This window comes from Pseudoduganella flava (assembly GCF_007830495.1).
In the GTDB taxonomy this organism is placed as follows: Bacteria; Pseudomonadota; Gammaproteobacteria; order Burkholderiales; family Burkholderiaceae_D; genus Rugamonas; species Rugamonas flava.
This window is the reverse complement of sequence record NZ_VLKW01000001.1, coordinates 739,800-853,454: the sequence shown is the minus strand read 5'-3', so window position 1 is coordinate 853,454 and position 113,655 is coordinate 739,800. Positions and strand designations below refer to the sequence as shown.

103 protein-coding genes and 1 other RNA gene (2 of these 104 running past the window's edge) are annotated in these 113,655 nt (G+C 66.4%); 48 read left to right on the top strand and 56 right to left on the bottom strand.

Annotated features, from left to right (window positions below; translation table 11 throughout):
* The 6 genes from kdsB to IP92_RS03725 all read right to left on the bottom strand — a co-directional run.
* On the bottom strand, positions 1-315 hold the beginning of the coding sequence (gene kdsB / locus IP92_RS03750) for a 3-deoxy-manno-octulosonate cytidylyltransferase (RefSeq protein ID WP_145873143.1). 435 nt of this gene lie to the left of the window's left edge; 315 of the gene's 750 nt are visible here — the first part of the coding sequence; the start codon lies at positions 313-315; its stop codon lies off the left edge, out of view.
* Between the two features lie 14 nt (positions 316-329).
* Complete coding sequence (locus IP92_RS03745; protein ID WP_082219489.1) at positions 330-506, bottom strand: Trm112 family protein; 177 nt, start codon at positions 504-506, stop codon at positions 330-332.
* Positions 487-1,521: a tetraacyldisaccharide 4'-kinase gene (gene lpxK / locus IP92_RS03740; RefSeq protein ID WP_145873142.1), complete on the bottom strand. Its 1,035-nt coding sequence runs from the start codon at positions 1,519-1,521 to the stop codon at positions 487-489. The genes IP92_RS03745 and lpxK overlap by 20 nt, the downstream gene beginning before the upstream one ends.
* Before the next feature lie 54 nt (positions 1,522-1,575).
* Positions 1,576-1,998, bottom strand: a complete 423-nt coding sequence (locus IP92_RS03735) for an ExbD/TolR family protein (RefSeq protein WP_145873141.1) — start codon at positions 1,996-1,998, stop codon at positions 1,576-1,578.
* 9 nt (positions 1,999-2,007) lie between these two features.
* A complete protein-coding gene (locus IP92_RS03730) occupies positions 2,008-2,613 on the bottom strand; it encodes a MotA/TolQ/ExbB proton channel family protein (protein ID WP_145873140.1) in 606 nt (201 codons plus the stop codon).
* 170 nt (positions 2,614-2,783) lie between these two features.
* Positions 2,784-3,257 carry a hypothetical protein gene (locus IP92_RS03725; protein WP_145873139.1) on the bottom strand — a complete coding sequence of 158 codons (474 nt, stop codon included), beginning with the start codon at positions 3,255-3,257 and terminating at the stop codon, positions 2,784-2,786.
* Positions 3,258-3,611: 354 nt separating this feature from the next.
* Between IP92_RS03725 and xseA the strand changes: the two genes are divergently transcribed.
* The 4 genes from xseA to mgrA all read left to right on the top strand — a co-directional run bounded on the left by xseA (position 3,612) and on the right by mgrA (position 7,856).
* Positions 3,612-4,970, top strand: coding sequence for an exodeoxyribonuclease VII large subunit (xseA, locus tag IP92_RS03720; protein WP_145873138.1), 1,359 nt, complete (start codon positions 3,612-3,614; stop codon positions 4,968-4,970).
* 52 nt (positions 4,971-5,022) lie between these two features.
* Positions 5,023-6,039, top strand: coding sequence for a LacI family DNA-binding transcriptional regulator (locus tag IP92_RS03715; protein WP_145873137.1), 1,017 nt, complete (start codon positions 5,023-5,025; stop codon positions 6,037-6,039).
* 125 nt (positions 6,040-6,164) lie between these two features.
* A complete protein-coding gene (gene sodB, locus IP92_RS03710) occupies positions 6,165-6,743 on the top strand; it encodes a superoxide dismutase [Fe] (protein ID WP_145873136.1) in 579 nt (192 codons plus the stop codon).
* A gap of 72 nt (positions 6,744-6,815) precedes the next feature.
* Complete coding sequence (gene mgrA / locus IP92_RS03705; protein WP_145873135.1) at positions 6,816-7,856, top strand: L-glyceraldehyde 3-phosphate reductase; 1,041 nt, start codon at positions 6,816-6,818, stop codon at positions 7,854-7,856.
* 122 nt (positions 7,857-7,978) lie between these two features.
* On the opposite strand, the gene IP92_RS03700 is transcribed toward mgrA, so the two are convergent.
* Together IP92_RS03700 and IP92_RS03695 are read right to left on the bottom strand one after the other, a co-directional pair.
* Positions 7,979-8,887 (bottom strand): SDR family oxidoreductase, encoded by a 909-nt coding sequence (locus tag IP92_RS03700; protein ID WP_145873134.1) that lies wholly within the window; start codon positions 8,885-8,887, stop codon positions 7,979-7,981.
* A 22-nt stretch (positions 8,888-8,909) separates the two neighbouring features.
* The gene (locus IP92_RS03695) at positions 8,910-9,650 is read right to left on the bottom strand and encodes an SDR family oxidoreductase (protein WP_145873133.1); all 741 of its coding nucleotides are present in this window, start codon (positions 9,648-9,650) and stop codon (positions 8,910-8,912) included.
* Between the two features lie 113 nt (positions 9,651-9,763).
* On the opposite strand from IP92_RS03695, the gene IP92_RS03690 reads away from it, so the two are divergent.
* From IP92_RS03690 to IP92_RS03680, 3 genes are all read left to right on the top strand, one after another.
* Positions 9,764-10,657: a LysR family transcriptional regulator gene (locus IP92_RS03690; RefSeq protein ID WP_145873132.1), complete on the top strand. Its 894-nt coding sequence runs from the start codon at positions 9,764-9,766 to the stop codon at positions 10,655-10,657.
* 93 nt (positions 10,658-10,750) lie between these two features.
* On the top strand, positions 10,751-11,770 hold the full coding sequence (locus IP92_RS03685; protein ID WP_145873131.1) for an SDR family oxidoreductase: 1,020 nt from the start codon (positions 10,751-10,753) through the stop codon (positions 11,768-11,770).
* Between the two features lie 172 nt (positions 11,771-11,942).
* The gene (locus tag IP92_RS03680) at positions 11,943-13,292 is read left to right on the top strand and encodes an MFS transporter (protein WP_145873130.1); all 1,350 of its coding nucleotides are present in this window, start codon (positions 11,943-11,945) and stop codon (positions 13,290-13,292) included.
* A 71-nt stretch (positions 13,293-13,363) separates the two neighbouring features.
* Here IP92_RS03680 and IP92_RS03675 read toward each other — a convergent pair whose 3' ends face one another.
* Positions 13,364-13,774 (bottom strand): hypothetical protein, encoded by a 411-nt coding sequence (locus tag IP92_RS03675; protein ID WP_145873129.1) that lies wholly within the window; start codon positions 13,772-13,774, stop codon positions 13,364-13,366.
* A gap of 404 nt (positions 13,775-14,178) precedes the next feature.
* On the opposite strand from IP92_RS03675, the gene IP92_RS30090 reads away from it, so the two are divergent.
* The 6 genes from IP92_RS30090 (at position 14,179) to IP92_RS03645 (ending at position 19,739) form a co-directional block, all read left to right on the top strand.
* Positions 14,179-14,451, top strand: a complete 273-nt coding sequence (locus IP92_RS30090) for a DUF4148 domain-containing protein (protein WP_199271819.1) — start codon at positions 14,179-14,181, stop codon at positions 14,449-14,451.
* Between the two features lie 3 nt (positions 14,452-14,454).
* Positions 14,455-15,879, top strand: a complete 1,425-nt coding sequence (locus tag IP92_RS03665; protein WP_145873128.1) for an efflux transporter outer membrane subunit — start codon at positions 14,455-14,457, stop codon at positions 15,877-15,879.
* Positions 15,880-15,949: 70 nt separating this feature from the next.
* Positions 15,950-16,444 carry a MarR family winged helix-turn-helix transcriptional regulator gene (locus IP92_RS03660; RefSeq protein ID WP_145873127.1) on the top strand — a complete coding sequence of 165 codons (495 nt, stop codon included), beginning with the start codon at positions 15,950-15,952 and terminating at the stop codon, positions 16,442-16,444.
* A gap of 37 nt (positions 16,445-16,481) precedes the next feature.
* Positions 16,482-18,623 (top strand): FUSC family protein, encoded by a 2,142-nt coding sequence (locus IP92_RS03655; protein ID WP_145873126.1) that lies wholly within the window; start codon positions 16,482-16,484, stop codon positions 18,621-18,623.
* Positions 18,613-18,813, top strand: coding sequence for a DUF1656 domain-containing protein (locus IP92_RS03650; RefSeq protein WP_145873125.1), 201 nt, complete (start codon positions 18,613-18,615; stop codon positions 18,811-18,813). Before IP92_RS03655 ends, IP92_RS03650 begins: the two co-directional genes overlap by 11 nt.
* Positions 18,814-18,851: 38 nt before the next feature.
* Positions 18,852-19,739, top strand: a complete 888-nt coding sequence (locus IP92_RS03645) for an HlyD family secretion protein (RefSeq protein WP_229418601.1) — start codon at positions 18,852-18,854, stop codon at positions 19,737-19,739.
* A 263-nt stretch (positions 19,740-20,002) separates the two neighbouring features.
* Here the strand turns inward: IP92_RS03645 and IP92_RS03640 are convergent, their stop codons facing one another.
* Positions 20,003-21,133: a LacI family DNA-binding transcriptional regulator gene (locus tag IP92_RS03640; protein ID WP_145873124.1), complete on the bottom strand. Its 1,131-nt coding sequence runs from the start codon at positions 21,131-21,133 to the stop codon at positions 20,003-20,005.
* A 124-nt stretch (positions 21,134-21,257) separates the two neighbouring features.
* Positions 21,258-23,426 carry an alpha-glucuronidase family glycosyl hydrolase gene (locus IP92_RS03635; RefSeq protein ID WP_145873123.1) on the bottom strand — a complete coding sequence of 723 codons (2,169 nt, stop codon included), beginning with the start codon at positions 23,424-23,426 and terminating at the stop codon, positions 21,258-21,260.
* A 101-nt stretch (positions 23,427-23,527) separates the two neighbouring features.
* Between IP92_RS03635 and IP92_RS03630 the strand changes: the two genes are divergently transcribed.
* Positions 23,528-24,646 carry an endo-1,4-beta-xylanase gene (locus tag IP92_RS03630; protein ID WP_145873122.1) on the top strand — a complete coding sequence of 373 codons (1,119 nt, stop codon included), beginning with the start codon at positions 23,528-23,530 and terminating at the stop codon, positions 24,644-24,646.
* A 182-nt stretch (positions 24,647-24,828) separates the two neighbouring features.
* On the opposite strand, the gene IP92_RS03625 is transcribed toward IP92_RS03630, so the two are convergent.
* Genes IP92_RS03625 through IP92_RS03615 form a run of 3 tightly spaced genes read right to left on the bottom strand, consistent with a single transcriptional unit; the run spans position 24,829 to position 26,016 of the window.
* Positions 24,829-25,251, bottom strand: coding sequence for a YeeE/YedE family protein (locus tag IP92_RS03625; protein ID WP_371860876.1), 423 nt, complete (start codon positions 25,249-25,251; stop codon positions 24,829-24,831).
* 10 nt (positions 25,252-25,261) lie between these two features.
* Positions 25,262-25,693: a YeeE/YedE family protein gene (locus tag IP92_RS03620; RefSeq protein ID WP_145873121.1), complete on the bottom strand. Its 432-nt coding sequence runs from the start codon at positions 25,691-25,693 to the stop codon at positions 25,262-25,264.
* Complete coding sequence (locus IP92_RS03615; RefSeq protein WP_145873120.1) at positions 25,690-26,016, bottom strand: ArsR/SmtB family transcription factor; 327 nt, start codon at positions 26,014-26,016, stop codon at positions 25,690-25,692. The genes IP92_RS03620 and IP92_RS03615 overlap by 4 nt, the downstream gene beginning before the upstream one ends.
* 145 nt (positions 26,017-26,161) lie before the next feature.
* Here IP92_RS03615 and IP92_RS03610 point away from each other — a divergent pair, with 145 nt between their 5' ends.
* Entirely contained in the window at positions 26,162-26,776 is a 615-nt protein-coding gene (locus IP92_RS03610; RefSeq protein ID WP_158206816.1) for a DUF2939 domain-containing protein, read from the top strand.
* Here IP92_RS03610 and IP92_RS03605 read toward each other — a convergent pair.
* The 3 genes from IP92_RS03605 to IP92_RS03595 are packed head-to-tail and all read right to left on the bottom strand — an operon-like array spanning position 26,769 to position 32,452.
* Positions 26,769-29,615, bottom strand: a complete 2,847-nt coding sequence (locus tag IP92_RS03605) for a glycosyl hydrolase 115 family protein (RefSeq protein ID WP_229418600.1) — start codon at positions 29,613-29,615, stop codon at positions 26,769-26,771. The genes IP92_RS03610 and IP92_RS03605 overlap by 8 nt on opposite strands.
* The gene (locus tag IP92_RS03600; protein ID WP_145873118.1) at positions 29,616-31,172 is read right to left on the bottom strand and encodes a glycoside hydrolase family 43 protein; all 1,557 of its coding nucleotides are present in this window, start codon (positions 31,170-31,172) and stop codon (positions 29,616-29,618) included.
* A complete protein-coding gene (locus IP92_RS03595) occupies positions 31,169-32,452 on the bottom strand; it encodes an SGNH/GDSL hydrolase family protein (protein WP_229418599.1) in 1,284 nt (427 codons plus the stop codon). The genes IP92_RS03600 and IP92_RS03595 overlap by 4 nt, the downstream gene beginning before the upstream one ends.
* 144 nt (positions 32,453-32,596) lie before the next feature.
* On the opposite strand from IP92_RS03595, the gene IP92_RS03590 reads away from it, so the two are divergent.
* The 12 genes from IP92_RS03590 to IP92_RS03535 all read left to right on the top strand — a co-directional run bounded on the left by IP92_RS03590 (position 32,597) and on the right by IP92_RS03535 (position 46,172).
* On the top strand, positions 32,597-34,039 hold the full coding sequence (locus tag IP92_RS03590; protein WP_199271818.1) for an enolase C-terminal domain-like protein: 1,443 nt from the start codon (positions 32,597-32,599) through the stop codon (positions 34,037-34,039).
* 33 nt (positions 34,040-34,072) lie between these two features.
* The gene (locus tag IP92_RS03585) at positions 34,073-35,272 is read left to right on the top strand and encodes a fumarylacetoacetate hydrolase family protein (RefSeq protein ID WP_145873117.1); all 1,200 of its coding nucleotides are present in this window, start codon (positions 34,073-34,075) and stop codon (positions 35,270-35,272) included.
* Position 35,273: 1 nt separating this feature from the next.
* The gene (gene xylB / locus IP92_RS03580) at positions 35,274-36,071 is read left to right on the top strand and encodes a D-xylose 1-dehydrogenase (RefSeq protein ID WP_145873116.1); all 798 of its coding nucleotides are present in this window, start codon (positions 35,274-35,276) and stop codon (positions 36,069-36,071) included.
* Positions 36,068-36,937: an SMP-30/gluconolactonase/LRE family protein gene (locus tag IP92_RS03575; RefSeq protein ID WP_145873115.1), complete on the top strand. Its 870-nt coding sequence runs from the start codon at positions 36,068-36,070 to the stop codon at positions 36,935-36,937. Before xylB ends, IP92_RS03575 begins: the two co-directional genes overlap by 4 nt.
* 4 nt (positions 36,938-36,941) lie before the next feature.
* Positions 36,942-38,708 carry an IlvD/Edd family dehydratase gene (locus tag IP92_RS03570; RefSeq protein ID WP_145873114.1) on the top strand — a complete coding sequence of 589 codons (1,767 nt, stop codon included), beginning with the start codon at positions 36,942-36,944 and terminating at the stop codon, positions 38,706-38,708.
* Positions 38,709-38,906: 198 nt separating this feature from the next.
* Positions 38,907-39,905: a D-xylose ABC transporter substrate-binding protein gene (gene xylF / locus IP92_RS03565; protein ID WP_145873113.1), complete on the top strand. Its 999-nt coding sequence runs from the start codon at positions 38,907-38,909 to the stop codon at positions 39,903-39,905.
* Between the two features lie 47 nt (positions 39,906-39,952).
* On the top strand, positions 39,953-41,482 hold the full coding sequence (gene xylG, locus IP92_RS03560) for a D-xylose ABC transporter ATP-binding protein (protein WP_145873112.1): 1,530 nt from the start codon (positions 39,953-39,955) through the stop codon (positions 41,480-41,482).
* 8 nt (positions 41,483-41,490) lie between these two features.
* Positions 41,491-42,633 (top strand): sugar ABC transporter permease, encoded by a 1,143-nt coding sequence (locus tag IP92_RS03555; RefSeq protein ID WP_145873111.1) that lies wholly within the window; start codon positions 41,491-41,493, stop codon positions 42,631-42,633.
* A 47-nt stretch (positions 42,634-42,680) separates the two neighbouring features.
* Entirely contained in the window at positions 42,681-45,080 is a 2,400-nt protein-coding gene (locus tag IP92_RS03550) for a glycoside hydrolase family 3 N-terminal domain-containing protein (RefSeq protein ID WP_145873110.1), read from the top strand.
* Between the two features lie 64 nt (positions 45,081-45,144).
* Positions 45,145-45,435 (top strand): type II toxin-antitoxin system Phd/YefM family antitoxin, encoded by a 291-nt coding sequence (locus IP92_RS03545; RefSeq protein ID WP_145873109.1) that lies wholly within the window; start codon positions 45,145-45,147, stop codon positions 45,433-45,435.
* Positions 45,432-45,770 (top strand): type II toxin-antitoxin system RelE/ParE family toxin, encoded by a 339-nt coding sequence (locus IP92_RS03540; protein ID WP_145873108.1) that lies wholly within the window; start codon positions 45,432-45,434, stop codon positions 45,768-45,770. The genes IP92_RS03545 and IP92_RS03540 overlap by 4 nt, the downstream gene beginning before the upstream one ends.
* A gap of 63 nt (positions 45,771-45,833) precedes the next feature.
* Positions 45,834-46,172, top strand: a complete 339-nt coding sequence (locus tag IP92_RS03535) for a hypothetical protein (RefSeq protein ID WP_145873107.1) — start codon at positions 45,834-45,836, stop codon at positions 46,170-46,172.
* 115 nt (positions 46,173-46,287) lie between these two features.
* Here the strand turns inward: IP92_RS03535 and IP92_RS03530 are convergent, their stop codons facing one another.
* Positions 46,288-46,599: a hypothetical protein gene (locus IP92_RS03530; RefSeq protein WP_199271817.1), complete on the bottom strand. Its 312-nt coding sequence runs from the start codon at positions 46,597-46,599 to the stop codon at positions 46,288-46,290.
* 13 nt (positions 46,600-46,612) lie between these two features.
* Positions 46,613-47,260, bottom strand: coding sequence for a thiol:disulfide interchange protein DsbA/DsbL (locus tag IP92_RS03525; protein ID WP_229418598.1), 648 nt, complete (start codon positions 47,258-47,260; stop codon positions 46,613-46,615).
* 183 nt (positions 47,261-47,443) lie between these two features.
* Between IP92_RS03525 and IP92_RS03520 the strand changes: the two genes are divergently transcribed.
* From IP92_RS03520 to IP92_RS03510, 3 genes are all read left to right on the top strand, one after another.
* Positions 47,444-49,561 (top strand): M1 family metallopeptidase, encoded by a 2,118-nt coding sequence (locus IP92_RS03520; RefSeq protein WP_145873106.1) that lies wholly within the window; start codon positions 47,444-47,446, stop codon positions 49,559-49,561.
* On the top strand, positions 49,558-50,427 hold the full coding sequence (locus tag IP92_RS03515) for a hypothetical protein (protein ID WP_145873105.1): 870 nt from the start codon (positions 49,558-49,560) through the stop codon (positions 50,425-50,427). Before IP92_RS03520 ends, IP92_RS03515 begins: the two co-directional genes overlap by 4 nt.
* An 85-nt stretch (positions 50,428-50,512) precedes the next feature.
* Positions 50,513-51,310 carry a DODA-type extradiol aromatic ring-opening family dioxygenase gene (locus IP92_RS03510; RefSeq protein ID WP_145873104.1) on the top strand — a complete coding sequence of 266 codons (798 nt, stop codon included), beginning with the start codon at positions 50,513-50,515 and terminating at the stop codon, positions 51,308-51,310.
* Positions 51,311-51,442: 132 nt separating this feature from the next.
* Here the strand turns inward: IP92_RS03510 and ylqF are convergent, their stop codons facing one another.
* On the bottom strand, positions 51,443-52,390 hold the full coding sequence (gene ylqF / locus IP92_RS03505; RefSeq protein WP_145873103.1) for a ribosome biogenesis GTPase YlqF: 948 nt from the start codon (positions 52,388-52,390) through the stop codon (positions 51,443-51,445).
* A 119-nt stretch (positions 52,391-52,509) separates the two neighbouring features.
* On the opposite strand from ylqF, the gene IP92_RS03500 reads away from it, so the two are divergent.
* A complete protein-coding gene (locus IP92_RS03500) occupies positions 52,510-53,205 on the top strand; it encodes a hypothetical protein (RefSeq protein ID WP_145873102.1) in 696 nt (231 codons plus the stop codon).
* Here IP92_RS03500 and IP92_RS03495 read toward each other — a convergent pair.
* Positions 53,202-54,128: a histone deacetylase family protein gene (locus tag IP92_RS03495; RefSeq protein WP_145873101.1), complete on the bottom strand. Its 927-nt coding sequence runs from the start codon at positions 54,126-54,128 to the stop codon at positions 53,202-53,204. The genes IP92_RS03500 and IP92_RS03495 overlap by 4 nt on opposite strands.
* Before the next feature lie 106 nt (positions 54,129-54,234).
* On the opposite strand from IP92_RS03495, the gene IP92_RS03490 reads away from it, so the two are divergent.
* The 5 genes from IP92_RS03490 (at position 54,235) to IP92_RS03470 (ending at position 60,082) form a co-directional block, all read left to right on the top strand.
* Positions 54,235-55,155, top strand: coding sequence for an AAA family ATPase (locus IP92_RS03490; protein WP_145873100.1), 921 nt, complete (start codon positions 54,235-54,237; stop codon positions 55,153-55,155).
* A 2-nt stretch (positions 55,156-55,157) separates the two neighbouring features.
* Positions 55,158-56,132, top strand: a complete 975-nt coding sequence (locus IP92_RS03485) for a DUF58 domain-containing protein (protein ID WP_145873099.1) — start codon at positions 55,158-55,160, stop codon at positions 56,130-56,132.
* Positions 56,129-58,135: a transglutaminase TgpA family protein gene (locus IP92_RS03480; RefSeq protein ID WP_145873098.1), complete on the top strand. Its 2,007-nt coding sequence runs from the start codon at positions 56,129-56,131 to the stop codon at positions 58,133-58,135. Before IP92_RS03485 ends, IP92_RS03480 begins: the two co-directional genes overlap by 4 nt.
* Positions 58,132-59,256, top strand: coding sequence for a lytic murein transglycosylase B (gene mltB / locus IP92_RS03475; RefSeq protein WP_145873097.1), 1,125 nt, complete (start codon positions 58,132-58,134; stop codon positions 59,254-59,256). The genes IP92_RS03480 and mltB overlap by 4 nt, the downstream gene beginning before the upstream one ends.
* 448 nt (positions 59,257-59,704) lie before the next feature.
* Complete coding sequence (locus IP92_RS03470) at positions 59,705-60,082, top strand: hypothetical protein (RefSeq protein WP_145873096.1); 378 nt, start codon at positions 59,705-59,707, stop codon at positions 60,080-60,082.
* Positions 60,083-60,149: 67 nt separating this feature from the next.
* On the opposite strand, the gene cysM is transcribed toward IP92_RS03470, so the two are convergent.
* The 12 genes from cysM to IP92_RS03410 form a co-directional block, all read right to left on the bottom strand.
* On the bottom strand, positions 60,150-61,052 hold the full coding sequence (cysM, locus tag IP92_RS03465; protein WP_145873095.1) for a cysteine synthase CysM: 903 nt from the start codon (positions 61,050-61,052) through the stop codon (positions 60,150-60,152).
* A gap of 181 nt (positions 61,053-61,233) precedes the next feature.
* Positions 61,234-61,776 (bottom strand): GNAT family N-acetyltransferase, encoded by a 543-nt coding sequence (locus tag IP92_RS03460; RefSeq protein WP_145873094.1) that lies wholly within the window; start codon positions 61,774-61,776, stop codon positions 61,234-61,236.
* Between the two features lie 82 nt (positions 61,777-61,858).
* A complete protein-coding gene (locus IP92_RS03455) occupies positions 61,859-62,926 on the bottom strand; it encodes an ABC transporter ATP-binding protein (protein WP_145873093.1) in 1,068 nt (355 codons plus the stop codon).
* Between the two features lies 1 nt (position 62,927).
* A complete protein-coding gene (locus IP92_RS03450) occupies positions 62,928-66,740 on the bottom strand; it encodes a GH36-type glycosyl hydrolase domain-containing protein (RefSeq protein WP_158206815.1) in 3,813 nt (1,270 codons plus the stop codon).
* A gap of 11 nt (positions 66,741-66,751) precedes the next feature.
* Positions 66,752-68,143, bottom strand: coding sequence for a GH1 family beta-glucosidase (locus tag IP92_RS03445; RefSeq protein ID WP_145873091.1), 1,392 nt, complete (start codon positions 68,141-68,143; stop codon positions 66,752-66,754).
* Positions 68,140-71,256, bottom strand: coding sequence for a discoidin domain-containing protein (locus IP92_RS03440; RefSeq protein ID WP_145873090.1), 3,117 nt, complete (start codon positions 71,254-71,256; stop codon positions 68,140-68,142). Before IP92_RS03440 ends, IP92_RS03445 begins: the two co-directional genes overlap by 4 nt.
* Positions 71,253-72,062, bottom strand: coding sequence for a carbohydrate ABC transporter permease (locus IP92_RS03435; RefSeq protein ID WP_145873089.1), 810 nt, complete (start codon positions 72,060-72,062; stop codon positions 71,253-71,255). Before IP92_RS03435 ends, IP92_RS03440 begins: the two co-directional genes overlap by 4 nt.
* Positions 72,059-72,940 carry a carbohydrate ABC transporter permease gene (locus IP92_RS03430; RefSeq protein ID WP_145873088.1) on the bottom strand — a complete coding sequence of 294 codons (882 nt, stop codon included), beginning with the start codon at positions 72,938-72,940 and terminating at the stop codon, positions 72,059-72,061. The genes IP92_RS03435 and IP92_RS03430 overlap by 4 nt, the downstream gene beginning before the upstream one ends.
* Positions 72,937-74,184 (bottom strand): sugar ABC transporter substrate-binding protein, encoded by a 1,248-nt coding sequence (locus IP92_RS03425; protein ID WP_145873087.1) that lies wholly within the window; start codon positions 74,182-74,184, stop codon positions 72,937-72,939. Before IP92_RS03425 ends, IP92_RS03430 begins: the two co-directional genes overlap by 4 nt.
* Before the next feature lie 26 nt (positions 74,185-74,210).
* Positions 74,211-75,623, bottom strand: a complete 1,413-nt coding sequence (locus tag IP92_RS03420) for a glucoamylase family protein (protein ID WP_199271816.1) — start codon at positions 75,621-75,623, stop codon at positions 74,211-74,213.
* 78 nt (positions 75,624-75,701) lie between these two features.
* The gene (locus IP92_RS03415) at positions 75,702-78,575 is read right to left on the bottom strand and encodes a TonB-dependent receptor (protein WP_145873086.1); all 2,874 of its coding nucleotides are present in this window, start codon (positions 78,573-78,575) and stop codon (positions 75,702-75,704) included.
* Positions 78,576-78,640: 65 nt separating this feature from the next.
* The gene (locus IP92_RS03410) at positions 78,641-79,636 is read right to left on the bottom strand and encodes a LacI family DNA-binding transcriptional regulator (protein WP_145873085.1); all 996 of its coding nucleotides are present in this window, start codon (positions 79,634-79,636) and stop codon (positions 78,641-78,643) included.
* 297 nt (positions 79,637-79,933) lie between these two features.
* Between IP92_RS03410 and IP92_RS03405 the strand changes: the two genes are divergently transcribed.
* Entirely contained in the window at positions 79,934-81,700 is a 1,767-nt protein-coding gene (locus IP92_RS03405) for an FAD-dependent oxidoreductase (RefSeq protein WP_145873084.1), read from the top strand.
* A gap of 3 nt (positions 81,701-81,703) precedes the next feature.
* On the opposite strand, the gene IP92_RS03400 is transcribed toward IP92_RS03405, so the two are convergent.
* The 19 genes from IP92_RS03400 to gyrA all read right to left on the bottom strand — a co-directional run bounded on the left by IP92_RS03400 (position 81,704) and on the right by gyrA (position 100,809).
* Positions 81,704-82,426, bottom strand: coding sequence for a hypothetical protein (locus IP92_RS03400; protein WP_145873083.1), 723 nt, complete (start codon positions 82,424-82,426; stop codon positions 81,704-81,706).
* Positions 82,427-82,587: 161 nt separating this feature from the next.
* Entirely contained in the window at positions 82,588-82,926 is a 339-nt protein-coding gene (locus IP92_RS03395; protein ID WP_145873082.1) for a ComEA family DNA-binding protein, read from the bottom strand.
* Between the two features lie 138 nt (positions 82,927-83,064).
* Positions 83,065-83,808: a LytR/AlgR family response regulator transcription factor gene (locus IP92_RS03390; protein WP_145873081.1), complete on the bottom strand. Its 744-nt coding sequence runs from the start codon at positions 83,806-83,808 to the stop codon at positions 83,065-83,067.
* Positions 83,801-84,862 carry a sensor histidine kinase gene (locus IP92_RS03385; protein ID WP_145873080.1) on the bottom strand — a complete coding sequence of 354 codons (1,062 nt, stop codon included), beginning with the start codon at positions 84,860-84,862 and terminating at the stop codon, positions 83,801-83,803. Before IP92_RS03385 ends, IP92_RS03390 begins: the two co-directional genes overlap by 8 nt.
* Positions 84,859-85,434, bottom strand: a complete 576-nt coding sequence (locus IP92_RS03380) for a transcriptional regulator (protein ID WP_145873079.1) — start codon at positions 85,432-85,434, stop codon at positions 84,859-84,861. The genes IP92_RS03385 and IP92_RS03380 overlap by 4 nt, the downstream gene beginning before the upstream one ends.
* Positions 85,435-85,569: 135 nt before the next feature.
* Positions 85,570-86,508, bottom strand: coding sequence for a D-glycero-beta-D-manno-heptose-7-phosphate kinase (gene rfaE1, locus IP92_RS03375; protein WP_145873078.1), 939 nt, complete (start codon positions 86,506-86,508; stop codon positions 85,570-85,572).
* Between the two features lie 116 nt (positions 86,509-86,624).
* Complete coding sequence (gene lapB / locus IP92_RS03370; RefSeq protein WP_145873077.1) at positions 86,625-87,800, bottom strand: lipopolysaccharide assembly protein LapB; 1,176 nt, start codon at positions 87,798-87,800, stop codon at positions 86,625-86,627.
* Between the two features lie 24 nt (positions 87,801-87,824).
* Complete coding sequence (locus IP92_RS03365) at positions 87,825-88,124, bottom strand: LapA family protein (protein ID WP_145873076.1); 300 nt, start codon at positions 88,122-88,124, stop codon at positions 87,825-87,827.
* A gap of 110 nt (positions 88,125-88,234) precedes the next feature.
* Positions 88,235-88,540 carry an integration host factor subunit beta gene (locus tag IP92_RS03360; protein WP_145873075.1) on the bottom strand — a complete coding sequence of 102 codons (306 nt, stop codon included), beginning with the start codon at positions 88,538-88,540 and terminating at the stop codon, positions 88,235-88,237.
* Between the two features lie 30 nt (positions 88,541-88,570).
* Positions 88,571-90,247, bottom strand: coding sequence for a 30S ribosomal protein S1 (gene rpsA / locus IP92_RS03355; RefSeq protein ID WP_145873074.1), 1,677 nt, complete (start codon positions 90,245-90,247; stop codon positions 88,571-88,573).
* A gap of 105 nt (positions 90,248-90,352) precedes the next feature.
* A complete protein-coding gene (gene cmk / locus IP92_RS03350) occupies positions 90,353-91,021 on the bottom strand; it encodes a (d)CMP kinase (RefSeq protein ID WP_145873073.1) in 669 nt (222 codons plus the stop codon).
* A 147-nt stretch (positions 91,022-91,168) separates the two neighbouring features.
* Positions 91,169-92,536 (bottom strand): 3-phosphoshikimate 1-carboxyvinyltransferase, encoded by a 1,368-nt coding sequence (aroA, locus tag IP92_RS03345; protein WP_145873072.1) that lies wholly within the window; start codon positions 92,534-92,536, stop codon positions 91,169-91,171.
* A 9-nt stretch (positions 92,537-92,545) separates the two neighbouring features.
* Positions 92,546-93,442, bottom strand: coding sequence for a prephenate dehydrogenase (locus IP92_RS03340; RefSeq protein ID WP_199271815.1), 897 nt, complete (start codon positions 93,440-93,442; stop codon positions 92,546-92,548).
* On the bottom strand, positions 93,432-94,553 hold the full coding sequence (gene hisC / locus IP92_RS03335; protein WP_145873071.1) for a histidinol-phosphate transaminase: 1,122 nt from the start codon (positions 94,551-94,553) through the stop codon (positions 93,432-93,434). Before hisC ends, IP92_RS03340 begins: the two co-directional genes overlap by 11 nt.
* A gap of 19 nt (positions 94,554-94,572) precedes the next feature.
* Positions 94,573-95,646, bottom strand: coding sequence for a prephenate dehydratase (gene pheA, locus IP92_RS03330; RefSeq protein ID WP_145873070.1), 1,074 nt, complete (start codon positions 95,644-95,646; stop codon positions 94,573-94,575).
* A gap of 132 nt (positions 95,647-95,778) precedes the next feature.
* Positions 95,779-96,864 (bottom strand): 3-phosphoserine/phosphohydroxythreonine transaminase, encoded by a 1,086-nt coding sequence (gene serC, locus IP92_RS03325; RefSeq protein ID WP_145873069.1) that lies wholly within the window; start codon positions 96,862-96,864, stop codon positions 95,779-95,781.
* Positions 96,865-96,871: 7 nt separating this feature from the next.
* Complete coding sequence (locus IP92_RS03320; RefSeq protein WP_145873068.1) at positions 96,872-97,450, bottom strand: DUF2059 domain-containing protein; 579 nt, start codon at positions 97,448-97,450, stop codon at positions 96,872-96,874.
* Between the two features lie 79 nt (positions 97,451-97,529).
* Positions 97,530-98,090 carry a DUF2059 domain-containing protein gene (locus IP92_RS03315; protein WP_158206814.1) on the bottom strand — a complete coding sequence of 187 codons (561 nt, stop codon included), beginning with the start codon at positions 98,088-98,090 and terminating at the stop codon, positions 97,530-97,532.
* 73 nt (positions 98,091-98,163) lie between these two features.
* Entirely contained in the window at positions 98,164-100,809 is a 2,646-nt protein-coding gene (gene gyrA / locus IP92_RS03310; protein ID WP_145873066.1) for a DNA gyrase subunit A, read from the bottom strand.
* A 440-nt stretch (positions 100,810-101,249) separates the two neighbouring features.
* Here gyrA and ompA point away from each other — a divergent pair, with 440 nt between their 5' ends.
* Positions 101,250-101,963, top strand: coding sequence for an outer membrane protein OmpA (ompA, locus tag IP92_RS03305; protein ID WP_145873065.1), 714 nt, complete (start codon positions 101,250-101,252; stop codon positions 101,961-101,963).
* A gap of 130 nt (positions 101,964-102,093) precedes the next feature.
* Here the strand turns inward: ompA and IP92_RS03300 are convergent, their stop codons facing one another.
* On the bottom strand, positions 102,094-102,507 hold the full coding sequence (locus IP92_RS03300; RefSeq protein ID WP_145873064.1) for a hypothetical protein: 414 nt from the start codon (positions 102,505-102,507) through the stop codon (positions 102,094-102,096).
* 136 nt (positions 102,508-102,643) lie between these two features.
* Between IP92_RS03300 and ubiG the strand changes: the two genes are divergently transcribed.
* The 8 genes from ubiG (at position 102,644) to IP92_RS03260 (ending at position 110,657) form a co-directional block, all read left to right on the top strand.
* Positions 102,644-103,345, top strand: a complete 702-nt coding sequence (gene ubiG, locus IP92_RS03295; protein ID WP_229418597.1) for a bifunctional 2-polyprenyl-6-hydroxyphenol methylase/3-demethylubiquinol 3-O-methyltransferase UbiG — start codon at positions 102,644-102,646, stop codon at positions 103,343-103,345.
* Positions 103,346-103,386: 41 nt separating this feature from the next.
* A complete protein-coding gene (locus IP92_RS03290; protein ID WP_145873063.1) occupies positions 103,387-104,076 on the top strand; it encodes an HAD family hydrolase in 690 nt (229 codons plus the stop codon).
* Positions 104,077-104,203: 127 nt separating this feature from the next.
* Positions 104,204-105,175 (top strand): hypothetical protein, encoded by a 972-nt coding sequence (locus IP92_RS03285; protein WP_145873062.1) that lies wholly within the window; start codon positions 104,204-104,206, stop codon positions 105,173-105,175.
* Between the two features lie 76 nt (positions 105,176-105,251).
* Positions 105,252-105,612, top strand: a transfer-messenger RNA (tmRNA) gene (gene ssrA, locus IP92_RS03280).
* A gap of 701 nt (positions 105,613-106,313) precedes the next feature.
* Entirely contained in the window at positions 106,314-107,390 is a 1,077-nt protein-coding gene (locus tag IP92_RS03275) for a phage exclusion protein Lit family protein (protein ID WP_145873061.1), read from the top strand.
* 1,068 nt (positions 107,391-108,458) lie between these two features.
* The gene (locus IP92_RS03270) at positions 108,459-109,004 is read left to right on the top strand and encodes a PEP-CTERM sorting domain-containing protein (protein WP_158206813.1); all 546 of its coding nucleotides are present in this window, start codon (positions 108,459-108,461) and stop codon (positions 109,002-109,004) included.
* Between the two features lie 300 nt (positions 109,005-109,304).
* Positions 109,305-109,832, top strand: coding sequence for a PEP-CTERM sorting domain-containing protein (locus tag IP92_RS03265; protein WP_158206812.1), 528 nt, complete (start codon positions 109,305-109,307; stop codon positions 109,830-109,832).
* 171 nt (positions 109,833-110,003) lie between these two features.
* Positions 110,004-110,657 carry a hypothetical protein gene (locus IP92_RS03260; RefSeq protein ID WP_145873058.1) on the top strand — a complete coding sequence of 218 codons (654 nt, stop codon included), beginning with the start codon at positions 110,004-110,006 and terminating at the stop codon, positions 110,655-110,657.
* Positions 110,658-110,680: 23 nt separating this feature from the next.
* On the opposite strand, the gene IP92_RS03255 is transcribed toward IP92_RS03260, so the two are convergent.
* Positions 110,681-111,268, bottom strand: a complete 588-nt coding sequence (locus IP92_RS03255; RefSeq protein ID WP_145873057.1) for a GNAT family N-acetyltransferase — start codon at positions 111,266-111,268, stop codon at positions 110,681-110,683.
* Between the two features lie 13 nt (positions 111,269-111,281).
* Between IP92_RS03255 and IP92_RS03250 the strand changes: the two genes are divergently transcribed.
* Together IP92_RS03250 and IP92_RS03245 are read left to right on the top strand one after the other, a co-directional pair.
* Positions 111,282-111,581 (top strand): antibiotic biosynthesis monooxygenase family protein, encoded by a 300-nt coding sequence (locus tag IP92_RS03250; protein ID WP_145873056.1) that lies wholly within the window; start codon positions 111,282-111,284, stop codon positions 111,579-111,581.
* Positions 111,582-111,695: 114 nt separating this feature from the next.
* The gene (locus tag IP92_RS03245; protein WP_145873055.1) at positions 111,696-111,998 is read left to right on the top strand and encodes a hypothetical protein; all 303 of its coding nucleotides are present in this window, start codon (positions 111,696-111,698) and stop codon (positions 111,996-111,998) included.
* Between the two features lie 27 nt (positions 111,999-112,025).
* Here the strand turns inward: IP92_RS03245 and pncB are convergent, their stop codons facing one another.
* Together pncB and IP92_RS03235 are read right to left on the bottom strand one after the other, a co-directional pair.
* Positions 112,026-113,240 carry a nicotinate phosphoribosyltransferase gene (gene pncB, locus IP92_RS03240; RefSeq protein WP_145873054.1) on the bottom strand — a complete coding sequence of 405 codons (1,215 nt, stop codon included), beginning with the start codon at positions 113,238-113,240 and terminating at the stop codon, positions 112,026-112,028.
* 25 nt (positions 113,241-113,265) lie between these two features.
* Positions 113,266-113,655: the end of a cysteine hydrolase family protein gene (locus IP92_RS03235; protein WP_145873053.1), read on the bottom strand. The gene runs 477 nt beyond the window's last position; 390 of the gene's 867 nt are visible here — the last part of the coding sequence; its start codon lies off the right edge, out of view — the gene reads right to left on this strand; it ends in the stop codon at positions 113,266-113,268.

Genomic DNA, 113,655 nt, shown 5'->3' with positions numbered 1-113,655 from the left:
GTCGATCAGCGGCTCGTCGCCCTGCAGGTTGACGACCACCTCGTTCGCGGCCAGGCCAAGCGCCTGCGCCACTTCGGCGATGCGGTCGGTGCCGGACGGGTGATCGGCGCGCGTCATGCGCACGTCGATGCCGTGCTGCCGGCATGCGTCTTCGATCGATGCGTGATCGGTGGCGACGATGATGCGCGCGGCGCCGGACAGCGCGGCACGTTCGGCCACGCGCACGACCATCGGCTTGCCGTGGATGTCGGCGAGGGGCTTGTTCGGCAGCCGGGTCGAGGCCAGGCGCGCGGGGATGATGACGGTGAAGGACACTGCTGCGGCGCGCCTTATTCCACAGCGTCCTGAAGCGTGCGGGCTTCGTCGGCCCACATGATCGGGATGCCGTCGCGGATCGGATAGGCCAGGCGGTCGCCGCGGCAGATCATCTCCTGGGCTTTCTTGTCGTATTCGAGCGGGCCCTTGCAAACGGGGCAGACCAGGATGTCAAGCAAACGTGCGTCCACGGCATTTCTCCACAATGTGTGCGGCCAGCGCGGCATCGATGCGCGCGCTGACGGGAACGACCCACAGGCGCGGATCGTTCCTCAGTTCTTCGATGTGTGCGCATTTTACTGCATCCTTCTCCGTCAACAAGATCAAGTCCGCGTCCAGCTGCGCGAACGGACGGTCGAGGAAGTCGTGGTGATCGGGCAGCGGCAGCTCCGCGAACGCGAGACCGGCGCCGGCCAGCATGCGGAAGAACCGGCCCGGGTTGCCGATGCCGGCCGCGGCGACGATCTTGCCGCCGCGCTGCGCCAGCTGCGCCAGCGGCATGCGCTCGCGCCGGTCGGCCAGGCGCTCGGCCACGTCGCCCGCCAGCGTCATCCGGTAAGGCGCGCCGCCGACGCTGGCCGCCAGCGCCGGCGTGATCTCCGTCGCATTGACGACGGTGAAGTCGCGCCGGCGCGCGGGCGGCTCGCGCAAGGGCCCGGCCGGCAACGTCCAGCCATTGCCGACGCCGCGGCCGTCGAACAGCACCACTTCGACATCGCGCGCAAGGGCGTAATGCTGCAGGCCATCGTCGGTGACGATCACGTCCACCTGCGGATGCGCGGCCAGCAGTGCCCTGCCCGCCTCGTGGCGGTCGCGGCAAACGAACACGGGGCAGCCGGCGCGGGTGGCGATCAGCACGGGCTCGTCGCCCACATCGCTCGGCGTCGACAGCGGCGTCACGGGCCGCGGCGCACTGCCCTTGCCGCCGAAGCCGCGCGAGATGACGCCCGGCGTGAAGCCAGCCGCGCGCAGCTGTTCGACGAGCCAGATCGTCAGCGGCGTCTTGCCGGTGCCGCCGATGAAGATATTGCCGACGACGACGACGGGTACCGGCAGCCTGCCGGATTTCAGCACGCCGGTGCGATACAGCAGCGCGCGCACGCCGGCCAGCGCGCGAAACAGCAGCGACACGGGATACAGCGCGCAGGCCAACGGGCCGCGGTGCAGCCAGGCGCGCGTCAGCGTGGATTCGAGCGTGCCCGCCATGTCAGGCGGCACGCGGTGGCAAGGGATGAGTCAAGGCGGAGATCACTGCGCAGGTTACTTTGCACTGCCCGTCTGCGCGGCGAACGTCAGCTTGCCGTAGCCGGCGATGCGCGCGGCCTCCATCACGTTGACGACCATCTGGTGCATCGCGAACTGGTCGGCATTGACGACGACGACCGGGTCGCTGCCCGGCTTCGCGGCGGCCTTCAACGTGGCGGCCAGGCCGGCCGGGTCGCGGAACGATACGGGCTGGCCATTGACCGTGTAGTTGCCCTTCGCGTCGACGGTCACGTCGATCTGGTTCGGCTGTTCGGCCGCCTTCCCGGCATCGGCCGTCGGCAGCGTGATCTGCAGCTCGGTGAAGCGGCTGTACGTGGTGCTGACCATCAGGAAGATCAGGATCACCAGCAGCACGTCGATGAACGGGATCAGGTTGATGTCCGGATCCTCGCGGCGCCGGCCCTTGCGGAAGTCCATGGTGCCGCCTCAGTTGCGCGCGCCGTGCACGACGTCGACGAAGCGCACCGCCTGCTGCTCCATCTGGATCACGAAGCTGTCCACCAGCGCGCGGAAGTGGCGGTAGAACACCAGCGTGGGCATGGCGATCGCCAGGCCGAATCCGGTGTTGTACAGCGCCACCGAGATGCCGTGCGCCAGCTGGGCCGGATTGGCGCCGGTGGGGTTTTGCGCGCCGAAGATCTCGATCATGCCGACGACGGTGCCGAACAGGCCCATCAGCGGCGCCAGCGTGGCGATCGTGCCCAGGGTCGTCAGGAAGCGTTCCAGCGTGTGGGCGACACCGCCGCCCGCCTCTTCGATCGATTCCTTCATCACGTCGCGCGGCGCATTCACGTTGCGCAGCGCGGCGGCCAGCACGGTGCCCAGCGGCGAACTGGTTTCCAGCTTCTCGATGATCTCCGGTGTGATATTGCCGCCGCGGTAGACCCGCGTGACTTCGTCGAGCAGGTTCGGCGGCAGGATCCGCGCGCGCCGCAACGTCAGCAGGCGTTCGATGATCAGCGCGGTCGCGACGATGGATGCGATCAGCAGCAGCCAGATCGGCCAGCCGGCAGCTTGGAAGATGGCGAGCAAAACTTACTCCTTGTGGAAAGCCCAGACGCGCAATGTAGCGTTTTGGCCGTGCTCCGGCAAGTGTGGACAGTTCGTGTGCCCGCCTGGCGAGGTTCTGCACAAATTCTGTGGAAAAGATTGTGCGCAAAGCCCCGCATTGATGCCAAGTACTTGATTTTACGTTGATTATTTTAGCTGCGCGTTTTTTGTGCAGCGTTTTTCCACGGCCGCGTCTGTGCGGTTCTTAACATTTTCTGTGGACAAAATTGTTGGCAACGGCCGCGCCGCACCCCTAAGGTACTGATATGAAAGGGAAAAATTTCCTTGCGCAAAAAGTTTGCAGCGGCACTACGCACAGTTCTTTTGAGAATGTTCGGTTCTGCACATAAACTGTTGATAAGATTGTTGGCAAGGCCATTGATGACAAGTAAAGTCTTTGATTTACAAGAGAAAAACAAGCCTGCTGAAAAACAATGCAGCGACAGAAAATTGCCGCTTTTCACGTTCCCGCGGGCGTCTTGTGCGCCTTCTGCACAAAAACTGTGGACAATATTGTGCGCAAGGCTGCCGGTATCCCGTAAACCCCTTGATTCGTAAGGAAAAAATGTCCTCGCACAAAAATTGGGCAGGCTGTTCGGGAGCAGGTGCGGCGCGAGTTCCGCCATCAGCGCCGCTGGAAGGCGCCGCCGATTCTTCACAACTTCTGTGGATAAAATTGTGGGGAAGCTGCACCCACCGGACTCAAGTCATTGATTTGTAACCAAAATGTTTTCGTGCGGAAATTTGCAGCAACGGCCCAGTTTGGTGCAAAGGTTCCCCACAAATTCTGTGGATATCTTTGTGCGTAAGAATCCCCCGCATCGGCAAAGTCCTTGATTTGTAAGACTATTCTTACGCTGCCCGCGAATGCAGCAGCCAGGTTTACCTTTTAAAATCAGCCCCTTAGAAAAACATCTTGCCGTTTCAGGCGAGATATGACATAAGCATGACCGCTTGATGACACTGTGGACAGCCTGCCCATGACTACCTACGACCGCCCCGATTCCGCCGCCGGCCAGAACGCCGTCATCACCGTCAGCGCCCTGAACCAAGCCGTCGCGCGGCTGCTGGAACGGAGTTTTCCACTGACGTGGATCGCTGGGGAAATCTCCAATTTCACGCGCGCCAGTTCCGGCCACTGGTACTTCACGTTGAAGGACGACGCGGCCCAGGTGCGCGCCGTGATGTTCCGCGGCCGCGCCCAGTACGCCGGCTTCGTGCCGCGCGAGGGCGACAAGGTCGAGGTGCGCGCGCTCGTCACGTTATACGGCCCGCGTGGCGACTACCAGATCAATGTCGAGGCGATCCGCCGCGCCGGCGTCGGCGCGCTGTTCGAGGCGTTCATGCGGCTGAAGGAACGGCTGTCCGCGGCCGGCCTGTTCGATGAGGACAGGAAGCGCGCCATCCCGCTGTTCGCCCGCACCATCGGCATCGTCACGAGTCCGCAGGCGGCCGCGCTGCGCGACGTGCTGACGGCGCTGCGCCGCCGCGCGCCGCATGTGAACATCGTGCTCTACCCCACGCTGGTGCAGGGCCAGCTGGCCGCAGAACAGATCGCGCTGGCGATCCGCACCGCATCGCACCGCGCCGAGTGCGACGTGCTGATCGTCTGCCGCGGCGGCGGCAGCATCGAGGACCTGTGGTGCTTCAACGACGAGCAGGTGGCGTATGCGATCGCCGAATGCAGCATGCCGGTGATCTCGGGCGTGGGCCACGAGACGGACTTCACGATCGCCGACTTCGCCGCCGACCTGCGCGCGGCGACGCCGACGGCGGCGGCCGAACTGGCCGCGACGCCCCGTGGCGACTGGCTCGCTTCGCTGCGTGCGGACGCGACGGACCTGCGCCGCGCGATGCGCCGCACGTTAAACGACGCTGCGCAAACGCTGGACAACCACAGCCGCCGGCTGCTGAGCCCAACGGCGCGGATCCGCCAGCAGCGCCTCGAGCTGCTGGCGCTCTCGACGGCGATGATGCATGCGAACCGCACGCCTTTGAACCAGGCCCGCCACACGCTGGAACGGCTGGCCGGCCGGCTGGCCGCGCAGCGCCCGGACACGCGCCCGGTGCGTGCCCACCTGGCCGCGCTGCAGCACCGCTGCACCGTCAACATCGGCGCGCGCGTGCAGCGCGAACGTGAAGCATTGGGCGCGCTGGCCGCGCAGCTGGAACTGCTCAATCCACAGCGCACATTGGAACGGGGTTACGCGATCGTCACGGACCGGCAAGGCACGATCCTGCGCTCGCCCGCGCAGCTGCAGCCGCGCACCACCGTCACCGTACGCTTGGCCGAAGGCAGTGCCGACGTCGACGTGGCAGGCGTACAGCCCACGCTGTAATCGTCCCGCGCCATATGGTAACCTTGGCCGAAGTTATAACCACGGGACAACAATGATAAAAAAAACAGTGGCGGCAGGGCCATCGACCCTGCTTGACGTCGCTCGGGAGGCCGGCGTCTCGCCTTCCACCGTCTCGCGCATCCTGAACGGCACGGCCCGCGTTTCCGACGACAAGCGGCAAGCCGTGATGAAGGCGATCGCGCGCACCAATTTCGCACCGAACCTGATGGCGCAAGGCCTCAAGAAGGGCCGCACGCACACGATCGGCATCATCGTGCAGGACATCTCGTCGCCGTTCTTCGACGAGACCTTGCACGGCATCGACGACGGCCTGAAAGGCACCGGCTACGCATCCGTGATCGTCACGGGCCACTGGAGCGCGCTGGAGGAAGCGGACCGCATCAGGCTGCTGCTGGCACGCAAGGTGGACGGCATCGTCCTGTTGTCCGGCAACCTGCCCGACGACGAACTGCTGCACTTCGCCACGCAGCGCCCGATCGTCGTCACCGGCCGCGCGCTCGATGCGTCGAACGCGCTGGGCTTCACGATGGATAACGAGCACGGCGCCTGGCTGGCCGTGCGCCACCTGATCGAGCTGGGCCACCGGCGCATCGCGTTCGTCGCGGGCCCGCCGAGCCACGCCGACGCGTCGGCCCGGCTGCGCGGCTACCGCAAGGCGCTGGAAGATGCCGGCATCGCCGTCGACCCGGCGCTCGTCGTCGAAGGTAATTTCCACGAAAACAGCGGTCTCATCGCGATCAACCACCTGTTCGAGACGCGCCAGGAATTCACCGCCGTGTTCGCGGCGAACGACCAGAGCGCGTACGGCGTGCGGCTGGCGCTGTACCGCAAGGGCGTGCGCGTGCCGGAAGACGTGTCGCTGGTGGGCTTTGACGACCTGCCCGGCTCGTCGTTCACGACGCCGCCGCTGACGACGGTGCGGCAGCCGCTGTACGAGATCGGCCTGACGGCGATTACGGCGCTGCTGCGGCTCATCAATGGCGACCGGGTGCCGACGCGGGTGCCGCCGGTCGAGCTGGTCGTGCGGGAAACCACGCGGCCCCACTGAAGCCGGGGCTTGCCGCGCGTTTGCCGCACATTTTGAGGGGGCTTTCGGCAAAGCCCCGGGCGACGCATTACAATGTTGGTCGTTTCGTCAAAATTACCCTTCTGTCTCGTTAAAAGGAAACACACATGGAACATACTCTGCCGCCCCTGCCCTACGCGAAGGACGCCCTGCAGCCGCACATCTCCCAGGAGACGCTGGAATACCACTACGGTAAGCACCACCAGGCGTATGTGACGAACCTGAACAACCTGATCAAGGGCACCGAGTTCGAGAACCTGTCCCTGGAAGAGATCATCAAGAAGTCCTCCGGCGGCATCTTCAACAACTCCGCGCAGGTGTGGAACCACACGTTCTTCTGGAACTGCATGAAGCCGAACGGCGGCGGCGCGCCGACCGGTGCCGTGGCCGATGCGATCACCGCCAAGTGGGGTTCGTTCGACAAGTTCAAGGAAGAGTTCAGCAAGTCCGCCGTCGGCAACTTCGGTTCCGGCTGGACCTGGCTGGTGAAGAAGGCCGACGGTTCCGTCGACATCGTCAACACGTCCAACGCCCAGACCCCGCTGACAACGGCCGACAAGCCGCTGCTGACCTGCGACGTATGGGAACACGCTTACTACATCGACTACCGCAACGCCCGTCCGAAGTTCGTGGAATCGTGGTGGAACACGGTCAACTGGGACTTCGTCAACCAGAACTTCGCCTGAATCAGGCAGTAGTGCAGTAACTCTGTACCCGGAAGCCCGCCCGCGCGGGCTTTTTTCATTGTAGGAGCCCCGATGAGCTATCTCGCTTCCCGCCACCGCTACGACGGCCCGATGCAGTACCGCACCTGCGGCAAGAGCGGCCTGAAACTGCCCGTGCTGTCGCTGGGCCTGTGGCACAACTTCGGCGACACGACCAGCATCGCCACGCAGCGCGAGATGCTGCGCACCAGTTTCGATCATGGCATCACCCACTTCGACCTCGCCAACAACTACGGGCCACCGTACGGCAGCGCCGAGACGAACTTCGGCCGCATCTTCCGCGACGACTTCAAGCCGTACCGCGACGAATTGATCATCTCCACGAAGGCCGGCTGGGACATGTGGCCCGGCCCGTACGGCCAGGGCGGCGGCTCGCGCAAGTACGTGCTGGCGAGCCTGGACCAGAGCCTGAAGCGCATGGGGCTGGACTACGTCGACATCTTCTATTCGCACCGCTTCGACCCGGACACGCCGCTGGAAGAAACGATGGCGGCGCTGGCCCATGCGGTCCACCAGGGCAAGGCGCTGTACGTGGGCGTGTCGTCGTATTCCGCCGCCAAGACCGAGGAAGCGCAGCGCCTGCTGGCCGACTGGAAGGTGCCCTGCCTGATCCACCAGCCGTCGTACAACATGCTCAACCGGTGGATCGAGACGGAAGGATTGCTCGACACGCTGGGCCGGCAAGGCATCGGCTGCATCACGTTCACGGCGCTGGCGCAGGGCATCCTCACGGACAAGTACCTGAACGGCATCCCGCAGGACGCGCGCGTCAACCGCCCCGGCGGCGGCTCGCTGCAGGCGTCGCACCTGACCGACGACAACCTGCGCCGCGTGCGCGGCCTGAACGACATCGCGCAAGCGCGCGGCCAGTCGCTGGCACAGATGGCGCTGGCCTGGGTACTGCGCGACCCGCGCATCACCTCCACCTTGATCGGCGCCTCGAACGCGGCGCAGATCCGCGAAAACATCGGTGCGCTGGCCCGGCTGGACTTCACGGCCGACGAACTGACGGCGATCGACGCGCTGGCGCAGGAGGGTGGCATCAACCTGTGGGCGGGGTCGTCGGCGAGCTGACACAACCACAGCTGAGCTCGTGTCCACCGTGGGGTCAACCCCGAAAACGGACACGGGCTCAGCGGTTAGTGGATGAGCTCGTGTCCGAAAATGGGGTTGACCCCAAGGTGGACACAGGCTCGTCAGTTGGCCGCGGTGGCGGCGGGCGCCGGCCGCAGCAGGTCGGCGATGCCGATGCGGTGGGCGAACTCTTCGCGGACGCGCTCGGCCACCTCCGTCACCGCGGCGGCGCCGTCGTCGATGAAGTCGACCACCGAGCGGAACGGGCGGGTGCCGTGCGGCAGGCCGACGATGCGGGCGATCTCGGCGCCCACGGCGGCGGGATCGGCTTCCGGCGGCGACAGCTCCGCCAGCCGCGCCCCCACCTGGTCCATCAGGCCGTCGTAGCGGGCGTAGGCGGCGGCCGTTTCCGTATCGGCGGGCCCGCCCGCTTTCGGGAAGTGGTCGGTGCCGGCCGTGAAGGCGCCGGGCACGACGATCGACGTTTCGATGCCGAAGCGCGCCAGCTCGTACGACAGGCTCACCGCCAACGAGTCCATCGCCGCCTTGGCCGCCGCGTACGGGCCCAGGAATGGCGGGAAGCCGCCCCGCACCGTGGTGCTGCTGACCCACAGCACGAGACCCTTCCGCTGGCGCCGCAGCACCGGCAGCACGGCGCGGTTGACGCGCTGGGTGCCGAGGAAGTTGGTGTCGAACACCTGTGTGATTTCTTCCGGCGTGAACGCTTCCGTCGGCCCGATCACGAGGTGGCCGGCGTTGTGGACGACGGCGTCCAGCCGGCCCCGCGCGGCGACGATCGCCTGCACCGCCGCATCGGCCGAGGCCTGCGACAGCACGTCCAGTTCGACGGCGCGCACGTCGGCTCCGTGTGCAAAGCCCCAGTCGCGCAGCTCGCGTGCCTTGGCCGCGTTGCGGCCGTCGATGTCGCGCATGCTGGCGTACACCGTGTGGCCCGCCAACGCCAGCGCGCGGACCGTATGCAGGCCGATGCCCGTGCCGGCACCGGTGACGAGGATGGTCAGCTGTTCCATGACGATGTCCTCCACGTCCGCATCAAACGTAGCCGCCGTTGGCGCGCAGCGTCTGGCCGTTGACCCACGTGCCCGGCTTCGCAAGGAACGCGACGACGTCCGCGATCTCGTCCGGCTCGCCGATGCGTTCCAGCGGCGCCAGCTTGGCCAGGCGGTCCACGTGCTCGGGCGTTTTCCCGTCCAGGAACAGGTCCGTCGCCGTCGGCCCCGGCGCCACCGCGTTGACGGTGATGGCCTTGCCGCGCAGCTCTTTCGCGAAGACCGCCGTCATCGTCTCGACCGCCGATTTCGTGGCGCTGTACACCGAGTAGCCGGGCATCGACAGGCCGATGATGCTGGTCGAGAAGTTGATGATGCGCCCGCCCTGCTGCAGCCGCGTGGCCGCTTCGCGCAGGCCGTTGAACGTGCCCTTCACGTTGACGGCGAACATGCGCTCGAACGTCGCGTCGTCCGTGTCGGCCAGGTGCGGCAGGTTCGCCGGCATCACGCCGGCATTGTTGACGAGGACGTCGACACGGCCGAAGCGCGCGATCGTCTCGTCGAACAGGCGGCGCACGGCGGCGCTGTCGGCGACGTCCGCCTGCACGGCCGCGGCCCGGCCGCCCCGCGCTTCGATCGCCGCGACGACCTTGCCCGCTTCCTGCGCGTTGCCGGCATAGTTGACGATGACCGCGTAGCCGTCGGCGGCGAGGCGCTGGGCGATGGCGGCGCCGATGCCGCGCGATGCTCCGGTAACGATGGCGACTTGTTGTTGCGTATTCATGGCGTTACTCCTTTTCAGTTGGGTGATGTGCTGCAGTGACGCCAGTATTGCTCATGCAATACCTTGAATAAATAAGGTAAGATCACTATCACTGTGCAAAATTTCTCAATAATATGGACCGATTCGATGCGATGAAGCTGTTCACGCGGATCGTCGAGCTGGGCAACTTCAGCAAGGCGGCCGATGACCTGAAACTGCCCGCGGCCACCGCCACCCACGCGATCCGCCAGCTGGAGGCGCGCCTGGGCATCCAGCTGCTGCACCGGACCACGCGCAAGGTGACGCCGACCACCGATGGCCAGGCCTATTACCAGCGCTGCCTGCGCATCCTGGCCGACGTCGAGGAAACCGAGGCGGGCTTCGGCCACCGCGGCGTGCTCCCGAAGGGCAGGCTGCGTGTCGACCTGCCCACGCTGGCGCGCTTCTACGTGCTGCCGCGGCTGCACGAATTCATGGACCGCTATCCCGGCATCGAGGTCGAAATCGGCATGGGCGACCGCTATGTGGACCTGATCGGCGAAGGCGTCGATTGCGTGCTGCGCGTGGGCGAGCTGCGCGACTCGAGCATGGTGGGCCGGCGCGTCGCGACGCTGGCGCAAGTCACGTGCGCCAGCGCGGCCTACATCGAACGGCACGGCACACCGGCGACGATCGACGAGCTGCAGCGCCACCAGGCCGTCAACTGGTACTCGATCGCGGCCGGCCGCATGCTGCCGTTCGAGTTCTTGGTCGATGGACAGCTGCGCGAGGTGCAGGTGCCCGGCCGCGTCACCGTCAGCACCGGCGAAGCCTACGTCGCCTGTTGTGCCGGTGGCCTCGGCTTCGCCCAACTGCCGCGCTACCACGTGCGCCAGATGCTGGCCGAGGGCACGCTGCGCGAAGTGCTGGCGCAGTGGCCGGCGCCGTCGTTGCCGGTGACTGTGCTGTACCCGCGCCAGCGTCAGCTGTCGCCGCGGGTGCGCGTGTTTGCCGACTGGCTGGCGGACGTGATGACGGCGGCAGCGTGAAGTTTTGACTGGCGGAATGGTGTGACGCGCAAGCTGGGCCGGCGGGTACGATAGCGGATCGACAACGAACGGTTACACGAGAAGGAGCTCAGCATGCGCTTGAAAGATATCTCGCAACAAGTCATCGTGATCACGGGCGCCACCAGCGGCATCGGCCTGACGACGGCCCGGATGGCCGCGTCCCGTGGCGCCAAGGTGGTCCTGGCCGCACGCGGCGAAGCGGCGCTGGAACAGCTGGAAGAGCAGCTGCGCCAGCGCGGCGCCGAGGCGCTGGCCGTGCCGACGGACGTCGGCAACAAGGACGAGGTCCACGCGCTCGCGCAGGCGGCCGTGAAGCGCTTCGGCCGCATCGACACGTGGGTCAATAATGCCGGCATCTCGATCTTCGGCCGCGCCGAGGACGTGTCCGAGGAAGACAACCACCGCCTGTTCCAGACCAATTTCTGGGGCGTCGTCAACGGCTCGCTGGAAGCGGTCAAGCACCTGAAGAAGGAAGGCGGCGCGTTGATCAACGTGGGCAGCGAACTGTCCGAGGTGGCGGTGCCGCTGCAGGGCATGTACGCGGCATCGAAGCATGCGGTGAAAGGCTATACGGATGCGCTGCGGATGGAGCTGGAGAAGGAAGGCGCACCCGTCTCCGTCACGCTGATCAAACCGGCCGCGATCGACACGATGTTCACCGTCCACGCAAAGAACTACATGGACGTGGAGCCGAAGCTGCCGCCGCCGATCTACCCGCCGGAGATGGTGGCCGAGGCGATCCTCGATGCGGCCCAGCATCCGAAGCGCGACGTGTTCGTCGGCGAGGCGGCACGGGCCAATGCGATCGGCGGCTTCCACCTGCCGCGCCTGTTCGACAAGATTGGCGAGCACATGATGTGGGACCAGCAGCGCACGAAGAAACCGTCGCGCTGGTTCCGCCGCGATGCGCTGCACAGCTCCGACCCGACGCAGGAATTGCAGCAGACGATGGGCAAGGCAACGATTCGCGAAGCGTCGCCCTACCGCCGCGTGAACTCGCCGCTGAAGCTGGCACTGCTGGGCGGCGGCGCACTGGTGGCCGCGTGGATGCTGACGCGCCAGGGCGGCAGCACCCAGCGGCCGAACACCTGATCCGCTCCTCCACGGCAAGCAGGCTGCGGCCTGCTTGTCCAGTCATCATATCTCCTCATAAGTTTTAGTGATAAATAGCTTGCAAATGGCCGGATGGCGTCGCTATACTCCGCACGTTGTATGACGACTGACAACCCTCCGCACAAGAACACACGGAGCTTCTGGAGACTTCATGGCCGATGCAATTTCACCCGTCCGGGCCACGCGCGTGCGCTGGACGATCCTCGCGATCCTTTTCATCGTAACCACCGTCAACTACGCCGACCGCGCGACGATCTCGATCGCCGGCCCCGAGCTGTCCAAGCAGCTGGGCCTGTCGCCGGTGCAGATGGGCCTCGTGTTCTCCGCGTTCTCATGGTCGTACGTGCTGTCGCAGCTGCCGGGCGGCTGGCTGCTGGACCGCTTCGGCACCCGCATCACCTACTTCTTCTCGATCTTCCTGTGGTCGCTGTTCACGCTGGCGCAGGGCTGGGTCGGGTTCTTCAGCGGCGGCGCCGCCGTGATGATGCTGTTCGCGCTGCGGCTGATCGTCGGCGCGGCCGAGGCACCTTCGTTCCCCGGCAACAGCCGGCTGACGACATCGTGGTTCCCGACCGCCGAGCGGGGCACCGCCGCGGCGATCTTCAACTCCGCGCAGTACTTCGCCACCGTGTTGTTCGCACCGATCATGGGCTGGCTGGTGCACACGTTCGGCTGGGAGAGCGTGTTCTTCGTGATGGGCACGCTGGGCATCCTCATCGCCTTCGCCTGGCTCAAGTTCGTGCATGGCCCGCGCCAGCACCCGCGCATCAACGCGGCCGAACTGCAGCACATCCAGCGCGGCGGCGCCCTCGTCGACCTGGAAACGACGGGCACCGCCAAGCAGCAGATCGACACGTGGGCATGCCTGAAGCAGCTGCTGTCGTCGCGCATGCTGCTGGGGATTTACGTCGGCCAGTACTGCATCAACACGCTGACGTACTTCTTCCTGACGTGGTTCCCCGTGTACCTCGTCAAGGAACGCCACATGACGATCCTGAAGGCGGGCTTCATCGCCGCGCTGCCGGCCATCGCCGGCTTCCTCGGCGGCGTGCTGGGCGGCGTGATCTCGGACCGCATGATCAAGCGCGGCTACAGCACGTCCGTGGCGCGCAAGACGCCGATCATCGGCGGCATGCTGCTGGCCACCACGATGGTGCTGTGTAACTACGTGGAGCAGGACTGGGTCGTCGTCGCCGTGATGGCGCTGGCGTTCTTCGGCAAGGGCATCGGCGCGCTGGGCTGGGCCGTCGTCGGCGATACGTCGCCGAGCCAGGCGGGCGGCATGAGCGGTTCGCTGTTCAATATGTTCGGCAACGTGGCCGGCATCACGACGCCGATCGTGATCGGCTTCATCCTCGAGGCCACCGGCTCGTTCTACGGCGCCCTCGTGTTCGTCGGCGCGAACGCGCTCGTGACGGTGCTGTGCTACCTGTTCCTCGTCGGCGAGATCCGCCGCTTCGAGTTCACCCGGCCGGTCGTCAAGGAAGTCGTGGCGGCGTGATGAAAACGCTGTAAACGGTATAAAAAAAAACGGGGCCGCGAAGGCCCCGTTTTCATTGGGGGAGCCGGAACTCAGGCGCCCCGTTCGATGTCGTCCAGCTCGGCGGGATCGATGTCCTCACCGGTGAACGGGATCGTTTCGATGTGGTCGACGCCGATGTCGGCGCCATCGCGCGCCGTCGTGTCGCGGCCGACCGTGGCGCGTTCGCCGGTGCCGCCGGCGTCGGTATCGCTGTCGAGGTCCGCATCGCCGACGTCCGGGCCGGCCGTGCCGCCCGCCGTGCTCTGGTCGATATCCTCATTGGTGCCGCCAGCGAGATTGTTTTCCTCGATCTGCTGGGCCAGGCCGGAGCCGCCCTGCACGTCGCTGCCGGAATCGGACGTGTCGGAAGGACCGAGCGCGCCGGTGGCGTGCCCCTTGCCCAGGACCCGGTCGGGCAGTTCGGGGAAGTTGTCGGGATCGAGAGTACTGTTGCCGGACATGATAGCCTCCTTGGATTGCATCGCCGCAGGCGCGGCCTTGCAATTACTCTAACAGCGCGTGTGGAACGGCGTCGCACTTCACGCCCGCCAGCAACGCGCCACGCGCTCGACCGCCGGCAGTATCAGCCTCTCAGACATGTTCACCGCGCAGCGCAGATGGGCTCGTGCCCCGTCGGGCCATGGCCCGACTGCCAGGCACCAGGGGACACTCCGCCGCGCATTGCAGATGAGCTTGTGTCACCGGTGCCTGGCACCAGTGACACAAGCTCGGCAATTGGCACGGCAACGCCGCAGTGCATCCCCTTCTCATCTTATTTCTGTATTGCACATATCCGAACTCGTTATTTCACTAATGTATAATTCATTGGTATACTGTGTGCATGGTCATCAACCACTTGGAGAACATGATGAAAACCGCTTACTACGTTATCGCCGCACTGGCCCTGGCAACTGCCGGCGCCGCTTTTGGTGCCGAGGAACCGGCCGCCGCCACCGCTACCGCCACCACCGCCGTGACCGCCACGCAGGCGCCGCAAGCCGCGCCGGTCGCGCAGTCTCGTGGCCTGACCCGCGAGCAGGTGCAAGCCCAGGTCATCGAAGCGCGCCGCAACGGCACGCTGATCGAGACCGAAGCCGACATGGATGTCGCGCGCACGAAGCAGCAAGTCGCCCGCTAAGCAATGAAGCGTGTTGCGATCGCCGCCGCGGTGGCGCTGCTGCTGGCCGGCTGTGCGGACATGGGCCATATCAAGCCTGCGTCGCGCGTGCTGCCCGCCGCCGACCTGGCCGCGGGCAAGGCGATCGAAAGCGCCGTTGCGCAGGACGCCCACTGGCCCGACGAGCAATGGTGGCAGGCCTATGGCGATCCGCAGCTGGACCGGCTGGTCGAAGCGGCGCTAGCCGACAATCCCAGCCTGAAGGCGGCGCAGGCGCGCGTGCGGCAGGCTGCCGCGCTGGCCGGCGTCGTGTCCGCGGCGGGCGAGCCGCACGTGGATGCCAACGTCAGCACGACGCGCGAACGCTTCCCCGCCCACGGCTCCGTCCCGGCGCCGCTGGCCGGTAACTGGGCCTGGTACAACACGGCGACATTGAACGGCTCCTACGACCTGGACCTGTGGGGCCGCCATCACGACACGCTGGCCGCCGCGCTGGGCGATGCCCGCGTAGCCGCGGCCGAGGCGCAGATGGCCAGGCTGACGTTGCAGACGGCCGTCGTGCGCACCTACCTGCAGCTGTGGTACCGGCATGCGCAGCAGGACAGCGTCGCGGCCAGCCTGGCCGAACGCCGCCGCATCCTCGACATCGTGCGCCGGCGCGAAGCGGCCGGCCTGGCCAGCGGCATCGACGTGGCGACGGTGGAAAACACGTTGCCGGCTGGCCGGCGCGAGCACGAGGCGATCGGCGAATCGATCGCGCTGCTGCGCAACCAGCTGGCGGCACTGGTCGGCAAGGGACCGGGCGAGACGGAAACGATCGCCCGGCCAGCGCCGGCCCTGGACAAGATGCCGGGCTTGCCGTCGGCGCTGCCGGCCGAACTGGTGGGCCGCCGGCCCGATATCGCGGCGATGCGCTGGCGCGTCGAGGCGGCGGACCGGCGCATCGATGCGGCACGGGCGGCGTTCTACCCGAACATCAACCTGATCGCGTTCGCGGGCCTGCAGTCGTTCGGCTTTTCCCGCTTCCTCGAGCCGTCCGCCCGCACGCTGGGCGTGACGCCGGCATTGACCCTGCCGGTGTTCGAAGGGGGACGGCTGCGCAGCGCGCTGACGGCCGACACGGCCGCGTACGACGGCGCCGTCGAGCAGTACAACGCCACGGTGGTGCAGGCGCTGGCGGACGTCGCGAATGTTGTAGCGAAGATACAGTCCTGTAACGAACAACAACGCCTCGCGGAGCATGCGCTGGTGACGGCGAAACGGGCCCACGACTTGGCCGAGCAGGCCTACCGGGCGGGTGTCACGGATGCCATGAACGCCTTGCAGGCGCAGCTTCTCCTGCTGGGCGAAGAAGATCAATTGCTGCGCGTGGAAAGCGAGCGGCTGGACAATTATGCGAGCCTGATGGCTGCGCTGGGGGGTGGTGTCAGGCTGGAGGATGGCATCTAAAAACAATTTACCGTTGTGCAACCCCTAGTACAATCAGGCTGTTATCGATTTATTGCACAGGAGTGCGCCGATGAGCAGTTTTGACGCGACCAACAAGCGCCTGAAGAACATCCGTGGCAGGAATCCGGACTTCCCGGAAGACCTGATGCGGCTGCTTCGCATGACGTACCACGTGCAAAAGCGGATCAAGGACCTGTCGAACGCGGCACTGCGCAAGTACGACCTGGTCGATGCCAGCTACATGGTACTCGCCGTGCTGTACGGCTCGGACAACGAGACGTCGACCGCGTCGGCGCTGGGCGAAGCCTGCATGGAAAAGCCCGCCAACCTGACGCGGGTCTGCAACGACCTCGAAGCGCAGGGCCTCGTCGCGCGCGGCAACCGCCCGGGCGACCGCCGCTGCGTGATGATCTCGCTGACCGACAACGGCCGCCGGCTGATCGAACAGGTGATGCCCGAAGTGTGGCGGCGCACGACGCGCGCGTATGACGGATTCACGCCGGAAGACATCCGGCTGCAGGAACAGCTGTTCGCCCGGCAGCTGGAAAACTTGGACAACACCTAAGCGGCTCCCTCCTCGCGTCGGGGTCGCGTGAAGAACGATGACACCCGACTCCGCAGCACCTCCCACATCCCGCCTGTCCCACCTTACCGGTGCCACGCGCCGCGCCCTGCAAGGCTGGGTCGCGGCCGACGGCGAACGCCTGCTGTTCGTCGTGCGCATGCTGGCGGCGGCGTATGGCGCGCTGTGGCTGGCACTGCGCCTCGGCCTCGATGCGCCGTTGACGGCCGTGGCGACGACGTTCGTGCTGGCGCTGCCCTCGTCCGGCATGGTGCTCGAGAAGGCGCTGTACCGCCTGTTGGGCACCGTGGTCGGCTGCACGGCGGCGCTGACCCTGGTGGCGCTGTTCCCGCAGCAGGCGCCGCCCCTGTTTGCCGGCCTCGCGCTGTGGATCGCGCTGTGCACGGCCGGCGCCGCGATGCACCGCAACCAGCAGTCCTACAGCTTCGTGCTGGCCGGGTACACGGCATGCATGATCGCCGTGCCGGCGCTGGACAACCCGGCCAATGTGTTTGCGCTGGCCGTCACGCGCGCCACCGAAGTGGGGCTCGGCGTGCTGGTGGCGATCACCGTGCACGACGTGCTGCTGCCGCGCGCGCACGGCCCGCAGGTGCTGCGCACCGTGCAGGCGCGCTATGAGCGCTTCCTCGGTTTCTGCCGCCAGGTGCTGGAACACCGGCTGCCGCCCGCCGAAGCGGAACTGAACCACCTGCGCTTCGCCGCCGACATCGCCGCGCTGGAATCGGGCCGCGCCGCCGCCTTCTTCGAGGCTGGCCTGGGCCGCGCGCAGACGCGCCAGCTGCATGCGTTCAACGAGGCGTTCATGGCAGCGCTGACGACGTTCTACACCTTGCACCGGCTGCTGCACCGCATGCGCACCGGCGCCGCCTCGCCCGTGCCGGCGCTGGTGGCACCACTCGAAGCGCTGCTGGCGCAGGCACTGGGCGGCGCGTTGGCGCAAAGCGGCAGCATCGCAGGTGCCCCGATCGACATGCTGCCCGCCGCGCTGGCGCAGCAGGCCGAAAGCGCGCGCACGCAACTGCCGCCGGGCGACGAGCGCCTGCGCATCGACTTCGACACGGCGGTCGAACTGGCCGAGCGCTTTGCCCGCCATCTGGTGACGTTCGTCGGCATCTATCACGGCCTCGCGCAAAAAAAACGGATGCAGGTCAGCGAGCCGCAGGCGTATGCGCCGAAGACGCCGCCCGGCATCGTGGCGGCCAGCGGTGCGCGCGCCGCGATCGCGCTCTTGTGCGGTGCCACGCTGTGGTACTGGCTGGCGTGGCCGCAGCTGTCCAACGCGCTGTTGATGTCCACGATCTTCTGCGCGCTCGCTTCCGGCTCGCCGCGGCCGACGGCGATGATCAAGCAGGTGCTGACGGGCTTTGTGATCGGCGCGCCGCTGACGTATGCGACGGTGTTCCTGCTGCTGGCGCGCGCCGACGGCTTCCCGATGTTGATGCTGGCCACCGCGCCGCTGCTGTGCCTTGCGGGGTGGCTGACGAGCGATCCGAAGCGGGCCGGCATCGGCATCGGCATGGCGATGCTGAGCAGCCAGTTCCTGGCGCCGCAGCACCTGGTCAACTACGACGCGGGCGTCGTCATGAATTCGCTGTTCGCGCAGACGGGCGGCGTGGTGCTCGCGTACCTGATCTTCACCGTCGTGCTGCCCGAGCATACGATGGGCAACCGCACGCACGTGGCCGCGGCATTGTGGCGCGAGGCGCTGTCCGCCTGCACGGCGCGGCTGCGCGGCCAGGGTGCGCGGCTGCGGCACCGCTTCGACAACCGGGTGCGCGACCTGCTGTCGCAACTGAACGCGGCCGCCGGCCCGGCGCCGTCGCCCGAGGCGCGTGCCGTCGTGCGGCAGGGCCTGACGTTGCTGGAGCTGGGGCATGCCGTCATCGAGCTGCGCGCGCTGGCGCGTGCCACCGGTGCGGATGCCGCGCTGGATCCGGCATTGCGTGCCGTGGCCGACTACCTGCGCGTGCCGGGCGAGCCGTCGTGCCGCGCCGCCGTCGCCGCCTTGCAGGCCGCCGGCCCGGCCGTGCGTACCGCGCTGGCGGACGATCCGTCCAGCCTGCGCGCCGCGCTGACCGCGCTGCATTCGATCCACACGTCGCTGCAGGACCAGCTGCCGCCACCGACCTATCCCCTTACCGGAGTTATCCATGCCTCGTGAACTGTCGATCTTCGGCATCCTGATCCCGACGCTGCTTCCGCTGTTCCTGGCCAGCGCGCTGCTGCAGGGCGTGCTGGACCGGCTGCTCGTCGCCACCGGCATCTACCGGCGCCTGTGGCACCCGGCGCTGGCGCGCCTGGCGCTGTTCGTCTGCATCTTCGGCGGCCTCACCGCCTGGCTGTACCAATAACCTTCTTCAACCTTCAACCTTCGACCGGAACACCTGCCGTGACCCTTGCCGTCAAACTCTTTCGCATCCTCGCCACCCTGCTGCTCGCCAGCGCCGCGCTGTACGCCGGCAAGGCGGGATGGGACCACTACATGGAATCGCCGTGGACGCGCGACGCCCGCGTGAAGGCCGACGTGGTGACGATCAGTGCCGACGTGGCCGGCATCGTCACCGAGGTGCGCGTGCACGACAACCAGCTGGTGCACAAGGGCGACGTGCTGTTCGTCGTCGACAGCGAACGTTACGAGAACGCCCTCGCCACCGCCGACGCCGCGCTGGCCGCCCAGCAGGTCGAGAAGACCCGCCGCGGCAGCGAAGCGAAACGACGCGCCGCGCTGGATGCCGCCGTGATCTCGGCCGAGAGCCGCGAGTCGGCCGAGTATGCGGTGGGCACGGCATCGGCCCAGTACCGCGCCGCGGCCGCCGCGAAGCATCTGGCGGAGCTGAACCTGCACCGCACCGTGGTGCGCGCCCCCGTCACCGGCTACGTGACGAACCTGCACGTGTATGCGGGCGACTTCGCCGCCGTCGGCGCGCCGAAGCTGGCACTGATCGACAGCGCGTCGTTCTATGTGATGGGCTACTTCGAAGAGACCCGGCTGCCGCTGCTGAAAGCGGGCGCGCCCGTCGACGTGCGGCTGATGGACGGCGTGGCGCTGGCGGGCCACATCGAAAGCGTCGCCCGCGGCATCACCGACCGCGACGCCGCCACGGGCCGCGAGCTGCTGGCCGACGTGAACCCCACGTTCAACTGGGTCCGCCTGGCCCAGCGCGTCCCCGTGCGCATCGCCATCGACAAGCTGCCGCAAGGCGTCGAACTGGTGGCCGGCACGACGTGCACGGTAACGATCACGCAGCACCCGGCTGCGAAAAAGAAAGTTGCCTGAATCGAGGGACTGTCCCTCGAATCCGGAAATATTTCCTGAAATCGGGGACAGTCCCGCGTCGTTGGCACGCAACGGTTCAGGACCAGCCGCACGCCGCGTCAGAGTGAGCGCGTGCGCAGCGCATCCCGCGGTGACGCGGAAAAGCCACAGGGGACTGTCCCTCGTTTTTGGAAATATTTCCAGAATCGAGGGACAGTCCCCTGTGGCGGGGCGACAACGCTGCCGGGCGATGCGTGGGCGATGCGCGGGTGAGACGGTGGGGGTCAGGCTTCGCCGGACTTTCCGGCCAGCTTGGGGCGGCGGCGCGGGGCGGCGTCGGATTGGCGGCGGATCAGCGAGAAGTCCATCACGATGTGCTCCGGCTCCTGGATGGTGCCGTCGCGCTGGGCGCGGATCTGGCGGACGAGGAACTGCACCGCCGTCTCGGCCATCTGGGCGATCGGCTGGCGCACCGTCGTCAGCTCGGGCCAGATCGTCGTCGCCAGCGCGGTGTCGTCGAAGCCGGCGACGGTGAGGTCGCCCGGCACGTCCAGGCCCAGGCGATGGGCGATCGCGACGGTCGCCGCGGCCATGTCGTCGTTGCTGGCGAAGATCGCCGTCGGGCGCTGCTCGAGGCCCAGCAGGGACTCCGCCGCGTCGAGGCCGGAGCGGTACGTGAACATGCCCTGCACCATCAGCTCGGGCGCGGCGTCGGCGCCCTTCTCGGCGATCGCCGCCTTGTAGCCGTCCAGGCGGCGCGCGGATGCCGTCTGGTTCGGGTGGCCGATGATGAAGCCGATGCGGTGGTGGCCCAGCGAGATCAGGTGGCTCGTCATCTCGTAGGCGGCATGGTAGTCGTCGATCGACACGGCGCCAACGCGCGGATCCGGCTGGCCGCATGCGACCGTCACGGACGGCACGTCGGCCAGCGCGATCATCTCGATCAGCTCGCGCATATCGCACAGCGGCGGCGGCAGGATGATGCCGTCGACGCCGTTGTCGATCAGCCGGCGCGTCTGCGCTTCCCACGCCTGCCCGCCTTCGCAGTTCTCGACGACGAGCTGCACGTTGTGGATGCTGGCCTGGTTCAGCAGGCCGACGAGGAATTCGCTCAGGTAGCCGGCCGACGGGTTACTGTACAAGAAGCCGATGCGGATCGCGCGTGCGCCCGCCAGCCGGCGCGCGGCCTGGTTCGGCACGTAGTTCAGCGCGGCCACGGCCTCGTCGACCTTGCGGCGGGTGGCCGGCCGCACGTTCGGATCGCCGTTCATCACGCGCGACACGGTCATCGGCGACACGCCGGCCAGTTTGGCGACGTCCGACATCGTGGGCACGCCCGGCTTCTCGGACCGCCGCGACGGCTGCGGACCCGCCTCCCCTGGCGTGCTGGGCGCTTTCGCCTGAATTTTCGTCATCTGACTGTACTTGTAGGATTATTATCTGCGGACTTTATCATATGCCGTGACGGCAAAACCGCGTCTGCCATTTTAGCATCCGCGGCCCCGCCGTGTTAGCGCACCCATGGCTGCGCCGGCCCCGTCAATGCCCCGGCGCGTACGGGAAGCGGATGGCCTTGTACTCGTCCAGCGAACGCGCCGGCGGCCGTGCGCCGGGCGGCAGCGCCAGACCCGACACGGACTGGAAGTACGCCACCGACGCATCGCGCCACCAGTGCGCCTCCTTCACCTGCACGTCCAGCCGTTCGCGCACCTCGTCGTAGCGGCGCGCGTCGACGAACGGTTTCATCCGCTCCCAACGCGTGCGCAGCTCCTCGGCCTGGGCGACGCCCCGGTCGTAATGGCCGACCAGCTCCGCCCACAACGTGCGGCCGGACGGCATCGCGTAATCCCACGGCAGGTGGTGGAACCACAGCAGCAGCTCGGGCGGCGTGGTGCGCGGGTCGGACCAGCGGGCCGCCAGCGCCGGCGCGTACTGTGCCAGCGCATTGCTGCCGCGCGCGGTGCGGTCGAAGCCGATGCCCTGCCGGTCGGCCTTGTGGTAGTAGGTGGGGTTCCAGTCCGGCCGGCCCAGGTTGTCCACCCACGGGCCGGGGCCGTGATGGTGGCCCGTGTCCATCAGGTGATGCAGCCCCAGCGGCGTCATGTAGTTCACGACGGCCTCGCGCGACATCATCATCATGTCGACGATGCCCTGCACTGCCTTTGGATCGCGGGCAAACGTCTGCGTCGCCCACTCCTCGGCAAACGCGCGGGCGCTGCCCTGCGGGTCCCACGCGAACCGCCCGTACGCATACCAGTTGGCCTGGTCGAAGTGCGAGCCGCTCCACGTGCGCGAGCTGCCGACGTTCGCCACGCCGGCCATGCCGGTCGGCCGCTTGCCATGCGCCGCGTCTTCCAGCACTTGCGCCACCGTCAGGCCGCCCGGTTGGCGCATCGTATCGCTCGTCAGCGTCTCCTCGAACAGCGGGCCGAGGTAAGCCATGTGCATCGCGAAGCCCAGGTATTCCTTGGTGATCTGGAATTCCATCATCAGCGGCGTGGCCGGCATCGCGCCGAACAGCGGGTGGAACGGCTCGCGCGGCTGGAAGTCGATCGCGCCGTTCTTCACCTGCACCAGCACGTTCCGGGCGAACTTGCCGTCCAGCGGCTTGAATTCGTCATAGGCCTGCTTGGCGCGGTCGTCCGGCTTCTCGGCCGCGTAGACGAACGCGCGCCACATCACCACGCCGTTGTGCGGCGCCAGCGCGGCGGCCAGCATGTTGGCGCCGTCCACGTGCGTGCGGTGGTAGTCCTGCGGGCCCGGCTGGCCTTCCGAATTGGCCTTGACGAGAAAACCGCCGAAGTCGGGGATGGCGCGATAGATCTCGTCGGCCTTGTTGCGCCACCATGCCGCCACTTCCGGCGACAGCGGGTCGGCCGTCTTCGTTTCCTTCAGTTCCAGCGGCGTCGAGAAGCGCGCCGACAGGTACACCTTGATGCCGTACGGCCGCAGCACGTCGGCCAGCGCGGCCGCCTTGGCGATCCACGGCGCCGTCAGGATCTCCGGCTTCGAATTGACGTTGTTCAGCACCGTGCCGTTGATACCCAGCGAAGCGTTGGCGCGCGCATAGTCGACATAGCGGCGGTCGCGCACGTCCGGCAGCTCCCACCAGTTCCAGATCGACTGCCCGGCATAGCCCCGCTCGACGCTGCGGTCCAGGTTGTCCCAGTGGTTCAGCACGCGCAGCTGCAGCTTCGGTGCCGACCGTTCGTCCAGCCGGTCGAGCGGCTTGCCCGTATTGGCCGCGCGCAGCAGGCCGAAAGCACCGTACAGCAGGCCGATGTCGTCGTTCGCGGCGATGACGGTCACCCGCTTGCCGGCCACCGTCGCGCTCTTGAGCAGATAGCCTTCGCGGCCCAGGTCCGCCAGGCCCGCGCCATCGACACCAGCCGGCAGCTTGCCGGCGCGCGCCAGCACGACCGCGCCATCCGTCACGCGCGTGCCCAGCGCGAGGTCCTTGCCCGTCATGCCTTGCGCGCCGCGACGCAGCTCGTCGATTGCCGCGCGCACCGTCGCGGACGGCGCGCCGTCGAACACGATAGTATTCCACCGTGGCGCGTGCGCCTGCGGCAGCGGCCGATAGCGCAGCCACAGTTCGTAGCCGTCCTCGTCCGCGGGGTGTGCGGGCGCGGCGTGCACCGCGCTCGCCAGCACCGCCGCCGCTACCAGCGCCAGTGCGGCCAGTGCCCTGTTCCAGATTTGCATCATGTCTCCGTGTTGTTAGCGCAATTCATTGCGTTGTTATGGATGTTAGCGTAACCTTTTGCCAGACGCTACAACAATACGGCCCCGCGCCGACAGGAGACACGATGACCACGAGCCGCCGCGACATGCTGCGCCTGCTGGCCGGCACCGCCTGTGCCGCCGCCCTGCCCTTTTCCCTCGCCGCCGACCCCGAGCCGTTGAAGACGATCGCCGCCCGCAAGGGCCTGCGCTTCGGGAACGCGCTGGGCTACCGCGACTTCAAGGACCCGGCCTACCGCGCGCTGATGGCGCGCGAATGCAATGTGATCGTCGCCGAAAACGAGACGAAATGGCCGGCACTGGAGCCGAAGCCAGGCACGCTGAACTTCGCGCCCGCGGACGAGATGTTCGCCTGGGCGCGCAAGGAAGGCATGCAGGTGCGCGGCCATACGCTCGTGTGGCAGCCGGAAAAATGGCTGCCGGCGTGGATCGCGTCTCACGATTTCGGCCAGGGCAGCCGCGAGGCCGAGCGCCTGCTGCGCGAACACATCACGACGGTCTGCAAGCACTACGGCACCGGCATCTACAGCTACGACGTCGTCAACGAGGCGGTCGATCCGAAGACGGGCGACTTGCGCAGCAACGCGTTCACGCAGCGGATGGGTGCCATCGAGCAGATCGACTTCGCGTTCCGCGTCGCCCATGAGCAGGCGCCGCATGCGCAGCTGGTCTACAACGATTACATGCGCGAGGATGCCGGCAGCGCCAAGCACCGCGCCGGCGTGCTGAAGATGCTGCGCGAACTGAAGGCCAAGGGCACGCCCGTCCACGCGGTCGGCCTGCAAAGCCACATCGGCTCGTGGGATGACGCCACGCAGAAGACCGACCCGATCCGCGACTGGCGCGCCTTCCTCGACGAAGTGACGGGCATGGGCTTCGACCTGCTGATCACGGAATTCGACGTCAACGACCGCATGCTGCCGGCCGACTTCACGACCCGCGACGCCGGCGTGGCCGCGCTGGCGCGCGACTACCTCGACGTCACGCTGTCGTACCCGCAGGTGAAGGACTTCCTGCTGTGGGGCATGGCCGACCACGTCAGCTGGCTGCAGACCTGGGACGAGGCCCCCCGCAAGGACAAGCTGCCGCAGCGCTGCTGCCCATGGGACGACCAGCTGCGCGCCAAACCGCTGCGCGACGCGATCGCCGCATCGCTGCGCGCGATGCCGCAGCGGCGGGCGTGACAATGGCTATCGCTGAGTCCGTGTCCCGGCAACGGACGTACACGAACTCATCCATTTGACTGCCGAGCCCGTGTCCCGCTGGGGTCTGACCCCACAGGGACACGAACTCATCCATTTGACTGCCGAGCTTGTGTCCCTCTAGGGTCTGACCCCAGAAGGACACAAGCTCGGCCGTAGCGAGTTCAGCGCCGCTCCAACAGCTCGAACACCCCCATCCCCGCCAGCATCGCCGCCGTGAAGATCAGCGGCTCGACGGCGCCCGTCGCGAGTGACGTCAGCGCGGGGCCGGGGCAGTAGCCGGCCAGGCCCCAGCCGACGCCGAACGCCAGCGATCCCAGCAGCAGCCGGCGGTCGATGGCCGTGGCCGTCGGCAGCCGCATCGGCTCGCCCAGTAGCGAACGCTCCCAACGGCCCGCCACCGCGAAAGCCGCCAGGCCGACCAGCACGGCGCCGCCCATCACGAACGCCAGCGTCGGATTCCACGTGCCGGCCACGTCGAGAAAGCCCTGCACCTTCGCCGGGTCCGTCATGCCCGAGACGATCAGGCCGATGCCGAACACCAGGCCCGCCAGCAGCGCCATCAAATTCACCATAAAACTACGCATCACACCCTCCTCACGCCAGCACGTGGCGCACGACCCACACGGTAACGAAGCCGGCCAGCATGAACGCGGCCGTCGCGGCCAGCGAACGGGGCGAGCGGCGCGACAGTCCGCACACGCCATGCCCGCTGGTGCAGCCGGAGCCATAGCGCGTGCCGATCCCCACCAGCAGGCCCGCGACGATCAGCGTCCCGGTGCCTGCATCGATCTGCACCGGCGGCAGTGGCGCCGCCAGGCGATACAGCAGCGGTGCGGCGATGAGGCCGACCAGGAACGCCACGCGCCAGCCGACATCGCCGCGCGCGGGACGCAGCAAGCCGCCGGCGATGCCGCTGATGCCGGCAATCCGGCCGTTGAACAGCACGAACAAGGCGGCCGCCGCACCGATCAACAACCCGCCCAGCAAGCCCGCGATGGGCGTGAAATGCATCCAGTCGATCGTCATCGCTCCCTCCCCGGCGCGCAGAAGCGCGCATACAGTACCTGCATCACCGCGGCCGCGTCGTCGCTGGCGAGCCGGTAGTAAATCTGCTTGCCGTCGCGCCGCGTGGCGACGAGCCCTTCGTTGCGCAGCACGCCCAGTTGCTGCGACAGCGTCGGCTGGCCGATGCCCAGCTGCGCCGCCAGGTCGCTGACGCAGTATTCCCCCTGCGTCAGCTGGCACAGCAACAGCAGGCGGTCCGGGTTGGCGAGCGTTTTGAGCAGGCCGCATGCCTGCGCCGCCGCGGCCTGCATGGCAGCCAGGTCGAGATTGCGGTGTTGGTCCATCGATTGTCCGTACACTTAAGTTCGAAACATTATATATCAAGATAAACTGTTTTACGCATGCAGCCGCCATGGATACGAAGGCATGGCCCGGCCGGCCGCCAGCGGTTATAGTTCCCAGCCCGATAACCCGACAAGAAAACGCTTCATGCTGAACCAACGCACCCTCGTCAAAGTCGTTCCCGTGCTGCTGTTGCTGCTGGCCGCGTACTGGTACTTTTCGCCTTACCTCGCATTCCACGCGCTGCGCGACGCGGCGCGGCGGGGTGACGTGGCGGCGCTTGCGGAACACGTGGACTTCCCCAAGGTACGGGCGGACCTGAAGGTGCAGCTGAACGCGATGATGACGGACAGCCTGCGCGACCTCGGCGCGGGTGGCAACGGCGTTGCCGAGGCGGGTGCCGCGTTCGGCGCGATGCTGGGGAGCCTGATGACCGACAAGCTCGTCGACGTGATGATCACGCCGGAGTACCTTGCCTACGCCGTGCGTGTAGGGAAGACGAAGAACGTCGAGGACGACAGGTCCGCCCCGCCGGTCCAGGCGGAAGAGGACGGAGACGACGTCGACGAGAAATGGCTGTTCGAGCGCGCCGGCGTGAACCGGCTCGTCGTGCTCAGGCACGACGAAGGCAGTGGCTCGAGCATGGGCTATGTGCTGGAGCGCACCGGCTTCGCGCAGTGGAAGCTTGTCGGCATCGACTTGCCGAAGCCGACGCACTGCTGCGGTGCGGCGCGCCATGCACCGCAACCCGGAGCTACCTGACCCGCGGACTTTCCGGCGGCCCCAGGTAGCTGGCCTTCATGCCGCCCGCATCGACGACGATTTTCTGCAGCACCACGCCCGGGTCGAGCGCCCATACCTTCAGCACGTGCGCACCCGGCTTGTCGACGGCATGCCCGGTCGTGAACACGGCGGCGCCGTCGGCAACGATCTTCTCCCACCATTTTTCCGACCCGTCGGCATGCAGGTTGACGACCTGCGGCGCGCCGTCGTCCAGCGCCACCGCGTAGCGCAAGCCCTGCCCCGGCTGGAACTTCAAGGTCGGCGCCACCGTCACGTGCACCTTCACGTCGCCGCGGCTGAACAGGTGCACGTCATACTCGAGGCGCATGCCGTCCTGCGGGGACAGCGCCGGCGCATCGACCGGCAACGTCGTCATGCCCGACAGCGTGCGGCCGTGATCCGGCACGTTGAGCCATTCCCGGCCCGGTGCCGCGACGGCGCGCGCATAGTGCTCCGCCTCCATCGCCACGACGCCGCCCGTCTCGACGAAGCCGCGCACCCGGGCCGCGTCGGCCGGCTTGTGCAGCGGCACGTCGATCTTCGCCGTGCCGTTCGGGCCTGTGACGAGCAGCTGCGCCGTCGTGACGCCGGCCGGCACCTCGTCCCAGCGCGCATCGACGGCGATGCGCTGCACCTTGTCGACGGTGCCTGACGGCTTGTCGATCAAGAGCCACGGATCGCTGGTCCGTACCGTGAACGGCACCGGCTTGCCGCCCCGGTTGAACAGCTCCACGTGGCGCGGCCGGCGTTCGAACACGTCCAGCGCCGGCAGCTTCAGGTCGCGCGCTTCCGGCCACGCGCCGGCGCTGCCTTCGACCGCCACGCCCAGCTCCCCGGCCGGCGGCACCTGCACCTCGGACACGGCCGGCATCACGTTGCGCGGCGGTTGCTGCCAGTACGTATAGCCCAGGTGCGTCTGCGCCATCATGTGGTTCCACTTGCCGCCGCCCATCGTGTGATAGCGCCGCGTCAGCGCGGCATCGTCCGCGAACAGCTTGCGGGCCCGCGCCGCCATGTCGTTCGTCGCGGTGCGCCCCTGCTGCGCATACAGCCGGTTCATGCCCACCGTCGCATACAGGTCGTTGACGATGGCTGCCGCCTTCACCGGGTGCAGCACCAGCTGGAAGAACGCGTCGCGCCGCTCCTTCGGCTGCGCCGCGTACAGCCGTTCGGCGCGCGCCTCCAGCGCGCGGTAGTCCGCCACCACGCGGGCCGCTTCGTCGTAGTTGACGAGGCTGTAGGTGTCCGGCGCCAGCATCTCCGGCCGGCGGCGGCCGTTGTACTTGGCATATTTCGCGACGATGTCCGCGATCTCGGGCGCATCGCGCGCGCCGAACTCGCGGGTGGCCCACAGGCGCAGGTATTCCTGCAGGCGGTCGGCCGGCCACGCGGCCGGGTTCCAGGCATACGACAGGAAGAACTCGATCGGCACCTCCATCGGCTTCAGGTCGCCCACGTTGACGATCCACAGCTGCGTCGCATCGTACTGCCACGCCAGGTGCATCTGCTCCCACACCTTCGGCAGCGGCGTCACGTTGATCCACTTGTAGTTGCGCGGGCCGCCCACGTAATCGAAGTGGTAGTAGATGCCGGCGCCGCCGGAGCGCTTGCGTTCCTCGGGCGTCGGCAGCCGGCGGATATTGCCCCAGTTGTCGTCGCACCACAGCAGCAGCACGTCGTCCGGCACGCGCATGCCCTGCTCGTAATACTCCTGCACTTCCTTGTACAGGGCCCACAGCTGCGGCACCTGCTTCATGTCCGGGTTGATCTGCCGCGCGATGATCTCCCGTTGATCCTTGACGATCTTTTCCAGCAGCGCCACGTTGGCGTCACGCGACATCGGCTCGTCGCCGTCGCCGCGCATGCCCAGCGTGACGATCTTCTCGAAGCCCTGCGTCTTCTCGATCCCGGCGCGCCAGAAGTCCTTCAGCACGCCCTCGTTGCGGTGGTAGTCCCACGGCCCCTTGCCGTAGCGGGCCCATTCCTTGTGCGCCCGCATCATCGGCTCGTGGTGCGACGTGCCCATCACGATGCCGTATTCGTCGGCCAGCCGGCCATTCTCCGGGTCGTCGTTGAAGAATGCCGCGTCCCACATCGCCGGCCACAGGTAATTGCCGCGCAGGCGCAGGATCAGTTCGAACACCTTCGTGTAGAACCGGTGGTTGTAGCCGCCGTAGCGCTCCTTCGCCCAGCCCGTCAACGCGGGCGCCTCGTCGTTCAGGAAGATGCCGCGGTACTGCACCACCGGTGCATCGGCCACCGCCGTGCCGGCGTTCGCATAGATCGCCTTGTGCCGCGCCGGCGGCACGTCGGCCCACCAGTACCACGGCGATACGCCGATCTGTTCGGAGAGCTCGTAGATGCCGTAGATCGTGCCGCGCTTGTCGCTGCCGGCAATCACGAGCGCGCGCTGCACGCCCGGCAGCGGGTTCGTCACCGTGCGGATCAGGTAACCTTCCCACTTGCCGCGCAGCGCCGCCACGTCCAGCATGCCCGCCTGCGCGAGGCCGTCGATCAGCGCGCTCTTGCCCAGCGTGCCGACGATGACGACGTCGATGCCGAGCGGCGCGTTCTTCAGCAGCGCCGGCTTCGTGCCGCTGACCCGCGCCACGTCCGCCTGCAGGTCGCCGGCGGCGCGCAGCACGCCCGCGTGGTCGTTGCCGTCCACATAGATCGGCGCGGCCCGGCCTTTGGCCACCAGCTCGACGGCATCAAGACCGCCCCGCTCGAACGCGACGAACGGTGGCTTGCCCAGCGCCTGCGCACGGGTTCCCAGCTGGAGCAGCAGCACCAGCAACATCCAACGCAACGCAGTCACTCAGTCCCCCAGCGGTTCGTAGTCGAACCAGTCGACGTCGGCCGGCGCGCCGGTCGCGAACATCCCCACGAACACGCCGGTGAATCCACCGGCCTCCTCGGACGACAGCGGCGCCGTCGGCGCGCTGCCCAGCACCACCGGCTTGCCGCCCTGCTGGGCATAGCTGAATTCATAGCGGTCCGGCCAGGCGCGTACCTGCAGCTCCACGGGCCCGGTCGCCAGCGCAGTGGACGCAACGGCCGTCGTCACGCCCTTCACGCGCGTGACCAGTTCCACGCGGCGTGCCGCCGCGCTGCCGCCGATGCGCAGCTGGTAGTGGTTGTTCTCGTTCTGCCGCAGCGCCAGCCCGGCATACTGGCCCGGGCCGCCCGGTGCGAAGTCCACCAGCATGGCGGCGCGCATGTTCAGGTGCTGCTGGCGGCGCGCCACGAAGGCCGGCGTCGCCGCGTCATCCATCGTCCACCGGTTGCCCTTCAGTCGCAGCCAGCCGGGACGCTCCGTCAGCGAATACAGGCCATCCGTCGGGCCGCGCAGGAAGGTCCAGCGCAGGTCCAGCTGCGGCGCATCGAAGCCAGTGCGCACGGGTTCCGCCGGCCACGGCGCGGCCGGTGGCAGGCCGGCCCCGCTCATCTCGACCGTCAGTGGCTTGCCGTCGTTGACGACCGGCCAGCCATCCTTCCACGTGACGGGTGCCAGCATCGTTTCGCGGCCCAGGTGATGCTTGTTCTGCTGCGGGCGCACGCCCAGCAGCACCATCCACCACTTGCCGTCCGGCGTCTGCACCAGGTCGGCGTGGCCGAGCGCCTGCAGCGGCTGCTCCGGCTTGCCGCGGTGCGTGAGGATCGGGTTGGCGGGGTTCGACTCGAACGGACCGAACGGGGACTTCGAACGCGCCACCGTGATCGCGTGGTTGTACGACGTGCCGCCCTCGGCGATCATCAGGTAGTACATGCCGTTGATCTTGTACAGGTGCGGCCCTTCCGGCCACACGCCACCGGTGCCGTTCCAGATCCGCTTCGGCGCATCGAGCAGCTTGCCCGTCTTCAGGTCGATGCGGGCCTGCGCCACGCCGCCCTTCTCGCCGCCGTCGTGCCGCGTGAAGTACACGGTGCCGTCGTCGTCGAAGAACAGAGATGGATCGATCCAGCCCTGCTGTTCCTTGATCCACACGGGTTCGGACCACGGCCCGGCCGGGTCCTTCGCGTGGACGTAGAAGTTGCCGCCGTTGTCCACGTTCGTCGTGATCATCCAGAAGCCCGTCTCGTTGCAGCGCAGGGTCGGCGCGAAGATGCCGCGCGAGTAGCGCTGGCCGGCCAGCGGCAGTTGCGACGTACGCGTCAGCGCATGGCCGATCTGCTTCCAGTGCACGAGATCCTTGCTGTGGAAGATCGGCACGCCGGGGAAGTACTCGAAGCTGCTGGTGGCCAGGTAGTAGTCGTTGCCGACGCGGCAGATGCTGGGGTCCGCGTGGAAGCCGGGCAGCACCGGATTGCGGTAAGTGTCGGCTGCCTGCGCTGTCCCCGCGAGCAATCCAAGGGCAAACAGCAGCGGCTTCATTTGGCACCTCCGCAGCGGTTGCGCAGCGCGGCCAGCGGCACGGCATCGGCCATCGCCTTCAGGCCGGCGACCGATGGATGCAGGCCGTCGTTGTCGTATTCCTTCTTCAGCCGGTCCGGCTGCGCGGGATCGCGCAGCGCCGCGTCGAAGTCGGCCACCGCGTCGAACACGCCGGACGTGCGGATCCACTGGTTCAGCTGCTGGCGATCCGCCTCGTTGGCTGGTGCCGGCCGGTAGTAATCGCTGCCCGCATATGGCGTGACGGTGCCGCCGATGACGCAGATGCCGTGCGCGTGCGCCCGCTCGACGAGCTGGCGGTGCGCGACCTGCAGGTCTTCCACCAGCTTGGCGCGGGCGGCCGGGATGTCCTCGCCGTTGCGGTGCTGGATGCCGAAGTCGTTCACGCCGATCATCACCACCGCATGCGTCACGCCGGCGCGGCCGATCACGTCGCGGTCGAAGCGCGAGGCCAGGTTCGGGCCCAGGCCGTCGCGCAGCATGCGTCCGCCGCCGATGCCCACGTTGACGACACCCATCGGCTTGCCGCCGGCGGCGATGCGGGCGGCCAGCGCATCCGGCCAGCGGTCGTTGCCGTCCGTCGTCGTGCCATAGCCATCGGTGATCGAATCGCCGACCGCCACCACCGCGCCGGTGTCGCGCGGCGCCTGCACTTCCACGTCCGCCAGCAGGTACCAGCGCGGCGTCTTGACGGGATCGGCCAGGGTCGCATCCAGCGTGCGCTGCCCTTTCGCGACGAAGCTGGTGGTACGCGAGCCGGGGTGGCCCGTCTGCTTGCCTGGCGCGCCATTGAAGTACAGCGAAATGGCGAGGTCCGCGCCGGCCTTGTGCGGCAGCGTCACCACGTCGCTGTAGTATTCGGCGCCCGCCGGGATCATCACGGTGCCCTTGCCGCCGAACGTCAGCGGCCTGGCGGATTGCGGATCGATAGCCGGGTCGCCTGGCGCGCGGGCCAGGCCGATGCCGGCCGCGTCGATGACGAGCGGCGTGGTGCCGAATACATTGCTGATCCGTACCCGCAGCTTCTCGCCGCCCAGCGCCACGTGCACGATCTGGCGCAGCGTGGCATCCTGCCAGTGTTCGAGGGCGAGTTCGTTCTGGGGTTCCGGCTGCATCTGGGCGGTGCCCCAGGACGCGACCCAGTGCCAGTTGCCGGGCCTGTCGGCCGCGGCCGCGGTGGTCGCAGTGCTAATGGTGGCGAGCGCCAGCGCGGCGAGCATGGCTGCGCCGCCCGCGCGCAGCGGCGTGTACTTGTTGTGCATATCGTCTCCGTTTTAGCGTGCCTGGTTCGGGCACGTCGTCTTCTTGGGCGCGCGCTCCGGCGGGGGCCAGAGATATGTTGACTTGCTACGACAAATCGCGCACACTGCAAAAAATGTTAGCGCTATTCATTTTAGGTCAGCGCGATGGTACAAGCAACACATAGTTCAGCCAAACACAATAACGAGAGTCGCGTGGAGACAACCAAGACCCCCGTCATCACCTCGATGCAGGTGATTCCCGTCGCAGGCCACGACAGCATGCTGTTCAACCTGTGCGGCGCGCATGCGCCCTATTTCATCCGCACCCTCGTGCTGCTGACCGACAGTGCCGGCAATACCGGCATCGGCGAAGTGCCGGGCGGCGCCGGCATCAACAAGGCGCTGGAAAACTCGGTCGGCCGCGTCGTCGGCACCGAGATCGGCCGCTACAACCGCACGCTGAACGCCGTGCGCGAAGGTATCGCCGGCAAAGGGTCGGGAGAGATGCGCGGCCCGCAGACGATGCAGCACCAGGTCACCTCGGCCGCCGAGGCGGCCGTGCTGAAGCAGCCGCACGAAATCAACCTGCGCCTCGAGAACGTCGTCACGGCTATCGAGGCGGCGCTGCTGGATCTGCTGGGCCAGCACCTGGGCGTGCCCGTCTGCGAACTGCTGGGCAGCGGGCAGCAGCGCGACAAGGTGCCGATGCTCGCCTACCTGTTCTACATCGGCGACCGCACCCGCACCGACCTGCCCTACCTGGCCGGCTCCGGCAATCCGAACGACTGGTACCACATCCGCCACCAGGAAGCCGTCACCGTCGATGCGATCGTCGCGCAGGCCGAGGCCACCGTGGCGCGCTACGGCTTCCGCGACTTCAAGCTGAAGGGCGGCGTGATGCGTGGCGAGGAGGAGATCGCGGCCGTCACGGCGATCAAGCGCCGCTTCCCCGATTCGCGCGTGACCCTGGACCCGAACGGCGCCTGGTCGCTGGAAGAGGCGATCCGCCTGTGCAAGGGCCAGGGCGATGTGCTGGCCTACGCGGAAGATCCGTGCGGCCCCGAACAGGGCTATTCGGGCCGCGAGATCATGGCCGAGTTCAAGCGCGCCACCGGCCTGCCGACGGCCACCAACATGATCGCCACGGACTGGCGCCAGATGGCGCACTCGCACCTGCTGAACGCCGTCGACATTCCGCTGGCCGATCCACACTTCTGGACGATGCAGGGTTCCGTGCGCCTGGCGCAGCTGTGCCAGGAATGGGGCATGACGTGGGGCTCGCATTCGAACAACCACTTCGACGTGTCGCTGGCGATGTTCACCCATGCGGCGGCCGCCGCGCCGGGCCGCATCACGGCGATCGACACGCACTGGATCTGGCAGGAAGGGCAAGAGCGCCTGACGAAGGAGCCGCTGCAGATCAAGGCCGGCGAAGTGGCCGTGACGGACCGCCCGGGCCTGGGCATCGAGCCGGACCTGGACCGCATCGCCGCCGCGCACGAGCTGTACAAGCAGGTCGGCACCGGCGCGCGCGACGACGCGATGGCGATGCAGTACCTGATCCCGGGATGGACCTATTCGCCCAAGCTGCCCAGCCTGGGCCGCTGAACACATCCACAACCAGAACAACAGGAGACTCATATGAAGGAAGCGCCAGCATTGTCGCTGCTGCCTGCCGACCTGTCGCAGGCACTGCTCGTGGGCCGCGTATGGCGGGCCGGTGACGTCAACGGACCGTGCGTCGTCGCCGTGCGCAACGGCGAGGTGTTCGACATCACCGCCCACGCACCGACCGTCGCCGAACTGTTCGAACGCGAAGACCTGGTCAGCGTCGTGCGCAGCGCGCCGGGCGAATCGCTCGGCCCCGTCACGCAGCTGATCGAGACGGCGCTGGACGCCAACGCGCCGGCCACCGCACCGCGCCTGCTGGCGCCGTGCGACCTGCAGGCGCTCAAGGCGTGCGGCGTGACGTTCGCCGTGAGCCTGCTCGAGCGCGTGATCGAGGAACAGGCGGGCGGCGACCCGGCCCGCGCGGAGAGCCTGCGCGGCGAACTGCTGGCGACGATCGGCGCCGACCTGTCCAGCATCAAGCCGGGTTCGCCCCAGGCCGAGCAGCTGAAGCAGGAGTTCATCAGCCGCGGCGCGTGGTCGCAATACATGGAAGTGGGCATCGGCCCGTACGCCGAGGTGTTCTCGAAGTCGCAGCCGATGTCCGCCGTGGGCTTCGGTGCGGACGTCGGCCTGCACCCGGAATCGAAATGGAACAACCCGGAACCGGAGATCGTGCTGGCCGTGAACAGCCGCGGCCAGGTCGTCGGCGCCACGCTGGGCAACGACGTGAACCTGCGCGACATCGAAGGCCGCAGCGCGCTGTTGCTGGGTAAGGCGAAGGACAACAACGGCTCCTGCGCGATCGGCCCGTTCGTGCGCCTGTTCGACAACCACTTCACGATGGACACGGTGCGCGCCGCCGAAGTGCGGATGACGATCGAGGGCGAGGACGACGGCTTCGAGCTGGACGGAATCAGCCTGATGAAGCAGATCAGCCGCGACCCGCTCGACCTCGTGGGCCAGACGTGCGGCGCGCACCACCAGTACCCGGACGGCTTCATGCTGTTCCTCGGGACGATGTTCTCCCCCATCAAGGACCGCGACACGAAGGGCGGCGGTTTCACGCACCACAAGGGCGACCGCGTCACGGTCGCGAGTCCGGCGCTGGGGGCATTGATCAACCACGTCCACCGCAGCGACGAAATCGCGCCGTGGACCTTCGGCGTTCGCGCCCTGTACGGCAACCTCGCCCGCCGCGGGTTGCTGGGAAATACCACTGGAGGTAAATGAGATGGCTGGCGACAGAAAGAAACCGTTTGAATATGCCACCTATCCGGATCTGAAGGACAAGCGTGTCGTCGTCACCGGCGGCGGCACCGGCATCGGCGCCGGCATTGTCGACGCCTATGTGCAGCAAGGGTCGCAGGTCGTGTTCCTGGATATCGCCGACGAACCGTCGCGCGAACTGGCCGCGAGCTACCCGAACGCGCGGCATCAGCCGCGCTTCATCCACTGCGACATGACCAATCTGGACGAGCTTGCGAAAACGTTTGCAGACATCGAGCGGGACATCGGCGCCGTCGAGATCCTGATCAATAACGCGGCCAACGACCATCGCCACAGCGTGCACGAAGTGACCCCGCAGTACTGGGACGACAGCCTGGCCGTCAACCTGCGCCACCAGTTCTTCTGCGCGCAAGCCGTGGCGCCGGGCATGAAGAAGGCCGGCAGCGGCGTGATCCTGAACTTCGGTTCGATCTCGTGGTACCTGGCGCTGCCGAACCTGACGTTGTACATGACGGCCAAGGCCGCGATCGAAGGCTTGACGCGTGGCCTCGCGCGCGACCTGGGCAACGACGGCATCCGCGTCAACACGGTGATCCCCGGCTCGGTGAAGACGCCGAAGCAGATGGCGCTGTGGTACACGCCGGAAGGCGAAGCGCAGATCATGGCCTCGCAACTGCTCAAAGAGCGTATCGAGCCCGAAGACGTGGCCGCGCTGACGCTGTTCCTGTCGTCGAACCAGGCGTCGCGCTGCACGGGCCGCGATTACTTCGTCGACGCCGGCTGGTACGGGGACGGCAAATGAGCACGACGCCACAGTGCATCTGGCCGCTGGCCGCCACCTTGGGCGAAGGCCCGATCTGGCACCCGGCCGAACAGATGCTGTACTTCGTCGACATCAAGCAGCACAAGCTGCACCGTTGCGATGCGCAGGGGGAGAACCGCCGCACGTGGGACATGCCGGGCGAAACCGGCTTCGCGCTGCCGGTCGATGGCGGCGGCTTCGTGTGCGGCGTGGCCGGCAAGCTGCTGCGCTTCGACCCGACCAGCGGTGAGTTCACGACCGTGACGACGTTCGAGGACGACCGCCCCGGCAACCGCCTGAACGACGGGCACGTGGCGCATGACGGCGCCATCTGGTTCGGCTCGATGGACAATGCCGAAACGGCCGCCAGCGGCGCGCTGTACCGCTATGCCGGCGGCGAGCTGACGCGGCACGACGACGGCATCATCATCACGAACGGCCCGGCCTTCAGCCCTGACCGCAAGACCTTCTACCACACCGACACGTTCGGCAAAACCGTCCACGCGTTCGACGTGCAGGCCGACGGCACGCTGGCCAACAAGCGCCTGTTCGCGACGGTCAAGGAGCCGGGCTGGCCGGACGGCAGCGCCGTCGACGCGGCCGGCAACGTTTGGGTCGCCGTGTTCCGCGGTGCCCGCGTCGAATGCTATTCTCCAGCGGGCGCGCTGCTGCGCACCGTAGCGTTCCCGGTGCCGAACGTGACGAAGATCGCGTTCGGCGGGCCGGACCTGAAAACCGCTTTCGCCACGACAGCCACGAAGGGACTGACGGAAGACGAACGTGCTGCCGCCCCGCTGGCGGGCGGCGTGTTCGCCTTCCCCGTCGACGTGCCCGGGCTGCCGCAACACCTGATCAAGCTTGGATGACATCATGACCCGCCGTTACCGATCGCAGGACTGGTTCGACAATCCGGACCACATCGACATGACCGCGCTGTATCTCGAGCGCTTCATGAATTACGGGATCACCCCGGAAGAACTCCGCAGCGGCAAGCCGATCATCGGCATCGCCCAGTCGGGCAGCGACATCAGCCCATGCAACCGCATCCACCTGGACCTGGCCAAGCGCGTGCGCGACGGCATCCGCGATGCGGGCGGCATTCCGATGGAATTCCCGCTGCATCCGATCTTCGAGAACTGCCGCCGCCCCACCGCCGCGATCGACCGCAACCTGGCCTATATGGGCCTGGTCGAGATCCTGCACGGCTATCCGATCGACGCCGTCGTGCTGACGACGGGCTGCGACAAGACGACACCGTCGCAGCTGATGGCCGCGGCCACCGTGGACATCCCGGCCATCGTGCTGTCCGGCGGCCCGATGCTGGACGGCTGGCTCGATGGTGAGCTGGTCGGCTCCGGCGCGGCGATCTGGAAAGGCCGCCGCCGCCTGGCTGCGGGCGAGATCGACAACGAGAAGTTCCTCGAGATCGCGGCCGCCTCGGCACCGTCGGCCGGCCACTGCAACACGATGGGCACGGCATCGACGATGAACGCGATCGCCGAGGCGCTCGGCATGTCGCTGACGGGCTGCTCGGCGATTCCCGCGCCGTACCGCGAACGGGGCCAGATGGCGTATGAAACGGGCCGCCGCATCGTCGCGCTGGCCGAGCAGGACATCCGCCCGTCCGCGATCCTGACGCGCGACGCGTTCCTCGACGCGATCGTCACGAACGCGGCGATCGGCGGTTCGACCAATGCGCAGCAGCACATCATGGCGATGGCGCGCCATGCCGGCGTCGAGATCCATACGGAAGACTGGATGAAGTACGGCCACGACGTGCCGCTGCTGCTGAACATGCAACCGTCCGGCAAATACCTGGGCGAGCGCTTCCACCGTGCCGGCGGCGTACCGGCCGTGATGTGGGAACTGGAGCAGAAAGGCAAGCTGCGCTCGCAGCGCCTGACGGTGACGGGCAAGACGATGGCGGAAAACCTCGCCGGCCGCGAGACCAACGACCGCGAGATGATCTGGCCGTTCGACGCGCCGCTGAAGGAAAAGGCGGGCTTCTTCGTCCTGTCCGGGAATCTGTTCGACTTCGCGATCATGAAGACGTCCGTGATCTCGGAAGACTTCCGCCAGCGCTACCTGAAGCAGCCGGGCCACGAGGGCGTGTTCGAATGCCGCGCCATCGTGTTCGACGGCTCGGACGATTACCACAAGCGGATCAACGACCCGTCGTTGAACATCGACGAGAACTGCATCCTCGTGATCCGCGGCGCCGGCCCGATCGGCTGGCCCGGCTCGGCCGAAGTCGTCAACATGCAACCGCCCGATGCGCTGATCAAGCGCGGCATCAACAACCTGCCGACGTTGGGCGACGGCCGCCAGTCCGGCACGTCGGACAGCCCGTCGATCCTGAACGCGTCGCCGGAATCGGCGGTGGGCGGCGGCCTCGCATGGATCCGCACGGGCGACACGATCCGCATCGACCTGAACAACGGCACCGCCAACATGCTGGTGGACGACGCCGAGATCGAGCGCCGCAAGGCCGACGGCATCCCACCGGTACCGCCGAGCCAGACGCCGTGGCAGGAGATCTACCGGTCCACGGTGGGTCAGATGCAGAGCGGGGCTTGCATGGAGCTGGCGCTGGAGTACAGGAATGTGGGCGCGGTGCTGCCGCGGCATAACCACTAGAACGAACGTGTGCGGGTCGAACCGCATGCATTCACCCCAAAAGCAAACCCTGGGGTCCGACCCGGCGGGTCTGACCCCGACTTCCGCCGTTGGGTTCAAACAGCAATACCGTCACGCATACGATGAGCTAAGCAAGCATTCAATCGCAGTCCAAAGATAACAACAACAGGCCACAGGCCACCATCTTAGGAGACAAACATGAAGTTCAAGATTGCAGTCGCAAGCATCCTGCTCGCCCTCACCTCCACCGCCGCGCTGGCGGACGCGAAAAATCCGAAGATCGGCTTCTGCATCGACGACCTGCGCCTCGAGCGCTGGACGCGCGATCGCGATTATTTTGTCAAGGAAGCCGAGCGCCTCGGCGCCAAGGTGTACGTGCAGTCGGCCGACGCCAGCGAGCAGCGCCAGATTTCGCAGATCGAGAACCTGATCTCGCGCGGCGTCGACGTGCTCGTGATCGTGCCGTACAACGCCACGGTGCTGAACAACGCGATCCGCGAGGCGAAGAAGGCGAAGATCAAGGTCGTGTCGTACGACCGCCTGATCCTGAACTCCGATGTCGATGCCTACATCTCGTTCGACAACCAGAAGGTGGGCGAGCTGCAGGCCGAGGCGATCAAGGCCATCAAGCCGAAGGGGAATTACTACCTGCTGGGCGGCGCGCCGACGGACAACAATGCGAAGATGCTGCGCGAAGGCCAGCTGAAGGTGCTGCAGCCGCTGATCGACAAGGGCGACATCAAGGTCGTCGGCAAGCAGTGGGTCAAGGACTGGAGCGCTTCCGAGGCGATGGCCATCATCGAGAACGCGCTGACCGCGAACAACAACAAGATCGATGCCGTCGTCGCGTCGAACGACGCGACGGCCGGCGGCGCGATCCAGGCCCTGACGGCCCAGAGGCTGCAGGGCAAGGTGCCCGTGTCCGGCCAGGATGCGGACCTCGCCGCCGTCAAGCGCGTGATCGCCGGCACGCAGGCGATGACCGTCTACAAGCCGCTGAAGCTGATCGCCACCGAGGCAGCCAAGCTCTCCGTGCAGCTGGTGCGCAACGAGAAGCCCGCGTTCAACTCGCAGTACAACAACGGCACGAAGCAGGTCCCGACGCTGCTGCTGAAACCCATTCCGCTGACGAAAGCCAACGTGCAGGTGCTGGCCGACGACGGCTTCTACTCAAAGGCCCAGCTGACCGCGAACTGATGGTTGCACGCAAATGATTGCACGCAAATGATTGTACGCAAATGAGCATGAGCGAGTATCTTCTGGAGATGCGCGGCATCGTCAAGGAGTTCGACGGTGTCCGCGCGCTGAACGGTATCGACATCAAGGTGAAGGCCGGCGAATGCGTCGGCCTGTGCGGCGAGAACGGCGCGGGCAAGTCCACGCTGATGAAGGTGCTGTCGGGCGTTTACCCGCACGGTACCTACAGCGGCGAGATCCTGTGGGATGGCGCGCCGCTGCAGGCCACGTCCATCCGCGAGACTGAGGCTGCCGGCATCGTCATCATCCACCAGGAACTGATGCTGGTGCCGGAGCTGTCCGTCACGGAGAACATCTTCCTCGGGAACGAGATCACGCTGCCGGGCGGGCGGCTCGACTACGATGCGATGAACCGCCGCGCCGTCGAACTGCTGGCCGAACTGAACATCCGCGACGTCAACGTGGTGCTGCCCGTGAAGCAGTACGGCGGCGGCCACCAGCAACTGATCGAGATCGCCAAGGCGCTGAACAAGAACGCCCGGCTGCTGATCCTGGACGAGCCGTCGTCGTCGCTGACGACGTCCGAGATCCGCATCCTGCTGGGCATCATCCACCAGCTGAAAGCCAAGGGCGTCACCTGCATCTACATCTCGCACAAGCTCGACGAGATCGAGGCGATCTGCGACACGATCGTGACGATCCGCGACGGCCAGCACATCGCCACGACACCGATGCGCGAGATGAGCGTGGAAAAGATCATCGCGCAGATGGTGGGCCGCGAGATGAACCAGCTCTACCCTCCCCGCACGCACACGCCGGGCGAAGTGGTGTTCGAGGCGCGCAACGTGACGTGCTGGGATGCCGACAACCCGCAACGCAAGCGCGTCGACGACGTGTCGTTCACGCTACGGCGCGGCGAGATCCTCGGCATCGCGGGCCTTGTCGGCGCGGGGCGCACGGAACTTGTCTCCGCCATCTTCGGTTCGTATCAGGGGCCGTATCAGGCGCAGGTGCTGTACGAAGGCCAGCGCTGGGATACCGGCAGTCCGTTGAAGTCGATCCGCACGGGCCTGGCGATGGTACCGGAAGACCGCAAGCACCACGGCATCGTGCCCGACCTGTCGGTGGGCCAGAACATGACGATGGCCGTGCTGCGGCAGTTTTCCCACGATGCCCGCATCGACCAGGATGAGGAACTGAAGGTGATCCGCGCAGAGATCGGCCGGCTGAAGCTGAAGACGGCGAGCCCGTTCCTGCCGATCACCGGCCTCTCCGGCGGCAACCAGCAGAAGGCCGTGCTGTCGAAGATGCTGCTGACGAAACCGAAGATCCTGATCCTCGACGAACCCACGCGCGGCGTGGACGTGGGCGCGAAGTTCGAGATCTACCAGTTGATGCTGAACCTGGCGGCGGAAGGGATCTCGATCATCATGGTCTCGTCCGAGCTGCAGGAAGTGCTGGGCGTATCGGACCGCGTGCTCGTGATCGGCGAAGGCCAGTTGCGCGGCGACTTCGTCAACGACAACCTCACGCAGGAAAAGTTGCTGGCCGCCGCGCTGGCGCAACCCCTGCACTGAAACACACCATGAAAAACAACCAGTTCAAAAAGCTGTTCACGCAATACAAGATGCTGGCCCTGCTGGTCGCGATCGTGCTGATCTGGGGCTTCTTCACGTGGATGACGGAAGGCGGCTTCCTCACGCCGCGCAATATGTCGAACCTGATGCGGCAGATGGCCGTCACCGGCATCCTGGCCTGCGGCATGTCGCTGGTGATCATCGCCGGCGAGATCGACCTGTCGGTCGGTTCACTGCTCGGTCTCCTGGGCGGCATCGCGGCCGTGCTCGACGTCACGCACGGCATGGGCCTGCCCGTCAACATGCTCGCCGTGCTGGCCGTCGGGCTGTTCATTGGCCTGTTCAATGGCTATCTGACGGCCTACCTGCATATCCCGTCGTTCATCGTCGGCCTGGGCGGCATGCTGGCGTATCGGGGCATCCTGCTGGGCGTGACGGGCGGCGTGACGATCGCGCCCGTGTCGGACAACTTCGTCTACATCGGCCAGGGCTACCTGCCGCCGCAATGGGGCGTCATGCTGTGCGTGGCGCTGTTCGCGGTGGCCGTCTACCTGACGTGGCGGCAGCGCCGCAGCCGCGCGCATCACGGCCTGGAACAGGCGCCGATGTGGCGCGACGGGCTGCGCCTGGCGATCATCGCCGCGGCCCTTGCCGCTTTCGTGACGACGCTGAACAGCTATGAAGGCATTCCGCTGCCGGTACTGCTGCTGCTCGCACTGCTGGGCATCTTTACCTACATGACGACGCAGACCGTGTTCGGGCGCCGCATCTACGCGGTCGGCTCGAACATGGAAGCGACGCGCCTGTCCGGCATCAACGTCAAAGCCGTCAAGCTGTGGATCTTCGGGATCATGGGCCTGATGTGCGCCCTCGCCGGCTTGATCAACACGGCTCGCCTCGCGGCAGGTGCGCCATCGGCCGGCACGTCGGGCGAACTCGATGCGATCGCCGCCTGCTTCATCGGCGGCACGTCGATGCGCGGCGGCTCGGGCACCGTGTACGGCGCGCTGATCGGCGCGCTCGTGATGGCGAGCCTGGACAACGGCATGTCGATGCTGGACGTGGACACGTACTGGCAGATGATCGTCAAGGGCGCCATCCTGACGCTGGCGGTCTGGGTCGACGTCGCCACGCGTACCGGCCGCCGCTGACGCACCGCCCCGCGCTTGCGCACGACATAAAAAATAACGGAGACACGATGCACGACGAGACGAACCAGGGCCGCCGCAAATTCCTCGCGACCGCGGGCGCCGCCGCCACCTTGCCCACCTTGGCGCTGGCCGCACCAGGCCGGCCGCTGTACAAGGACCCTGCGGCACCGACAGCCAGGCGGGTCGACGACCTGATGAAGCGCATGACCTTGGAAGAGAAGATCGCGCAGATGGATTGCGTGTGGAGCGGCAAGGGCAAGATCGAGGACAACGGCGCATTTTCGGCCGCCAAGGCGTCACAAGTCTATCCGCACGGCCTGGGCATGCTGGCCCGCCCGTCGGACCGGCAGGGCAAGTCCGATGCCGGCGGAGCCGCCGCGGCCGGCGACGACGGCGCCCGGCCGAACCGCAATGCGGCCGAGACGGCGGCCTACTCGAACGCGGTGCAGAAATGGGCGCTGGAGCAGACGCGCCTGGGCATCCCGCTGTTCCTGCACGAGGAAGCGCTGCACGGTTACGCGGCGCGCGACGCGACGTCGTTCCCGCAGGCGATCGGCCTGGCATCGTCGTTCGATCCCGATCTCGTGACGAAAGTCTTTGCCGTGGCGGCGCGCGAAATGCGGGCACGGGGCGCGAACTTCGCGCTGGCCCCCGTCGTCGACGTGGCGCGCGAGCCGCGCTGGGGCCGTATCGAGGAGACGTACGGTGAAGACCCGCACCTGTCCACCGAGATCGGCAAGGGCGCCGTCATCGGCTTTTCCGGCACCGGGCGCAAGCTCGCCGCCGACAAGGTGTACGCGACCCTGAAGCACATGACGGGCCACGGCCAGCCGGAATCGGGCACGAACATCGGCCCGGCGGAGGTCAGCGAACGGACGCTGCGCGAGGAGTTCTTCCCGCCGTTCGAGCGCCTCGTGCGCGAGACGAACGTCGCCGCCATCATGCCGTCGTATAACGAGATCGGTGGCGTGCCGTCGCACGCGAACCGGTGGATGCTGGAAACGGTCGCCCGCAAGGAATGGGGCTTCAAGGGCGTGATGGTGTCCGACTACATGGGCATCAAGGAACTCGTCACCCGCCACCACCTGGCCGCGACGCCGAAGGAAGCGGGCTATTACGCGGTGAAGGCCGGTGTCGACATCGAAACGCCGGACGGCCACGGCTACCGGCACCTCGCGGAACTGGTCAAGGAAGGCAAGGTCTCCGTGCAGGAGATCGATACGATCGTGCGCCGCATCCTGGCGCTGAAGTTCGACGCGGGCCTGTTCGAGAACCCCTATTGCGACGCGGCCCGTGCCGACAGCCTGACGGCGACGCCGGATGCCGTGGCGCTGGCGCGCGAGGCGGCGGGCCGCTCCGTGGTGCTGCTGAAGAACGACAAGGGCGTACTGCCGCTGAAGGCCAGCAAGGTCGGCAAGCTGCTGCTGCTCGGCACCCACGCGAAGGACACGCCGATCGGCGGCTACTCCGACGTGCCACGCCACGTGGTGTCGATCCACGATGCGTTGCAAGCCGAGGCCAAGGCGCAGGGCTTCGCGTTCGACTACCGCGAAGGCGTGCGCATCACCGAGGAACGCATCTGGGGCAAGGACGAGATCCGCTGGACGGCGCCGGAAGTCAACGCCCGGCTGATCGCCGAGGCCGTGCAGGCAGCGAAGGCGGCGGACACGATCGTGCTGGTCCTCGGCGACAACGAACAGACGAGCCGCGAAGCATGGGCCGACACGCACCTTGGCGACCGCGCCACGCTGGACCTGCTGGGCCAGCAGAACGACCTGGCCAGGGCGATCTTCGAGCTCGGCAAGCCGACCGTCGTGTTCCTGCTGAACGGCCGGCCGATGTCGATCAACCTGGTCGCCGAGCGGGCCGACGCGATCGTCGAAGGCTGGTACCTGGGCCAGGAAACGGGCAACGCGGCGGCGGACGTGCTGTTCGGCCGCGTGAACCCGGGCGGCAAACTGCCCGTGTCCTTTGCCCGCCATGTGGGTCAGCTGCCGATCTTCTACAACCACAAGCCTTCCGCGCGGCGCGGCTACATCGACGGCAGCACCAAGCCTTTGTTCCCGTTCGGCTTCGGCCTGTCGTACACGACGTTCGACATCTCGGCACCGCGCCTCGCCAAGGCCACGATCCGGCCGGACGAGAGCACGCGGGTCGAGGTCGACGTGACGAACACCGGTGCCGTGCCGGGCGACGAGGTGGTGCAGCTGTACATCCGCGACGACGTGTCGTCCGTGACCCGCCCCGTGCTGGAGCTGAAGGCGTTCCGCCGCGTGACATTGGCACCGGGCGAGAAGAAGACGGTGGCGTTCGACATCCGGCCGGCCGACCTGGCGTTCTACAACGTCGACATGCGGCGCGTCGTGGAACCCGGCAGCTTCACGATTCACACCGGGCCGGACAGCGTGCGGCTGAAGTCGGCGAAGTTACTGGTGGACAAAGGTTGACGCTCAAGACGCTCATGCTATACTGAATTCTGTCTGAATTTAGTACCACCCTACCGGAGGCATCATGGACGTCGCCAAGACCTACCGCCCGATTTCCTACCTGAAGACCAACACGGCCGACGTGGCCCGCGAAGTGGCGGAAAATGCCTCGACGGTCGTGATCACGCAGAACGGCGTGCCCTCGTTCGTGTGCGTCAGCATGGAAGAGTACTACCAGACGCAGGAAACCAATGCCCTGCTGAAGCTGATCCAGCTGGGCAAGCGGCAAGCCGACAAAGGCGATGTCAGGCCGCTCTCCGCGGCGCGTGAAGACCTGAACCAGCGCGTGCTGGCGCGCCGGCGGAAGGAAGCGTGAGCGGGTACGCCGTCGCCATCCTGGCGGCCGCGGAGGACGACATCGTCGAGCGCATCGACTACGTGCGCTACCGCTGGGGCGACGCGGTGGCCGATGACGCGTACGCCGCCCTGATGGACAAGCTGGAGCTGCTGGCCACCCAGCCGCACATGGGCATCGTCCCGCCGGAGTTGACCCGGCTGGGCATCGCGACCTTCCGGGTGCTCGTGCACGACACCCATACGAAAGTCCTGTACGAGATCGACGACGATGCGCAGTCCATCACGATCCACATGGTCTACAGCGGCAACCAGGATTTCCAGTCCCTGCTCTACAAGCGGCTGATGCGCCTGTAACCGCCTGGCTTTTCCGCGTCCCTCCGCTGTGACTCTTCGTCAAACAACCGCAAAGGAACGACGATGGCAACAGACCCGATCAGCGCGCTGCGCAACACCTCGATCATCCCCAACACCACGAAGACCAGCGGTGCGAAAGGCAGCTTCGCCGACGCGCTGAGCCAGGCCACGGGCGCGGCGCCGAAGACGGCGGCCCAGGAGCTGGAGGATTACGTCAAGATGACGCCCGAGCAGCGCATGCGCGCGGACCTGCTGAAGAAGCTGGGGCTGACGGAGGACGACGTGGCCGGCATGTCGCCGGAGGAGCGCAAGGGCGTCGAGGCCAAGCTGCGGGAGCTGGTGCAGCAGCAGATGGAGGAGGCTTCCGCCAAACAGACGACGCGCATCGATACGGTCGCGTGAAGCCGGCGCGCCAAGGTCGGACCCGTCGGGTCCGACCCAAGATTTTGCATTTGGGGTGCAACAACCTGACGCACTGCCAAAAACGAAAAGCCCGCGGTGCGGGCTTGTTGTTGTCTTACTTCTCCGGCGACAGATGCCCCAGCGCATAGCTGAGGTGCTGCCACCAGTGCTCGCGCGAGTGGACGGTCAGGAGGCACGTCTTGTCGACCTCCTCCTTGAACACGCGGTCCTGGCATTGCCTCGTCATCAGCGCGTTGCGCTGGTTCTCGGCATTGACTAGCGCCGTGGCCAGCCAGCCGGCCAACACGAGCAGCAAGACCACCAGGCTCCATGCGAGATGGTTGACGTTGCTGACGCTGAACAGCCGCTTTTCGTCCGGCTCCAGCGCGTCGTACATCTTCATGATGCCTTCTTCACGATCCGTCATGATGCTTCCTCGGTTACTTCTTCTCCGCCGCCGCCTTTGCGACAAGCTGGTCGAGCACGGCGATCGTGTCACGGCCGGCCTGCGCCTCGCTCGTGCCCGGCGAACCGGCCAGCGACGGCGACGTCATGTAGCGGCCATCGACGACGAGCGTCGGCGCGGACGTGACCTGGTACTTCGTGATCAGGCCGGGCAACTGCTTCATCTTAGTCTGCACACCGAAGGAATTAAAGGATTGTTCGTAGCGGGCCTTGTCGATGCCGTTCTTGAACAGGAAAGCCTTCAGGTCGTCGTCGGAACGGTAGATGCGCTGGCGCTCGCCATGGATCGCACGCAGGATCTTCGTGTGCACGAGCTCCGTCTGGCCCATCGCTTCCAGCGTCACGTACGCGTGCGCCAGCGGATCGGTCGGGCCTTGCGCGAAGTGCAGGCGGCGGAACACGATCTTGTCGCCCTGCTTCTTGACCCATTCCTCCAGCAGCGGATCGAGCGCGTAGCAGTGCGGGCACGTGTACATGAAGAACTCGATGACCTCGACCTTCTTGCCCTGCGCCGTCACCGGCACGGGAGTGGACAGGGTCTGGTAGCCAGGAGCGGCAGCCTGCGACGTGGCGGTGAAGCCCAGCAGGGCGGTGGCGGCAAGCATGAGGCGCAGAAAACGCATGATCTTCCTTCTTGGTTGGGACGTTGAAATGTCGAACGCCGCGAGATTACCATTTTTTGCGCCAACGTAAGCAGCGTTGGGCGGGATTAAGGTGCGCTTAAGCGGCAAACGGGACGTCAAAGCGGTTGCCCGAATGGCATCGCGGTCGCTATAGTGTCCCCTGTCCAGTCAGCGAGGAGCGGCATGCGCGCAGTGCACACCCTGGTGGTCCTGACGGTGGCGGCGCTGGCCGCCCTGTCCACGTTCGCCCAAGACGGCGCGCCGGCGATTCCCCTTGCCGGCAGCGATGCGGCCGCCGTCACGGTGCCCAGCAGCCCCGCCGCCTGGGGTGGCCCGCGCACGGGCAAGGAGGCGACGCTGGCCGAGCGCGTGGCCGACTACCGCATCGAAGCGACGCTGGATCCGGTGCGCCACACGGTGGAGGGCCGCCAGCAGCTCACCTGGCGCAACCGCAGCAGCCAGGCCGTCCGCAGCGTCTACCTGCACCTGTACCTGAACGCGTTCCGCAATGGCGACAGCACGTTCAACACGGAGCTGCGTGCGCAGGGCCTGAACGACGGCATGGCCGACGGCGAATGGGGCTATATCGACCTGCGCCACGTGCGCCAGGCGGGGCGCGCCGTGCCATGGACGTTCGTGCAACCGGACGGCGGCCCGGCCACCGACCGCACCGTCGTGCGCCTGGACCTGCCGCAGGCCGTGCCCGCCGGCGGCAGCACGACGCTCGACATCGCCTTCTTCGACCAGCTGCCGAAGGTGACGGCGCGCACCGGCTGGTTCGGCACGTTTCACCTGGTGGTGCAATGGTTCCCGAAGATCGGCGTGCTGGAACTGCCGGGCGAACGGGGCGCCACGGCGCCGCGCTGGAACGTGCACGAATATCACACGGACTCCGAGTACTACGCCGACTTCGGCCACTACGACGTGAAGCTGACGGTGCCGAAGGGGTACACGGTCGGTGCGACGGGCGCGTTGCAGGGCCAGCCCGTGGAAGCGGCCGGCCGCGTCACGCACCATTACGTGCAGGGCGACGTGCACGACTTCGCGTGGACGGCGGACAGTCGCACCGCCGCGCCGCTGCGCGACACGTGGACGGCGCCCGGTACGACGCCCGTCGCGATCACCGTGCTGTACCCGCCCGAGTACGCGTCGAACGCGCAGCCGGTGCTGCAGATGACGCGCCGATCGCTGGACTACTTCCAACGCATGCTGGGCCCCTACCCCTACGGCACGCTGACCGTCGTCGTCCCGCCGTTCAATGCGCCCCATGCGGGCAGCATGGAGTACCCGACCTTCATCACGGTCGACAGCATCGAGGACCCGGCGCCCGGCACGCGCGCGCGTTACGACCTGGACTTCGTCACCGTGCACGAATTCGCGCACAGCTATTTCTACGGCATCCTGGCCAGCAACGAGTTCGAGGAGCCGATGCTCGACGAGGGCTTGAACGAATACTGGAACACGCGGATGCTGGGGCCGCACCCGGCGTCGCCGTCGGTGTGGGCGTCGCTGCTGTATGCCGGCGGTGCGTACTCGTTTGCCGGCTTCCCCGGCGAGCGCTTCGACATGCCGCGCCCGGAACCGGCCGACCCGCTGGGCCAGAACGCGTGGCACCGCCTGCTGGGCGTGGGGCCCGTCTATTCGCGCACGGCCGTGATGCTGCACGACCTGGAGGCGCAACTGGGCAAGGCGACGATGGAGCGGGCGTTCCGGGTCTACTACGAGCGGTGGAAGTTCCGCCACCCGAGCGTGGCCGACCTGCGCGAGGTGCTGGCCGAGGTCAGCGGGCAGCGCGGCCTCGTCGAGGCGGTGTTCGCCCAGCAGGTGTATGGCGCGCAGCCGGTGGACGACCGCATCGAGCGCATCGTCAGCACCGAAATGACGCCGCTGGCCGGCCATGGCGTCGGCTGGGATGAGGTGGGCGAACGGGAAGAACGGCTGCGCGAGCAATGGAAGGCACAGCATCCGCATGCGCGCGGGGCCGGGCCGTTCCCGTACCGGACGACGGTTATCGTGCAGCGCCGCGGCGCGGCCGTGCCGCAGACGCTGGTCGTGCGCTTCGCCGACGGCAGCAGCGCAACCGTGCAATGGAACGGCACCGAGCGGTGGCGGCGCTTCGACTGGGTGCGGCCGGCGCGCGCCGTGTCGGCCCAGCTGGACCCGGCACGCCGCCACCTGCTCGACGTGAACAAGCTGGACGACAGCCGCACCGTCGCCGCCGACGATGCGGCGACGCGGCGCTGGACGCTGGACTTCGCCGCCATCGTGCAAGCGCTGCTGGCATTGGTGGCGGCCGTATGAAGCCGATGCTGCAAGCGATGCGCGCCGCGGCGCAATGGCGGCTGCTGCTGATGTGGCTGGGCTGCCTGCTGCTGCCGGCGCTGCTGATGGCGCTGCCCGTGTGGCTGACGTTGGCGGCGGAGCTGGACCATACCGTGCACGTCGCGGCGCTGGCGCGGGCGCTCGACATGGTGGCGATCGCGGACCTCGGCAGCGCACTGCGGCGCAACGCGGACGCGCTGACGACGGGCGGCGTCGGCGCCGTCGTGCTGACGTTGCTGCTGTCGCCGCTGCTGACCGGTGCGGCCGTCACCGCCGCGCGTGCCGCCGAACCGCCCGGCTGGCGCGCGCTGGTGGGCGGCGCGTGCGAACTGTACCCGCGCATGCTGCGGATGCTGGCCTGGGGCCTGGTGCCGTTGACGGCGCTGGCCGCGCTGGGCACGGCGCTGGCCGACGCGTCGTTCGAACATGCCCGCGAGGCCATCGTGTACAGCGCCGCGTATCCATGGGAAGTGGCTGCCGCCGTCGTCGCGGCGCTGGCGATGGTGTTCGCGAACCTGACCCTGGACCTGGGCCGCACCGTGCTGGCAGTGGACCGGCGCCGGACGCACGCCGTGCCGGCCTGGTGGCACGGCTTGCGGCTGCTGTGGCAGCGGCCGGGCGGCGTGCTGCTGGCGTGGCTGGTGCCGACGGTGGCGGGCCTGCTGCTAGCCGCGCTGCTCGGCGCGGCGCGGGTGCAAGTGCCGGCGCTGGGGGCGGCCGGCACGCTTGGCGCCGTGCTGCTGGCCCAACTGGTGGTGCTGGCGCTCGGCTGGATGCGCGCCGCCCGGCTGTTCGCGTTGATCGCGCTGGCGCAGCGGCTGGACGGTCCGCCGCACCTGCATTGAATCGAACATCAGTATCGAGATTTTCGGGATTGTGCCGGCGCGCGGGAACGCCATATAGTCGTGACTGATACATCAGGAGTCCCGCATGACCAGTTTGCCCACCTATTTCCTGTCGCACGGCGGCGGCCCGTGGCCGTGGATGAAGACCGAATTCGGCAGCGCCTACGACGTGCTGGAAGCGTCGCTGCGTGACATCCCCCGCCAGCTCGGCGGCAAGCCGCGCGCCGTGCTGGCCGTGACGGCGCATTGGGAAGGCGCGCAGTTCCTGCTGTCGTCCGGCGCACAACCCGGCATGATCTACGACTACGGCGGCTTCCCGCCGCACACGTACCAGATCCGCTACCCGGCACCGGGCTCGCCGGAACTGGCCGCGCAGGCGCGGGAGCTGCTGGCGCAAGCCGGCATCGCGGCCGACCTGGACGCGCAGCGCGGCTTCGACCACGGCACGTTCTCGGCGCTGTATCCCGTGTTCCCGGATGCGGACGTGCCGATCGTGCAGCTGTCGCTGCAGCGCGGCCTCGATCCCCAGCAGCACCTGGCGGCCGGGCGCGCACTGCGGCCGCTGCGCGAACAGGGCGTGCTGATCGTCGGCAGCGGCCTCAGCTACCACAACCTGCGCGCCTTCAACGGCGCCGGCGCGGCCGCGTCGCACCAGTTCGACGGCTGGCTGCGTCAAGCGATGGCGCTGCCGCCGGCAGAACGCGCGCTGGCGCTGGCAAACTGGGAACAAGCCCCATCCGCCCGCGCCGCCCACCCGCGCGAAGAACACCTGCTGCCGATGATGGTGGCGCTGGGTGCCGCCGAGGAGGCACCGGCCACGGTGGTCTACCACGAGGACGACTTCTTCGGCGCGCTGGCCGTCACCAGTTTCCGGTTCGGCTGACGGCACAGCTCGTGTCCACCCGGGGGTCAACCCCGTTTTCGGACACGGGCTCTACAGTACGCCAGCTATTGATGAGCTTGTGTCCGATTTCGGGGTTGACCCCACGGTGGACACGAACTCGGCCGTTGGCGTTCAGGTCCCCCGCTTGCCGCGCATCCGCTCGGCTTCCTTCTCGGCTGCCTTCTGCGCGGCCTGTTCGGCCTTGATGCGTTCCGCTTCCAGGTGGGCGGCCAGGGCGGCGGCGCGGGTTTCCGGGGTTTCCAGCGAGATGCGGCCCAGTGCGCCGCTGCGGTAGTCCTGCAGCAGCATGTGCGACGCCTTTTCGTAGTCCCAGTCGCCGCCGCGGATGCGGTAGCCGCGCTTCTGCGCGACGCCTTCGACGACGGCGATGCCGTCCATGCCGTCCGTCTTGAAGCCGTAGCGCGCCGTCAGCAGTTGCGGGTAGCGCGCCAGCAGTTCGGTGGCGAGCCATTCCGCCACCTCTTCCTCGATCAGCGCGTTGGCGCCGATCGCGTGGCTGGCGGCCAGCGCCAGGCCGTCGCTCGGCATTTCGATCTTCGGCCACAGCAGGCCCGGCGTGTCGATGATCGCCGTGTTCAGGTCCAGGTAGATCTTCTGCTGCGTCTTCGTCACGGCCGGCTCGTCGCCCACCTTCGCGACGCGGCGCTTCAACAGTGCGTTCATCAGCGTGGACTTGCCGACGTTCGGAATCCCCATGATCATCATTCGCAGCGGCTTGGTCGGCACGCCGCGGTGCGGCGCCAGCGCGCGCGCCTTGTCGATCACCTTCGCCACGTCGGACGGCTTCTTCGTCGTCATCGCGTACGCCGTCACCGTCTTGTCCTGCTCGAAGTGGCGGATCCACGCATTGGTCGCCTCCGGGTCGGCCAGGTCGATCTTGTTCAGCACCTTCAGGCACGGCCGCGAGCGGAACTTGCGCAGTTCCTCGACGATCGGGTTCGTGCTGGCCGCCGGCAGGCGCGCGTCGACGACTTCGATGACGACGTCGACGTCCGCCATCTGCTCGGCCGCCTTTTTCTTGGCGGCGTTCATGTGCCCGGGGAACCATTGAATGGACATGCTGTAACCTTCTGAATATCTGGAACAATCCGCTATTTTAACGGGTATGGCGCCGGCCGCCGCGGCAGCTCCGCCTGCGCGCTGTTACCATTTGCCTTTTGCCCAAGCCTTCCCGCCCGATGAAAGCCCTCCTCGCCTGCCTGCCCGTCCTTGCCACCGTCGCCGTCGCCACCGCGTCCGCGCAACCCGTCGTCGAAGTCTCCACGGTGCGCGATCCGGAATTGAAGCCCTACGCGACGATGGTCAAGGGCCTGGACGCGTTCGACGCCCAGCGCAAGCATGCGCCGGCCGCCACGCTGCGCTTCCTGCTGCGCCCCGCGACGAAGGACGACACGCTGGCCGGCCTGGAACTGAAGATCGCCGGCGACCTGGTGACCGTGCCGGTGCCGCTCGACGCGGACGGCGGCTTCGTGCTGCCGCGCAGTGCCGCCGCGCTGCAGGACCACGCTGGCCTGGTGCTGAACAAGAAGCGCAATTCGTTCCGCTGGCGCCCGGATGTGCGCACGCCCGGCATACCCGCCAACGCGCGCCGGCTGGGCGACCTGCGCGTGCAATGCGCGGTGCAGTGGGCGATCGAGCAGCAGGACCTGCCGCAGCAGGCGCGCGCCGCGCTGGGTGCCGGCGGCGGGCCGTGTGTGTCGCCTGTGATGCACATGGCATTCGAGGCACCGGCGCCGCTGCGCGCCGCCTGGCTGCGCGAAGGCACGCGCCGCGAAGCGATCCCCGTGCACCGCCACCAGCGCCGCGTGTTCAACCCGCCGCTGGCCGACCGCTCGTGGAGCGACGACGCCCTGGTCGAATTCCAGGCCGATTAGATTTCGGCCAGCGCTTTCACATGGGCCACCACGCTGCGGCCCAGCGCCGACAGGTTGTAGCCCCCTTCCAGGCAGCTGACGATGCGGCCCTTCGCATACAGTTTGGCGATCGCCACCGCCTGCTCCGTCATCCACGCGTAATCCGCTTCGACGAGGCCCATGCCGCCCATGTCGTCCTCGCGGTGCGCATCGAAGCCGGCCGAGATGAAGATCATCTCCGGCTTGAAACGGTGCAGCGCCGGCAGCCATTGTTCCTCGACGAGCTGGCGCACCACGTCGCCCTTCGTCCCCATCGGCACCGGCACGTTGACGCGGTTCGGCGTGACCGGCAGCGGGTCCGTGTACGGATAGAACGGGTGCTGGTAGAAGCTCGTCATCAGCACGCGCCCGTCGCCGTCGAACGCTTCCTCGGTGCCGTTACCGTGATGGACGTCGAAGTCGATGATCGCAACACGCTGCAAGCCGCGCACGTCAAGCGCGTGGCGCGCGGCGATCGCCACGTTGTTGAACAGGCAGAAGCCCATCGGCGCGCTGCGCCGCGCATGGTGGCCCGGCGGGCGCACGGCGCAGAACGCGTTGTCGATGGCGCCGTCGATCACGGCATCGGTGGCCGCCACGGCCGCGCCGGCGGCCCGCAGCGCAGCCGTCCAGCTGTGCCGGTTCAGGCACGTGTCGCCATCGATCGGGTAGTAGTCCTCGCCTTCGTGCGGCTGGCTGCGCACGATCGCGATCGCGTTCGGCGTGTGGTTGCGGGCGATGTCGGCCAGGTCGGCCAGCGGCGCCTCGCGATGGTCGAGCAGGCCGTCGATGTGCGCGTTGATCAGCTGGTCGGCGATCGCCTGCAGGCGCGCCGGCGATTCGGGATGCCACTCCCCCATTTCGTGACGCTGGCAATCGGGATGGCTGTAGATGGCTGTGCTCATGTGGCTCGTGGCGGCGTCGGCTGGTTTCTGTACCGCATCAATCGTATCAAATCGTTTTCCATGCAGGGTAGAATGGCCCGCATCAGGGGCAACTATAGCAGACACTATGTACACAAAATTGCACGCGGTCGCGCGGCAGGTGGGCAGCCTCATCGTCGGCAAGGACGAACAGATCCGGCAGGCGCTGACGTGCCTGCTGGCCGGCGGCCACCTGCTGCTGGAAGACATGCCCGGCGTCGGCAAGACGACGCTGTCGCATGCGCTGGCGATCTCGCTGGGCCTGCGGTTCAACCGCGTGCAATTCACCAGCGACCTGCTGCCGGCCGACGTGGCCGGCATCTCGATCTATGAACGGGAAAAGAACGCCTTCGTGTTCCACCCGGGTCCGATCTTCACGCAGGTGCTGCTGGCCGACGAAATCAACCGCGCCACGCCGAAGACGCAGTCCGGCCTGCTCGAAGCGATGGAGGAACGCCAGGTCACGGCGGACGGCGTCACGCGCCCGCTGCCCGAGCCGTTCTTCGTGATCGCCACGCAGAATCCCACCCACCAGATCGGCACGTTCCCGCTGCCCGAGTCGCAGCTGGACCGCTTCCTGATGTGCCTCACGCTGGGCTATCCCGACCCCGCCGCGGAGCGCGCGCTGCTGGCCGGCGAGGACCGCCGCGCGATGCTGAAGACGCTGCCGGCCGCGATGACGCCGGTCGAACTGGCCACCGCCCAGCGCGCGCTGCGGCAGATCCACACGTCGGGCGCGCTGATCGACTACGTGCATGCGCTGGTGCTGGCATCGCGCCAGAACGGCTCGTTTGCCGAAGGCCTGTCGCCGCGCGCCGCGCTGGCGCTGGTGCAGGCGGCGCGCGCGTGGGCCGCACTGGAGGGGCGCGACCATGTGATCCCCGAGGACGTGCAGGCGGTGCTGGTGCCCGTTTGCGCCCACCGGCTGCGGCCCGTGAAGTCGAGCCAGGGGGCCGCGCTGGCCAGCCGCGAGCTCGTGCTGCAGCTGCAGAAGGCCGTGCCGGTCTAGCGATGCTGGAAGTCTTCTGGCGCCGCCTGTTCCGGCCCGAGCGCCGCAAGTCGCGCGACGGCGCCGTGCTGCTCACGCTGCGCCGCGTCTACATCCTGCCGGCCCGCGCCGGCTTCGCGTTCGCCGGCCTGCTCGTGCTGATGCTGGTCGGCGCCACCAACTACGTGCTGGGACTGGGCTTCGCGCTGACGTTCTTCGCGGCGTCGTGCGCGCTTGCCGACATGGTGCTGACGGTGAAGAACCTGGCGCACCTGCGCCTGGCCGGCGGCCGCGCCGCTCCCGTGTTCGCCGGCGAACCGGCGCAGTTCGAGATCCGCCTGCACAATGCGGGAGCCGCCGACCGGTACGCGATCCGCGTGCGCTTCGACACCGCCGGCGCCGACCACGCGACGGACGTGCCGGCGCATGGCAGCGCCGCCGTCGTGCTGGCGCTGCCGACGCTGGCGCGCGGCTGGCTGGTTGCGCCGCGCATCCGCCTCGAGACGCACTTTCCGCTGGGCCTGTTCCGCGCGTGGAGCTGGTGGCAGCCCGATCTGCGCGTGCTCGTCTACCCGCAGCCGGAAACGCCCGCCCAGCCGCTGCCGATGCGCGGCGCGGCCAGCGAGGAAGGCCATGGCGAAGTGGGCCTGGACAATTTCGCCGGCATCCGCAGCTACCAGCCGGGTGACCCGATGCGTCACCTGGCCTGGCGCCACATCGCACGCCTGGCGCTTGACGACGGCGGCCAGCTCGTCACCAAGCATTTCGAAGGCGGCGCCGTGGCGGAGCTGCTGCTCGACTTCGCGGTGCTGCCGCCCTGGCTCGACGTCGAGACGCGGCTGGCCCGCATGACGCGCTGGGTGCTGGAAGCGGAGCTGCGCATGCTGCCGTACGCATTCCGGCTCGGCCACCACCACTACCCCGCCGGCCTTGGCGACGCGCACCGCGCCGCCTGCCTGCAGGCACTGGCACTGTACGGTTCGGAGGCGTTCGGATGAAGGCCCTCGGCAGGCTGGGCGAGCTGACCCGCGACAAGCAGGACACGCTGCTGCTGGTCGGCGCCGCGCTGCTCGTCATCGCGCCCCACTTCGGCCACCTGCCGTGGTGGGCAAGCGCGGCGATCTGCGTGACGCTGCTGTGGCGCACGCTCCTGACCTTGCGCGGGCGCCGCCTGCCGCCCGTCTGGCTGCTGCTGCCCGTCGCGCTGCTGGCGATGGCCGGCGTCGCGCAATCGTACGGCACCTTGCTGGGCCGCGATCCCGGCGTGGCGATGCTGGCGCTGCTGCTGGCATTCAAGCTCCTCGAGATGCACGCCAAGCGCGACCTGTACGTGGTGCTGTTCCTCAGCTTCTTCCTGATGCTGACGAATTTCTTCTACACGCAAAGCATCTTCGCCGGCCTGGCGATGGCGGTCACGCTGGTCGTGCTGCTGACGGCCCAGATCACGTTCCAGTACACGGGCACGGTGCCGCCGCTGCGGCGCCGCCTGCGCGCGGCGGCCGGCCTGTTCGCGCTGGCCGCGCCGCTGGCGGCCGTGCTGTTCGTCGTCTTCCCGCGCATCCAGGGGCCGCTGTGGGGCCTGCCCGGCGACGCGCACGGCGCGCACACCGGCATCTCCGACACGATGGCGCCCGGCACGATGGCCAATATCGCGATGTCCGAGGAAGTGGCGTTCCGGGTGCGCTTCGACGGCGCCGCGCCGGGCCAGGAACGGCTGTACTGGCGCGGCGTGGTGCTGAGCCATTACGACGGCCGCACGTGGAGCCGCATCGGCGGGCGGCTGTACCGCCGCGACGGCGATGCGATGACGTTGCGCGTCGGCGGCGCGCCGGCGCCCTACGAACTGACGCTGGAGCCGAGCGGCCGGCGCTACCTGTTCACGCTGGAACTGACGCCGCCGGCGCTGGCTGTGCCGGGCGAACGGGTCGGCGTCTCCGACGAACTGGAAAGCTTCACGCTGCGCCCACTGATGCAGCGGGTGCGCTACCGCGCCCAGGCCTACCCCGACTACGCGGTGCAGCCGGCCCTCGATCCGGCGCTAACGGGCAAGTGGCTGGAACTGCCGCCCGGCTTCAATCCCGCCACGCGCGAGCTGGGCCGGATGCTGCGCACCCGCGCCGGCAAGGCGGACCGGGACGTGATCGACACCGCCCTGAAGGTCTTTCGCACGCAGGGCTTCATCTACACGCTGCAGCCGCCGCTGCTGGGGCACCATGCCGTCGACGAATTCCTGTTCCGCACGCGGCAGGGCTTTTGCGAGCACTACGCCGGCGCGTTCGTGTTCCTGATGCGGGCGGCCGGCATTCCCGCCCGCGTCGTCACCGGCTACCAGGGCGGCGAGCTGAATCCCGTCGACCGCTACCTGACGGTGCGCCAGTCCGATGCCCACGCGTGGGCCGAGGTCTGGCTGGACGGCATCGGCTGGCAGCGCGTCGATCCGACGGCGGCCGTGGCGCCGGACCGGGTGCGGCTCGGCATCGGCCAGGCGCTGCCGCAACCGGCGCCGTTCGGCCTTGCCGGGCTGGCCGCTTTACAGAGCGATAAGGATTCGTGGTTTTCGCGACTGCGATTTCATGCAAATGCGGCAAATAATGCTTGGAATCAATGGGTGCTGGATTACAATCCCGAACGGCAGAGAAATTTCCTTACGGCACTATCGACAACATTCGGCAGCTGGCGCTCCGCCGCCGCCGCGCTGGCGATCGGCCTGCTGGGATGGCTGTGGTACGCCGTACGCCGGCAGCGCCGGCGCGATCCGGTGCAGGATGCGTGGGAGCGCTTCGGCGCGATCCTGGCCCGGCACGGCGTCCGGCCCGCTCCCGACGAGGGGCCGCACAGCCTGCTGCGCCGCGTACGTGCACTCTCCCTGCCGGAGCACAAGAAGGCCGCGATGGCCGAATTCCTGGAACTGTATGGCGCGTTGCGCTACCGCGCGCTGGACTTTGAAGAACGAACACGGTCGGCCCGCCGGCTGGTCAAACTGCTGAGCCTGTCACGATGAAACGCAAATCCCTGATCGCCCTGTTGCTGGCTGCCACCGTCGCCGCAACGAGCATGCTGCCCGCCGACGCGCTGGCCGCGCCTACGTCCACCAAAACCAAGAAGACGAAGAAGCCCGCCAAGAAAGCCGCTGCGCCCGCCAGCGACTACTACACGGGCGAGTTCGTCAACTACAACCAGTGGAAGGAAGTGCAGCAATTCGCTGGCGACATGGTCGCGAAACACGGCTTTTCCCGTGCAGAGCTGGACAGCCTGTTCAGCAATGTGCGCTACCTGGATTCGGTGGTCCAGCTCGTCAAGCCGGCGCCGCCCGGCAAGCCGAAGAACTGGTCCGTCTACAGCAGCCGCTTCATCGAGCCGATCCGCGTCAATGCGGGCGTGCGGTTCTGGAACGAGAACGCGGACGCGCTGGCGCGCGCCGAGGCGCTGTATGGCGTGCCGGCTGAAACGCTGGTCGGCCTGATCGGCGTGGAAACGATCTATGGCCGCGACACGGGGCGCTTCCGCGTCGTCGACACGCTGACGACCCTGGCGTTCGCCTATCCGCTGGCGCCGAACCGCGAGGCGCGCATGGCGTTCTTCCGCGACGAGCTGGAGGCGACGCTGCTGTACGCCCGCCAGGCCGGCATCGATCCGCTGTCGCTGCAAGGCTCGTTCGCGGGCGCCGTCGGCATGCCGCAATTCATGCCGAGCAATATCCTGAAGTATGCCGTCGACTTCGACGGCGACGGCCGCATCGACCTGCGCAATTCCGCCGCCGATGCGATCGGCAGCGTGGCCGCCTTCCTCGTCGGCCACGGCTGGCACCGCGAGCAGCCGGGCGCGCTCGTCTACCCCGCCACCGTGTCGCCGTCGCGCGCATGGGAAACCTACCTCACCGGCGGCCTGGAAGCGAAATTCCGGCCGGAAGACTTGACGGCAGCCGGGGTCGTCACCACCTCCCCCTTGCCACCGGGCATGCTGTACGGCCTCGTGGATTTGCAGAACGGCTCGGAGCCTACCGAATACTGGGTAGCGAGCAATAACTTCTACGCGATCACGCAGTACAACCGCAGCTATTTCTATGCGATGTCCGTCGTCGAGCTGGGCCGCGCGGTCCGGCTGTCACGCGGCGCCAACTGACGGCGCGAACTGACGGCGCCAGCTGACAGCGGCGACTACAGTTGTAAGGAAGGGTAAGCGGACTTGCAATATTTCTTATAAGAATGTAATGTGTCCGTATTGCACGTTTGCACACTGTTGCTTTTAGGGCAGCTTTCGTGCGAAGTTTTATATTACACTTAACCTTGCACGTTTGACAAAGCCGCGCCCGTTTATCTACCACAAAAACTAGGGTAGAATTCTCACCAATTGTTGCGATAGGACAACGGCAACCTCATCAGGCAATATTTTTTTATTGCTCGTGAGTATGAGATTGCATGATGTTGTACAATTGTGTATATATTATGAAACTTGTTATCCCGGAATCGTGTGTGAATCGTTCCTCGGTGAAGGAAGAACTTCAACGCGCAGCATGAGCTCCGAGTGTTTCACTTTGCAGGACAAACTTTACAGAAGGAACAGACGCATCATGACAAACCAAGTCGGCATTGATATGAACAACGATTCGGAAGGCGACGATCTGCTGCAGTACAACCCGAACCGCCTGCTGGACACGCTGATCGAAAACCTGCGCCTGAAGAACGACGCTGCGCTGTCGCGCGCGCTGGAAGTCGCGCCGCCGGTCATCAGCAAGATCCGTCACCATCGTCTGCCGGTCGGCGCATCGCTGCTGATCCGCATGCACGAGGTGAGCGATCTGTCGATCCGCGATCTGCGCTACCTGATGGGCGACCGCCGCAACAAGTTCCGCATCAGCGACAAGCAGTTCAAGCCGAAGGAAGGCGAAACGCCAGCGGCCGCCGGGAACGCGACGAACAATACGAACAACAACAGCAATAACGGCTGATTGTTAAACGAAAGCCGGGCAAGCCCGGCTTTTTTTCTACCTGTGTTTCCAGCTGTGCGCCGCGGCGTCAGGCCGGGAACACGCCGGTGGACAGGTAACGGTCGCCCCGGTCGCAGACGATGAACACGATCGTCGCGTTTTCCACCGTCTGCGAGATGCGCAGCGCGATTTCGCACGCGCCCGCTGCGGAGATGCCGCAGAAGATGCCCTCTTCGGCGGCCATCCGGCGCGCCATGCGTTCGGCCGCGGCCTGCGACACGGATTCGATCTGGTCCACGCGCGCCTTGTCGAAGATCTTCGGCAGGTACGCTTCCGGCCATTTGCGGATGCCGGGGATCGACGAGCCCTCTTCCGGCTGCGCGCCGATGATGCGGATGTTCTCGTTCTGCTCCTTCAGGTACTGCGACACGCCCATGATCGTGCCGGTGGTGCCCATCGCGGAGACGAAGTGCGTGATGCGGCCTTCCGTGTCGCGCCAGATTTCCGGGCCGGTCGACTCGTAGTGGGCGCGCGGATTGTCCGCGTTCGCGAACTGGTCGAGGATGATGCCCTTGCCGTCGCGCTGCATCTGCTCGGCCAGGTCGCGGGCATACTCCATGCCGCCCGTCTTCGGCGTCAGCACGATCTGCGCGCCATACGCCGCCATGCTCTGGCGCCGCTCCTCGGACAGGTTCTCCGGCATCAACAGCACCATCTTGTAGCCGCGGATCGCCGCCGCCATCGCCAGCGCGATGCCGGTATTGCCGCTGGTGGCTTCGATCAGCGTGTCGCCCGGCTTGATGTCGCCGCGCTCCTCGGCGCGGCGCAACATCGACATCGCCGCCCGATCCTTCACGGAACCGGCCGGATTGTCGCCCTCCAGCTTGCCCAGGATGACGTTGTTACGCGCCGCAGCCTCCGCGCCCGGCAGGCGCACCAGCTGGACCAGCGGCGTGTTGCCGATCGTATCGGCAATAGTTTTGTATGCCATGCGTGTTCTTCTCTTCGCGAAAAGAAGCATTTTAATCCGGTTGCCGGTGCCGCGCTCGGAATGGCCTGACTGCTGAGCCCGTGTCCACCGTGGGGTCAACCCTGAAAACGGACACGGGCTCGACAGTTGTCCTGCCGAGCTCGTGTCCGAAAACGGGGTTGACCCCGAGGTGGACACAGGCTCAGCCGCGCTGCAGCGCCAGGCTCATATAGCAGTACCCCAGCGATTCGCCATCGATGCGGAACAGGTCGGCGATCTCGCCCGTCTGCACGAAGCCGCGCTTGCGGTACAGCGCGCGGGCGGGGGCGTTGACGGCGAGGACTTCGAGATCGATCCACGCCAGCGTCTCCACGCCCGAGGCCCAGCCGATCGCTGCGTCCAGCAAGCGCATGCCGAGGCCATGGCGCCGCGCGTCGCGGTGCACGCCCATGCCGAGCAGCACGCGATGGCGTGCCGCCGGCTCCGGGCGCGCGCGCAGGTCGATGTGGCCGGCGATGTGCGCGCCGTCGAACGCGAGCCACAGCCGGCGCCAGCCGCTCTCCGTCAGCGCCGTCGCCAAGCCATGGCCAAACGACGCCCGCTTCTCCGGCGGGAACATCGAGTGCGCGCGTGGCATCGGCTGGAACAGCGGCGCGCCTGCGGCGCCGTTGTCGCGCAGGTGGTCGTCCAGGTAGATGAAGAAGGCCGGCAGGTCGGCGCTGGTGGCGGGGCGGATCGTGATCATTGCAGCATTCTACAGTTGAGCTCGTGTCCGATGTCCGGGTCTGACGCCAGTCTGTGGAAAATGGACACAGACTCGTCAGTAATCAGCGCCGCGCCTTGCCGTCGCTGTCGAACACGTGCCACGCCTGCGCGGCGGCGGTGACGGTCGCCTGCTGGCCCGGGCGCCATGTCGCGTCGCTGCCGGCGCGGGCGACGATCGCTTCGCCCGAGCTTTCCGTCTGCAGGTAGACGTAGCTGAAGTCGCCCAGCAGTTCGACCGTCTGCACGACGGCGCGGATTCCGTCGCCGCCGTCGGCCAGCGCCACGTGTTCGGAGCGCACGCCCAGCGTGACAGGCGCACCGGACACGAGGTCAGCCGCGGCGGACGACGCCACGCGGGCCCCGGCCGCAAGCGTGACGCCGCCCGCACCGTCGGCGGCGCCGCGCAGGAAGTTCATCGCCGGGGAGCCCATGAAGCCGGCCACGAAGAGATTGTCCGGCCGGTTGTACAGTTCCAGGGGCGGGCCGATCTGCTCGACCTTCCCGCCGCGCAGCACGACGATGCGGTCCGCCAGGGTCATTGCTTCCACCTGGTCGTGCGTCACGTAGATCATCGTGCTCTTCAACGTGCGGTGCAGGTTCTTCAACTCGATGCGCATCTGCACGCGCAGCGCCGCGTCCAGGTTCGACAGCGGCTCGTCGAACAGGAATACTTCCGGGTGCCGCACGATCGCGCGGCCGATCGCCACGCGCTGGCGCTGCCCGCCGGACAGCTCCTTCGGCTTGCGCTCCAGCAGCGCCTCGATGCGCAGGCTGCCGGCGGCGGCCAGCACCTTGTCGCGGATCGTCGCCGCCGGCGTGCCCGCCAGCTTCAGCGCGAACGCCATGTTCTCGTAGACGGTCATGTGCGGATACAGCGCATAGCTCTGGAACACCATCGCAATGCCGCGCTGCGCCGGCGGCACGTTCGTCATGTCGTGCCCGCCGATCGCGATGTTGCCGTCGTCCGGTTCCTCCAGGCCGCAGATCGTGCGCAGCAACGTCGACTTGCCGCAGCCGGACGGCCCGACGAACACGACGAACTCGCCGTCGGCGATATCGAGGTCGATACCGTGCAGGATCGTCGTGTCGTTGAAGCGCTTCTTCACACCCCGGATCGTCAGCCCCGCCATGTCATGCGCTCCCCAGCACGATCTCCACCGCGTGCGCTTTGCCGTCGCGCAGCAGCGGGATCCGCGCGGTGCCGTCCGCCGGATGCAGCGGCACGCCATCCACGGCGATGTCGATCACCTTGGCCGCGGTGCCGTTCGGATTGCGCACCGTGACGTCGTACGTGCAGCCGGCCGGCAGCTGCAGGTGCACGGTAAACTCCGGCCAGTCGTCCGGCACGCGCGGCGCGACCACCAGCGTGTCGCCATCCTCGATCGTGCAGCCCAACACGGACTCGAGGCCCACGCGGAACAGCCAGCCCGACGAGCCGGTGTACCACGTCCAGCCGCCCCGCCCCACGTGCGGCTCGGCGCCATACACGTCCGCCGCCACCACGTAAGGCTCGACCTTGTAGACGTTCGCCGCCGCCTCGTCGCGCGCATGGGTGACGGGCGACAGCATCTCCAGCAGCTTTGCCGCGCGGCCCCGCCGGCCCGCCTCGGCCAGCGCGCGCACGGCCCAGCAGGCGGCATGCGTGTACTGGCCGCCGTTCTCGCGCACGCCCGCCACATAGCCCTTGATGTAGCCGGGATCGTGCGGCGTGTCGACGAACGGCGGCGTCAACAGCCGGATCAGGCCATCCTGTTCGGACACCAGCTGCGCTTCCATCGCATCGAGCGCCTGGCGCGCGCGGTCAGGCGGTGCCGCTTCCGACATCACGGCCCACGCCTGCGCCAGCGCATCGATGCGGCACTCGTCGCTGTCCTTCGAGCCGATCACCGCGCCGTTGTCGTAGTACGCGCGGCGGTACCATTCGCCATCCCAGCCGCCGTCGTTCAGCGCCTCGCCCAGGTGCGCCAGGTAGTCCGTGTACGCCTTGACGCGGGCGGTGTCGCGGCGCTGCTCGCAGATCGGCAGGAAGTCGCGCAGGATGCGTGTCAGGAAGAAGCCCATCCACACGCTCTCGCCCTTGCCCTCGCGGCCGACGCGGTTCATGCCGTCGTTCCAGTCGCCGGTGCCCATCAGCGGCAGGCCGTGCGCGCCCTGCGTCAGCGAGCGGTCCAGCGCGCGGCAGCAGTGTTCGTACACGTCCGCGCTGGTGCCGGCCAGCGCCGGCTTCAGGTACACCTCGTCCTCGCCGTCGGCCAGCTGGCGCGCCGTCAGGAACGGCTCCACCTCGTCCAGCACGCCCCAGTCGCCCGTCGTCTTCACGTAGAACGCGGTGATCCACGGCAGCCAGCACAGGTCGTCCGAGAAGCGCGTGCGCAAGCCCTGCTCCATTGGTGCCGGATGCCACCAGTGCAGCACGTCGCCTTCCTCGAACTGGTGGGCCGCGTGCAGGCGGATCTGCTGGCGCGTCAGGTCCGGCCGCGCATAGAGCATCGCCGACGCGTCCTGCAGCTGGTCGCGGAAGCCGAACGCGCCGCCGGACTGGTAGAACGCCGAGCGGCCCCAGATCCGACACGACAGGTTCTGGTACGTGAGCCAGCCGTTCATCATCAGGTCGATCGCGGGTACCGGTGTCTCGACACGCACGGCGCCCACCGTCGCGCGCCAGAACGCCACCACCTCGTCCAGTGCGGCAGTGACGGCGGCCGGGTCGCGATAGCGCCGCACCAGCGCCAGCGCCGTGTCGCGTGCCTGCGCCTCGCCCAGCAGGAACGCGCACGTGATCGTCGCGCCGGGCGGCACGTCGTACACCGCCTGGAACGCGGCGCAGGGATCGAGCCCCGCGCCGGTGGCATGGTCGAGGGCCGGCGTGGCCAGCGCGGCCGGGCGGATCGGATTGCCGTGGCGGCCGATTAAGGCGGCGCGGTCGGCCGAGAAATGCGTCACCTGCGCGCCCGGTGCGGCAGCCGCGGCAAACGTGATGCCGTCGGCGAAGGCGCCTGCCTCCGCGTTCGTCGCCAGCAGCGTATCGAACGCGGCATCGTATTCAGTGACGACGTAACGGGCGCTGTCCGCCGTCCCGCCCAGCACCAGCTGCTGCATCGAGAACAGCGCGAGGCGGCGCGGCGCCGGCCCGATATTGGTGATGGTCACCTGGACGATCTTGACGGGATCCGTGCGCGGCACGAACACCAGCGTTTGCTGGCGCAGCCCATGGCTCACATGGTCGAAGCGCGTGTAGCCGAAGCCGTGCGCCGCCTCGTAGTCGGCGGCGGCCGGCACGGGGCCCGGCAATGGCGACCAGTAGGCGCCCGTGTCCTCGTCGCGCACGTACAGCGCCTCGCCGTGCGGGTCGGCGATCGGATCGTTGAACCACGGCGTGAGCCGGTGCACGCGGCTGTTGCGGCTCCACGTGTACCCCGCCCCGCTGTCGCTGACGATGCAGCCGAAGCGCTCGTTCGAGATCGCATTGCTCCACGCCAGCGGCGGGCGGCGCAGCCGGTGCCGCGCCTTGTCGAAGTCGAGCCGGATCACGTATTCGTCGCCCGCGTCGTTGAAGCCGCCGTAGCCGTTGAAGCAGCGCAGCGGCGGCCGCTCGGCCGTGGCCGGATGTTCCTGCGCCGCGAGGGGCCGCAATGGCGGCACGGCCGCATAGCCGTCCGGCCGGGACAGCGCCGGCAGCTTGCCGCGGATGACCAGCTGCGCCGTGCGCTCGAACTGCGCCAGGTCGCCCGGCGCAAAGTCGCCCAGGCGCCGCACCAGCACGCCCGGCTCGGCGGCGACGTGGTTGCCGTATTCGTCCAGTACCAGCATCGGCAGGTCGATGCCCTTGGTCTGCCAGTAGCGCCGCGCCGACAGCAGCGCCTGCAGCATCAGGTCGTCCGGCCCGGCCGTGTGGACGATCGCCAGCGGCCCGGCGGGCACGCCGTATTTTGCCCTGTCGCTGGGCGCGGGCGTGATCGCGGCCGCGTCGGCCCGCACGGCCGACTGGCCATACAGCACCGCCGCGGCCAGCTGGTGGTAGTACTCGGCCTGGCTGGGCGGCATGCCCGCCTCTTCGAGCAGCACCGTCTCGCGCGTCTGCGCGTCCGACAGCACGGCCGGCACGTTCATCTGCGGCAGCGCGGCCGCCAGCGCCAGCGCGTCGTCGCGCGTAGCGGCCGTGCCCAGCATGAACACCAGCCGCACTTGCTCGCCGACGCCCAGCGCCAAGGTGCGGCGCAGTGCCATCGCCGGGTCCAGCACATTGCCGGCCCCGCCGTTCAGCGGGCCATCGATACCCTGCGGATGGCACACGTCGCGCCCGCGGCCGATGAACGCCGCGCGGTCCGTTTCGAATTGCGGGTCGCTGCCGCCAATGGCCGCGTTGACCATCCACAGCCCCGCCTCGTTGGCGCCGCGGGGGCGCCGGTGCGCCAGCAAGGCGCCCGTGGCCGGGTCGTGCTCCGTCTGCACGAACAGCTTGGAAAACGCCGGGTGCGACGCTTCGTCCGCCTGGCGGTTCAGCACCACTTCGAGATAGCTCGTCAGTTCAATGAGCCGCGAGCGGCCGGACAGGTTCGTGACGACGAGGCTGCGCAGCTCGACGTCGCGCTCCGGGTGCACGGCCACCTCCATGTGGGCGAGGATGCCGTACGCCGACACCTCCAGCCACATGCTGGCGCTGCCGGCGCCGGCGGCGCGCTGCAGGTCGGGCTGGTGCGGCTCCGCGCTGGGCTGGGCGCCGAGCGACCACAGGTCATGCGTTTCGGCGTCGCGCAGGTAGAAGAACCAGCCTTCCGCATCCTCGACGCGGTCGCCGTTCCAGCGCGTCAGCGCGATGTCGCCGGCACGCGTGAAGCCGCTGCCGGATTCGGTGATCAAGGTCGTCAGGCGGCCATTCGACAGCAGCCGGGCGTTCGGGTTCAAGCGGGTGGGCGACAGGTTCGCCGGTTCCAGAGTTGCCATGATGTCTCCCCTCATGCTTCCCTCGAGTCGTTAGCTATATCGTTACCGATGTCCTCATCCAGGCACGCGCCGTTGCTGGCGACGATGCGCGCATACAGCAGAGCGCTGTCCTTCGGTGTGCGCCGCTGGGTTGCGAAATCCACGTGGACAATGCCGAAGCGCTTGGCAAATCCCAGCGACCATTCCAGATTGTCGAGCAGCGACCATACCATGTAGCCGCGCAGATCGACGCCCTGCTCGATCGCGGCCGCGAGCGCGGCGATATTGCCGCGCAGGCAGTCCATCCGCAGCGGGTCGTGCACCCGGCCGTGCGCCGCCTGCGGCGGGTCGTAGAAGGCCGAGCCGTTCTCCATCACGTAGACGGGCATGTCGCCATAGCGCCGCTTGAAGCCGACCAGGGTATCGGTGAGCCCCTGCGGGAACACCTCCCAGCCCGTTTCCGTGTACGTGGCCTGCGGCTGGCGCACGGGCGCCACCTGCAGCGGCCAGTTCGCTCCGTCGTGCCGGCACACGTTGCGGGTGTAGTAGTTGATGCCGATGAAGTCGAGCTTCTGGGAGATCAGGTCGAAGTCCCGCGCCGGCCAGTCGGGCCAGGCCGGCCCGAAGATCTCCTTCAGCTCGGCCGGATAACTGCCCAGGAACACGGGGTCGAGGTATTGCCGGTTCATGTAGGCGTCCGCGCGGCGCGTGGCCGCCACGTCTTCCGGCGCATCGGATGCCGGGTACTTCGGCTCGATGTTGACGACGAGGCCGATTTGATGCCTGCCGATCTCGCGGTACACCTGCACGGCCGCGCCATGCGCGCGCAGCAGGTTGTGGCTGGCGATCGGCGCCTCGTATGCGTTACGGTGTCCCGGCGCGAGGGTGCCATGCAGATAGCCGCCGTCCGTCACCACCCATGGCTCGTTCAGCGTGACCCAGTGGCGCACCCGGTCGTCGTAGCGGTCGAACACGATGCGTGCGTACGCGGCGAACCAGTCGGCAATGTCGGGATTGAGCCAGCCGCCCCGGTCGTCCAGCGCGGCCGGCAGGTCCCAGTGGTACAGCGTGACCATCGGCTCGATGCCGTTCGCCAGCAGCTCGTCGATCAGCCGGTCGTAGAACGCCAGGCCCGCTTCGTTCACGGCGCCCGTCCCTTGCGGCAGGATGCGGCTCCACGCAATCGAGAAACGGTAGGCCTTCATGCCCAGCTGCCGCATCAGCGCGACGTCGTCGCGCCAGCGGCGGTAGTGGTCGCACGCGACATCGCCTGTGTCGCCGTTGGCGATGCGGCCGGGTGTGGCGGCAAAGCGGGTCCAGATGCTGTGGCCGGCGCCGTCCGCGAGCGGCGACCCCTCGATCTGGTACGCGGACGTGGCCGTGCCCCACAGGAAGTTGGAAGGAAACCGGATCGGTCTGGTCATGGTCGTGTCACCTCGTCAGGGATGTCAATGTAGAGGGTTGCGGGCAGCGCGCGGATCGTGATGGCGCCATCGCGCCAGCGCACCGGCCGGCCGTTGAGCCGCGCGGCGCCGGGCGGGCCGCCGTAGGGCCAGCGCAGCACGATGCCGCCCGGCGGAATGGTCAGGCCGGCAGCGACGTCCAGCGTCATTTGTCCGCCGGTGCGGCGCAACCGGTAGCCGAGCTGGCCGTACGGCGTGCGCAGGCCGCGGATCGCGATGCCGTCACCGATCAGCCACGCCAGCGGAATGCCTTCAGCCAGCAGGAGCGCGTGGTCCGGCTCGCGCTCGTACGCAAACGAATCCAGTGCGGCACGCAGGAAGTCCGACGCAATCCAGCCATGCGGCATGTCGCCCAGGAAGCGCGGCGTGCGGGCATCGCGGCCGACCACTTCGGCCCACTGGTTCCACGCGCGCGGGCGCTGGTCAGCGTAGAAGTAAGCCAGCAGTTGCTCGGCCTTGTCGCGCCAGCCCAGCCGCACGAACGCGCTGACGTTGCGCAGCTCGTACGGCGTGTAGTCGTCCCAAGCCTTCGTACCGTCACGCCGCGCCGTGAAGAAGTCCCAGTACTTGCGGTACGTCTCCTCCACCAACGCGCGCGGCAGGTGTTGCTGTTCGCCGCCCGGCGTCAGCGCGATCGTCGTCGACGTCGGGTCGAAGTCGCCCAGCTCGGCGGCACCCGGCAGGTAGCCGATGCCGTGCCGGTGCGTGGCCGCATCCAGCGACGCATACAAGTCGCGGCGGAATGCATCGCGCTGGCGCGCCAGCTTGCGGGCCTCCGCCCGGCGGCCCAGCGCTTGCGCGATCGTCACCGCGTCCTTGTAGCCGCGCAGCGCCCAGAAGTCGTCCCAGTACGAATGCATCGGCTTTTCCGAATAGCCTTCGTGACTGATCGACGCGGGCATCAGGCCGAACAGAGGCGTGCCCCGTTGCGCCGGCGTGCGCTCGGACTGGCGCAGCGATTCCATGTAGCGCGCCGCCGCCGCGACCCTCGGCCACACGGCTTGCAGCGCGGCCTTGTCGCCCGTGTAGCGGTACAGCTCCGACGCAAGGAAGATGAATTCGCCATGGCTGTCGTTCTCCGGCACCGGGTCGGCGCCGCGCGCATCGACGCAGCACGGCACCTTGCCGTTGTCGAACTGGTAAGGCGCGTACCAGCGCAGGTAGTCGGCCGCCACGTCCGGCATGCCCATCCGCAGCAGCGCCTCGGACATCATCGCGCCGTCGCGGATCCACGAGCGCAGGTAGGAGCGCGTGCCGGGCTGGATCGCGGCGCCGTCGCGCGTCATCAGGATGTGCGCCAGCGACGAGCGCACCGTATCGGCCATGCGCTTGCCGGCCGGCGGCACCGTCAGCGTTACCTGGCTCAACTTCGCGCGCCACGTCTCCGCAACCTGGGCCTCGGTACGCTCCAGCCACGCCAGGCCGTCGGCCGGTGCCGCGAACGCGCCCGTCAGCGGCATCACGGCGCCGATGACGGTGCTGCCCTGCGGCGGCAGCGTCACCTTCCAGCGCAGCGCGCCGGAGGCAAAGCCCGTGTCGTCATGCACCGCCGCGGCCGCACTGCCACCTTCGAACGGCAGCAGGCCCGCATCGAACGTGGACAGCTGCACGGCATCCGGCGCGCGCAGCGGTATCAATGGCGGGCGGCCTTCGACGTGCAACGCGCGGCCGTCCCAGCGCATGTCGCGGATCGGGCTGTAACCGCCCGGCGTGTTCAGGAACTGGCGTGGCGCGTTGACCTGGAACGGCCGCGCGGCCAGCACCAGCTCGAGCGTTTGCGGCACGTCCTTCAGGTTGCGCAACGTGTAGCGCGCCAGCAGTTGCGAAGCGTCGGGCGTGCCGGCGGCGCTGGCCGTCGTCGTCAGCGTCCAGCCGGGCGCGCGCCAGTGCACCGAGGGGATCGGCAGGTAATCGTCCCGCAGCGATTGTGTGACTTCCACGTCGGCCCAGCCGGACAGCCTGCCGTCGGCCAGCACGAATGGTTCGACGGCGTAGCCGCCCCGCGCCGGCTCCAGCGCGCCATCCTCGCCGATCAATGCGCTGTGGCGCGCGCCGCCGTCGATGCCGACCAGCGTCCAGTAGGGCTGCTGGCCGGAGAAGCCGCGCGGGAACGCGCCCTGCGGTGCCTCCACCGCCAGCGCTCGAATGAAATCATTCGGTGTCGCCCCGAACGCCAGCTCCTTCAATTCCACTTCGGCCAGCGCATAGCTCTCGGCCGGGCCGTCCTGCAGCAGCAGGCGGATGTAGCGCGCCTCGGACTCCGTCAGCAGCAGCGCATCGCTGCCGCCATTGCCGTTGCGGACGCTGCGCACCGTTTGCCACGTTCGCCCGTCCATCGACAGCGCCACGTCGTAGCGGCTGGCGTGCCGGCCCGGCAGCCAGCGCAGCACCAGGCCGCCGAATTCGCGCACGGCGCCCAGGTCCACCGTCACGTCCTGCCGCTTGTCGCCCGGCGTGGACTGCCACGCCGTGTCGGCCCGGCCATCGACGGCCATCGTCGCCTGGCCCGAGCTGGCCTCGGCCCGCAATGCCGGCCACGTTGCAGGCACGGGCGGCAGCGCGCGCAACGTCAGCTCGTCGATCCACACGGATCCTTTACCGCCGCTGCCGGCGCTGACGACGAACTCGATGCGGTCGGCATGGCGCAGCGTGCGGTCTTTCGTCGGCCCCCACGCGAAGGCGACTTGCCGTTTCTTGAAGCGCACCAGCTTCCAGTCGTTGGCGAACGGGTAGTCCGGCAGCCGGTGCCACCACACGTTGTCGCCGGAGGCGTCAGTGAGCTTGAATTCGAGGTGATTGGACGGCAGGTCGCCCTTCACCATGAACGCGATCTCGTAGTTGTCCGGCAGGTCCAGCGGCAGCGTGCGGCGCGCGAACGCGTAACCGCCCTTGTCGCCGAAGTCGACGTCCAGCCGCAGCGCCTGCCCTTGCCACCCCGGCGCGGCCGAGGCACGCGCGGCCACGCCGTCGGACGCCTGCGCCTGCCACGCATCGAGTGTCTCGAAGCCATCCAGCACCGTCTGCGCGGAGGCAAACAAGGGCACGGCCAGCAGGGTTGCGATCCACCGCTTCATCCTTTCACGCTCCCCACCAGCAGGCCCTGGATGTAGTAGCGCTGCAGGCCCAGGAACAGCAGCAGCACGGGCACGATGGTCAGCACGGAGCCGGCCATCATCAGCTCGTTGTCCTGCACGTGCTCGCGCGACAGCGACGCCAGCGCGACGGGCAGCGTGTACATGTCCTTGTCCGTCAACACGATCAGCGGCCACATGAAGTCGTTCCACGTGCCGAGGAACGTGAAGATCGCCAACGTGACGAGGATGGGCCCCAGCAGCGGCAGCACGATGGTGCGGAAGATGCGCCATTCGCCGGCGCCGTCCATCCGCGCCGCCTCCAGCAGCGCATCGGGAATCGACAGCGCGTACTGCCGCACGAGGAAGATGCCGAACACGGAGGCCAGCGCCGGCACCAGCACGCCCGCGTAGGTGTTGACGAGCCCCATGTGCTTGAGCAGCAGGAACAGCGGCATCATCGCCACCTGGCCCGGGATCACGAGCGTGGCCAGCAACGTGCGGAAGATCCGTTCGCGGCCACGAAAACGCAGCTTGGCGAACGCATAGCCGGCCGTCACGTTGAACATCAGCGACAGCGCCGTCGCGGCGCTCGACAGCAGCAGGCTGTTGAGCAAATAGCGGCCGATGCCGGCATTGGCGAACAGTTCGCGGTAGTTGTGCAGCGTGGCCTGGGCCGGCAGCAGCGGCGGCGGATATGCGCTCGATTCGCCGGGCCGCATCAGCGACACTGCCACCATCCACACGAGCGGGAACACGGTCACGAAGCCGGCCAGCACCATCAGCGCGTTGAGGATCAGCTTCTTCATCCGTCGATCCCCTTCGCGACGCGCAGCTGCAGCATGGTCACGGCAAACATGATCGCGAACAGCACGAACGCGACGCTCGATGCGACGCCCAGGTTCCACCACTTGAAGCCCTGCTCGTACATGAAGTACAGCACGCTGACGGTGCTTTGCACGGGGCCGCCCTGCGTCATCACGTACGGTTCCGCGAACAGTTGGAAGTAACCTGCCATCGTCAGCACGCCGACCATCGCCAGGGTCGGCCCCAGCATCGGCCACGTCACCCAGCGGAACTGCGCCCACGTGCCGGCGCCGTCGATATCGGCCGCCTCGTACAGGTCGCGCGGAATGCTTTGCAGGCCGGCCAGCAGGATGATCATGTTGTAGCCGAAGTTCTTCCACACGGCGAACAGGATAATCGCCGGCATGCCCCAGTGGGGGTCGCCCAGCCAGTCGACCGGGTCGATGCCCAGCAGCGCCAGCGCGTAGTTGACGATGCCGTAGCGGGTATGCAGCGCGTAACGCCAGATCACGGCCACGGCGACAAGCGACGTGACGACGGGCGCGAAATACGCGGTACGGAACAGGCCCTTGAGCCACGTGACGCGGGAGTTCAGCAGCAGCGCGGCCCCCAGCGATGCGGCGACCGACAGCGGCACGCCCACGATCACAAAATAAAACGTGTTGCCCAGTGCGCGCCAGAACAGCGGCGTTTGCAGCAGCTCGGCGTAGTTGCGCAAGCCCACGAAGCGCAGGTTGGCCAGGTCGGCCAGCGCATAGATGTCGAAGTCCGTCAGGCTCATCGCCAGCGCGGCAACGACGGGCAGGAAGAAGAACACGCCGATCGCCAGCAGTGCCGGCGCCACGAAGCACCAGGCGGCGCGTTGCACGTGCGGCGTCATCGCACGGTCCCCCGCGCCAGCATCCAGCGCCGTTTTTCAAGGATGCGGTCGGCCTTGGCATCCAGTTCGACGCAGGCCGCATCTACGCCGATCGCGCCGTGCGCCACGCGCTCGCCCATCACGCGCATCTCCTGCAGGATGTTTTCCCATTCCGGCACGCGCGGCTCGGGCCGCACGTTGTCGAGCTGGATGCGGAACGGCCGCGCATACGGGTCGTTCGCCAGTCCCGGGTCGTTCCAGTTCGCGCGCCGCGGCGGCAGGTTGCCCGTCAGCGTGTTGAAGCGCGCGGCGGTATCCACCTGCGACAGGTATTCGATCAGCTGCCATGCTTCGCGCTTGTGGCGCGAAGCGGCCGCCATGGCAAGGCTGGAACCGCCGGCCAGCGACGGTGCCGGGCCGTGCGGGCCGGGCAGCAGCGCTGTCGCCCACGTGTGCTGCTTCTCCGGCAGCACGCGCCGCTTGAATTCGCCGATATTCCACGGGCCCGAGATGTAGAACGACACGTACTCGGTGGAGAACTCGTGGTAGATGTTCGACACGCGGTCCAGCGGCGCCAGCTTTTGCGCGAACATGTCCGCATACAGCTGCAGCGCGCGGCGGAACGACGGACTGCGGAAATTGCCATAGCGCCCGCCGTCGCGCAGCAGCTCGTCCGGCTGCTGCAGCGCCAGCACCAGCAGCGGCGCGAACTCCTCGTGCGGCAGCAGGATCGCGTACTTGTCCGGCCCGACGAGCTTTTTCACGGCGCGCATCGCCTGCATCCAGCCGTCCCACGTTGCCGGCAGTTCCCGCCAGCCGGCCCGCCGCAGCAGTTCGCGGTTGTAGAACATCACCCGCGTGTCGACATACCACGGCACGCCATACAGGCCGCCATTGACGACGTTCGTGTTCCAGATGCCGTCGAAAAAATCGTTCGGGTCGACGCTGCGCGACGCCTCCACATACGCATCGAGCGGCTCGATCGCCTTCAATGCCTGCAGTTCCGCGACCCAGGTATTGCCCAGCTGGAGCAGGTCCGGCATCGCGTCGCCCGCGTACGCCGTCAGCACCTTCTGGTGCGCGGCCGTCCACGGCAGCTGCTGCACCTCGACCTTCACGCCCTGATGCAGCCGCTCGAACTCCGGTATCAGCTGCGCGACCACTTCGCCCTCGCGCCCCATCGCCCAGAACTTCAGCAGCACGCGTCCATCGTCCGGCGCACGGGTGCACGCCGGCAGCGCGGCAGCCATGGCGGCGGCCGTCATCGAGCGCAGTGCTGTGCGGCGGCTTGTCACTTGTCGAGCCACCCGCCGGTAAAGCCCGCGCGCAGCAAGCCTGTGCGGATCGCCGGATTGGTGCGCATCAGCTTCCACACGAAGTCGTTGCGGTAGTTTTCCGTCATCGCCAGGATCGGGCCCTGGTCGATGCCGAGATAGTCGTCCGCCACCCAGCCCTTGCCCGGCACGACCTTGCCATGCTGGAGCTTGATGCGGTATTCGAAGCTGGGATTGAACGAATCGAGGAAGCCATAGCGGCCGTAGATGAAGTCGCCGTAGCGCTCCTTCATCGCGACGACGGCCGGCACGACGATCTCCGGCGCGAACGGCAGCGCGCTGGCGGCCGCCGTCGGCGCCAGCGTGCAGTCGTCGTGATGCGGCAAGCCGCCCATGCCGCGCGCCGCATACGTGTGGAACGGAATCTTTCGCCCCTGCCAGTCCAGTACTTTGTCGACGGGGCCGTCGCTGGCCGTGATGCCCCACATGTCGGCGCCATAGCCCTTGCACTTCAGCGGGTTCTCGACGGCGTAGTCGCGCTGGGCCAGCGTGGCGCGGCGGCTGTTCTCGAAGTAGTCGAAGCCCTTGGCCTGCATATAGGCATCGCGGATGCCGCGGAAATCGATCCACACGTGGCTGTACTGGTGCACGAACAGCGACGGGAATGTCAGGTGCGGCCGGTCATACGGTGCTGCCCAGCTCCGTTCATAGGTGCTGGTCCACGCCTGCCACGCTTCCGGCCCCAGCGCATGCTCCGGCTTCGGCGAACCGAGCGCCAGCACGTACAGCAGCATCGCCTCGTTGTAGCCCTTCCAGTCGTAGCGGTTGAAGCCCTCTTCCGGCTTCCACCCCAGCGCGACGGCCGGCTTGTTGTGCGCCGCCCATTGCCAGTCGACGCGCGCATAGATCTCGGCGGCCAGACGGCGGATCTCCGTTTCCTGCGGATCCTCGCGATCGAAATACGACTGCGCGAACAGCGCGCCGCCAAGGAACAGCGCCGTGTCGATCGTCGACAGTTCCACGTCCCTGTAGCGCTGGCCCGTCTTCATGTCGAGGAAGTGATAGAAGAAGCCCTTGTAGCCGGTCATCCCGGCCGGGGCGTCGCCCTGCGGCGCGTTGCGGAAGAAGCGCAGCGTGGCCAGCGTGCGCTCGCGCGCCTGGGCACGCGTGATCCAGCCCCGCTCGACGCCGATCGGGTAAGCCGTCAGCCCGAAGCCGACGGCGGCAACGCTGGAAAACGACGGCGTCGGATGCCGGTCCGGCACCAGGCCGTTGGCGGGATTGGCCGTCTCCCAGAAGAAGCGGAACGTGCGTTCCTGCAGGTCGTCGAACAACGGCGGCAGCGCATTGGCGGCGTGGGCCGACGTGGCGGGCACCCCGGCCAGCGCACTGGCCAATGCAAGCGTCAAGGCGGAAAGAGTTTGGCGCATCGTTACCTCGGTGGACGTGGGCGGCCGGCCCCGCATCCTGGCGGTGCGGGGCACGGAGGGCTTGATCAGAGCACGTGGTCAGAACGCATAGCGGGCGGACAGCTTGAGCGTGCGCATCGGGCCACCCATCGCATTGGCCAGGCCCACGTTCGGGTTGTCGCCGCCATAGCGGTTCGGGCTCGCGGTACCGGGAGGCCCGCCGATCCAGCCGTCATAGCCGCCGTAGTTGACGCTGTTGAACAGGTTGATCACGTCGGCCCGCAAGGTCAGCGCGCCGAAGCGGAACGTGACGTCCTTCGACACGCCCACGTCCACCTGCTTGAAGTTGTCGCCATCGCCCTTGATCGACACGCAGTTGTTGAAGCCGGTGTGGCAGTCGGTGACGCGGTACGGCAGGCCGGAACCGAACGTCGCCTTGGCGGACGCCATCAGGCCCCACGGCAGCAGGTCGCCCGACGTGGCGGCGACGACGAGGCGGTGCTTCTCCACCAGCGCGGAGGGATACCACTGGCCCGGATAGCGGCCATACGTCCAGTTGAAGATATCGTTGGTCCATTCCTTGTTCGTCGTCTTGCCGTCGCTGTACGTGTAGGTCGCCGTCACGCTCCAGCGCGAGGCGCGGGTGTACGGCTTGTCCATCTTGACGTACACGGTTTCCGTTTTCGCCTGGCTGATGAAGTCGCCCAGGATCAGCGTGCTGTAGCCCGGCACGGAACCCCACAGCGGGTCGATCGGGCTCTGGTTGCCCCAGCCGCCCTGCGGGTCGCGGTTGCCGCCGAACCAGTTGAACTGGTTGCGGCTGCGCGAGTTCGTGTAGCCCACTTCGCCGTTCCAGATGCCGAGCGCCTGGCGCAGACCGAGGCTGAACTGGTCCGTGTACGGCGCCTTGTGGTCGTTGCGGATCATCCAGATCTCGCCGCCCGGCTGCGAATTCTTCTGCAGCTCGTCCAGCGCATAGTTCGCCACCGCCCGGTCGTATGCCCTGCCCCAGCCGCCGAACACCACCGAGCTGCGGTCGCCCATCACATCGTACGAGAAGCCCAGGCGCGGCTGCCACGCGTTCTTGAACGCCTTGCGGCTGTCGCCCGTGCTGATGTAGTCGCGGATGTTGACTCCGCCCTTGGCCAGCGACTGCGCATATGTCTGGCCGGCCGGCGCGCCATCGCGCGGGTCCTGCCTGTCGAAGATGGCGACGCGGTCGGCCGGCGTCACATAGCTGTCGTTCAGCATATTGTCTTCGTAGTCGTAGCGCAGGCCCACGTTCAGCTCCAGCTTCGGCAGCACCTGCCAGTCGTCCTGCAGGTAAAGGCCATACTGCTTGTTCGTGAAGCTCACGCCCACCGGCGCAAGCGCGCCCTCGAACTTCATCTGGCGCGGCTGGCCCGTGACGTTATCGATCAACATCTCGTACATGTCCACGCTGCGCGCCGTGCCGGACAGGTCGTACTCCATCCGCTTGATCTTGAAGCCGCCCTTGATCGTATGCTTGTCCAGCCCCGTGTACGTCAGGTCGTCCTGGAACAGCAGGCCTTTCTGCTGGCGGAACTGGGCGTTCGGCGAACCGCCGGCGATCGCCACGTCCTTGACGTTGTTTGCCGTATTGCTGGGCGAGATCTTGTACTTGATGTACGGGTCGGTCGCCGACGAATGGGGGTTCCACGTGTACTTCTCGTAGCCGATCCGCGCCTCGTTGACGAAGCGGTCCGTCGTCCACGTGTGCTTGACGTCGAAGCGGTCTTCGTCGTTGTCGCGTGCCACCTCGTTGCCGGGCAGGCTCAGTAATTTGTCTTCGGGGACGAGGTCCGTTTCGCGCCGCACGCGCACCGTCGCTTCCAGCTCGTGCGCGTCGGAGATCCGCAGGTTGACCTTGCCGAGGAACAGGTCCTCGTCGAACTTCGAGACGGTGGCGCCCTGCTGGGCCAGCAGCCCCGGCACGACGCCCGTATTGGGCAGCAGGTTCGCGTTCTGCAGCACCACCTGGCGCGGATCGTCGATCTTCTTGCCTTCGTAGGCGAGGAAGAAGTGCGCGACGTCCTTCTTGATCGGGCCACCCAGGGTCATGCCGAACTGGTCCTGCTTGGACGACGGCCGGCCGATGCCCTGCGCCTCGGCCTTCTTCTGGAACGGGTCCATCGCCGTGATGTTGGTACCGGTGTGGTCCCAGAACGCATCGCCATGCAGCTCGTTGGTGCCGGACTTCGTCACCGCCGTGATCGCGGCCGACGACACCTGGTCGAATTCGGCCTTGTAGTTCTGCGCGATCACCTTGTACTCGGCGATCGCCGATTGCGGGAACGGGTTGCCGCGGCTGGAATCGAGGCCCGAGACGCCGCCGCGCAGGATATTGTTCTTCTGGCTGACGCCGTCGATGAACACGTTGACGTTGTCCTGGTTCTGCGCGCCGCTGCGCAGCGTGACGTTGCCGGACTGGTCGACGTCGAAGCGCACGCCCGGCGCCAGGTCGGCGAACGACAGGAAGTTGCGCGTGACCTGCGGCAGCCGCTCGATCTGCTCGCGCGACACGGAGGTGCCCACTTCGGACGTCGTCACGTCGCGCCGCTGCGCCGAGCCGGTGATGACGACACGCTGCGTCTGGCCGGCGGCCGGTGCGCCGGTGGCCAGGTCCAGCGTGCTGACCTGGCCCACCGACAGCGTGACGGTCTCGGTGGCCTGGTCGCCCACGCGCACCTGGTACGAGCCGGGAGCGAGGCCCGTCAGCACATAGCTGCCGTCGCCGCGCGTGGTGGTGCGGTAGGTGTAGCCGTTGGCCTGGTTGACGGCGGTGACGGGCGTGCCGGCCGGGCTGGCGGCGCCGGCGGCCGTCACCTGGCCGCGCAACGTGGCGGTCGACAGCTGGGCCGATGCGGGCACGCCGGCGAGCAAGGCGGAAGCCAGCGCGGCGGCCATCATCGACAGGCGCAGCGCTGGGCGGGGTGGTGCAATGCGTTCCATGGTCAGTCTCCCTTTTTGTGAATCCTGCTTGGTACTTGTTCCTTTGCTTGCTGTTCCTTGTTTTCCTACCCGCTGGAGGCGCGCACGACGAGCTGCGCGTCGAGCGTCGCGGCCGTGCTGTCGATGCCGGTGTCAGCGTGGCCGATGCGCTGCGTCAAGCGGGCCAGCGCCTGCGCGCCCAGTTCGGCGATCGGCACGCGCACCGTGGTCAGCGCCGGCGTCACGTAGCGGGCAACGGGAATGTCGTCGAAGCCCGCCAGCGCGATATCGCGCGGCACCGCGATGCCGGCCTGCTGCAGCGCGATCTGCGCGCCGACGGCCATCATGTCGTTGGCGGCGAACAGCGCGTCCGGCCGCTTCCTTTTCTTCGCCAGCGCCGCGCCGACGCGCGTGCCGGACTGCTCGGAGAAGTCGCCTTCGTAGACGATCTCCTTTGCCCCCGGCACCAGGTCGGCCAGCGCGGCACGGTAGCCGCGCAGCCGTTCCAGCGCCTCGTGGTTGTCTGCCGGGCCCGTGATGAAGGCGATGGCGCGGTGGCCGCAGGCGGCCAGGTGCCGCACCATCGCGTACGCGGCGCTGTAGTTGTCGATCGAGACGGACGCATAGGCACCGCCGCCTGCGCCGCTGTTCACGAGCACGACGGGCAGGTGTTCGGGCAGGTTTTGCGCCAGCAGGTCGGCATCGACGTGCGGCGACATCACGATCAAACCGTCGACGCGGCCGCGCATCGTGCGGATCGCGGCGGCCGCCTCTTCCGCGCCGCCGTGCAGGCTGGCGACGAGGATGTGCAGGCCGCGCAAGCGCGCGGCGCCGTCGATCCCGCGGATCATCTCGGAAAAGAATTCGCCGTACAGGTCCGGCAGCAGCACGCCGACCATATTGGTCAGGTTCGTCGACAGGCTGCGCGCGCCTTCGTGCGGCACGTAGCGCAACTGCTTCATCACGGCGAGGATATGGTCGCGCGTTTCCTGCGTGACGGTGGCATGCCCGTTCAACACGCGCGAAACGGAGGCGACCGATACCTGCGCCGCCCGCGCCACATCCTTGATGGTTACGCCCATTCCCGTGCCGCCTCCCTGTCCATGCGCGCATGGGTTGACCATTGCCGCGCAGCTAGCTTGTTGCCTGATGTAACCGGTTACATTGCGGTGTGCAAGTGACGTCGCCGCAGCCGTTGTCATCGGCAAGTAATGTAACCGTTTACATTTGGATATGCAAAGACTTTATTTGCCTTATGTGCAACAGCGGTGCAACAGCGCGCATCTGCCGTACGGGATACCGCCCTTCCGCATGGTTCGCCCCGGCCCCGTCATCGGCTACACTGGCAAGCAGCGATCAACTATGCAGGAAACCCGGCAATGGCGAACATGCACCTCACCCCCACCCAATTCGTGCCCGAGGCTCACCGCGAGGAAACCGTGGGCACCGTGCCCTCGAACCTGGAATCGCGCCGGCACCAGATGTTCCCCGTGCTGACGGAAGCCGAGATCAAGAAGCTGCAGCGCTTCGGCACCGTGCGCACGTACCACAACGGCGTGCGTATCCTGGAAGCGGGGCATACGACGTTCGGCATGATCGTCACGTTGTCGGGCCGTATCGCGATCAGCCGCTACGACGGCCTCGGTAACTCGTGGCCGATCACGGAACACGGCCGCGGCGAGTTCACGGCCGAGGTGTCGCAGCTGGCCGGCCGCCCCACCCTCGTCAACGCCTTCGCCGTCGGCGACGTCGAAGCGCTCGTGATCCCGCCGGAGAGCCTGCGCGCCCTCGTGATCGCCGAGGCCGAGCTGGGTGAGCGTATCGTGCGGGCGCTGATCCTGCGCCGCGTCGGCCTGCTGGAAGCCAATTCGGGCGGCCCGGTGCTGGTGGCGCCGGAGAACAGCCAGCGGCTGCACCAGCTGCGCAGCTTCCTGACCAGTAACGCCTACCCGCACACGGTGCTCGATCCGAAGGAAGACGAGCAGGCCAGGAGCCTGTGCGAGTACTACCAGCCGGCGCCCGAGGACTGGCCGCTGGTCGTGTGCCCGGACGGCAGCGTGAAGAAGAACCCCAGCAATGCCGACATGGGCCGCTGCCTGGGCCTGCTGCCGGACCTGGACGAGGACAAGGTGTGGGACGTGATCGTCGTCGGCGCCGGCCCCGCGGGCCTTGCGACGGCCGTTTATGCGGGCTCGGAAGGCCTGTCGGTGCTGGCGCTCGAGCAGCGCGCGTACGGCGGCCAGGCCGCGGCCAGCGCCCGCATCGAAAACTACCTGGGCTTCCCCACCGGGATCTCGGGCGGCGCCCTGGCCGGCCGCGCCTACGTGCAGGCGCAGAAGTTCGGCGTCGAAGTGGCGATTCCCGCGCCCGCCAACCGCCTGATCTGCGACACCTATCCCCTGGAAGTACAGCTGGCCGAAGGCAAGCGCGTGAAGGCGCGCACCGTGGTGCTGTCGTGCGGCGCGCGCTACCGCCGCCCGGCACTGGACAACATCGCCCAGTTCGAGGGCCGCGGCATCTACTACTGGGCGTCGCGCATCGAGGCGAACCTGTGCAAGAGCGAGGAAGTGATCCTCGTCGGCGGCGGCAATTCGGCGGGCCAGGCGGCCGTGTTCCTGTCCGGCCACGCGTCGAAGGTGCACATGGTGATCCGCGGCGAAGGCCTGAAGGCGACGATGTCGACGTACCTGATCGAACGCATCCGCGCGACGCCGAACATCGTGCTGCACACGCATACGGAAATCGTGCGGCTGGACGGCGACGATGAAGGCCTGAAGGGCGTCCAGCTGCGCAACAAGCGCACCGGCGAGGAAAGCGCCTGCGACGTGTGCCGCGTGTTCCTGTTCATCGGCGCCGATCCGAACACGGACTGGCTGGGCGATTGCGGCGTGGACGTCGACGCGCAAGGCTTCATCCGTACCGGTCACGACGTGACGAAGGCGCAGTGCCGCGCCAATTTCGATGAAGGGATCTACCCGAAGGACCAGCCGGTGCGCGCCGCGCTGGAGACGAGCGTGCCGGGCGTGTTCGCGATCGGCGACGTGCGCGCCGGTTCCACCAAGCGGGTGGCGGCAGGGGTCGGCGAAGGCGCGCAGGTCGTGTCGCAGATCCACGCGTTCCTGGCCAACCTGCCGCTGGCCGTGTAGGGCTCAGCCCAGGGCTTGATGCCGGCGGCGCGCCACGCCGCCGAGCGCCAGCAAGCCGACGGCCAGCGTTGCGTAAGGTGCCGGCTCCGGCACGGCGGAGATGGCTGCATCGACCGCGTTGTAGACGATCTGGTTCGACCACGCCGCGGCCAGCGGATACGAGTCGGCCGTCAGCAGGTTCACGTTGAGCGCGACGATCGTGCCGGCGCCGTACTGGCGGTAGCCCAGCAGCGCGCTGCCGTCGTCCCATGCCAGCACCGGCGTGGCACCGTCGAGGAACGCATTGCCCCGCTCGCGCGAGACGATTCCAGCGCCCTCTTCCGGCAGCTGCACGCCGCGCAGCAGCCAGCTCTCCGCGTCCAGCGCGCTGATCGCCGTCAGCGACTCGCCCACCTGGAAGCCGCGGCGGGGGCCGAACACGCTGGTCGCTGCCGTGAAGGACGTCTGCGTGAAGCTCCACGGCACCTGGATCAGCGTGCCGCCGTTGAACACGAACGCGTCCAGCGCGGCGGCATCGGCGCGCGCATTGCCGTCCTGGATGAACACGTCCAGGCCGGCCAGCGCGCCGGCGTCGTAGCGCTCGTACAGGCTGACCGTATCGCCGCGCGCCGTCAGCGTGGCAGCCAGCGTGCCGTCGTAATGCCAGCTCCAGCCGATGCCGACGTTGGCCGCCTGCGTGGCGGACGAAAGGGCCAGCAACAGCGCTGCAGGGAGGGTTTTCAGCATGACGAACCTCGCTTCGTTGAAAAAATTACCAGAAGAAAGGATTGTACATGCGTAGAAAGATATTTCCTTGATAAAAGACGAAGAGTTGCAATATAGATACAACTGATGACAACCGGCGGCGGGTGCGTTCTCCCGCCGCGCCGGTCATCCGTCGCGATCGATCATTTCTTCGCCGTGTCCTTCTTCGCCTCGGCGGACTTGGCGGCGCCGGCCGCTTGCATCGGCGCGCCTTCGCGCGACTTGCCGTTGATTTGCAAGCCTGCCTCGGACAGCTTGGCGGCGTTCTTGCCGCCGATGCCCTTCACGCGCTTTTCAAAATCGGCCCAGTCCTTGAACTCCCCTTTCGCGCGCTCGTCCAGGATCGCTTTCGACTTCGCCGGGCCGATGCCCTTGACGGAATCGAGCGCGGCCTGGTCGGCCTTGTTGACGTCGACCTGGGCAAAGGCCAGGCTCATCGTGGCGACGAGCGTGGCGACGGCAAGCAGCAGTTTCTTCAGCATGGTGTCCTCCGTGTAGGTGTCGAGCGCGGATGCGTTCGCTAGCAGAATAACGGACTCCAGCGTTTCCGGTTGACCGGTCGCAGGGCCCGTTGGTTCCCGTCAGCGAACCCTGCACTGCCGGGAACTTTCGCCAGCGCCCTACATGGCCTTGAAACGGTGCTGGAAACGCTGGCTGACGGGCAGCCGCACCGGGTGGCCGCGCAACGCCAGCCACATCGCGCCATCGCCGTCGCGCGTGGCCGCCGCCACGTGCCGCACCGCCACCACGTAGCCGCGGTGCACCTGCCAGAAGCCGGCGCCGCCCAGCATCTCCGCCAGCTCCTTCAACGGCGTGCGGATATGCGCCTCGATGCGCGGCGTGACGACGCGCGTGTACTTGTCCTCGGCCGCGAAGTACACGATGTCCTGCAGATCGATGAAGTGCACGGTCTGGCCGACCGATGCCTGGATCCATGCCGGCGCGGCCGCCGGCTGCACGCCGCGCCCCAGCTGCGCCAGGTCCGGCGGCGGCAATGCGATGCGTTCGCGCACGCGCGCGATCGTGCGTGCCAGCCGCACCGGCTCGACGGGTTTCAGCACGTAGTCCAGCGCGCCCTGGTCGAACGCTGCCACCGCATGCTCGTCGTAGGCCGTGACGAACACCACGTGCGTGCGCCCGCCAAACGTGCGCGCCACGTCGAGGCCGGACAGGCCCGGCATGCGGATGTCGAGGAACGCGAGATCGGGAGACAAGTCGCGGGCCAGCCGCAGCGCCTCGTAGCCGTCGGCCGCTTCGCCCACCACGTCGGCCTCGGGCCACAGGCCGTGCAACTGCTCGCGCAGCGCGCTGCGCAGCAGCGGTTCGTCGTCCGCGATCAGCACGCGGGGCCGCAAGTCATCCATGGTGCTCCCGTTGCAAAGGCAAAGTCAGTTCGGCCTCGGTCCAGCCCTGCGCGCCGCCGCGCAGCACCATGCCGCCATTGGCGCCGTACAGCGCCGCCAGCCGCTCACGCACATTGCGCAGGCCCACGCCGCTGCCGAGCACCGTGCCGTCCAGGCCCGCGCCGTCGTCGGCGACGAGCACGCGCAGCCGGCCGCCATCGGCACTGGCCGTCACGCGCACGTGCACGATGCCCGGCTTCGGTTCGACACCGTGGCGCACCGCGTTCTCCACGAGCGACATCAGCATCAGCGGCGGCATCGCCACGTCGCGCAGGCCGGCGGGGCATTCCACTTGCGTGACGAGCCGATCGCCGAAGCGGATCGACATCAGCGCCAGGTAGTGTTCGGCAAGCTCGCACTCGCGGCCCAGCGTGGACGATGCCGTGCGCAGGTCCGGCAGTGCGGCGCGCAGGTAGGCGATCAGGTGGTCGAGCATGCGCACGGCCTGCTCGGGCGCGTGGCGCGCCAGGTAGCGGGTATTGGCCAGCGTGTTGAACAGGAAGTGCGGCTCGACCTGGGCTTGCAGCGTCTTCAGTTGCGCCTGCAGCGCGGCGTGCTTCAACTCCGCCAGCAGCAAGGCCTCGGCCTGGCGCTGCGCCTGGAACAGCGGCACGCCGAAGGCCAGTGCGCAGAACGCGCCGGCGATGGCCAGCAGCCGCTCGTCATCCAGCGCGACCGGAGTCCCCAGCAACGCGGCCAGCGCGGCGCTGCGGTACAGCCACCATGCGGCGCACGCACCGAGCGCCACTGCCGGTACCAGCGCCAGCCACGCCCACCACCAGCCGGCGCCCGCCGGCATCGCGCTGCGCAGCAATCGCAGGCAGGCCGCGCCGCCGAGCCATGCGGCCAGGAGCACGGCGAACAGCGGCAGCCAGGCCGGCACCCCGCGCACCCATGCGGCGGCCAGCGGCAGCGCGATCAGCGCCGCGCTGACGGCCAGCTCGCGCCGCGTGCAGCCGGCGATGCGGGCCAGGGCCCGTGCGGCATGGCCTTGTCCGGTGTGCGCGATGTTCACAGGCTGGGCTTGCGCGGCGGCTTGGCGGAGTGGTAGCCACGGTCGGCCGGCACGTCGTCGCCGACGACTTCGAACCGCAGGTCGTCGATCCACACCTGGCCGGCGCCGCCGTCGATCACGCCGAACATGATCGTTTGCGCGTTGCGGGCCACGTCCAGCACCACGCTGCGGCGCTGCCAGTCGTTGGTGCCCTTGATCGGCTTGTCCTGGCTGTTGTACAGCATGGATTCGCCGTTCGGCTGGTCCACCCGCATCCACAGGCCCGCCCAGCCGGTGACGTTGCGCGTGCGGACCTCGGCGGAGAAGCGTACGCGCTTGCCGCGATAGTTTTCCGCGCTCACGGCCTGCATCAACGTGGCCCACTCGTTGCCATCGGCGGGCTTGCCCGTCTTGTGGCGGATGAATTTCGCGTTGCCGCCGCGGCGGTAGCCGCCGTCGTCCACGCCGATCACGTAGTTGTCGGGATCCTGGCCGGATTTGAACCAGGCCTGCTCGAGTTCGCGCGGCGGCTGCGCCAGCGCGACGACGGATGCGGCGGCCAGCGCGGCCAGTACGACGATGGATGGTTTCATGAAGTGCTCCGTGGGCATGACGATATTGTCATGCCCTACTCTGCCGCAAGCAAGGGGCTGGCGGGGAGCGCTGCGATGAACGCGCCCCAGCGGGGGCGAGCGCGGCGCAGGAAGGATGAATGCGCCGGGCGCAGGTCAGGCGCCGAACAATTCCTCGCGGGTCACCGTGGCGGTGCCCAGCTTGCCGACGACGATGCCGCCGGCGCGGTTCGCCGTCTGCACGGCTTCCTGCCAGCCGGCGCCGGCACCCAGCATTGCGGCCAGGGTGGCGATCACCGTGTCGCCGGCACCGGACACGTCGAACACTTCGCGCGCGTCGGCCGGCACGTGGAACACGCCCTGTTCCGTGTACAAGGTCATGCCTTCTTCGGAACGGGTCAGCAGCAGCGCCTGCAGCAGCAGCGACGCGCGCAGGTTCTGCGCCTTTTCCGTCAGCTGTTCCTCGCTGTTCCAGCTGCCGACGATGCGCTTCATCTCGCCCTTGTTCGGCGTCAGCACGGTAGCACCGGTGTACGGCGTGAAGTCGTCGCCCTTCGGGTCGACCATCACGATCTTGTTGGCGGCACGCGCGGCCATGATCATGTCCGCCACGTTCACCAGGCTGCCCTTGGCATAGTCGGACAACACGATCACGTCATAGTCCGGCAGCAGCGCGCGATACTGCATCAGCTTATTGCGCAGCACCACGTCCGACGGCGGTTCCTCGAAGTCGATGCGCAGCATCTGCTGCTGGCGGCCGATCACGCGCAGCTTGATGATCGTGGAGATCGCCTCATCGCGCTTCAGGTAGCTGTGGATGCCGCCGCCGTGCAGCAGCTGTTCCACCTCGTCGCCCGCCTCGTCGGCACCGACGACGCCCAGCAAGCCCGCATGCGCGCCCAGCGCGGCCGCGTTACGGGCCACGTTGGCGGCTCCGCCCAGGCGCGCATCGCGCTTGGCCACGCGCACGATCGGCACCGGCGCTTCGGGAGAGATGCGGCCGACGTCGCCGAACCAGTAGCGGTCCAGCATCACGTCGCCGACAACGAGGATGCGTACTTTATCGAGGGCGGGGGTGGGGGAGGTTTTGGTCATGATATGGGCTTTCCGTCGGCGCCGTGCGAAGAAACCCGAGGCAGATGCTGGGGTCAGACCCGACGGGTCTGACCCCGGCCGTCGCCTTTGGGTCCAGGCATGCTTTTACCGGCGCTTTAATTCATCACATTCAGTTCTTCGGTGCGGCGCGGCGGATAGGTCTCCCAGCGGCTGCATCCCGGGCAATGCCAGTAGAACTGGCGCGCCTTGAAGCCGCAGTGGCTGCACTGGTAGCGCGCCAGCTTCTGCGTGTAGCCGTGCACCAGGTTCTTCACGAGGGACAGCTCGGACAGCACGGCCGGCGACGCGTCCAGCATGCGCGCCTCGAGGAATTTGTCGAGGCCCAGCAACGTCGGCGTGCGGCGCAGCTCGTCGCCGACGAGCTGGCGCGCCGCTTCCACCCCTTCCAGTTCCAGCACGGCCTTGAAAGCCACTTCCAGCAAGTCGATCGACGATGCCTGCTGCAGGTAGGACTTCAACAGCGACAGGCCTTCGGCCGCGCGGTCCACTTTACGGTAGCCGTCCATCAGGCGTTGCGCGACGAGCGCCACGTGCGGCACGCTTTGCTGCTCGACGCGGCGCCACATCGCCAGCGCGCCTTCCACATCGCCCTTGGCCATGTGCACGTCGCCGCACAGGATCGTCGCCCGCACGCTGGTGCGGTCGGCCTGCAGGGCCTTGTCGAGGAACGGCATCGCATCGTCCGGGTGCATGTGCACCAGCGCGTCCTGCGCCATCTCGCAATAGAACTGGGCGATCTCCTTCTGGCGCGTGCCGGCGCCCGCTTCCTGCAGCGCCAGCGCCGCTTCGATCGCGCGCGGCCATTCCTTCTCGCGCTGGAAGATCTCCAGCAGCGCGCGGCGGGCCGGCACGGCGTACGACGTGTCCAGCAGCCGTTTATAGGTTTCCTCGGCGCGGTCCAAGAGGCCCGCCTTCAGGTAGTCCTGCCCCAGTTCGTATTCGGCATGGGCGCGTTCGTCGGCCGGCATGTCGGGGCGGGACAAGAGGTTCTGGTGAACACGGATCGCCCGCTCCGTCTCGCCGCGGCGGCGGAACAGGTTACCGAGCGCGAAGTGCAGCTCGGTCGTTTCCGGGTCCTGCTTGACGATGTCGATGAACGAGTCGATCGCCTTGTCCGGCTGGTCGTTCAGCAGGTGGTTCAGGCCCTTGAAATAGCCGCGCGGCAGCGTGCGCGATTCGGACAGCAACTGCCGGATGTCGACGCGCGCGGCGATCCATCCCAGGCCGAAGAAAGCCGGGATACCCAGCAGCCACCAGAGTTCAAATTCCATGTTTCGCTTGTCTTGTGTGAGGCGTCACTGCTGCGCGTTGACGCTGTCGGGCGCGCGGTTGACCTGCAGCGCGGAAGCCTGCAGCGTGTGGATGGCCGTCTTCTGCTTGGTCGACTCGCGGCGGTAGCGCACGACGGTCGGCGTCAGCGCCAGCACGCCCAGCACGGCACCGGCGACGAAGAACACCAGCAGCATCAGCACCAGCGGGCCGCGCAATTCGTAATTCAGGAACAGGTGCAGGTCCACTTCCTGCGTGTTTTTCAGGGCAAAGCCGAAGAACAGGACGAACAGCACTATGCCGATAATGGTGGAAATGATTTTCATCGTTTGGCTTCCTGTGTCTTTCTCAATGCCCGCACATTACATGGTATCGGTCACAAAAAAAAGGGGCAGGCCTAAGCCCGCCCCTTCCGACTTCACTTTCGCAAAAGACTTCAGTCCTCGATGATCGGTTGCCCGACCATCGCGTCCACGCGCTCGCGCAATTGCTTGCCCGGCTTGAAGTGCGGTACCCGCTTCTCGGGCACCATCACCTTGTCGCCGGACTTCGGATTGCGGCCGATGCGCGGTGGCCGGCTGTTCAGCGCGAAGCTGCCGAAGCCGCGGATCTCGATGCGCTGGCCGCTCGCCAGGGCGGCGGTCATCGCATCGAGGATCGTCTTCACGGCATACTCCGCGTCCTTCGCCACCAGCTGGGAATAACGTTCAGCCAGGCGGTTGATCAGTTCGGACTTGGTCATTTGCGCACGCTATGGTCAATTAGTTCTTGCTCAGTTCTTATTATCGAACTTGGCCTTCAGCAGCGCGCCCAGGCTGGTGGTGCCCGTAGCTGCGTTGTTGTCGGCGGCGATCTTCTGCATCGCTTCGGCGGTTTCAGCGTTGTCCTTAGCCTTGATGGACAGCTGGATGCTGCGTGCCTTGCGATCGATGTTGATCACCAGCGCTTCGACCTTGTCGCCGACCTTCAGGTGCGTACCGGCATCTTCCACGCGATCGCGGGAGATTTCGGAAGCGCGCAGGTAGCCTTCGACTTCGTCCGTCAGGGCGATCACGGCGCCTTTCGGCTCAACCGATTTCACCGTGCCGGTGACCAGGGAACCCTTGTCGTTCAGCGCAGCGTAGTTGTTGAACGGGTCGCCTTCCAGCTGCTTCACGCCCAGCGAAACACGCTCGCGCTCGACGTCGATTGCCAGCACAACGGCTTCCAGCTCGTCGCCCTTCTTGAACTTGCGCACGGCTTCTTCGCCCGGCTCGGTCCACGACAGGTCGGACAGGTGCACCAGGCCGTCGATGTTGCCCGGCAGGCCGATGAACACGCCGAAGTCGGTGATCGACTTGATCGCGCCCTTCACTTTGTCGCCCTTCTTGTGGGTGACGCCGAAGTCGTCCCACGGGTTGGCCTTGCACTGCTTCATGCCCAGCGAGATACGGCGACGCTCTTCGTCGATCTCCAGAACCATGACTTCGACTTCGTCGCCCAGCTGCACGACCTTGTTCGGAGCCACGTTCTTGTTGGTCCAGTCCATTTCGGACACGTGGACCAGGCCTTCGATGCCTTGCTCGACTTCGACGAACGCGCCGTAGTCGGTCAGGTTCGTGACCTTGCCGAACAGGCGGGTGCCTTGCGGGTAACGACGGGACAGACCGGTCCACGGATCGTCGCCCAGCTGCTTCACGCCCAGCGAAACGCGGTTCTTTTCCTGATCGTACTTCAGGACTTTCGCGGTGATTTCCTGGCCAACCGTCAGCACTTCCGACGGGTGACGCACGCGGCGCCATGCCAGGTCGGTGATGTGCAGCAGGCCGTCGATGCCGCCCAGGTCGACGAACGCGCCGTAGTCGGTGATGTTCTTCACGACGCCGGTCACGACCGTGCCTTCTTTCAGCGTTTCCATCAGTTTCTGACGCTCTTCGCCCATCGATGCTTCGATGACGGCGCGGCGGGACAGAACGACGTTGTTACGCTTGCGGTCCAGCTTGATAACCTTGAATTCCAGGGTCTTGCCTTCGAACGGGGTCGTGTCCTTGACCGGACGCGTATCCACCAGCGAACCCGGCAGGAATGCGCGGATGCCGTTCGTCAGAACGGTCAGGCCGCCCTTGACTTTGCCGTTCACGGTACCGGTGACGATCTCGCCGGATTCCATTGCTTTTTCCAGAGCCAGCCACGATGCCAGGCGCTTGGCCTTGTCGCGCGACAGGATGGTATCGCCGAAACCATTTTCCAGCGATTCGATGGCCACGGAAACGAAGTCGCCTACTTTGACTTCCAGTTCGCCTTGGTCATTCTTGAATTCTTCAACAGGGATGAAAGCTTCCGATTTCAGGCCGGCGTTGACGATGACAAAGTTGTGGTCCAGACGCACGACTTCAGCGGAGATCACTTCGCCAGAGCGCATGTCTTGACGCGACAGGGACTCTTCGAAGAGGGCTGCGAAACTTTCCATTTAAATTAATTCCAGGTTAGCCAGTAAGGCTCGCACGATGCGACTTCAACTGGGTTGAGGGTTGATACACGCCCCGGCCCGACAGAGCAGAGCCAGAACACCTTGCTATTTCCCGACGGCCGCATACCAGTGCAGCACCTGTTCGACGGCCGCATCAACGGTCATGTCCGAGGTATCGAGCACATGCGCCCCCTCTGCAGGGACGAGAGGTGCGATGGCCCGGTGCGTATCCCGGTCGTCGCGCGCTTTCAAATCCATCAGGAGGTCGTCCATATTAGCAGAAATTCCCTTGCCGATCAATTGCTTATATCGACGTTCGGCGCGCGCCGCGACACTTGCGGTAAGGAACACCTTTAATTGCGCGCTGGGAAAGATCACGGTGCCCATGTCGCGGCCATCGGCGACCAGCCCGGGGGCCTTGCGAAAGCCCAGCTGCAGGCCGAACAACGCCTGCCGGACGGCCGGCAACGCGGCGATCTTCGACGCGGTATTGCCGACTTCCTCGGCGCGGATCGCGTCGGTGACGTTCTCGTTGGACAGAAAGATGGCCTCGCCGGTGAAGCCGATATGGAGATGCTCGGCAACTTTCGCAAGAGCATGTTCATCCGACAACGGCGTGCCGCGGCGCAGCGCCTGCAGCGCCGTCAGGCGGTACAGCGCACCGGAATCGAGGAGGTGAAAACCGAGCTTGTCGGCGACTTTGTGGGCAACGGTCCCCTTGCCCGAGGCAGTGGGACCGTCGATCGTGATGACGGGGATGTTGGAGGTAGGCATGGGGCGGATTTTAACCCGCGAGCCGGATGAAGAAGCGTGTAGCTTGCGTCAAAAACAAACCCGGAAGCAAACCCTGGGGTCAGACCCGGCGGGTCTGACCCCGGCATTTGCCGTTGGTTTAAACGGTTTCCGTAGCCCGCAGACGTATCAGTACTTCGCCTCGTGCGCGATCCCAGCAAACGCCGCGAAGTAGTCCGGGAACGTCTTTGCAACACACTTCGGGTCGTTGATCCGCACTTCGGTGCCGCGGCGGGCGGCGCCGTCCAGCGATGCGAGCGAGAAGCACATCGCCATCCGGTGGTCGTCGTAGGTGTCGATCGTTGCCGCTTGCAGCACTTTCGGCGGCGTCACCTTCAGGTAGTCGGGCCCCTCCTCCACCGTCGCGCCCAGCTTGCGCAGCTCGGTCGCCATCGCGGCGATACGGTCCGTTTCCTTCACGCGCCACGAAGCGATGTTGCGCAACGTGCTCGTGCCTTCCGCGTAAAGGGCGGCGATCGCGATCGTCATCGCGGCGTCCGGGATGTGGTTGAAGTCCGCGTCGATGGCCTTCAACGGGCCGTGCGATTTCGCCTCGATCCAGTTGTCGCCCATCGTGATGTGCGCGCCCATCTGTTCGAGCGCGTGCACGAAGCGCACGTCGCCCTGGATCGAGTCGCGGCCCACGCCTTCGACGCGCACCGGGCCGCCGGCGATCGCGCCCGCCGCCATGAAGTACGATGCCGACGACGCATCGCCCTCCACGTGGATATTGCCCGGGCTCTGGTAACGCTGGCCGGACGGGATCGTGAACGACTGCCACTCGTCCTGCTCGACCGTGACGCCGAAGCGGCGCATCAGGTTCAGCGTGATCTCGATGTACGGCTTTGAAATCAGCTCGCCCTCGACCGCGATCGTCACCGCATGCGTGTGCGCCATCAGCGGCGCCACCATCAGCAGGGCCGTCAGGAACTGGCTCGACACATTGCCCCGCACCGACAGCCGATTGGTGTTGAACTGCCCGGTGCGGATGTGCAGCGGCGGGTAGCCCGCATTGCCCGTGTACTCGATGTTCGCGCCGACGGCATTCAATGCGTCGACCAGGTCGCCGATCGGGCGCTCGTGCATGCGCGCGACGCCCGATACCTTGTAGTCGCCGCCGATCACCGCCAGCGCGGCCGTCAGCGGGCGGATCGCCGTGCCGGCGTTGCCCATGAAGAGATCCGCCTGGCGGTTCGGGAAGCTGCCGTTGGCGCCCTGCACGCGGTGGATCGTGCGCGCGGTGCCGTTGACGGCGGTGGTCGGCTCCTCGGTCCACTCGACGCCCAGTGCACGCAACGCGCCCAGCATCACCTGCGTGTCGTCGGAGTCGAGCAGGTCGACGATCTTCGTCTCGCCCTCGGCCAGCGCGGCCAGCAGCAGGATGCGGTTGGAAATGCTCTTGGAGCCGGGCAGGCGGACGACGCCTTCCACGTGCATCACCGGCTTCAGGTCGATGAACGGGGGATGAATAGACGGGGAATGATTCGGCTCAGCCATGATAAATCCTTATTCAGCAGTATCTTGGGGTGGCGGCGCCTCGGCCGCCTCGATGGCCTCGATCCAGTTGCGGCGCGCGCGCTGCGCGTTGCCGTACACGGCTTCCAGTCCGGCACCGTCGCCGGCCGCCAGCTGCGCGCGCAGTTGCGTCAGCTGCGCCATATAGGCATCCAGCTCGGCGAGCAGCGCGACGCGGTTGGCCATGCTGATGTCGCGCCACATCTCCGGCGAGCTGCCGGCGATGCGGGTGAAGTCGCGAAAGCCGCTGGCCGCGTACTGGAACAGCAGGTCCGCATGGGGTTTGTTGGCGATGTCGTCGACAAGCGCATAGGCCAGCAGGTGCGGCAGGTGGCTGACGGACGCGAACACCTTGTCGTGCTCTCCGGGCGTGAGGCGATGGATGATCGCCCCGCACGCGCGCCACGCATCGGTGACGCGGTCCACCGCGGCCGGCGGGTTTTCCGCCAGCGGCGTGACGACGAATTTCTTGCCGACGTACAGATCGTCGATCGCCGCATCCGGTCCGTTCGTCTCGCGCCCGGCGATCGGGTGGCCCGGCACGAACTGTGCAACGCGCGCGCCCAGCGCGGCACGCGCGGCCGCGACGACGTCGCTCTTCGTGCTGCCGGCGTCCGTGACGATCGTGTGCGAGTCGAGCCAGGGCAGCAGCGCCGCGAGGATGGGGCCCGTCTGCGCAACCGGGGTCGCCAGCAGCACGAGATCGGCGCCGCGCACGGCTTCCGGCCCGCCCGCTTCATCGACGATGCCCAGCTCGACGGCCCGTTGTGCCGCAGCCTCCGAGCGATCGACGCCGACGATGTGGCGCACGGCGCCGGCCTTCTTCAGGCCGCGCGCGAACGAGCCGCCGATCAGGCCGACGCCGAAGATGACAAGCTTATTGATCACGGCCCTCCGCCAGCGCCTTCTGCAAGGCAGAGATCAGCACCGCGTTTTCCTGCGGCAGGCCGATGGAGATGCGCAGCCATTCAGGCAGGCCGTAATTGCCGACCGGGCGCACGATCACGCCCTGCTTGAGCAGCGCCAGGTTGATGCGCGCGCCCGCCGCCAGGTCGTTGCCGACCTTGACGAGAACGAAGTTGCCATGCGACGGCACGTACTCGAGGCCCATCTGCTCGAACGCCTCGACGAACTGGCGGTAGCCCGCCGCGTTGTTCTTCGCGCTTTTCTCCAGGAATTCGGTGTCGTTCAGCGCGGCGATCGCGGCGGCCTGCGCCAGCGAATTGACGTTGAACGGCTGGCGGATGCGGTTCATCAGGTCCGTCAACGCCGGTTGCGCCAGGCCGAAGCCCACGCGCAGGCCCGCCAGGCCATAGGCTTTCGAGAACGTGCGCGACACCAGCAGGTTCGGATACTGGCGCACCCACGCGGCCGATTCGTACTGGTCTTCCTCGGCCAGGAATTCGTTGTAGGCCTCGTCCAGCACGACGACGACGTTCGGCGGCACCTTCTGCAGGAACGCTTCGATCTCGCTGCCCGGTACGAAGGTGCCCGTCGGGTTGTTCGGGTTGGCGATGAACACGAGGCGGGTGTCGTCCTCGATCGCATCGAGCATCGCTTCGAGGTCGTGGCCGTAATCCTTGGCCGGCACGACGATGTGGCGCGCGCCGACGCCCTGCGTGGCCAGCGCGTACACGGCGAACGAGTACTGCGCATAGACGATCGACTGGCCGCGCTCGACGAAGGCGTGGGCGGCGATCTCCAGGATGTCGTTGGAGCCATTGCCCAGCGTGATCCACTCCATCGGCACGTCGTAACGCTTGGCGAGCGCCTGCTTCAGTTCGAAGCCGTTGGCGTCGGGATAGCGGCCCAGTTCCGCGGCGGCGCGGACCATCGCCTGCTGCGCGGACTCGGGGACGCCGAACGGGTTTTCGTTGGACGCCAGCTTGACGATGTTTTCCTCGTCGAGGCCGAACTCGCGCGCCACTTCGGAAATCGGTTTGCCTGCCTGGTAGGGAGCGATCGCGCGCACATAGTCGGGGCCAAACTGCTTGGACATAGGTTCTCTCTCAATAGGTTCAGTAGAGGCTGGTCGGATAGGAGCCCAGCACCTTGAAGAAGGCGGCGTTGCTCTTCAGTTCAGCAAGCGCCCGCGCCACGGCAGGGTTCTGCGCATGGCCTTCCACGTCAACGTAAAAATAGTACTCCCACGTGCCCGTGCGTGCGGGCCGCGACTCGAAGCGGGTCATCGACACGCCGTGCTGCGCCAGCGGCGCGAGCAGCTGGTAGACGGCGCCGGCCTTGTTCGGCACGGCCAGCACGATCGACGTGCGGTCGTTGCCGGACGGCCCCGGCTGCAGCTTGCCGACGATGGCAAAGCGCGTGCGGTTGTGCGGGTCGTCCTGAATATGGCCGTGCACGACGCCCAGCTGGTACTGGCCGCCGGCGATCTCGCTGGCGATCGCGGCAACGCTCGCGTCCTGGCTGGCCAGCCGCGCCGCCTCGGCGTTCGACGCGACGGCGCGCCGCTCGATCTGCGGGTAGTGATCGTTGAGCCACACCTGGCATTGCGCCAGCGCCTGCGAGTGCGCGCAGATGACCGTCACGCCGTCCATCGTGCCCGTCTTCGTCATCAGGCTGTGATGCACGGCGATCGCGACTTCGCCGCTGATCGCCAGCGGCGTTTGCAGCAGCAGGTCGAGCGTGCGGTTGATCGCGCCTTCCGACGAGTTCTCGACGGGGACGACGCCGAATTCGGCGGTGCCGGCCTCGGTGGCGCGGAACACTTCGTCGATCGACGCGCACGGCAGGCCGTCGACGGCCTGGCCGAACTGCCGGTAGACGGCTTGCTCGCTGAAGGTGCCGGACGGCCCGAGATACGCGACCGTCACGCGCTTTTCCAGCGCGCGGCAAGCCGACATGATCTCGCGGAAGATCGTCTGCACGTCGGTGCCGGCCAGCGGACCGGGATTGCGCTCGGCCACGCCGCGCAGCACCTGCGCCTCGCGCTCGGGACGGAATACGGGAGCGTTGGTTTCGGCTTTTACGTGTCCCACTTCCTGCGCGACCTTGGCGCGCTCGTTCAGGAGGGACAGCAGCTGCGCGTCGATCGCATCGATCTTGTCGCGCAGGGGTTTCAGTTTGTCTGTCATGGGTTTGCTTGTGGTCTGTATGCGGGCCGGCTGCTCTTGCCAAACCCAAAAGCAGATGCCGGGGTCAGACCCGCCGGGTCTGACCCCAGGGTTACGCCTCTGGGTTGAAGGCCGCCATCGATTGGCAGCGTGTCACCGCCCCGCAAACTCGTTCAGATAATCAACCAGCGCCTGTACGCCTTCGATCGGCATCGCATTGTAGATCGATGCCCGCATACCACCGACGGACTTGTGGCCCTTCAGTTGCAGCAGCCCGCGCGCCTTCGCGCCGGCCAGGAATGCTTCGTTCTTGGACTCGTCGCGCAGGTAGAACGGTACGTTCATGCGCGACCGGTATTGCGGGTCGACCCGGTTCTGGTAAAAGTCGTCCGCATCCAGCGCCGCGTACAGCAGCCTGGCTTTTTCGATATTACGCTGCTCCATCGCCGCGATGCCACCCTGCCTCTTCAGCCACTGGAACACCAGGCCGGCGATGTAGATGCCGTAGGTCGGCGGCGTGTTGAACATCGATTCGTTCTCGGCCACGTTCTTCCAGTCGAACGCGGACGGGCAGATCGGCAGCGCGTGGCCGATCAGGTCGTCGCGCACGATGACGACGGTCACGCCGGCCGGGCCGATGTTCTTCTGGGCGCCGCCGAAGATCACGCCGTATTTCGCCACGTCGACCTGGCGCGACAGGATGTGCGACGACATGTCGGCCACGATCGGCACGCCGGCCGGCACTTCGGGCACGAAGTCGATCTCGACGCCGTCGATCGTCTCGTTCGTGCACAGGTGCAGGTAGGCGGCGTCCGGCGTCAGCTTCCATTCGGACTGCGGCGGCACGCGCGTGTATCTGCTTTCCTGCGCCGACGCGGCCACATTCACCTTCGCGTAGCGGGCCGCTTCCTTGATCGACTTGCCGGACCACGAGCCGGTATGGATGAAGTCCACCACGGGGTCGCGCTTGCGGCCGACGAGGTTCATCGGGATCACGGCATTCTGCGACAGCCCGCCGCCCTGCATGAACAGGATGCGGTAGTTGTCCGGCACGGCCAGCAGGTCGCGCAGGTCGCGCTCGGCCGCCCGGTAGATCGAGATGAACTCGGGGCCGCGGTGGCTCATCTCCATCACGGACATTCCGCTGCCATGCCAGTCCAGCATTTCGGCCGCGGCCTGCTGCAGCACTTCCTTCGGCAGCACGGCCGGGCCGGCGGAGAAGTTATAGATGGTCGTCATCGCGTCCTCATTTCTTTTTTCCGGCAGGCTGCTTCTGCTGGCCGATGACGGCCTGCACGCGCGGCTTCAGCACGTCCTGCGCAACGTCCATCGCTTCCTGCGCCACCCCTTCCGGCAGCACGGTCAGCGTGGCCGCGCCCTGCGGGCTGCGATAGAAGGCGGTGATGCGCGCGATGTCTTCCGCGCCCAGGCGCTTGCCCATCAGCGCCAGCAGCTTTTCCTGCGTCTCGGCGGCGACGGCGGGGTCCTGCGCGACGGTGCCGGCGGCCGCGGTGATCTGGCGCACTTCGCGCCCGTACTTGTCGCTTGCCTGGTCGGGGCGCATCGTCTTCGCCGCTTTCGCGTAGCCGGGGATCAGCACCACCGGCATCGACATCGTCGCGCTGTAGACCAGTTCATTGACCGCGTCGCGGAATTTCGGCACCTTCGCCAGCTCGTTCAACGCGGCAGTGACTTCGCGCGATGGGCGCGCCTGCTGCTCGCCACCCTGCGCCTTCTGTCCGTTCTGTCCCTTCTGGGCATCGGCCGCGTACACCGGTGCGGCGCACAGGGCCGCCATCATTCCTGCCAAGACAATTTTCTTCATTCGGTCCCCAGCACGCCCGCCGCTACCAGCGCCGCGCGGCAGCGCGGGCGCGGCGTCGTCGCGGGCGCATCCTTTCCTGTCAGTTCGCCTGCAAGTCCTGCATCAGTTTCTGCATGCGCGGCATCATGATGCGCTGGCCGGCCTGCATGCCCTCGTTCATCAGCTGCGGCATCAGGCGCAGCGTCTTCGCACCCACCGGCGTCTTGTAGAACGCGCCCAGCTGGCGCAGTTCGGCCACCGAGTAGTGCTGCGCGTAGACGGGGATCATCGCGTCGAGCATCTCGTCCACCAGCGCCGGGTCGCTGTACATCCGCGTGATCGCGGCGGCGATCTTCGGCACGCTCTCGTCCAGCTCCGCCAGTTTCTTGGCACGCTGCTCGTCGTTCAGCTTCGGATCGGCGCGCACGGCGCCTTCCGCGCCGGCCTTGATCGCGGCGGGCAGCGACGCGGTCATCTGCTTGAACGACTCCATCATCACGGAGCGGTAGTCCATCGCCACCAGCAGCTCGCGGGCGGCGGCAGCGGCGGCGGGATCGACGGCCGGCGTGGCCGCGACAGCTTGCGGCGCAACGGACGTCTGGGCCAGCGCGGGCAGCGCGCAGGCGGCGGACAGCATCAAGGCTACGGCGATTTTTTTCATATCGTTATGCAAGTTTTGATGGGTTGAAAACACCGCGGGCCCGGTCCGATCGCTCGGACGGGCCCGCAGGCTGTTACTGCTCCGCCGGATCGCCGGCCGGGGCGTCATCGGCCCCTTCGGGCGCCCCCGCTTCGGGTTCGTCCGCATCCGCCTCGACGATGCGCTGCAGGCCCGACAGGTGCGTGCCATCCTCGACCGCGATCAGGGTGACGCCCTGCGTGGCGCGGCCCATTTCGCGGATCTCGGAGACGCGCGTGCGGATCAGTACACCGCCCGTCGTGATCAGCATGATCTCGTCGCTCGGATCGACCAGCGTTGCCGCGACGACCTTGCCGTTACGCTCGGACGTCTGGATCGCGATCATGCCCTTCGTGCCGCGGCCGTGGCGGGTGTATTCCGTGATCGGCGTGCGCTTGCCGTAGCCGTTCTCGGTGGCCGTCAGCACGGACTGCTGCTCGTTCTCGGCGACCAGCAGCGCGATGACGTTCTGGCCTTCGTCCAGGTTCATGCCGCGCACGCCGCGGGCCGTGCGGCCCATCGGACGCACGTCGTTCTCGTCGAAGCGCACGGCCTTGCCGGCATCGGAGAACAGCATCACGTCGTGCTTGCCGTCGGTCAGCGCGGCGCCGATCAGGAAGTCGCCCTCGTCCAGGTCCACGGCGATGATGCCGGCCTTGCGCGGGTTGCTGAAATCCTTCAGCGGCGTCTTCTTCACGGTGCCCAGGCTGGTGGACATGAACACGTAGTGATCTTCCGGGAACGTGCGGTTTTCGCCGGACAGCGGCAGCACGACGGTGATCTTCTCGTTGTCCTGCAGCGGGAACATGTTGACGATCGGCTTGCCGCGCGAGTTGCGCGAGCCTTGCGGCACTTCCCACACCTTCAGCCAGTACATCCGGCCGCGGTTGGAGAAGCACAGGATGTAGTCATGCGTGTTGGCGATGAACAGCTGGTCGATCCAGTCCTCGTCCTTCGTCGCCATCGCCTGCTTGCCGCGGCCGCCGCGCTTCTGCGCGCGGTATTCGGAGATCGGCTGGGCCTTCATGTAGCCCATGTGCGACAGCGTCACGACCATGTCCTGCGGCGTGATCAGGTCTTCCGTTTCCAGGTCGGTCGCGTTGTGCTCGATCGTCGACCGGCGCTCGTCCTTCGCGCCGTATTCGTTCTTGGCGATGTTCAGTTCGTCGCCGATGATCGCCGTCACGCGTGCCGGTTTCGCCAGGATGTCGAGCAGGTCGGCGATCTGCGCCATCACGTCCTTGTACTCGTTGACGATCTTGTCCTGCTCCAGGCCGGTCAGGCGCTGCAGGCGCATCTGCAGGATTTCCTGGGCCTGGTCGTCGGACAGCTTGTACATGCCGTCGGCCTGCATGCCGTAGTGCTTCGGCAGGTGCTCGGGGCGGAACGCGTTGATGTCCACTTCGCCGCCCTCGCCCGTGCGGGCCAGCATTTCGCGCACGAGGGACGAATCCCACGCGCGCGCCATCAGTTCCGTCTTCGCCAGCGGCGGCGTCGGCGCGGCCTTGATGATCGCGATGAAGTCGTCGATGTTTGCCAGCGCGACGGCCAGGCCTTCCAGCACGTGCCCCCGTTCGCGCGCCTTGCGCAGCTCGAACACGGTGCGGCGCGTGACCACTTCGCGGCGGTGCGACAGGAACGTGGCCAGCAGCTGCTTCAGGTTCAGCACCTTCGGCTGGCCGTCGACCAGCGCCACCATGTTCATGCCGAACGTGTCCTGCAACTGGGTCTGCTTGTACAGGTTGTTCAGCACCACTTCCGGCACTTCGCCGCGCTTCAGTTCGATGACGACGCGCATGCCCGATTTATCGGACTCGTCGCGGATGTCGGAAATGCCTTCGAGCTTCTTGTCGCGCACGTTCTCGGCGATGCGCTCGAGCAGCGACTTCTTGTTGACCTGGTAAGGCAGCTCGTCGACGATGATCGCCGTGCGGCCGCCTTCCTTGCCGTATTCCTCGAAGTGGGTCTTGGCGCGCATCACGACGCGGCCGCGGCCCGTGCGGTAGCCGTCGCGCACGCCGGACACGCCGTAGATCGTGCCGCCCGTCGGGAAGTCCGGTGCCGGGATCAGCTCGATCAGTTCGTCGATCGTGCAGTCCGGGTTCGCCAGCACGTGCAGCGCGCCGTTGATGACTTCGGAGAGGTTGTGCGGCGGGATGTTCGTGGCCATGCCGACCGCGATACCCGAGGAACCGTTGATGAGCAGGTTCGGCACGCGCGTCGGCAGCACCGTCGGCTCTTTTTCCTTGCCGTCGTAGTTCGGCTGGAAGTCGACGGTTTCCTTGTCGATGTCGGCCAGCAGCTCGCCGGCGATCTTGTCCAGGCGGCACTCGGTGTAACGCATCGCCGCGGCGGCATCGCCGTCGATCGAGCCGAAGTTACCCTGCCCGTCGACCAGCGTGTAGCGCAGCGAGAAATCCTGCGCCATCCGCACCAGCGTGTCGTAGATCGACGCGTCGCCGTGCGGGTGGTACTTACCCATCGTGTCGCCGACCACGCGGGCGCACTTCACGTACGGCCGGTTGTAGTGGTAGTTCGACTCATGCATCGAATACAGTACACGGCGGTGCACCGGCTTCAGGCCATCGCGCGCATCCGGCAAGGCCCGGCCCACGATCACGCTCATCGCGTAATCGAGGTAGCTCTTGCGCATCTCTTCTTCGAGTGAAATCGGGATTGTTTCTTTTGCGAATTGATCCATTAGCGGGTTTCTCTGACGTTGGTTCAGGCTGCTTGGACGGCAGACAATCGCACGATTTTACCATGCTGACATCGTCCCCGGCTCAATGAGGCATTTCCCCACAGCCACAGGGCGCCACCCCGGCCGGGAAGCGTGCAGAATCGCGATGTAATCGTGCGGACATACTGCCGTTTTATCATCGCCGGGGTTTGCCCGTTGCGTTGCAACAAAACAACATTTTGGTCGAACGGCCGCACCGCCCGATAGCCAACGCGACTCGTGCGATGGAGGCCCATATGGCAAAATGACCGGAAATACAAACTTGGCTGATTCACAATCGGCAGCTATCCCAAGAGTGTTGCCCCATAGTAGGGCACGGGGCCGGCGTGTTAATATTGCACCACGCGCAATAACCGTCGCGCAGCAACGCTGCCGATACCACCCCGAAAGGAAAGAAAAACATGAAAAAATTGATCTCCAGCATCTTCGCAGCGTCGGCAGTTCTCGCTGGCACCGTGGCAGCGCAGGACAAGCCGACCGCGCCGCCTTTCGCGCCCGTGACCCAGGACATCCAGGCTCCGAAACCGAAGAGCGCCTACGTGCAGGATCAGCGCGGCGTGATCGCCCGCAACCCGTTCGGCCTGTGCTGGCGCACCGGCTACTGGACGCCGGCCGACGCCGTTCCTGGCTGCGACCTGCCGATCTGCGTGGAACCGGAACGCCTGGAAAACGGCAAGTGCGTCGCTCCGCCGCCGCCGGCCGCTCCGGCACCGGAAGCTCCGGCAACGCCAGTCCCGGCACCGGCACCGGTTCCGACGTCTGAAAAAGTCAGCTACAACGCCGACGCGTTCTTCGACTTCGACAAAGCCGTGCTGAAGCCGGAAGGCAAGCAGGCACTGGACGACCTGGCTGCGAAGCTGGGCGGCATCAACACGGAAGTCGTGATCGCCGTTGGCCACACCGACTCCGTCGGCACCGACGCCTACAACGACAAGCTGTCCGTGCGCCGCGCCGAGTCCGTGAAGGCATACCTGCTGTCGAAAGGTGTCGAATCGAACCGCGTGTACACCGAAGGCAAGGGTGAGCGTCAGCCGATCGCCGACAACAAGACCGCCGAAGGCCGCGCGAAGAACCGCCGCGTGGAAATCGAAGTCGTCGGTACCCGCAACAAGTAATTGCCCTGCCCCGCGCTGCGGCGCGGGCCGGCACGATCCCGCCTTCGGGCGGGATTTTTTTCGCCTGTCGCTTTCTCCGCACAAAAAAAATCCCGCCGCGGCGGGATTTTTGTCGTACCGCGACGGGCGTTCAGTTGACCCGGCGCACTTTCGGCGACTGGTTCGTGCCTTCGATTTTCAGGAACATCGTGCCGAACGCATTGCGCTCGACCGTGACCTTCGGGTCCTGCAGCGGCGCGAGCACGGCCTGGCTGCCGTCGACGATGCGCCACGTCTGGCCGTTGGCCAGCTTGATCGCCTGGCCCGGCTGCCAGCCGTCGAACCGGCCGGGAATGGTGGTGGCGATCGACTTCGGTGCTTCGACCGTCTTCTTCACGGTTTCAATCCCGAAATCCTGTTCCGGCGTACGCACGGGGGCCAATGGAATGGCGTCATAACAGGCAAGGCGGTTGGCGGTATCGGTGAGCGTGCGGCAATGGCGCAGCGCGGCGTCGTCGGCCAGCGCGAGGCCAGGCGCCAGCAGCAGTAAAAACAAGGCTTTCATCGGATCCTTTTGACATCGTGGCGGGCCCATGCCCGACAGGAAATTATATCGACAGGGCCGACAGGGCTGCCGCAATGGCCCGGTTTTTTTGTGCGCCCGCTTTGGAACACGACAAATACCCGCTATGATGCCGGTCATGAATGCAAATGCTGACCCACTCGAATTGCAGAAATTCAGCGAACTGGCCCACCGCTGGTGGGACCCGACGTCTGAATTCCGCCCCCTGCACGACATTAATCCGCTGCGCCTGGAATGGATCAACGCCCGCGCTCCGCTGGCCGGCAAGAACGTGATCGACATCGGTTGCGGCGGCGGCATCCTGTCCGAATCGATGGCCCGCAAAGGCGCGACGGTGACGGGCATCGACCTGTCGAAACGCGCGCTGAAAGTGGCCGACCTGCACAGCCTCGAATCGGGCGTGCCGGTGCGCTACAAGCTGATCTCGGCCGAGGACATGGCGGCCGCCGAGCCTGGCCAATATGACGTCGTCACCTGCATGGAAATGCTCGAGCACGTGCCGGATCCGGCCGCGATCGTGCGCGCCGCGGCGGCCCTCGTGAAGCCGGGCGGCCACGTGTTCTTCTCGACGCTGAACCGCAACCCGAAGTCGTACCTGTTTGCCGTGATCGGCGCCGAGTACCTGCTGCGCCTGCTGCCGAAAGGCACGCACACGTACGAGAAGTTCATCACGCCGGCCGAGCTGTCGCAATACGTGCGCAGCGCCGGGCTGCAGGTGGGTAGCCTGAAAGGCATGGGCTACAACCCGCTGACGAAGTTCTATTCCCTCAACAACGACACCAGCGTGAACTACCTGATGTCGTGCACCCGTCCCGAATGATCCCGGGCGGCTTCCTGCCGCCCTCTTTCCCCTTCCCGACCATGAGCTTCATCCCTGCCCCGCGCGCGATCCTGTTCGACCTCGACGGCACGCTGGCCGACACGGCGCCCGACCTGGCCGCGGCCGTCAACCAGCTGCGCACCGAGCGCGGCCTAGCGCCGACGCCGTACGAGATCCTGCGCCCCACGGCCTCGGCCGGCGCGCGCGGCATGATCGGCGCTTCGTTCGGGCTGACCCCGCAGGACGAAGGCTACGAGGAATTGCGCCAGGGCTTCTTCAACAATTACGAAGCGGCGATGAGCGTGCACAGCACGCTGTTCCCCGGCGTGGCAAACCTGCTCGAAGGCATCGCGACGGCCGGCCTGGCGTGGGGCATCGTCACGAACAAACCGGCCCGCTTCACCGATCCGCTGATGCCGCTGATCGGCCTGGATCACGCCGCCTGCGTCGTCTCCGGCGACACGACGGCCCACGCCAAACCCCACCCCGCCCCGCTGCTGGAAGCAGCCAACCGCCTCGGCCTGCCGCCGGAACATTGCTGGTACGCCGGCGACGACCTGCGCGACATCCAGGCCGGCCATGCCGCCGGCATGCGCACGATCGCCTGCCAATGGGGCTACTGCGGCGCAACCGAACCCACCACGTGGGGTGCCGACCACCTGGCCGCGACGCCGGACGCACTGCTTGAACTGTTGCTTGCAGCCGTCAACCGCGCGTCGCTGGCGGCATAATTTTCGTTGCGCGTATACCATTTAAAGACACTTTAGAGACAGAAGCTTATTGCCCAGTTTCAACAAACCATCGTACCATAGGGTTAATATAAGATAAGAACCTAGCAATTTCCCGGGGAGGCAAGGAATGCCTGGTGAAGAAACGACCGAGCAGTCCCTTACGCCGCGCAGCAATGCTCCGCAAGTTTGGACGGCTTCGGTAGCCGAAACGAAGTTTTATTGGTACGACCTGCTGGTCTCCGGCGGCGAGCTTCCGGATTTTCGCGACCCTGTCGGCCGCTACCTGCGCCGCATGCAATTCGCACTGGACGGCGCGATGGAGAAGCGCCTGCTGTACTTCCTCGTCGCACGCCCGCGCGTGCGCATCGACACGGCACGCAATGTCAGCTGGGGCTTCTTCTCACTGAAGCTGACGGTGCCGGTGCTGATCGGCACCGAAGAACGCAAGGGCTCCATCACGATGGACCTGGAAGTGCCGTTCGACGCCACGTACAAGAAGCCGCTGGTGCAGCTGCAGGACAAGTTCCTGCTGCTGAACTGGGGCTCGATGATGGAACCGCTGAGCGTCCACGACCTGATCCAGCGCTACGACATGAACCTGGACTTCCCCAGCACGGTGCTGTACGTGGGCCAGACGCGCGACCCCGAAGGCAAGATCGCCAAAGGCACGTGCAGCATCGTCAACCGCGTGCGCAACCGGGTGATGCTGGAACACGACACCTTCCTGCTGATCCAGCGCTACGACGTGAAGGTGGACACGTCGGCCAGGGACATCTCCGCGGAAGCATCGGAACGCTCGCAAGTGGAGATGATCGAGGCCGCACTGATCGCCTATTTCGAAGGCCCCGAGCCGCAGCTGCGCAACGAAATCGAACGCGGCACGCGGCGCGAGCACATCGCCGACCTGTGCGACACGTACTACCTGGAAAAACTGACGGTCGACCTGGGCTTCCAGGGCGCCGACAGCTTCCACGACCTGGCATCCGACCACGCCCCGAAATCGCGCCGCCACCTGTTCGAATGCGTCTTCGACGAAGGCACCCCGGCCATCACGCGGCTGGGCGAAAAGGACCGTGCGCTGCCCGTGCTGAAGGACTGAGCGGGTTTCCGTGGCCTTGAGGCCGGGCAGGTGTGCACGGCGGTCCCAATTGGAGTACAATGATCTTTCCATCTGTGGGGACGACCTGGTTTCGACGTGGGTTGCAAAGCAGAACAGGGCATACCGAGGGCTGGTCACCTCGTAAATACATCCAGAAACAAACTAACTGCAAACGATAACTCGTACGCACTGGCAGCTTAATCGCTGTTAGCTCCACAACACCTTGTCTCTGGGGTGGGCCGTCAAAAGCTGTGGAGTCATTTACAGAGGCTCGCGCTCGGAGGGGTCACTTCGAAGAGCGTTAAACTCAAGGTGAATCGCCTGTACACAGCGTGCACGTCCGCGTTGTACAGGTTAAATTAAATGGCAGTGCTAAGTATGTAGAACTGTCTGTGGAGTGCTTGCGGACGCGGGTTCGATTCCCGCCGTCTCCACCACCGAACAAAAACAAAGGGCTCCAAGCTTCGCTTGGGGCCCTTTGTTTTTGTTCGGTGTCGCCGTCGTGAATCGATTCCGCGTCCGTCCCCGACGGACGCGGGGCCTCGCAGGGGTTTCGCGCCGCATGCGGCGCGCCTGCGAGGCGACCCGCGCCTACCAGCGCGGGACTCTCCGATTCGCCCATTCCCGACTTCGCTCCGCGAAGTCGCCAGCGCCCGCAGGGCCTGCCGGCTCCGCCGCCAGCACCTTACTACCCATCGGCGAACATGCTCGCCACCGGCAAAGCGATTCGCAGATGCCGGTGCCGCCTCCGATTCGCCCGTTCTCGGCCTTGCCATGCGAAATCTCGTCGCCCCAAGGCTCGTCTCAGCTCTCCCGACGCCCGCACATGAGGCTACTTAGCCTTCGCATATTACAGCCGTGACTTCTTGCCCGTCCACCGAGCGGATTGCAAAAAGCTCAGCTCTAGAGATCATTCCCCGCCTAGGCTTTTCTAAAATCTCAATTGACTCGACGCGCGTCCTGAAGAGAGTGCGTTACGATCAGATCGCAATGCGTCGACTGCAGCACGCTTTTCGAATTGTCCGGCTCGGACTCACGAACCACACCACAAACTTCAAAGATATGTGACACCACATTTCGTTGTTATTTTGAAAGATTTCGATTCATCTACACGACATTGGCTGTACACTGCATTTACATGAGGACTTCCCTCAGCCAGAAGATGCTGTACTGCCTTAGCAACGCCACTCTTCTTGAACTCTTATTAGCCAGACAATATTACGGAGTTTTTATGTGGATGCCAGACCCGGACAATGAGCGGCGAAGCATGCCGATCTCAGACTTCCTCGATCGGATGAAAGATGATGACAATCGAGAACAATATCAACATATAATCTCTGCGCTGCCTCCTTTTCTCAACGAAATTAAAACCAATTGGCTTGCAATAGATGGGATACCAGAGATTCGCATTATAACAAATGCAAGTGCAAACGAAACAGAATTGAGAGACATAGTCAACACTGTTTGTCTAGCAGAGGGCCTACTAGAACGCAGCCTTGGAGTCCAGAGCATAGCTGAAAAAAGCCTCGGGACTTATAACGTTCCAAGGCCACTAGGACCTTTGAGTGTAGCTAAAGCTTGTATTATGTGGTCATGCGCCCATGAGATATTTCACTACTTAAGAAGACACGCTCTAATTGAGAAGCATTTTGGTAGCACACCCGAAACAAAACATGCATTAGAATTTGATGCCGACCTTTGCGCAGCAGCAGCGTTTTACAGATATCTACAACGCTTCTCAACAAAAGTTCCCAGCATTCACCTGAAGAAGACAGCGTTCCGACTCCTCTATTTCTCACTGCGAATAAATTTAGCAGAGGAAAACATAAAATGGGCCGGATCAGCCACGCACCCCCACACTGCAGCTCGCCTAATGGATATCCTCAGCAAATTGGCGATGATGCACAACACCGGTGTAGCAGACCAAAATTTCGAAGACCCATTTTCGCACCTTCACTTAGCAAAACTCACTCGACTCCTGATTGATCTCGAATCACATTATCCAAAGGAGACGGAAAACAAAACTGCCCCGAGAGCGAGCGAAGTAATAGCTTTTGCAAAAAATAATTCCAACCTTGAGTACACGCGGGCTCGAAATTCTCGCTGGGACGAGATTCAACTTCTGATAAATCAATTTTCCATGATGCCGCGGGAAGCGATCGATAACGAGGCTTCTATAGCATTTCTGGGTGATGTTATCTCAGTACCGCGGTGATTTTGGCACCATTTCCTGATTGGCAATAAATGGATCGCCGCGCCAGCAACTGTTCCTTTCGGCTACCCAATGTAGAATGGTGAAGGGTGGCAGCGTTCAAGCCGCGCTAATAAAAAGTACTTTGGACGAGATTGAGGTATTAGCTTCTTGCGTGGAGTAACGCCACAGTACTATTGATCAGCATAGTTCTCACTCTGTGTCCAATTGGTGTCGTAATATGTCTCAAGTTTGTAGATGGGCCATCAGGGTTAGTAATCACTATTAGCCCCGCCTCCTGGAGCTTCTTCAGCGCAGCTGAAAACGCCGCTTCATGCAGGCCCGTCATATAGTTGAAACTCGGTGAGTCACTAAATGTCACCAAGAGGAATAAGTCAATTTCCTGAGCTGACAGAGTCCGCACAATCCTTAGCTGCTCTTCTGAAAAACCAAGCCTCTGAATTTGCTCCTCAAAACTGACCTCGAGTTTTCCAGCCCTCAGAAATCGCAGGTTCTTAATCAAAACACTCAGCGGCGCTTTGAATACAAAAAGCCCAATAAGTGTGACAATAGGCCATGAAGAATACTGTAGAGCGGAGTTCAAAATTTGCATATTGTTATTTTGCACGTTAAATCGGTTTATAGTTGTAGCAGAAATTCTCTGACGAATTCGATAGCTCGAACTAGTTATACGAGTATATCGGCCCGCCCCCATGGCCAATATTTCCAATATATACCAACATAGCCGAATTTTGCTTTATTTTTGGCAATAAGCAAATATACGCAGTTCTTAGCTTCAGTTAGAGGTACGTAAGCAGTTAGTCAATGATGAGAAGGACACGACAGAGAGCGCGAGCTTGCCATTTCGTGTCTAACATCAAGTATGTGGTCATAACACTATGATACTTATTTGCAATAATTATTGCAAACATGAATGTTCCGCCATCTCTGGGCTGTGGCACAGCCGACTGCTAAAGCTGCTCGATACCACGCATAGCCGCCCAAATTACCAAATTTACATGCCATACTGACACCACCTGTCGCCTTCCCCCGACAGGCCTCCCCACTACCCTTATGAAAGAGAAAAACGCCATGAACATAGCCAAGTTCTTCCGTTCCGCGCTGGCGATCAGCGCGCTCTTCGTCGGCCTCGTCCACAGCGCCAAGGCCGAGCTCGTCACCTACACCGGCGATACCACCGGCGGCCCCACCTTTAATCGGCCATTCACCGACTTCTCGAACCTGTCCACTACCGGTACAAACGTCGCCTACAACGCCATCACCATCAGCATCGACACCAGCGGCGAGTACAGCTTCGTCGCGACCGGCCTGGGATTCGACACGATGCTGTTCCTCTACAAGGATGCATTCGATCCGACGGCGCCGAAGCTCAACGGTGTGGCCGGCAGCGATGACCTGGTGAGCCACAACACTTCCGGCTTCGCCAGCGAACTTGAAGCGGGATCGCTTTACACCGTCGTCTTTACCAGTTACTACAACGACTTCGCGGGCCAGTACGCGCTGACCATTGCCGGCCCCGGCGTCATCACGGCCGTCCCCGAACCGCAGACGTGGCTGATGCTGGGACTCGGCCTTGCCGCGCTCGCCTACGCGCAGCGGCGCAGGGCAGCACGCTGATCTGGACGGACGCGGAGCCTCGGCTCCGCGTTTTCCCACCGCGCGGTAACCAGCTGTCGCCGCCATCCAACACTCCCCTCCCCGCCCGTTCAAACTGCTTTTCAACGCCCCCGCCCGTCCCTCCTCTGAAGCACGTTACCCCCACGAAAAGCGCAATTCCGCACAACAAGACTTGTCAAAAAGGCTTAAAAAATACTTAAGAACGCAAGCGTGCCGCCGGGTTCACCGTGCCATACTGAACCTGCCTGATGAGCTGACTCGTCCGGCTGTTCCCCTCCACTTGAGATGAAAGAGAACCTTATGAACATTAAGAAGTTCTTCCAAGCAGCAATTGCCATCAGCACGCTGTTCATCGGCCTCGCCCAGACCGCGCAAGCCGAGATCATCCATCAAACCGGCGACACGACCGGCGGCCCGACGCTCGACCTGACGCCGTGGGAATTCCCCGGCTCGGCCATCCCGTTCACCCAGTGGGCCTTCACCGTCGGCACTTCGGGCACCTATACCTTCCAGGTAACCGCCGAGTTCGACAGCGTGATCCTGCTCTTTGAAAACAGCTTCAATCCGGCCGACACGGTGACGAACTTCGTGAACGGCAGCGACGACGACGTATCGCCCACCACCTCCTCGGTCGCTGGCGAGCTGACGGCGGGCACCACCTACTACTTCGTCGTGACGGGCTATGACGATCCCGAGTTCGGCAAATACCAGGTGCTGATCGGCGGCCCGGGCGTCATCACGGCCGTGCCGGAACCGTCCACGTGGCTGATGCTGGCGTTCGGCCTGGCGGCGGTCACGTACGCCCAGCGCCGCAAAGCGCTGCGCTGACCCTTGCCGCGGCCGCGCCGCGCATCTCCCCGCAGGGCGCCCTTTCGCGGCGCCCTTTTTCATTGCCGTCGCAATGCCTGCGCTCCTACATGGAAGCCACGCGCACGCCTATTCCGCCTTCGCCCGCGCCGTCCTAAGATGGCCGCCACGCGAAACGATGAGGAGGCCATCATGCAAAACCAAGGCAAGGACAAGCAAGGACGCAACTGGGACCAGAAGACCCATGACGGCACCACCAGCGCGGGCACGATGGGCACCGGCGCCACCGGCGAATCGCCGACCGACAAGGGTTATGACGAGGCCGCGCATACGCCGTGGGTGGGCGGCATGCAGACGGCCGGCCGCACGGACGACCTGCTGTCGGACGGCTCCGAGGCCGACCAGAACGGCCAGGGCTTCGCCAGCGGCGAACGGACGCAGGACCTGCTGGAAGGTACCAGCGACCTGGGCAGCCGCAGCGGTTCAGGTTCCGGCAATCGCCAGTCGCAGCGACAGGATCAAGATCAGGGGCAGACGCAGAGCCTGTCCGGCGGCGGCCGCCCCAGCGATCCGACCGGCCTGCAGGGTGCGGCCGGCAACCAGGGTGCCGCCGGCATTCCCGGCAGCGCGGACGGCAATCGGCAATCCGGTGACCTGAACCAGCAAGGCTATGGCGGTGAACGGATGACGGACGTCGACCGCGACCAGGGCAGTCTGGCCCGCGAAGGTGGCCAAAGCCGCCAGAGCGAGCATGGCAGCTCGACGGGCGCGGGCAGCACGGCGGCCGACCAGCGCGACACGTACCGCCAGAACCCGCAGGGTGGCAGCGGCGACAAGTCCCGCTGATGCCAGCTGATGCGCGCGCCCGGCTACCCGGCCGGGCGCCGCAGTCGGTACAGCACGTGCCGCGATAAAGCGTGATCCGCGCGCAGTGCCGGATGGGCGAAGTCGCCGTCCGGATCACGCACCATTCCCAGCTTTTCCATCACACGCCGCGAGCGGGTGTTCGCGGGCACCGTGAACGACACGATCTCGTCCAGCCCCAACGTATCGAAGCCGTACGCCAGCGCGGCGCGGGCACCTTCGGTTGCCAGTCCCATGCCCCAGCAATGCGCGGCCAGGCGCCAGCCGATTTCATGGCATGGCGCGAACGGCGCATCGAAATCCTGGTACTTCAGGCCGACGAAGCCGGCCAGTTCCCCCGTCGCGCGCAGCTCCGCCGCGAGAAAGGCGCAGCCGTGCTTCTCGACCATCGCGTTCTGCGCGGCGAAGAACTCCTCGGCCTGTGCGGCGCTGACGGGGCCGCGCAGGAATTGCGTCACGGTGGGGTCGGCGTTCAGCGCGACGTATGGCGCGACATCATCCGGCTGCCACAGGCGCAGCAGCAGCCGCGGCGTCTTCAGCACCACCCTGCGCGCTTGCCGTTGTTCGGGCAAAATGCGGGAACCACTACTCATCAGGACTCCTTCCATGATCTACGAAATAGCTGAAATCACGATCCATCCGGGCACCAACGCCGCTTTTGAAGCGGCCGTGGGCGAAGCGGTGCCGCTGTTCCGCCGTGCCAAGGGCTGCCTGTCGATGCGGCTCGACCGCACGATCGAGCGCCCCGACACGTACCGCCTCGTGATCGGCTGGGAAACGCTGGAACACCACACGGTGGACTTCCGCGGCAGCGCCGACTTCCAGGCCTGGCGCGGTCTCGTCGGCGGCTTCTTTGCCGAGCCGCCGAAGGTCGAGCATACGGAGAACGCCGTCAGCGGCTTCTAACGAACCATCGCTGCGGGCCCATCGCTGCGGGCCCACCGCTGATGCCCCATCTGAGCGCCGCGCGCGGCGCCGTTGCCGCACAATGGCGGTAAGTCCAACCCTACAGGAACTGCCATGCCAGACACGATACACCGCAACTTCAAGACGGTCGAGGATGCCGAGGCGGCGCGCGCGGCGCTGCTGGACGCGGGCTTTTCAGGTTCGTCCGTGCAACTGAACCTGCACGACGTCCGCGGCCAGAATACGACCACGCAAGCCGTCGAGAACATCATGGATTCGCTGACGCCGGACGATGCCGACGACACGGATCACCCCACCGAGCACCCTGCCGCGCTGCTGTCCGTCGACGTCGACTCCGACGAACAGCGCGACCAGGCCAACACGCTGATGCTGCGCTACGGCGGCGTGGAGGCCTGAGCTACCGTCTGAGCCGGCGCGGCCCGCTCATGCGGCAGGATGCTCGAACACCTGCCGCAGGTAAGCGAGGAACGTCTCGTCCTTGCTCATCGTCTTGCCCGGCGAGTCGGACAGCTTCGCCACCGACTGGCCGTTGCAGCGCACCAGCTTCATCACGATGTTCAGCGGCGTGACACCCAGGTCGTTGGTGAGCCACGTGCCGATGCCGAAGCCCGTCATGATGCGGTCGGCAAAGTGGCGGTACAGGTGGATCGCCTTGTCCAGGTTCAGCCCATCCGAGAACACGAGCCGCTTCGTGTGCGCGTCGATGCGCAGCTTCTGGTAGTGCGCGATCGCCTTCTCGCCCCACTCCACCGGGTCGCCCGAATCGTGGCGCAGGCCGTCGAACAGCTTGGCGAAGTACAGGTCGAAGTCGCGCAGGAACGCATCCATGCCGACGACGTCCGTCAACGCGGTGCCCAGGTCGCCGCGGAACTCCTGCACCCAATCCTCCAGCGCCGCCTTCTGGAAATCGCGCAGGCGCACGCCGAACGCCTGGAACGACTGCATGTATTCGTGCGCCATCGTGCCGATCGGGTGAATCCTGTAACGCATGGCGAGATAGACGTTCGACGTGCCCTTGAAGAATTCCGGCACGTCGCGCGCCAGCCGCTCCACCACCTCGTCGTGCCACGCACCGGAGAAGCGGCGGCGCACGCCGAAGTCGGAGAACTCGAAAGGATTGCGCAGCATCGGCTCGCGGCCGAACGCCTTCAGCGCCGCCACTTTCGCATCGAGCCGGCGGCGCCCTTCGGCCAGCGCCGCTTCCTGGTCGAAGCGGCGGAAGTACAGCTCGTTGACGATGTACAGCACGAAGATTTCGAAGCCCATCACGTGCACCTGCGGGCCGCGCGCATGGATCAGCAGCTCTTCGCCGTCCGTCTCCACCGTGATGAACTTGCGCTGGAAGCGGAACACCGTGAGGAAGTCGACGAAGTCCGTCTTGATGTAGCGGAGCGACCGCAGATAGTCGAGTTCCTCCTCGCGGAACTCCAGCGTGCACAGGTGGTCGAGCTGCGCCTCCACTTCCTCCTTCAATTCCGCCAGCGGATACGCGGGCTTGTTGCGGCACTTGAATTCGTACTCGGCATGCGCGCCGGGGTGCCAGTGCAGCAAGGCCTGCCACATCGAGAATTTATACAGGTCGGTTTCCAGCAGGCTGCGCACGACCGGGCGGAAAGGTGCGTTCGTCGGGGCGTTCATCGCTGCGTTCGTGGGTGAATTCATTTCAGCGCCCCGCATTCACGAGCAGTTCCTGCGTCACGTCGGCTGCCTTCGCGAAGCGCACGCCGGCAGCGCGCATCCGTTCGAAGAAGGCCTGCTGCTGCGCCTCGAAGCCCCCCACGGGGCTCATGCAATCCTCGATCAACGTCAGGCGAGCAACCTCGCCGCCGAACTGTTCGACGATGTGTTCAGTGGTCGCCTTGACGCAGTGGCTGCCCGCCTCGCCGGCGATGTACAGGCGATCGGACGCAAGCAGGCTGTCGATCAGCTTGCGGTTCAGCTGCGTATCCGGTTCGCCCGCATCCGGCACCTCGGCCATCACGGCGGAGTAGTGCTCGGTCCATGGATTGGAGCCCTTGGCGATCTTCGCGACGACGCCGAGCGATGCGTCTTC

What these genes read in the sequence shown, in the direction of transcription:
- lpxK (WP_145873142.1), bottom strand. Translation starts at nt 1,521, where the DNA reads ATGGCGGGCACGCTCGAATCCACGCTGACGCGCGCCTGGCTGCACCGC.
- IP92_RS03735 (WP_145873141.1), bottom strand. Translation starts at nt 1,998, where the DNA reads ATGGACTTCCGCAAGGGCCGGCGCCGCGAGGATCCGGACATCAACCTG.
- IP92_RS03725 (WP_145873139.1), bottom strand. Translation starts at nt 3,257, where the DNA reads ATGGCGGAACTCGCGCCGCACCTGCTCCCGAACAGCCTGCCCAATTTT.
- xseA (WP_145873138.1), top strand. Translation starts at nt 3,612, where the DNA reads ATGACTACCTACGACCGCCCCGATTCCGCCGCCGGCCAGAACGCCGTC.
- IP92_RS03715 (WP_145873137.1), top strand. Translation starts at nt 5,023, where the DNA reads ATGATAAAAAAAACAGTGGCGGCAGGGCCATCGACCCTGCTTGACGTC.
- sodB (WP_145873136.1), top strand. Translation starts at nt 6,165, where the DNA reads ATGGAACATACTCTGCCGCCCCTGCCCTACGCGAAGGACGCCCTGCAG.
- mgrA (WP_145873135.1), top strand. Translation starts at nt 6,816, where the DNA reads ATGAGCTATCTCGCTTCCCGCCACCGCTACGACGGCCCGATGCAGTAC.
- IP92_RS03700 (WP_145873134.1), bottom strand. Translation starts at nt 8,887, where the DNA reads ATGGAACAGCTGACCATCCTCGTCACCGGTGCCGGCACGGGCATCGGC.
- IP92_RS03695 (WP_145873133.1), bottom strand. Translation starts at nt 9,650, where the DNA reads ATGAATACGCAACAACAAGTCGCCATCGTTACCGGAGCATCGCGCGGC.
- IP92_RS03690 (WP_145873132.1), top strand. Translation starts at nt 9,764, where the DNA reads ATGGACCGATTCGATGCGATGAAGCTGTTCACGCGGATCGTCGAGCTG.
- IP92_RS03685 (WP_145873131.1), top strand. Translation starts at nt 10,751, where the DNA reads ATGCGCTTGAAAGATATCTCGCAACAAGTCATCGTGATCACGGGCGCC.
- IP92_RS03680 (WP_145873130.1), top strand. Translation starts at nt 11,943, where the DNA reads ATGGCCGATGCAATTTCACCCGTCCGGGCCACGCGCGTGCGCTGGACG.
- IP92_RS03675 (WP_145873129.1), bottom strand. Translation starts at nt 13,774, where the DNA reads ATGTCCGGCAACAGTACTCTCGATCCCGACAACTTCCCCGAACTGCCC.
- IP92_RS30090 (WP_199271819.1), top strand. Translation starts at nt 14,179, where the DNA reads ATGATGAAAACCGCTTACTACGTTATCGCCGCACTGGCCCTGGCAACT.
- IP92_RS03665 (WP_145873128.1), top strand. Translation starts at nt 14,455, where the DNA reads ATGAAGCGTGTTGCGATCGCCGCCGCGGTGGCGCTGCTGCTGGCCGGC.
- IP92_RS03660 (WP_145873127.1), top strand. Translation starts at nt 15,950, where the DNA reads ATGAGCAGTTTTGACGCGACCAACAAGCGCCTGAAGAACATCCGTGGC.
- IP92_RS03655 (WP_145873126.1), top strand. Translation starts at nt 16,482, where the DNA reads ATGACACCCGACTCCGCAGCACCTCCCACATCCCGCCTGTCCCACCTT.
- IP92_RS03650 (WP_145873125.1), top strand. Translation starts at nt 18,613, where the DNA reads ATGCCTCGTGAACTGTCGATCTTCGGCATCCTGATCCCGACGCTGCTT.
- IP92_RS03640 (WP_145873124.1), bottom strand. Translation starts at nt 21,133, where the DNA reads ATGACGAAAATTCAGGCGAAAGCGCCCAGCACGCCAGGGGAGGCGGGT.
- IP92_RS03635 (WP_145873123.1), bottom strand. Translation starts at nt 23,426, where the DNA reads ATGATGCAAATCTGGAACAGGGCACTGGCCGCACTGGCGCTGGTAGCG.
- IP92_RS03630 (WP_145873122.1), top strand. Translation starts at nt 23,528, where the DNA reads ATGACCACGAGCCGCCGCGACATGCTGCGCCTGCTGGCCGGCACCGCC.
- IP92_RS03625 (WP_371860876.1), bottom strand. Translation starts at nt 25,251, where the DNA reads ATGCGTAGTTTTATGGTGAATTTGATGGCGCTGCTGGCGGGCCTGGTG.
- IP92_RS03620 (WP_145873121.1), bottom strand. Translation starts at nt 25,693, where the DNA reads ATGACGATCGACTGGATGCATTTCACGCCCATCGCGGGCTTGCTGGGC.
- IP92_RS03615 (WP_145873120.1), bottom strand. Translation starts at nt 26,016, where the DNA reads ATGGACCAACACCGCAATCTCGACCTGGCTGCCATGCAGGCCGCGGCG.
- IP92_RS03610 (WP_158206816.1), top strand. Translation starts at nt 26,162, where the DNA reads ATGCTGAACCAACGCACCCTCGTCAAAGTCGTTCCCGTGCTGCTGTTG.
- IP92_RS03600 (WP_145873118.1), bottom strand. Translation starts at nt 31,172, where the DNA reads ATGAAGCCGCTGCTGTTTGCCCTTGGATTGCTCGCGGGGACAGCGCAG.
- IP92_RS03595 (WP_229418599.1), bottom strand. Translation starts at nt 32,452, where the DNA reads ATGCACAACAAGTACACGCCGCTGCGCGCGGGCGGCGCAGCCATGCTC.
- IP92_RS03590 (WP_199271818.1), top strand. Translation starts at nt 32,597, where the DNA reads ATGGTACAAGCAACACATAGTTCAGCCAAACACAATAACGAGAGTCGC.
- IP92_RS03585 (WP_145873117.1), top strand. Translation starts at nt 34,073, where the DNA reads ATGAAGGAAGCGCCAGCATTGTCGCTGCTGCCTGCCGACCTGTCGCAG.
- xylB (WP_145873116.1), top strand. Translation starts at nt 35,274, where the DNA reads ATGGCTGGCGACAGAAAGAAACCGTTTGAATATGCCACCTATCCGGAT.
- IP92_RS03575 (WP_145873115.1), top strand. Translation starts at nt 36,068, where the DNA reads ATGAGCACGACGCCACAGTGCATCTGGCCGCTGGCCGCCACCTTGGGC.
- IP92_RS03570 (WP_145873114.1), top strand. Translation starts at nt 36,942, where the DNA reads ATGACCCGCCGTTACCGATCGCAGGACTGGTTCGACAATCCGGACCAC.
- xylF (WP_145873113.1), top strand. Translation starts at nt 38,907, where the DNA reads ATGAAGTTCAAGATTGCAGTCGCAAGCATCCTGCTCGCCCTCACCTCC.
- xylG (WP_145873112.1), top strand. Translation starts at nt 39,953, where the DNA reads ATGAGCGAGTATCTTCTGGAGATGCGCGGCATCGTCAAGGAGTTCGAC.
- IP92_RS03555 (WP_145873111.1), top strand. Translation starts at nt 41,491, where the DNA reads ATGAAAAACAACCAGTTCAAAAAGCTGTTCACGCAATACAAGATGCTG.
- IP92_RS03550 (WP_145873110.1), top strand. Translation starts at nt 42,681, where the DNA reads ATGCACGACGAGACGAACCAGGGCCGCCGCAAATTCCTCGCGACCGCG.
- IP92_RS03545 (WP_145873109.1), top strand. Translation starts at nt 45,145, where the DNA reads ATGGACGTCGCCAAGACCTACCGCCCGATTTCCTACCTGAAGACCAAC.
- IP92_RS03535 (WP_145873107.1), top strand. Translation starts at nt 45,834, where the DNA reads ATGGCAACAGACCCGATCAGCGCGCTGCGCAACACCTCGATCATCCCC.
- IP92_RS03530 (WP_199271817.1), bottom strand. Translation starts at nt 46,599, where the DNA reads ATGACGGATCGTGAAGAAGGCATCATGAAGATGTACGACGCGCTGGAG.
- IP92_RS03525 (WP_229418598.1), bottom strand. Translation starts at nt 47,260, where the DNA reads ATGCGTTTTCTGCGCCTCATGCTTGCCGCCACCGCCCTGCTGGGCTTC.
- IP92_RS03520 (WP_145873106.1), top strand. Translation starts at nt 47,444, where the DNA reads ATGCGCGCAGTGCACACCCTGGTGGTCCTGACGGTGGCGGCGCTGGCC.
- IP92_RS03515 (WP_145873105.1), top strand. Translation starts at nt 49,558, where the DNA reads ATGAAGCCGATGCTGCAAGCGATGCGCGCCGCGGCGCAATGGCGGCTG.
- IP92_RS03510 (WP_145873104.1), top strand. Translation starts at nt 50,513, where the DNA reads ATGACCAGTTTGCCCACCTATTTCCTGTCGCACGGCGGCGGCCCGTGG.
- ylqF (WP_145873103.1), bottom strand. Translation starts at nt 52,390, where the DNA reads ATGTCCATTCAATGGTTCCCCGGGCACATGAACGCCGCCAAGAAAAAG.
- IP92_RS03500 (WP_145873102.1), top strand. Translation starts at nt 52,510, where the DNA reads ATGAAAGCCCTCCTCGCCTGCCTGCCCGTCCTTGCCACCGTCGCCGTC.
- IP92_RS03495 (WP_145873101.1), bottom strand. Translation starts at nt 54,128, where the DNA reads ATGAGCACAGCCATCTACAGCCATCCCGATTGCCAGCGTCACGAAATG.
- IP92_RS03490 (WP_145873100.1), top strand. Translation starts at nt 54,235, where the DNA reads ATGTACACAAAATTGCACGCGGTCGCGCGGCAGGTGGGCAGCCTCATC.
- IP92_RS03485 (WP_145873099.1), top strand. Translation starts at nt 55,158, where the DNA reads ATGCTGGAAGTCTTCTGGCGCCGCCTGTTCCGGCCCGAGCGCCGCAAG.
- IP92_RS03480 (WP_145873098.1), top strand. Translation starts at nt 56,129, where the DNA reads ATGAAGGCCCTCGGCAGGCTGGGCGAGCTGACCCGCGACAAGCAGGAC.
- mltB (WP_145873097.1), top strand. Translation starts at nt 58,132, where the DNA reads ATGAAACGCAAATCCCTGATCGCCCTGTTGCTGGCTGCCACCGTCGCC.
- IP92_RS03470 (WP_145873096.1), top strand. Translation starts at nt 59,705, where the DNA reads ATGACAAACCAAGTCGGCATTGATATGAACAACGATTCGGAAGGCGAC.
- cysM (WP_145873095.1), bottom strand. Translation starts at nt 61,052, where the DNA reads ATGGCATACAAAACTATTGCCGATACGATCGGCAACACGCCGCTGGTC.
- IP92_RS03460 (WP_145873094.1), bottom strand. Translation starts at nt 61,776, where the DNA reads ATGATCACGATCCGCCCCGCCACCAGCGCCGACCTGCCGGCCTTCTTC.
- IP92_RS03455 (WP_145873093.1), bottom strand. Translation starts at nt 62,926, where the DNA reads ATGGCGGGGCTGACGATCCGGGGTGTGAAGAAGCGCTTCAACGACACG.
- IP92_RS03450 (WP_158206815.1), bottom strand. Translation starts at nt 66,740, where the DNA reads ATGGCAACTCTGGAACCGGCGAACCTGTCGCCCACCCGCTTGAACCCG.
- IP92_RS03445 (WP_145873091.1), bottom strand. Translation starts at nt 68,143, where the DNA reads ATGACCAGACCGATCCGGTTTCCTTCCAACTTCCTGTGGGGCACGGCC.
- IP92_RS03440 (WP_145873090.1), bottom strand. Translation starts at nt 71,256, where the DNA reads ATGAAGCGGTGGATCGCAACCCTGCTGGCCGTGCCCTTGTTTGCCTCC.
- IP92_RS03435 (WP_145873089.1), bottom strand. Translation starts at nt 72,062, where the DNA reads ATGAAGAAGCTGATCCTCAACGCGCTGATGGTGCTGGCCGGCTTCGTG.
- IP92_RS03430 (WP_145873088.1), bottom strand. Translation starts at nt 72,940, where the DNA reads ATGACGCCGCACGTGCAACGCGCCGCCTGGTGCTTCGTGGCGCCGGCA.
- IP92_RS03425 (WP_145873087.1), bottom strand. Translation starts at nt 74,184, where the DNA reads ATGACGGCCGCCGCCATGGCTGCCGCGCTGCCGGCGTGCACCCGTGCG.
- IP92_RS03420 (WP_199271816.1), bottom strand. Translation starts at nt 75,623, where the DNA reads ATGCGCCAAACTCTTTCCGCCTTGACGCTTGCATTGGCCAGTGCGCTG.
- IP92_RS03415 (WP_145873086.1), bottom strand. Translation starts at nt 78,575, where the DNA reads ATGGAACGCATTGCACCACCCCGCCCAGCGCTGCGCCTGTCGATGATG.
- IP92_RS03410 (WP_145873085.1), bottom strand. Translation starts at nt 79,636, where the DNA reads ATGGGCGTAACCATCAAGGATGTGGCGCGGGCGGCGCAGGTATCGGTC.
- IP92_RS03405 (WP_145873084.1), top strand. Translation starts at nt 79,934, where the DNA reads ATGGCGAACATGCACCTCACCCCCACCCAATTCGTGCCCGAGGCTCAC.
- IP92_RS03400 (WP_145873083.1), bottom strand. Translation starts at nt 82,426, where the DNA reads ATGCTGAAAACCCTCCCTGCAGCGCTGTTGCTGGCCCTTTCGTCCGCC.
- IP92_RS03395 (WP_145873082.1), bottom strand. Translation starts at nt 82,926, where the DNA reads ATGCTGAAGAAACTGCTGCTTGCCGTCGCCACGCTCGTCGCCACGATG.
- IP92_RS03390 (WP_145873081.1), bottom strand. Translation starts at nt 83,808, where the DNA reads ATGGATGACTTGCGGCCCCGCGTGCTGATCGCGGACGACGAACCGCTG.
- IP92_RS03380 (WP_145873079.1), bottom strand. Translation starts at nt 85,434, where the DNA reads ATGAAACCATCCATCGTCGTACTGGCCGCGCTGGCCGCCGCATCCGTC.
- rfaE1 (WP_145873078.1), bottom strand. Translation starts at nt 86,508, where the DNA reads ATGACCAAAACCTCCCCCACCCCCGCCCTCGATAAAGTACGCATCCTC.
- lapB (WP_145873077.1), bottom strand. Translation starts at nt 87,800, where the DNA reads ATGGAATTTGAACTCTGGTGGCTGCTGGGTATCCCGGCTTTCTTCGGC.
- IP92_RS03365 (WP_145873076.1), bottom strand. Translation starts at nt 88,124, where the DNA reads ATGAAAATCATTTCCACCATTATCGGCATAGTGCTGTTCGTCCTGTTC.
- IP92_RS03360 (WP_145873075.1), bottom strand. Translation starts at nt 88,540, where the DNA reads ATGACCAAGTCCGAACTGATCAACCGCCTGGCTGAACGTTATTCCCAG.
- rpsA (WP_145873074.1), bottom strand. Translation starts at nt 90,247, where the DNA reads ATGGAAAGTTTCGCAGCCCTCTTCGAAGAGTCCCTGTCGCGTCAAGAC.
- cmk (WP_145873073.1), bottom strand. Translation starts at nt 91,021, where the DNA reads ATGCCTACCTCCAACATCCCCGTCATCACGATCGACGGTCCCACTGCC.
- aroA (WP_145873072.1), bottom strand. Translation starts at nt 92,536, where the DNA reads ATGGCTGAGCCGAATCATTCCCCGTCTATTCATCCCCCGTTCATCGAC.
- hisC (WP_145873071.1), bottom strand. Translation starts at nt 94,553, where the DNA reads ATGTCCAAGCAGTTTGGCCCCGACTATGTGCGCGCGATCGCTCCCTAC.
- pheA (WP_145873070.1), bottom strand. Translation starts at nt 95,646, where the DNA reads ATGACAGACAAACTGAAACCCCTGCGCGACAAGATCGATGCGATCGAC.
- serC (WP_145873069.1), bottom strand. Translation starts at nt 96,864, where the DNA reads ATGACGACCATCTATAACTTCTCCGCCGGCCCGGCCGTGCTGCCGAAG.
- IP92_RS03320 (WP_145873068.1), bottom strand. Translation starts at nt 97,450, where the DNA reads ATGAAGAAAATTGTCTTGGCAGGAATGATGGCGGCCCTGTGCGCCGCA.
- IP92_RS03315 (WP_158206814.1), bottom strand. Translation starts at nt 98,090, where the DNA reads ATGAAAAAAATCGCCGTAGCCTTGATGCTGTCCGCCGCCTGCGCGCTG.
- gyrA (WP_145873066.1), bottom strand. Translation starts at nt 100,809, where the DNA reads ATGGATCAATTCGCAAAAGAAACAATCCCGATTTCACTCGAAGAAGAG.
- ompA (WP_145873065.1), top strand. Translation starts at nt 101,250, where the DNA reads ATGAAAAAATTGATCTCCAGCATCTTCGCAGCGTCGGCAGTTCTCGCT.
- IP92_RS03300 (WP_145873064.1), bottom strand. Translation starts at nt 102,507, where the DNA reads ATGAAAGCCTTGTTTTTACTGCTGCTGGCGCCTGGCCTCGCGCTGGCC.
- ubiG (WP_229418597.1), top strand. Translation starts at nt 102,644, where the DNA reads ATGAATGCAAATGCTGACCCACTCGAATTGCAGAAATTCAGCGAACTG.
- IP92_RS03290 (WP_145873063.1), top strand. Translation starts at nt 103,387, where the DNA reads ATGAGCTTCATCCCTGCCCCGCGCGCGATCCTGTTCGACCTCGACGGC.
- IP92_RS03285 (WP_145873062.1), top strand. Translation starts at nt 104,204, where the DNA reads ATGCCTGGTGAAGAAACGACCGAGCAGTCCCTTACGCCGCGCAGCAAT.
- IP92_RS03275 (WP_145873061.1), top strand. Translation starts at nt 106,314, where the DNA reads ATGAGGACTTCCCTCAGCCAGAAGATGCTGTACTGCCTTAGCAACGCC.
- IP92_RS03270 (WP_158206813.1), top strand. Translation starts at nt 108,459, where the DNA reads ATGAACATAGCCAAGTTCTTCCGTTCCGCGCTGGCGATCAGCGCGCTC.
- IP92_RS03265 (WP_158206812.1), top strand. Translation starts at nt 109,305, where the DNA reads ATGAACATTAAGAAGTTCTTCCAAGCAGCAATTGCCATCAGCACGCTG.
- IP92_RS03260 (WP_145873058.1), top strand. Translation starts at nt 110,004, where the DNA reads ATGCAAAACCAAGGCAAGGACAAGCAAGGACGCAACTGGGACCAGAAG.
- IP92_RS03255 (WP_145873057.1), bottom strand. Translation starts at nt 111,268, where the DNA reads ATGAGTAGTGGTTCCCGCATTTTGCCCGAACAACGGCAAGCGCGCAGG.
- IP92_RS03250 (WP_145873056.1), top strand. Translation starts at nt 111,282, where the DNA reads ATGATCTACGAAATAGCTGAAATCACGATCCATCCGGGCACCAACGCC.
- IP92_RS03245 (WP_145873055.1), top strand. Translation starts at nt 111,696, where the DNA reads ATGCCAGACACGATACACCGCAACTTCAAGACGGTCGAGGATGCCGAG.
- pncB (WP_145873054.1), bottom strand. Translation starts at nt 113,240, where the DNA reads ATGAACGCCCCGACGAACGCACCTTTCCGCCCGGTCGTGCGCAGCCTG.